General features: G+C 28.5%; 99 protein-coding genes (2 of these 99 cut by a window edge). 43 read left to right on the top strand and 56 right to left on the bottom strand.

Annotated features, from left to right (window positions below; translation table 11 throughout):
• The 11 genes from PHEL85_RS04375 to PHEL85_RS04325 form a co-directional block, all read left to right on the top strand.
• Positions 1 to 48, top strand: partial view of a sugar kinase gene (locus tag PHEL85_RS04375; protein WP_036821546.1) — the final stretch only. Its footprint begins 999 nt before the window's first position; 48 of the gene's 1,047 nt are visible here — the last part of the coding sequence; the start codon falls outside the window, past its left edge; the stop codon is at positions 46 to 48.
• Positions 49 to 175: 127 nt separating this feature from the next.
• Positions 176 to 1,393: a 6-phosphofructokinase gene (locus tag PHEL85_RS04370; protein ID WP_036821545.1), complete on the top strand. Its 1,218-nt coding sequence runs from the start codon at positions 176 to 178 to the stop codon at positions 1,391 to 1,393.
• A 20-nt stretch (positions 1,394 to 1,413) separates the two neighbouring features.
• Positions 1,414 to 2,082, top strand: a complete 669-nt coding sequence (locus PHEL85_RS04365; RefSeq protein WP_036821543.1) for a bifunctional 4-hydroxy-2-oxoglutarate aldolase/2-dehydro-3-deoxy-phosphogluconate aldolase — start codon at positions 1,414 to 1,416, stop codon at positions 2,080 to 2,082.
• Positions 2,083 to 2,275: 193 nt separating this feature from the next.
• Positions 2,276 to 2,689, top strand: a complete 414-nt coding sequence (locus PHEL85_RS04360; protein WP_036821537.1) for a response regulator — start codon at positions 2,276 to 2,278, stop codon at positions 2,687 to 2,689.
• On the top strand, positions 2,690 to 3,229 hold the full coding sequence (locus tag PHEL85_RS04355; protein WP_036821534.1) for a heme NO-binding domain-containing protein: 540 nt from the start codon (positions 2,690 to 2,692) through the stop codon (positions 3,227 to 3,229).
• Complete coding sequence (locus PHEL85_RS04350; protein WP_036821531.1) at positions 3,229 to 5,211, top strand: PAS domain S-box protein; 1,983 nt, start codon at positions 3,229 to 3,231, stop codon at positions 5,209 to 5,211. Before PHEL85_RS04355 ends, PHEL85_RS04350 begins: the two co-directional genes overlap by 1 nt.
• 4 nt (positions 5,212 to 5,215) lie before the next feature.
• Positions 5,216 to 6,361 carry an FIST signal transduction protein gene (locus PHEL85_RS04345; protein ID WP_036821527.1) on the top strand — a complete coding sequence of 382 codons (1,146 nt, stop codon included), beginning with the start codon at positions 5,216 to 5,218 and terminating at the stop codon, positions 6,359 to 6,361.
• Positions 6,361 to 7,404, top strand: a complete 1,044-nt coding sequence (locus tag PHEL85_RS04340) for a sensor histidine kinase (protein ID WP_036821524.1) — start codon at positions 6,361 to 6,363, stop codon at positions 7,402 to 7,404. The genes PHEL85_RS04345 and PHEL85_RS04340 overlap by 1 nt, the downstream gene beginning before the upstream one ends.
• Positions 7,404 to 7,721 (top strand): Hpt domain-containing protein, encoded by a 318-nt coding sequence (locus PHEL85_RS04335; protein ID WP_036821521.1) that lies wholly within the window; start codon positions 7,404 to 7,406, stop codon positions 7,719 to 7,721. Before PHEL85_RS04340 ends, PHEL85_RS04335 begins: the two co-directional genes overlap by 1 nt.
• Positions 7,722 to 7,726: 5 nt before the next feature.
• Positions 7,727 to 8,437 carry a LytR/AlgR family response regulator transcription factor gene (locus PHEL85_RS04330; RefSeq protein ID WP_036821518.1) on the top strand — a complete coding sequence of 237 codons (711 nt, stop codon included), beginning with the start codon at positions 7,727 to 7,729 and terminating at the stop codon, positions 8,435 to 8,437.
• Between the two features lie 114 nt (positions 8,438 to 8,551).
• Entirely contained in the window at positions 8,552 to 11,371 is a 2,820-nt protein-coding gene (locus tag PHEL85_RS04325; protein WP_081965072.1) for a DUF4114 domain-containing protein, read from the top strand.
• 49 nt (positions 11,372 to 11,420) lie between these two features.
• On the opposite strand, the gene PHEL85_RS04320 is transcribed toward PHEL85_RS04325, so the two are convergent.
• Entirely contained in the window at positions 11,421 to 13,496 is a 2,076-nt protein-coding gene (locus PHEL85_RS04320) for a tetratricopeptide repeat protein (protein ID WP_036821516.1), read from the bottom strand.
• A 196-nt stretch (positions 13,497 to 13,692) separates the two neighbouring features.
• Here PHEL85_RS04320 and PHEL85_RS04315 point away from each other — a divergent pair, with 196 nt between their 5' ends.
• The 3 genes from PHEL85_RS04315 (at position 13,693) to PHEL85_RS04305 (ending at position 16,544) form a co-directional block, all read left to right on the top strand.
• On the top strand, positions 13,693 to 13,965 hold the full coding sequence (locus PHEL85_RS04315) for an STAS domain-containing protein (protein ID WP_036821500.1): 273 nt from the start codon (positions 13,693 to 13,695) through the stop codon (positions 13,963 to 13,965).
• Between the two features lie 18 nt (positions 13,966 to 13,983).
• Complete coding sequence (locus PHEL85_RS04310; RefSeq protein WP_036821497.1) at positions 13,984 to 15,252, top strand: oligosaccharide flippase family protein; 1,269 nt, start codon at positions 13,984 to 13,986, stop codon at positions 15,250 to 15,252.
• A gap of 110 nt (positions 15,253 to 15,362) precedes the next feature.
• Complete coding sequence (locus PHEL85_RS04305) at positions 15,363 to 16,544, top strand: glycosyltransferase (RefSeq protein WP_036821495.1); 1,182 nt, start codon at positions 15,363 to 15,365, stop codon at positions 16,542 to 16,544.
• Here PHEL85_RS04305 and PHEL85_RS04300 read toward each other — a convergent pair whose 3' ends face one another.
• From PHEL85_RS04300 to PHEL85_RS04290, 3 genes are read right to left on the bottom strand one after another with little or no spacing between them, the layout of a single operon-like run.
• Positions 16,545 to 18,062: a glycoside hydrolase family 2 TIM barrel-domain containing protein gene (locus PHEL85_RS04300; protein ID WP_036821492.1), complete on the bottom strand. Its 1,518-nt coding sequence runs from the start codon at positions 18,060 to 18,062 to the stop codon at positions 16,545 to 16,547.
• A complete protein-coding gene (locus tag PHEL85_RS04295; RefSeq protein ID WP_036821489.1) occupies positions 18,056 to 19,270 on the bottom strand; it encodes a hypothetical protein in 1,215 nt (404 codons plus the stop codon). Before PHEL85_RS04295 ends, PHEL85_RS04300 begins: the two co-directional genes overlap by 7 nt.
• Complete coding sequence (locus tag PHEL85_RS04290) at positions 19,270 to 22,359, bottom strand: membrane protein (protein WP_036821485.1); 3,090 nt, start codon at positions 22,357 to 22,359, stop codon at positions 19,270 to 19,272. The genes PHEL85_RS04295 and PHEL85_RS04290 overlap by 1 nt, the downstream gene beginning before the upstream one ends.
• Before the next feature lie 176 nt (positions 22,360 to 22,535).
• Between PHEL85_RS04290 and PHEL85_RS04285 the strand changes: the two genes are divergently transcribed.
• From PHEL85_RS04285 to manA, 3 genes are all read left to right on the top strand, one after another.
• A complete protein-coding gene (locus PHEL85_RS04285) occupies positions 22,536 to 23,690 on the top strand; it encodes a response regulator (RefSeq protein ID WP_036821481.1) in 1,155 nt (384 codons plus the stop codon).
• 74 nt (positions 23,691 to 23,764) lie between these two features.
• Positions 23,765 to 24,175 carry a hypothetical protein gene (locus tag PHEL85_RS04280; protein ID WP_036821479.1) on the top strand — a complete coding sequence of 137 codons (411 nt, stop codon included), beginning with the start codon at positions 23,765 to 23,767 and terminating at the stop codon, positions 24,173 to 24,175.
• A 5-nt stretch (positions 24,176 to 24,180) separates the two neighbouring features.
• Entirely contained in the window at positions 24,181 to 25,392 is a 1,212-nt protein-coding gene (gene manA, locus PHEL85_RS04275; protein ID WP_036821477.1) for a mannose-6-phosphate isomerase, class I, read from the top strand.
• 1 nt (position 25,393) lies between these two features.
• Here manA and PHEL85_RS04270 read toward each other — a convergent pair whose 3' ends face one another.
• From PHEL85_RS04270 to PHEL85_RS04250, 5 genes are all read right to left on the bottom strand, one after another.
• On the bottom strand, positions 25,394 to 25,753 hold the full coding sequence (locus PHEL85_RS04270) for a hypothetical protein (protein ID WP_036821474.1): 360 nt from the start codon (positions 25,751 to 25,753) through the stop codon (positions 25,394 to 25,396).
• Positions 25,754 to 27,820 (bottom strand): lipocalin family protein, encoded by a 2,067-nt coding sequence (locus tag PHEL85_RS04265; RefSeq protein WP_036821471.1) that lies wholly within the window; start codon positions 27,818 to 27,820, stop codon positions 25,754 to 25,756.
• A gap of 20 nt (positions 27,821 to 27,840) precedes the next feature.
• Entirely contained in the window at positions 27,841 to 29,235 is a 1,395-nt protein-coding gene (gene mnmE / locus PHEL85_RS04260) for a tRNA uridine-5-carboxymethylaminomethyl(34) synthesis GTPase MnmE (protein ID WP_036821468.1), read from the bottom strand.
• Positions 29,236 to 29,323: 88 nt separating this feature from the next.
• Positions 29,324 to 29,866 carry a hypothetical protein gene (locus PHEL85_RS04255; RefSeq protein WP_036821466.1) on the bottom strand — a complete coding sequence of 181 codons (543 nt, stop codon included), beginning with the start codon at positions 29,864 to 29,866 and terminating at the stop codon, positions 29,324 to 29,326.
• A 56-nt stretch (positions 29,867 to 29,922) separates the two neighbouring features.
• Positions 29,923 to 30,795: a mechanosensitive ion channel family protein gene (locus PHEL85_RS04250; RefSeq protein WP_036821464.1), complete on the bottom strand. Its 873-nt coding sequence runs from the start codon at positions 30,793 to 30,795 to the stop codon at positions 29,923 to 29,925.
• Positions 30,796 to 31,254: 459 nt separating this feature from the next.
• Between PHEL85_RS04250 and PHEL85_RS04245 the strand changes: the two genes are divergently transcribed.
• Entirely contained in the window at positions 31,255 to 31,593 is a 339-nt protein-coding gene (locus tag PHEL85_RS04245; protein WP_036821462.1) for a DUF4870 domain-containing protein, read from the top strand.
• A 301-nt stretch (positions 31,594 to 31,894) separates the two neighbouring features.
• On the opposite strand, the gene PHEL85_RS04240 is transcribed toward PHEL85_RS04245, so the two are convergent.
• From PHEL85_RS04240 to PHEL85_RS04230, 3 genes are all read right to left on the bottom strand, one after another.
• Entirely contained in the window at positions 31,895 to 32,326 is a 432-nt protein-coding gene (locus PHEL85_RS04240; protein ID WP_036821461.1) for a DUF4268 domain-containing protein, read from the bottom strand.
• 66 nt (positions 32,327 to 32,392) lie between these two features.
• Positions 32,393 to 32,974, bottom strand: a complete 582-nt coding sequence (locus PHEL85_RS04235; protein ID WP_036821459.1) for a tRNA-(ms[2]io[6]A)-hydroxylase — start codon at positions 32,972 to 32,974, stop codon at positions 32,393 to 32,395.
• A gap of 69 nt (positions 32,975 to 33,043) precedes the next feature.
• Positions 33,044 to 34,384, bottom strand: a complete 1,341-nt coding sequence (locus PHEL85_RS04230) for an NAD(P)/FAD-dependent oxidoreductase (protein ID WP_036821457.1) — start codon at positions 34,382 to 34,384, stop codon at positions 33,044 to 33,046.
• Between the two features lie 161 nt (positions 34,385 to 34,545).
• On the opposite strand from PHEL85_RS04230, the gene PHEL85_RS04225 reads away from it, so the two are divergent.
• On the top strand, positions 34,546 to 36,195 hold the full coding sequence (locus PHEL85_RS04225; RefSeq protein ID WP_156109101.1) for a hypothetical protein: 1,650 nt from the start codon (positions 34,546 to 34,548) through the stop codon (positions 36,193 to 36,195).
• 29 nt (positions 36,196 to 36,224) lie between these two features.
• Complete coding sequence (locus PHEL85_RS17235) at positions 36,225 to 39,899, top strand: LodA/GoxA family CTQ-dependent oxidase (protein WP_052108445.1); 3,675 nt, start codon at positions 36,225 to 36,227, stop codon at positions 39,897 to 39,899.
• A gap of 160 nt (positions 39,900 to 40,059) precedes the next feature.
• On the opposite strand, the gene PHEL85_RS04215 is transcribed toward PHEL85_RS17235, so the two are convergent.
• On the bottom strand, positions 40,060 to 42,249 hold the full coding sequence (locus tag PHEL85_RS04215) for a SulP family inorganic anion transporter (RefSeq protein WP_036821452.1): 2,190 nt from the start codon (positions 42,247 to 42,249) through the stop codon (positions 40,060 to 40,062).
• Positions 42,250 to 43,083 carry a universal stress protein gene (locus tag PHEL85_RS04210; protein ID WP_036821451.1) on the bottom strand — a complete coding sequence of 278 codons (834 nt, stop codon included), beginning with the start codon at positions 43,081 to 43,083 and terminating at the stop codon, positions 42,250 to 42,252.
• 122 nt (positions 43,084 to 43,205) lie between these two features.
• Here PHEL85_RS04210 and PHEL85_RS04205 point away from each other — a divergent pair, with 122 nt between their 5' ends.
• The gene (locus PHEL85_RS04205; protein WP_036821450.1) at positions 43,206 to 45,026 is read left to right on the top strand and encodes a cation:proton antiporter; all 1,821 of its coding nucleotides are present in this window, start codon (positions 43,206 to 43,208) and stop codon (positions 45,024 to 45,026) included.
• A 92-nt stretch (positions 45,027 to 45,118) separates the two neighbouring features.
• On the opposite strand, the gene dnaX is transcribed toward PHEL85_RS04205, so the two are convergent.
• Positions 45,119 to 46,807: a DNA polymerase III subunit gamma/tau gene (gene dnaX / locus PHEL85_RS04200; protein ID WP_036821444.1), complete on the bottom strand. Its 1,689-nt coding sequence runs from the start codon at positions 46,805 to 46,807 to the stop codon at positions 45,119 to 45,121.
• A 351-nt stretch (positions 46,808 to 47,158) separates the two neighbouring features.
• On the opposite strand from dnaX, the gene msrA reads away from it, so the two are divergent.
• The gene (gene msrA / locus PHEL85_RS04195) at positions 47,159 to 47,812 is read left to right on the top strand and encodes a peptide-methionine (S)-S-oxide reductase MsrA (protein WP_036821439.1); all 654 of its coding nucleotides are present in this window, start codon (positions 47,159 to 47,161) and stop codon (positions 47,810 to 47,812) included.
• A 42-nt stretch (positions 47,813 to 47,854) separates the two neighbouring features.
• Here the strand turns inward: msrA and PHEL85_RS04190 are convergent, their stop codons facing one another.
• The 4 genes from PHEL85_RS04190 to PHEL85_RS04175 form a co-directional block, all read right to left on the bottom strand.
• Complete coding sequence (locus PHEL85_RS04190) at positions 47,855 to 48,112, bottom strand: catalase-related domain-containing protein (RefSeq protein ID WP_036821436.1); 258 nt, start codon at positions 48,110 to 48,112, stop codon at positions 47,855 to 47,857.
• Positions 48,113 to 48,725: 613 nt separating this feature from the next.
• Complete coding sequence (locus tag PHEL85_RS04185) at positions 48,726 to 49,037, bottom strand: hypothetical protein (RefSeq protein ID WP_036821433.1); 312 nt, start codon at positions 49,035 to 49,037, stop codon at positions 48,726 to 48,728.
• Positions 49,038 to 49,368: 331 nt separating this feature from the next.
• Positions 49,369 to 49,962: an alpha-ketoglutarate-dependent dioxygenase AlkB gene (locus PHEL85_RS04180; RefSeq protein WP_036821429.1), complete on the bottom strand. Its 594-nt coding sequence runs from the start codon at positions 49,960 to 49,962 to the stop codon at positions 49,369 to 49,371.
• Between the two features lie 115 nt (positions 49,963 to 50,077).
• The gene (locus PHEL85_RS04175; protein WP_262501554.1) at positions 50,078 to 50,359 is read right to left on the bottom strand and encodes a heme-binding beta-barrel domain-containing protein; all 282 of its coding nucleotides are present in this window, start codon (positions 50,357 to 50,359) and stop codon (positions 50,078 to 50,080) included.
• Between the two features lie 504 nt (positions 50,360 to 50,863).
• On the opposite strand from PHEL85_RS04175, the gene PHEL85_RS04165 reads away from it, so the two are divergent.
• Complete coding sequence (locus tag PHEL85_RS04165) at positions 50,864 to 51,559, top strand: Crp/Fnr family transcriptional regulator (protein ID WP_036821423.1); 696 nt, start codon at positions 50,864 to 50,866, stop codon at positions 51,557 to 51,559.
• 159 nt (positions 51,560 to 51,718) lie between these two features.
• Here the strand turns inward: PHEL85_RS04165 and PHEL85_RS04160 are convergent, their stop codons facing one another.
• From PHEL85_RS04160 to rlmH, 12 genes are all read right to left on the bottom strand, one after another.
• A complete protein-coding gene (locus PHEL85_RS04160) occupies positions 51,719 to 52,270 on the bottom strand; it encodes a heme-binding beta-barrel domain-containing protein (RefSeq protein WP_036821420.1) in 552 nt (183 codons plus the stop codon).
• Positions 52,271 to 52,550: 280 nt separating this feature from the next.
• Entirely contained in the window at positions 52,551 to 53,054 is a 504-nt protein-coding gene (locus tag PHEL85_RS04155) for a hypothetical protein (RefSeq protein WP_036821418.1), read from the bottom strand.
• Positions 53,055 to 53,292: 238 nt separating this feature from the next.
• Positions 53,293 to 54,030, bottom strand: coding sequence for a DUF4878 domain-containing protein (locus tag PHEL85_RS04150; protein ID WP_036821416.1), 738 nt, complete (start codon positions 54,028 to 54,030; stop codon positions 53,293 to 53,295).
• 350 nt (positions 54,031 to 54,380) lie between these two features.
• Positions 54,381 to 55,937, bottom strand: coding sequence for a hypothetical protein (locus tag PHEL85_RS04145; protein WP_036821414.1), 1,557 nt, complete (start codon positions 55,935 to 55,937; stop codon positions 54,381 to 54,383).
• A 291-nt stretch (positions 55,938 to 56,228) separates the two neighbouring features.
• Positions 56,229 to 57,383, bottom strand: a complete 1,155-nt coding sequence (locus PHEL85_RS04140; protein ID WP_036821410.1) for an iron-containing alcohol dehydrogenase — start codon at positions 57,381 to 57,383, stop codon at positions 56,229 to 56,231.
• A 294-nt stretch (positions 57,384 to 57,677) separates the two neighbouring features.
• Positions 57,678 to 58,718: a zinc-dependent alcohol dehydrogenase family protein gene (locus PHEL85_RS04135; RefSeq protein ID WP_036821407.1), complete on the bottom strand. Its 1,041-nt coding sequence runs from the start codon at positions 58,716 to 58,718 to the stop codon at positions 57,678 to 57,680.
• 416 nt (positions 58,719 to 59,134) lie between these two features.
• Positions 59,135 to 59,860: a DNA/RNA non-specific endonuclease gene (locus tag PHEL85_RS04130; protein ID WP_036821404.1), complete on the bottom strand. Its 726-nt coding sequence runs from the start codon at positions 59,858 to 59,860 to the stop codon at positions 59,135 to 59,137.
• Positions 59,861 to 60,365: 505 nt separating this feature from the next.
• Positions 60,366 to 61,403, bottom strand: a complete 1,038-nt coding sequence (locus tag PHEL85_RS04125; protein WP_036821400.1) for a M28 family metallopeptidase — start codon at positions 61,401 to 61,403, stop codon at positions 60,366 to 60,368.
• A gap of 44 nt (positions 61,404 to 61,447) precedes the next feature.
• Positions 61,448 to 62,245, bottom strand: a complete 798-nt coding sequence (locus PHEL85_RS04120; protein ID WP_036821398.1) for an ABC transporter ATP-binding protein — start codon at positions 62,243 to 62,245, stop codon at positions 61,448 to 61,450.
• Positions 62,246 to 62,347: 102 nt separating this feature from the next.
• A complete protein-coding gene (locus PHEL85_RS04115) occupies positions 62,348 to 63,376 on the bottom strand; it encodes a FecCD family ABC transporter permease (protein WP_036823098.1) in 1,029 nt (342 codons plus the stop codon).
• 111 nt (positions 63,377 to 63,487) lie between these two features.
• Entirely contained in the window at positions 63,488 to 64,069 is a 582-nt protein-coding gene (locus PHEL85_RS04110) for a non-canonical purine NTP diphosphatase (protein WP_036821396.1), read from the bottom strand.
• Positions 64,070 to 64,163: 94 nt separating this feature from the next.
• Positions 64,164 to 64,637, bottom strand: a complete 474-nt coding sequence (gene rlmH / locus PHEL85_RS04105) for a 23S rRNA (pseudouridine(1915)-N(3))-methyltransferase RlmH (protein WP_036821393.1) — start codon at positions 64,635 to 64,637, stop codon at positions 64,164 to 64,166.
• A gap of 232 nt (positions 64,638 to 64,869) precedes the next feature.
• Between rlmH and nadC the strand changes: the two genes are divergently transcribed.
• The 7 genes from nadC (at position 64,870) to PHEL85_RS04070 (ending at position 76,184) form a co-directional block, all read left to right on the top strand.
• Entirely contained in the window at positions 64,870 to 65,727 is an 858-nt protein-coding gene (gene nadC, locus PHEL85_RS04100; RefSeq protein WP_036821391.1) for a carboxylating nicotinate-nucleotide diphosphorylase, read from the top strand.
• Positions 65,728 to 65,814: 87 nt separating this feature from the next.
• Positions 65,815 to 67,914 (top strand): M3 family metallopeptidase, encoded by a 2,100-nt coding sequence (locus PHEL85_RS04095; RefSeq protein ID WP_052108444.1) that lies wholly within the window; start codon positions 65,815 to 65,817, stop codon positions 67,912 to 67,914.
• Positions 67,915 to 68,484 carry a pentapeptide repeat-containing protein gene (locus PHEL85_RS04090; protein WP_036821388.1) on the top strand — a complete coding sequence of 190 codons (570 nt, stop codon included), beginning with the start codon at positions 67,915 to 67,917 and terminating at the stop codon, positions 68,482 to 68,484.
• 42 nt (positions 68,485 to 68,526) lie between these two features.
• On the top strand, positions 68,527 to 69,465 hold the full coding sequence (locus tag PHEL85_RS04085; RefSeq protein WP_036821383.1) for a YihY/virulence factor BrkB family protein: 939 nt from the start codon (positions 68,527 to 68,529) through the stop codon (positions 69,463 to 69,465).
• Positions 69,466 to 69,631: 166 nt separating this feature from the next.
• A complete protein-coding gene (gene hisS / locus PHEL85_RS04080) occupies positions 69,632 to 70,999 on the top strand; it encodes a histidine--tRNA ligase (RefSeq protein WP_036821380.1) in 1,368 nt (455 codons plus the stop codon).
• A gap of 108 nt (positions 71,000 to 71,107) precedes the next feature.
• Complete coding sequence (folE, locus tag PHEL85_RS04075) at positions 71,108 to 71,776, top strand: GTP cyclohydrolase I FolE (protein ID WP_235318229.1); 669 nt, start codon at positions 71,108 to 71,110, stop codon at positions 71,774 to 71,776.
• Between the two features lie 274 nt (positions 71,777 to 72,050).
• Positions 72,051 to 76,184 carry a glycosyl hydrolase gene (locus PHEL85_RS04070; protein ID WP_235318228.1) on the top strand — a complete coding sequence of 1,378 codons (4,134 nt, stop codon included), beginning with the start codon at positions 72,051 to 72,053 and terminating at the stop codon, positions 76,182 to 76,184.
• A gap of 85 nt (positions 76,185 to 76,269) precedes the next feature.
• Here PHEL85_RS04070 and secA read toward each other — a convergent pair whose 3' ends face one another.
• The 4 genes from secA to PHEL85_RS04050 form a co-directional block, all read right to left on the bottom strand.
• Positions 76,270 to 79,611, bottom strand: coding sequence for a preprotein translocase subunit SecA (secA, locus tag PHEL85_RS04065; RefSeq protein WP_036821374.1), 3,342 nt, complete (start codon positions 79,609 to 79,611; stop codon positions 76,270 to 76,272).
• A gap of 146 nt (positions 79,612 to 79,757) precedes the next feature.
• Positions 79,758 to 79,979: a DUF2795 domain-containing protein gene (locus PHEL85_RS04060; protein ID WP_004571063.1), complete on the bottom strand. Its 222-nt coding sequence runs from the start codon at positions 79,977 to 79,979 to the stop codon at positions 79,758 to 79,760.
• A gap of 169 nt (positions 79,980 to 80,148) precedes the next feature.
• Positions 80,149 to 80,721 carry a cob(I)yrinic acid a,c-diamide adenosyltransferase gene (locus PHEL85_RS04055; RefSeq protein ID WP_036821370.1) on the bottom strand — a complete coding sequence of 191 codons (573 nt, stop codon included), beginning with the start codon at positions 80,719 to 80,721 and terminating at the stop codon, positions 80,149 to 80,151.
• Positions 80,722 to 80,821: 100 nt separating this feature from the next.
• Complete coding sequence (locus PHEL85_RS04050) at positions 80,822 to 81,598, bottom strand: O-methyltransferase (RefSeq protein WP_036821367.1); 777 nt, start codon at positions 81,596 to 81,598, stop codon at positions 80,822 to 80,824.
• An 87-nt stretch (positions 81,599 to 81,685) separates the two neighbouring features.
• Between PHEL85_RS04050 and PHEL85_RS04045 the strand changes: the two genes are divergently transcribed.
• Both PHEL85_RS04045 and PHEL85_RS17915 read left to right on the top strand, forming a co-directional pair.
• Positions 81,686 to 82,519 carry a polysaccharide biosynthesis/export family protein gene (locus PHEL85_RS04045; protein WP_036821364.1) on the top strand — a complete coding sequence of 278 codons (834 nt, stop codon included), beginning with the start codon at positions 81,686 to 81,688 and terminating at the stop codon, positions 82,517 to 82,519.
• A 5-nt stretch (positions 82,520 to 82,524) separates the two neighbouring features.
• Entirely contained in the window at positions 82,525 to 84,999 is a 2,475-nt protein-coding gene (locus PHEL85_RS17915; RefSeq protein ID WP_036821361.1) for an exopolysaccharide transport family protein, read from the top strand.
• Positions 85,000 to 85,016: 17 nt separating this feature from the next.
• On the opposite strand, the gene hutI is transcribed toward PHEL85_RS17915, so the two are convergent.
• On the bottom strand, positions 85,017 to 86,258 hold the full coding sequence (gene hutI, locus PHEL85_RS04035) for an imidazolonepropionase (protein ID WP_036821359.1): 1,242 nt from the start codon (positions 86,256 to 86,258) through the stop codon (positions 85,017 to 85,019).
• A gap of 5 nt (positions 86,259 to 86,263) precedes the next feature.
• On the opposite strand from hutI, the gene PHEL85_RS04030 reads away from it, so the two are divergent.
• Positions 86,264 to 86,815 (top strand): DinB family protein, encoded by a 552-nt coding sequence (locus PHEL85_RS04030; RefSeq protein WP_235318227.1) that lies wholly within the window; start codon positions 86,264 to 86,266, stop codon positions 86,813 to 86,815.
• Positions 86,816 to 86,854: 39 nt separating this feature from the next.
• Here PHEL85_RS04030 and PHEL85_RS04025 read toward each other — a convergent pair whose 3' ends face one another.
• Positions 86,855 to 87,328: a nucleoside deaminase gene (locus tag PHEL85_RS04025; protein ID WP_036821353.1), complete on the bottom strand. Its 474-nt coding sequence runs from the start codon at positions 87,326 to 87,328 to the stop codon at positions 86,855 to 86,857.
• Between the two features lie 88 nt (positions 87,329 to 87,416).
• Positions 87,417 to 88,814: a class II fumarate hydratase gene (gene fumC / locus PHEL85_RS04020; protein ID WP_036821350.1), complete on the bottom strand. Its 1,398-nt coding sequence runs from the start codon at positions 88,812 to 88,814 to the stop codon at positions 87,417 to 87,419.
• Positions 88,815 to 88,976: 162 nt separating this feature from the next.
• On the opposite strand from fumC, the gene PHEL85_RS17910 reads away from it, so the two are divergent.
• Complete coding sequence (locus PHEL85_RS17910; RefSeq protein WP_036821348.1) at positions 88,977 to 89,150, top strand: hypothetical protein; 174 nt, start codon at positions 88,977 to 88,979, stop codon at positions 89,148 to 89,150.
• Between the two features lie 129 nt (positions 89,151 to 89,279).
• On the opposite strand, the gene PHEL85_RS04010 is transcribed toward PHEL85_RS17910, so the two are convergent.
• From PHEL85_RS04010 to prfB, 3 genes are all read right to left on the bottom strand, one after another.
• A complete protein-coding gene (locus PHEL85_RS04010) occupies positions 89,280 to 91,733 on the bottom strand; it encodes a TonB-dependent receptor domain-containing protein (RefSeq protein WP_036821337.1) in 2,454 nt (817 codons plus the stop codon).
• A gap of 101 nt (positions 91,734 to 91,834) precedes the next feature.
• A complete protein-coding gene (arsC, locus tag PHEL85_RS04005) occupies positions 91,835 to 92,176 on the bottom strand; it encodes an arsenate reductase (glutaredoxin) (RefSeq protein WP_036821335.1) in 342 nt (113 codons plus the stop codon).
• Between the two features lie 117 nt (positions 92,177 to 92,293).
• Positions 92,294 to 93,385, bottom strand: coding sequence for a peptide chain release factor 2 (gene prfB, locus PHEL85_RS04000; RefSeq protein WP_036821333.1), 1,092 nt, complete (start codon positions 93,383 to 93,385; stop codon positions 92,294 to 92,296).
• 88 nt (positions 93,386 to 93,473) lie between these two features.
• On the opposite strand from prfB, the gene PHEL85_RS03995 reads away from it, so the two are divergent.
• The gene (locus PHEL85_RS03995) at positions 93,474 to 94,493 is read left to right on the top strand and encodes a threonine aldolase family protein (protein WP_036821330.1); all 1,020 of its coding nucleotides are present in this window, start codon (positions 93,474 to 93,476) and stop codon (positions 94,491 to 94,493) included.
• On the opposite strand, the gene PHEL85_RS03990 is transcribed toward PHEL85_RS03995, so the two are convergent.
• Genes PHEL85_RS03990 through PHEL85_RS03980 form a run of 3 tightly spaced genes read right to left on the bottom strand, consistent with a single transcriptional unit; the run spans position 94,490 to position 96,096 of the window.
• Complete coding sequence (locus PHEL85_RS03990) at positions 94,490 to 94,975, bottom strand: hypothetical protein (RefSeq protein ID WP_036821328.1); 486 nt, start codon at positions 94,973 to 94,975, stop codon at positions 94,490 to 94,492. The two genes, PHEL85_RS03995 and PHEL85_RS03990, sit on opposite strands and share 4 nt — an antisense overlap.
• Before the next feature lie 8 nt (positions 94,976 to 94,983).
• Positions 94,984 to 95,598 carry a hypothetical protein gene (locus PHEL85_RS03985; protein WP_036821327.1) on the bottom strand — a complete coding sequence of 205 codons (615 nt, stop codon included), beginning with the start codon at positions 95,596 to 95,598 and terminating at the stop codon, positions 94,984 to 94,986.
• Between the two features lie 3 nt (positions 95,599 to 95,601).
• The gene (locus PHEL85_RS03980) at positions 95,602 to 96,096 is read right to left on the bottom strand and encodes an RNA polymerase sigma factor (RefSeq protein WP_036821323.1); all 495 of its coding nucleotides are present in this window, start codon (positions 96,094 to 96,096) and stop codon (positions 95,602 to 95,604) included.
• Between the two features lie 119 nt (positions 96,097 to 96,215).
• Between PHEL85_RS03980 and PHEL85_RS03975 the strand changes: the two genes are divergently transcribed.
• From PHEL85_RS03975 to PHEL85_RS03950, 6 genes are all read left to right on the top strand, one after another.
• Positions 96,216 to 97,109: a MerR family transcriptional regulator gene (locus PHEL85_RS03975; protein WP_036821321.1), complete on the top strand. Its 894-nt coding sequence runs from the start codon at positions 96,216 to 96,218 to the stop codon at positions 97,107 to 97,109.
• 61 nt (positions 97,110 to 97,170) lie between these two features.
• Positions 97,171 to 98,637 (top strand): phytoene desaturase family protein, encoded by a 1,467-nt coding sequence (locus PHEL85_RS03970; RefSeq protein WP_036821317.1) that lies wholly within the window; start codon positions 97,171 to 97,173, stop codon positions 98,635 to 98,637.
• Position 98,638: 1 nt separating this feature from the next.
• Positions 98,639 to 99,481 carry a phytoene/squalene synthase family protein gene (locus PHEL85_RS03965; protein WP_036821314.1) on the top strand — a complete coding sequence of 281 codons (843 nt, stop codon included), beginning with the start codon at positions 98,639 to 98,641 and terminating at the stop codon, positions 99,479 to 99,481.
• A 110-nt stretch (positions 99,482 to 99,591) separates the two neighbouring features.
• Positions 99,592 to 100,041, top strand: a complete 450-nt coding sequence (locus tag PHEL85_RS03960) for a sterol desaturase family protein (RefSeq protein WP_036821312.1) — start codon at positions 99,592 to 99,594, stop codon at positions 100,039 to 100,041.
• Positions 100,041 to 100,721, top strand: coding sequence for a lycopene cyclase domain-containing protein (locus PHEL85_RS03955; RefSeq protein ID WP_052108443.1), 681 nt, complete (start codon positions 100,041 to 100,043; stop codon positions 100,719 to 100,721). The genes PHEL85_RS03960 and PHEL85_RS03955 overlap by 1 nt, the downstream gene beginning before the upstream one ends.
• Before the next feature lie 108 nt (positions 100,722 to 100,829).
• A complete protein-coding gene (locus PHEL85_RS03950; protein ID WP_036821299.1) occupies positions 100,830 to 101,600 on the top strand; it encodes an SDR family NAD(P)-dependent oxidoreductase in 771 nt (256 codons plus the stop codon).
• A 72-nt stretch (positions 101,601 to 101,672) separates the two neighbouring features.
• Here PHEL85_RS03950 and PHEL85_RS03945 read toward each other — a convergent pair whose 3' ends face one another.
• On the bottom strand, positions 101,673 to 102,095 hold the full coding sequence (locus PHEL85_RS03945) for a VOC family protein (protein WP_200882311.1): 423 nt from the start codon (positions 102,093 to 102,095) through the stop codon (positions 101,673 to 101,675).
• 479 nt (positions 102,096 to 102,574) lie between these two features.
• On the opposite strand from PHEL85_RS03945, the gene PHEL85_RS03940 reads away from it, so the two are divergent.
• Complete coding sequence (locus tag PHEL85_RS03940; protein WP_036821296.1) at positions 102,575 to 103,360, top strand: metallophosphoesterase family protein; 786 nt, start codon at positions 102,575 to 102,577, stop codon at positions 103,358 to 103,360.
• 6 nt (positions 103,361 to 103,366) lie between these two features.
• Positions 103,367 to 103,963 carry a hypothetical protein gene (locus PHEL85_RS03935; protein WP_036821295.1) on the top strand — a complete coding sequence of 199 codons (597 nt, stop codon included), beginning with the start codon at positions 103,367 to 103,369 and terminating at the stop codon, positions 103,961 to 103,963.
• A gap of 79 nt (positions 103,964 to 104,042) precedes the next feature.
• Here the strand turns inward: PHEL85_RS03935 and argH are convergent, their stop codons facing one another.
• From argH to PHEL85_RS03880, 11 genes are all read right to left on the bottom strand, one after another.
• Positions 104,043 to 105,320: an argininosuccinate lyase gene (argH, locus tag PHEL85_RS03930; protein WP_036821293.1), complete on the bottom strand. Its 1,278-nt coding sequence runs from the start codon at positions 105,318 to 105,320 to the stop codon at positions 104,043 to 104,045.
• Between the two features lie 116 nt (positions 105,321 to 105,436).
• Entirely contained in the window at positions 105,437 to 106,504 is a 1,068-nt protein-coding gene (locus PHEL85_RS03925) for a M20 family metallo-hydrolase (protein WP_036821292.1), read from the bottom strand.
• A gap of 1 nt (position 106,505) precedes the next feature.
• Positions 106,506 to 107,282, bottom strand: a complete 777-nt coding sequence (argB, locus tag PHEL85_RS03920) for an acetylglutamate kinase (RefSeq protein ID WP_036821291.1) — start codon at positions 107,280 to 107,282, stop codon at positions 106,506 to 106,508.
• 105 nt (positions 107,283 to 107,387) lie between these two features.
• A complete protein-coding gene (locus tag PHEL85_RS03915) occupies positions 107,388 to 108,326 on the bottom strand; it encodes an acetylornithine carbamoyltransferase (RefSeq protein WP_036821289.1) in 939 nt (312 codons plus the stop codon).
• Positions 108,327 to 108,413: 87 nt separating this feature from the next.
• Positions 108,414 to 109,178 (bottom strand): glutamate 5-kinase, encoded by a 765-nt coding sequence (gene proB, locus PHEL85_RS03910; protein ID WP_036821280.1) that lies wholly within the window; start codon positions 109,176 to 109,178, stop codon positions 108,414 to 108,416.
• Positions 109,179 to 109,320: 142 nt separating this feature from the next.
• Complete coding sequence (locus tag PHEL85_RS03905) at positions 109,321 to 110,514, bottom strand: glutamate-5-semialdehyde dehydrogenase (protein ID WP_036821274.1); 1,194 nt, start codon at positions 110,512 to 110,514, stop codon at positions 109,321 to 109,323.
• Between the two features lie 53 nt (positions 110,515 to 110,567).
• Positions 110,568 to 111,695 carry an aspartate aminotransferase family protein gene (locus tag PHEL85_RS03900; protein ID WP_036821273.1) on the bottom strand — a complete coding sequence of 376 codons (1,128 nt, stop codon included), beginning with the start codon at positions 111,693 to 111,695 and terminating at the stop codon, positions 110,568 to 110,570.
• 4 nt (positions 111,696 to 111,699) lie between these two features.
• Positions 111,700 to 112,491: a pyrroline-5-carboxylate reductase gene (gene proC / locus PHEL85_RS03895; protein ID WP_036823087.1), complete on the bottom strand. Its 792-nt coding sequence runs from the start codon at positions 112,489 to 112,491 to the stop codon at positions 111,700 to 111,702.
• A gap of 241 nt (positions 112,492 to 112,732) precedes the next feature.
• Positions 112,733 to 113,710, bottom strand: coding sequence for an N-acetyl-gamma-glutamyl-phosphate reductase (gene argC / locus PHEL85_RS03890; protein WP_036821270.1), 978 nt, complete (start codon positions 113,708 to 113,710; stop codon positions 112,733 to 112,735).
• A gap of 2 nt (positions 113,711 to 113,712) precedes the next feature.
• The gene (locus PHEL85_RS03885) at positions 113,713 to 114,888 is read right to left on the bottom strand and encodes an argininosuccinate synthase (RefSeq protein ID WP_036821267.1); all 1,176 of its coding nucleotides are present in this window, start codon (positions 114,886 to 114,888) and stop codon (positions 113,713 to 113,715) included.
• A protein-coding gene (locus PHEL85_RS03880; RefSeq protein WP_036823085.1) for a GNAT family N-acetyltransferase crosses the window boundary here: on the bottom strand, positions 114,885 to 115,343 show its 3' portion. The gene runs 159 nt beyond the window's last position; 459 of the gene's 618 nt are visible here — the last part of the coding sequence; its start codon lies beyond the right edge, outside the window; the stop codon is at positions 114,885 to 114,887. The genes PHEL85_RS03885 and PHEL85_RS03880 overlap by 4 nt, the downstream gene beginning before the upstream one ends.

Raw genomic sequence — 115,343 nt, 5'->3', positions numbered from 1 at the left:
GTAGAAAAACTTATGGGTGGTGATGCATCTGGTAGAGTTGCAAGATAATTTTTCAAACATATAGTTTGTAAAGTAACCTACAAGATATATTCTTAATCTTATTATAAGATAGATCTTGTAGGTTTTAATCAATTTAGTAACCCTAGTAAAAATCTTTAAAAATCATTAAAAGTATATGAAAAAGTCTATTGCAATTATGTGTGGAGGTGGACCAGCTCCAGGTATAAACACTGTAATAAGTACATTAGCAAAAACTTTCTTAAAAGATGGTTATGAGGTTATAGGAGTTCATCATGGATACAAAGGATTATTATCCGATAAACCATCATTAGTTTTTTTTGATTTTCATCGTGCTGATCGTATTTTTAGTTTAGGAGGCTCTACTTTAATAATGAGTAGATTTAAACCAAAAGACACTGATTTTAAAGCAGATTTCTTTAAAAAACATAATGTAAAGCTATTAGTTACTATTGGAGGTGATGATACAGCTTCAACTGCAAATAGATTAACTAAATATGTGAATAGTCAGGATTTGGATGTTAAACATGTTCATGTCCCAAAAACGATTGATAACGATTTACCTTTACCAGATAGAAATCCAACATTTGGTTTTCATACAGCCAAAGATGAAGGGGTTCGTATTGGTAATACAATTTATGAAGATGCTAGAACTAGCGAAAACTGGTTTGTAGTTGCTGCAATGGGGCGTTCTGCTGGACATTTAGCATTTGGTATTGCTTCAGCTTGTCATTATCAAATGATGATTATTCCAGAAATGTTTAACAAAACCAACATCACATTCGAAAAAATAATCAACATGATTATTTCTTCGATTGTAAAGTGTAAAATTCAAGGTATTGAATATGGTGTCGCTTTAGTTAGTGAAGGTGTTTTTCATTTTATGGAAGAAGAAGAAATTATAAATTCAGGAATTAATTTTACGTATGATGATCATGGTCATCCTGAATTAGGAAATGTAAGCAAGTCTCATATATTTAATTATTTATTGCAGACTAAATTAAAAGAACTTGGTTTAGAAATTAAATCGAGACCAGTTGAACTAGGTTATGAGTTAAGGTGTTGTAAACCAATTGCATTCGATTTAACATTATGTACTTTATTAGGTATTGGTGTTAAAAAATTATATGATCAAGGGATTTCTGGTTGTATTGTGAGTGCAAACTCAAATGGAGATATTATGCCTTTATATTTAAAAGATTTTGAAGACAATGAAGGTAAAATACCTCCTAGGCTAGTAGATATTGATTCTGATATGGCACAACTCTTTATAAAAAATCTTTTTTACATTAAAGAAAAGGATTACGACGAAGCAAAACAATATTTACCAAACCCAGAAGCGTACGATTTCAAAAAAATATTAAATTGGAATTAACTAAAAAAAAATAAAATAAAATGGCACAATTTTCAAGATTAGAAGTAGCACAGGTAATGAAAGAAACAGGAATGATTCCTTTATTTTTTCATAACGATATAGAATTAAGTAAAAAAGTATTAAAAGCATGTTATGATGGTGGAGCTCGATTAATGGAGTTTACAGCACGTGGAGATTTTGCTCACGAAGTTTTTGGTGAGTTAACAAAATATGCTATTGCTGAATTACCAGGTATGATAATGGGTGTAGGTTCTGTAACAGATGCAGGTGCAGCTTCATTATATATGGCTTTAGGAGCAAACTTTATTGTAACTCCAGTTTTAAGAGAAGACATTGCAATTGCTTGTAACCGTAAAAAAGTATTATGGTCTCCTGGTTGCGGTACGTTAACAGAAATAACTAGAGCAGAGGAATTAGGATGTGAAATCGTTAAATTATTCCCTGGTGATATTTATGGACCTCAATTTGTAAAAGGTGTTAAAGGTCCTCAGCCTTGGACAAGTGTTATGCCAACAGGTGGAGTTGCTCCAACTGAAGAAAATTTAAAAGGCTGGTTTGATGCAGGTGTAACTTGTGTTGGTATGGGATCTAAATTAATTTCTAAAGATATTATTGCAAATAAAGATTACGCAAAATTAGAAAAAGATGTGAGAGCAGCTTTAGCTATTGTAAAAGCTGTTAGAAAGTAATAATAGTTGATTAATTGAATATTGAAATTATAAAACTCCAGCCTAAAAACTGGAGTTTTTTTATTTATATAAAAATGTTTCATCTATACTTTATTGCATTTGGTCTACACTTTATCTTAGATGAACAACATTTTACCGAGGTTTTTATTTAATTAAACTAATATTGTGCATACTAAAACTAAAATGTTATAAAATGGCTAAAAATTTAAAAGTATTGTTAATAGAGGACAATCTAATAGAAATAATGAAAATGAAAAGAACAATTTCATTATTAAAATTAGAGCATACAATGCAAGAAGCGAAGAATGGAGAAGAGGCATTAAAAATTTTAGAAGATAAATCTAATTTTCCTGATATAATTTTACTAGATTTAAACATGCCAAAAATGAGTGGTATAGAATTTTTAACAATTATAAAAAATAGCGACGAATTTAAACACATTCCAATTATTATTTTAACAACATCAGACAACCAAAAGGACTTATTTGAATGCTATAGAATAGGTATTTCTGGTTATGTTTTAAAACCTTTAAAATATGACGATTATGTTAAGAAAATTGAATCTGTTTTAAATTACTGGAGCACAAATGAATTAAAAAGAATATAAATGAAAGGAATTGTTTTTACAGAGTTTTTAGATTTAGTAGAAGATAAGTTCGGTTTAGAAATGGTTGATAAAATTATTTCACAATCGAAATTAGAATCGGAAGGTATTTATACAGCCATTGGTACCTATAGTTTTTCTGAAATGTTACAGTTAGTTACCAATTTAAGTGGTAATACTGGTATTTCCACAGATGATTTACTTTTAGTTTATGCTGAACATTTTTTTTCTGTAATAGAAACAAGTTATCCAGGTTTATTAGCAACTTATAAAGACCCAATAGAAATGTTAGGCTCTATTGAAAATCATATACACGTAGAAGTTCAAAAAATATATCCAGATGCAGAATTACCTACTTTTGTGGTAGAAGAGAAAACAGAAAACTCTATAACAATGGTATATAAGTCTAGTAGAGCAATGCATCATTTTGGGCTAGGTTTAATGAATAAAACTTTTGAGCATTTTGATACAAAAGCCTCGATAGTTTTAGAGAAAATTAAAGAAGACGGTACAGAAGTTCGATTTATTGTTAATAAGAGTTAATGAGCCAAGACCAAATAGCATTATTACAACGTGCCCTAAAACGTGAAAAAGCTGCGAGGAAATCTGCTGAGAAAATTCTTGAAGATAAGTCAAGAGAATTATATACAATATCTCAAGAATTAAAAACTTCCAATCTAAAGCTAAACGACCTACTAGATGAAAAATCATCAACATTAAAAGGAATTTTTGAAAACATTAATGATGCATATCTAGTAATGGATTTGTGGGGGAATGTTTTAAAAATGAATGATGTTGCTATAGATCTTTTTGGCTATGATATAGAGAAAGAAAGTTTTAATGTTTCTGAGATAGTTTATAAAGAAGATATTGAATACACTGCAAATGCATTTAAAAAGCTTTATGAAGAAGGTGCTTTTAACGATTATACTGCAAGGATATATACTAAAAGTGGAGATGTAAAATGGTTGCAAATAAACGCAACATTAATATATAGTAAAGAAAATAAACCTATTGCAGCTCAAGGTATAATTAGAGATGTTACTAAGGATAAAGAAGCAGGAGACTTAATAATGGAAGCTAAGAACAGGCTTTCTGCACTTGTTTTAAATCTTAATAGTGGTATTATTTTAGAAGATGTAAATAGAAAAATATCTTTATCTAATACTAAATTTTGCGAATTACTAAATATTGATATTCAACCTAACGACTTAATCGGTATGGATTGTGGTATAGCATCAGAGCAAAATAAAATACAATTTAAAGATCCATTATCTTTTGTAAAAAGAATGGATGAAATTGTAGAAAATAAAATAGCTGTTTTTGGTGATCAATTAGAAATGGTAGATGGTAAAATTCTTGAAAGAAATTATACACCAATAATTGTTGGAGGGAAAATTAACGGATATTTATGGACATTTAGAGATGTAACTTTAGAAAAAAATTACCGAGCAAGTATTGAGGCAGAAAAAGAAAAATATAGTAGCATTATTGCTAATATGCATTTAGGATTGGTAGAACTAAATACCGATAATGAAATTTTGATGGTAAATCAAAGTTTTACAGAAATGTCTGGTTATTCTGAAGAAGAATTATTAGGTAAGACTGAAAGTGATATTTTCCCTGTAGAAAATGATTTAGATACTTTAAAAAGTGAAAACATAAAGCATTTTGAAGGAGGAGAATCCAGTTCTTATGAAATAAAAACAAAATGTAGTAAAGGTCATACTAGACATTGGTTAGTAAGTAGTGCACCAAATTATAATATTAATGGAGAAATTATAGGTTCAATTGGTATACATTTAGATATTACAGAACTTAAAAAACTTCAAATACAAAAAGAAAAAATATTAAAAGAATTAGAGGATAGAAATCAAGAATTATATGAATATGCTCATATAGTTTCTCATGATTTAAAATCTCCTTTAAGAAGTATTGACGCTTTAGTTTCGTGGATAAAATCAGACAATGAAGATAAATTCGATGAAATGACTATCGAAAATTTTAATTTAATTGAAACTACTGTTGAAACCATGGAAACTCTTATCTCTAATGTATTAGAGTATTCTAGTGCAGGGGCAAATATAGCAGAAGAAATAGAAGTAGATTTAAATGAAACTGTTAATAATTTAAAAAACTTCTTATTTGTACCAGAAAATATCTCTATTAATGTTCTTAATAAATTACCAACTATAAAAGGAGATAATACTAAATTCCAACAAGTATTTCAAAACTTTATCAGTAATGCAATTAAGTTTATTGATAAAGAAGTTGGAATTATTGAAGTAAACTATTTAGACGATGGTGATTATCATCAATTTTCTATAAAAGATAATGGAATTGGAATAGAAAAGAAATATCATGATAAAATATTTAAGGTTTTCCATTCTTTAAATAAAAGAGATGACTCAACAGGAATAGGATTATCAATAATTAAAAAAATAATTGATTTATATGGGGGAAGTATTTGGTTAGAAAGTGAACCAAATATAGGTACTACTTTTTATTTTACATTAAAAAAATAATACTATGAAAACAGTTCAGCTAAGAAAAAACAATACATCAGATTGGGAATATTTATCAGAAAAGATTGAATTAAAAGAGCCTTTAGTTTTGGTTTTTGGAAATAGATTTATGCTAGAAAGTGATACTATTTACAATGAAATAAAAGAAATATTTAATGATGGACATATTGTTTTTGGTTCTGCTTCTGGAGATATTTCTACACAGTCTGTAAATGATGATAGTTTAACAATTACAGCCATAGAATTTGAAAAGAGTAGTTTTATTATTAAAACAACAAATGTTTTAGAAAATAATTCTAGCGAAGATATAGATAGTTTTAAAGTAGGTAAAAATTTAATAAGTCAATTACCAAAAGAAGGACTAAAACACGTTTTTGTGCTTTCTGAAGGAAGTTTTATCAACGGAAGTCAGTTTACAAGAGGAATGAATGCTGCAACCCAAGACAACCTATTAATTACTGGAGCTTTATGTGGAGATGCTGCAAGGTTTGAAAAAACAATTTGTTCTTACAATGAAAACCCAAAAGCAGGAGAAATTGTTGCTATTGGTTTGTATGGAGAATCTTTAGAAGTATCATTTTCTATTAATGGAGGTTGGACTCCTTTTGGACCAGAAAGAGTAGTAACAAAATCTAAAGGAAATGTTTTATATGAGTTAGATAATTTACCAGCATTAGATTTATATAAAAAGTATTTGGGAGAAAAAGCAAAAGAATTACCTGGAGCAGCTCTTTTATACCCTTTAAACGTAAAATCTAAAGAAGACAATAATTCTATTGTTAGAACTATTTTAAATATTGATGAAGAAGAAAATTCAATGATTTTAGCAGGTGATGTTTTTGAAAATTCAAAAGTTCAATTAATGATGACTAATGTAGATAACATTGTTAATGCTGCAGAAAAAGCTGCTATAAGTGCTTCTGAAGCAAGAAAAAATAAACCAGAGTTGGCAATTTTAGTAAGTTGTATTGGTAGAAAGTTAGTTTTAGATCAAAGAGTAGAAGAGGAAGTAGAAGAAGTTATGGAGGTAGTAGGAAAATCTACAGCAATAACTGGTTTATATTCTTATGGAGAAATAGCTCCTTTTATTGGAGAAAATAACTGTCAGTTACACAACCAAACAATGACAATTACATTAATTAGCGAATAATGAATTCATTATTAAAAAGACAAATAAGAAAATTCCTTCCTAAAGAATTACAATCTGATAATAAATTAGATCGGTTTTTTGATGCAGTAGATAAATCATATACTACTTCAGAAGAACAATTTGGCATGCTTCAAAGAGCAACTGCTATTAGCTCTGAAGAACTTTTTAGTGCGAATACACAATTACAAGAAGAAACAAAATCTCAGAAGAAAATTATTACAAAACTGCAAAATGTAATAGATAATTTACAGTTTTATGATTTAAATAATGACCGTCCATTAGAGAGTTCTGATTCTTTAAAGTTGGTTGATTTTATTGATAATCAAACCAAAGAAATTATAAAAGTAAATAAACAAAAAGATAAACTGGTACAAAGTTTAGAGCGTCAAAATCAAGAGTTAAATGATTATGCGCATATGATATCACATGATTTAAAATCGCCTTTGCAAAGTATAGAAGCTTTAACAACTTGGGTTTTAGAGGATTATTCTAGTATTTTAGATGCTTCAGGAAAAGAAACTTTACAATTAATAAGAGAAAATGTAGAAAAAATGGATACTCTTGTAAAAGGGATTTTACAGTATTCTACAATAGGAAAAATTGAAAAAGAATTATATGACGTAAACTTAAACTTATTAGTTGATCAGATTATAAGTGATATTGATAATAAAGATCATATTAAATTTGTAATTCCAGATAAATTACCAGAAATAAAGGGTGATAGTTATAGATTAGAACAATTATTTTATCATTTAATAGATAATGCAATTAAATTTAATGATAAAAAAGAAATTATTATTGAAATAGGCTATACTCAAGATGATGATTATTGGAAGTTCTATATAAAAGATAATGGAAAAGGAATTGAGAAGAAATATTTTGATAAAATATTTGTGGCATTTCAAAAGTTAGAGGATGATTATCAATCATCAGGAATTGGTTTATCTATTGTTAAAAAAATAATTGAAGTATATAAAGGTGAAATTTATCTAGAATCTGAGCCAAATGTCGGTTCTACTTTTTATTTTAGCATAAAAAAATAATGGAACAACCAAACTTAGAATATATAAATCAGTTAGCAAGAGGAGATGAATCTATTAAAAATGAGCTAATAGAGGTTATAAAAACTGAGTTTCCAGAAGAAAAAAAAGACTACTACAATAGCTTAGAAAGCAAAGAGTTTAAAAAAATTGAAGAAAATGTTCATAAACTTAAACATAAAATTAGTATTTTAGGACTTGAAAAGAGTTACCAAAGAGCTAATGAGTTTGAACATAATCTTCGTGAACTTAGTTTAGAAGGACAACAAGATTTTGAGAAAATTTTAATAGCAATTTCAAATTATATAGAAACTATATAGGTTATATGAATTGTATTATTATTGATGATGAAAAAATGGCAAGAGTTATTCTAAAAACTCTATGCAATGAAATAGAATCTTTAAATATTTTAGAAGAATTTTCTAATGCTATTGAAGCAATGAAATATTTAATAGAAAATAAGGTAGATTTAATCTTTTTAGATATTCATATGCCAGGTTTTAGTGGTTTAGACTTTATAAAAACTTTAAAAAATCCACCAAAAATAATATTCACAACTTCAGATCCAAAATTTGCAATAGAAGCATTTGAGTACGATTTTATTGTAGATTATTTATTAAAACCAATAGAATTACCAAGATTTAAAAAAGCTATTGAAAGAGCACAGAAAAAAGAACTTTCATCAGTAACAGAACCAAAACAACCTTCAAAATCTGTTGATATTGATAACGATTTTTATGTAAATATAGATCGTAGATTAATAAAAATAGATTTACCAAGTATTTATTTGATAGAAGCTAAAGGAGATTATATCAAAATAAAAACAGAAAATAAAGATTATACTGTGCATTCTACTTTAAAAAAAATAGAAGAAAAGCTGCCAGAATCTTTATTCTTAAAAATTCATCGTTCTTATATTATCAATATTAAAAAGATTATTGATATTGAAGATAATAGTGTTTTAATTAAAAAAGATGTTATTCCCGTTAGTCGTTCTAAACGTCCAGAGTTAATGAAACGCTTGGATTTACTTTAATTTTAGCTTTATCGATACTACTACAACATTTCGTCTATAGTTAAGGTGTTAAAGACGAAAATCAACAATTTAAGCTTTATTTAGTTATTATTTTTGTGGTATAAAAATTATATCATGAAAAAAATAGTACTAAACTTAATTATTATTCTGAATTTGTTTCACTTAACAGCTTCAGCGCAATCAGGATCAATTTCAAACTTTTCTTTTTTATCCAATCCTATAGAAATAGGAAAAAAATTAAACTTTTCTTTAGATTACACAAGTGATGTAGATGCTTATTTAAATATTGCCTTATTAAAATCTACAAATGGCGGTTCTCAAATAGATTGGAGTACAGGAATGCATTGGCAAAATGTTAATGTACCAGCTGTTTCAGCACCTTCTAATTTTATAGGAGAAATTCACTTATCGGGTTTTTATGAAACAAGCGAAGATTTAGGTTCTGAAGTTTATTTAGTAATGGTTCAGTTAATAGATAGAAGTAATGATAGTTCTATGGCAGCTGTTAGTAACTGGGGAATTAGTCAACAAAATACAATTACTATTACATCATCTTCAGATACTTTTAATTATAATTTTTTAGGAGATTTTGATGCAAATGGTAAACCTTTATATTTAGAACCAGTAAGAGATGAAATTTCATCATCAGATTTAGAAACAATAAAACATTCTCTTCCAGAGTATTACTCTGTTCCAGAATATAACCCTCATTATATAACTGCTGGATATGATACAGATTTATCTATAGAACAAGATACAGATGTTTGGGTTACGTTTATAAGTGAAGGAGCAGGTTATACAAATGTATTAGGGTATTATACTTATGATTTAAACAACCCTCCAACAACAAAACCAAATCAAGAAGATATTACAATTATTTTTCCAAATGCGTCAGAAGAAGGAGCAGGAGGTTCTTTAGTTGCAGGAGATAAAGTTAATATTGGTTCTTTTTCTGCAGGTACAGGTATTGGTTGGGTTTTATTAGCTAATGCTTGGAATGGACAAACAGTTGCTCATGATATTTGGAATGTATATTCAAATCCTGATTTTAATCCAGAAAGTGATGAAGAATTAAGAAATCACAGCGTATTGTTAACAGACAATAATAACCAGAGATTAATTTTAGGTTTTGAAGATGTAAGAAGAGATTTAGATTGGTGTGATAATGATTTTAATGATGCTGTTTTCTATATTACAGTAAATCCTTATGAGTCTTTAAAAACAACAAATTTTGCAGAGGTTAGTATTCCAGAAAATGTAACTTCTGCTTACGATGGTGGTTTAGAAAGTAATGGTTCATTAGCAGATTTAATAGCAAAAAGAAACTTACAAAGAGAGAAAGAAGGTAATAATAATTATAAGAAAAAATACCAGAAAAGATTTAACAAAACAGAATTAAAAAGTAAATCTAACACTGTTTCATTAATAGATTTTTTACCAGAAACAGGAATGTATAAAACAGAAGTAGCAAATGTTTCTAGTCCAGAAGATTTATTAGGGATTACAAATGCAAAAGAAATATTTTCGGTAGATTATTATCAAGGTACAGATAGAGTTTCTGCAGTATTAGCAACAAAAACAGAAGGTTCTATTTACGATCATTCTAAAGTAATATGTGATAGATTAAACAATTCTAGTTTAGAAGATGTAAGAACTGTAAATACTAGAGGTCATCAAATTATTAGTTCTAAAATTAAAAGAGCAACAGGAGAAATAGAATATACTTTAAGTTTTTCTGTTAAAATGGAAGGAAAAGAAAATGAGTTATTTAGTTTTTGGAATATAGATCAATATCCTGCAGGGAATTATCAAATTTGGGGAAGCTCTTTTTCGCAAGTATTTTCAATTGCTAATTATATTATAGATCAGCATACCTCTATAAATGGATTAAATAGTACTGTTGTAGAAAAAGTATTGCCAAATGTTTTTGTAAAGTCTGGTAGTTATTCTAATGGAGTTATTAATTTAAATTTGGTAAACAAAACTCAAGAAAAATCAGTAGATTTTGTGGGTAATATTGCAGAAACCGAAGTTTCAGAACATATACAAGTATCAAATACTTTTACATTATCGGGTGCTTATAATGAAGTTTTATCAATAGAAACAGGGGTTTTATTTGATATAGGTTTTTCTTTAGAAACGGCTTCTTCAACTCAAAAAGATGCATTATACTTAGCAGATGGACCTTGGGGATTAGATTATTTAAATGATTATGCAACTGTTTCTAGTTTTGATGTTACTACTTCTGATAGAGAATATAATGATGATAATTATGAGGTTGATAGAAATGCAAAAGCTTCTGGAGAAGTAAAAGGAAATATCAATTTATTTAGACATATTTTACCTGGAGATCAAACTTTAAATGTTGAAGATTTTGAATATTTAAACTTTAATGTTACAAATAATGAGCCAGTAGAAATAGTAATTATGCCTGAAGAAGATAGAGCTTGGGAAAATAGATTGAGATATATTATTCCTGCTAATTCTGAAGAAAGATTATTTAATATTTTATTTTCTGATTTTGTTGATGCAGAAGGTAATTCAGTAGAAATTAGCAATATTAAAACAATAGTTTTTTCTATAATTGGTGATTACACTAACTATAAACCTTTTAATATTGATATTAATAATCTATCATTTAGTGCAAATAATGTTTTAGCTGTAGATAACTATAATTTAGAAGAAACAACGAAGATGTTTAACTATCCAAATCCGTTTACAGGTGCTACAACAATTCAATTAGCATCAAAATCTGAAGACATTAAAATTGAGGTTTATGATGTAATAGGTAGGGGAGTAGATATTCAAAAAATAAATACAAACTCTTCTATGAAAGTGCAATATAATGCACCACAATTAAAGACAGGTATTTATAAATATAGAATAACTGATGATAATAATAAGCAATATTCTGGAACTTTTATTATTAAATAGTCCCCTAAATTTTACAGAATGTTATAAGGCAAAAGATGTATCTTTTGTCTTATTTTTTATAAAAAGGTTTTTTTAAGATTACCCATTTAAACCGGATTCCAAATTCTGTATAAGTAAAACCAGCAGAACCTGCAGTAGCAACAGCAGAAGCTATATTACTTTGTAATCCGTAAATGTTTATGAGTGCACGTTCAGAAAATTTATATCCAAGTTTTGCTTGAACTCTATAAGTACTTTGACCATCGTCATTTTCTATATATTGCAAACCTGTAGCAGCGGTTAAACCGTAAAACCATTCTTTGTTTTTAGCTGCAGCTTCATCTTTTATGAGGTTAATAAAGACTTCTACTGCATTAAATTTACTTGGACTAAAATAAACAGTTGGTACTTGGTTTTTAAAAGATAAATTTTGATAATTAATACCTGCTTTCATAGAAGGTTTAGCTAAAATGTTATAATATAAAGAGGTAAATAATAAATTTCTAGCATTTTCATCACTTTGCCAAGTATAATAATATTGTGTAAACCAACCCAAATTAAAATTAGTATTTAAACTATAATTTAGAATAAGGTTATTTTGTACAATTTGTTCATTTAACAAGGCTGCATTAAAATTCTGAATATCTCGTTTGTAACCCACTTCTAAATTCTGGAGTTTAAAAGGTTTTATATTTAGTGATATATCTGTTAATAATTGATTGTATTTACTAGTTTCAGAATCTGAAGAAGTAACTCCAAAACTTCCTTTTAATGTTAAATTATTTAAAAGTTGATAAGATACACCTAATAATAAATTATTGGTGGTTGCTTTTAAATCAGTAACTGGGTTAGAAGTTGTTCTGTAGTTATAATTTGCTAAAATTTTAAACTTCGTAGAAAAAGGAATTTCAGTTTTAAAATCATAAGCATTTGCTTCGTTTTCTCCATTATCAAAAGAATAAGAAAATTTGGTTTCCACATATGGCGTAAAACTTAAGTCTAACTGTTTTATAAAGTTGGTTGCATCCTTCTGTTTTTCGTAAAAAGTTAACGTATTTTCTGCACTTTTATAAGCATTATCATAATAACCAGAAGCTTTTAGCGCATTTGCTTTTCCTAAATTACCATCAAAAGAAGCACTGTCTTTTTTTAAGATTAAATTATAATCTTCTAAACTTTTTTTGAAATCACTTTTATAAATATTAAGCGTTGCTCTTAGAGATAACATCCAATTTTCTGGATTTTCATTATCGTTTAAAAGCTGATTAATTTGTGTTTCTGCTGCTGAATATCTTTTATTCCAAATTAATGCCTGAATATTTCTTTCTATAGTTTGGTTTTTTAAAACTGTAGAAGTATTTGCATCTATACTTTTTAAAGCTTTATCGCTAATGTTTAAAGCGGTTTTGTCATCACTATCTAAATGATATGATAAAGAAATACCGTTTAAAGAGGTTAATTCATTACCAGGAATTTCTCCAATAATTTTATAAGTACTTTTTGCTTTTTCTACTTGATTAGAAATTAGATACAAGTTGGCAAGATTTAATAAGGTTTCTTTATCGTTTTTAAAAGAGGTAAAATTTTCCTTTAAAATGGTTTCAGCTTCATCATATTTTTGATCAGTTACTTTCTTATTAGCTAACCCTAATCTCATATATTTTTTTGAAACTAACGCATTAGGATTGCTAGGTAATACAGCCAAGGCTTTATCTACAGTTATTAAAGCTTTTTCAAATTCTTTTAAGTTAGATAATGTATTTGCATACCCTAATAATGCAGCAAAACTTTTATCATCTTCCTTTAAAAGTGTTTGGTAATATACTTTTGCATCAGGATAATTTTTACTCCACAATAAAGATTCTGCATAATTTAATTTTACTTCAAAATCTGTAGGATAATCTTTTAAAAGGTCTGTAAAAAGAGTTACAGCTTTTGTTGCTTTTCCATTTAAACCAATGGCTCTACCATAACAAAGTCTGGCTGTTTTGTTTGTAGGATACTCTTTTAATACATTTTCAAAAAAAGTTTCAGCCTCTTTGTACTTACCCGTTTCTAAATAAGTAAAACCTTCTTTCATATCTTGAGAATATCCCAAAAAATTGATAAATAGAAATATTATAACTGTAAAATATTTTAACTTCATTATGCATTTTTTTAATGAATGCAATTTATGCATTCACTTTTAATAATTAGAATAAATAGATTGTTTTTCTTTAAAAATAGCTTAGTCAAAGGCTTTTATTCATTCAACTTTATGAATTGGTTTTTCATCGAAAGTTTATGTTTTCTTATAAGCTTGAATATGATATTTGTAGAGTATTAATTTAAAATAAATAATTATGAGCCTACAAATTTCAGAAAAAAAGGAAGTTTTTTATTTAAATGGTAAAATTAATTTTGAAACAATTCCTTTTTTTAAGTCTTATTTTAATTCAATAATAAGAGATAGAATTGTTGTTAATATTGATAATGTTAAGCATATAGATAAGGAAGGTTTAGATGCTTTATTTGTTTTAATAAAAAATGCTAATAAAAACAATAAACTATTTTCTATTGTTGGTTATGGTTGTAAAGAAATTTATGATTATTTTCATCAACTTCAAGTAGCTTAATTAGAAAAAGAAAAAAAGATGCAAGCAATTATAAGATTTGTAAAAAAAGGAATTAAACCAGAACAGTTATTTATGTTAAGTGTTCTGTTGGTTAATGGAGGTAATTACTTGTATAATTTAGTTTTAGGTAGAGTTCTAGGACCAGAGAAATTTGCTGATGCAGCAATATTAATTACTTTTTTATTAGTACTTTCTTTTGTAGCCATGACTTTTCAGCTGGTAACAGCTAAATTTTCTGTTCTTTTTGAAGACTCTATTTTTAGTGGTTTTATTTCTAAGATTTATAAAAACGCTTTATTTACAGGAATTTTTTTAGGAATTTTAATTGTAGTTTTCTCAACTCAATTACAGCATTTTTTTAAAACAACTTCTTCTACAATGTTTGTTATTTTCGGATTAGGAGTTCCGTTTTATTTTTTAATGAGTGTAAATAGAGGTGTTTTTCAAGGAAAACAAGAATTAAAATCATTGTCAGTAACCTATCAATCTGAAATGATTAGTCGTTTATTACTGACTTTTGCTTTATTATATTTATTAGATATAGATTCTTCATTAATAATTGCAATAGGTATTTTTTGTTCTTTTGTTTTTGGATTAATACCTTTTAGAAGTAGCAATTTTTCTTTATTTAAACCTTTTAAATTAGATGATGCAAATAAAAAGTTAGTAAAGAATTTCTTTATAATTACTGCTTTTTACGAGCTAACACAAATCATAATAAACAATAGTGATATTTTATTAGTAAAGCATTATTTTGAGTCTTATGAAGCTGGTTTGTACGCTTCTTTAGCTTTAATAGGTAGAGTTGTATATTTTATTGCGTGGATGTTTGTAATGTTACTTTTACCAAAAGTTGTTCAACTAAAAAAAGAAGGTAAAGACACTTTACCAATCTTGTTAAAATATGTTGTATATATTGGTTTTATTGCTGCTGTAATAGTTGTTAGTTGCTTTTTATTTCCAGATGAAATAATTAAAATTTTATTTGGGAGTGAATATTTATCAGTAGCATCATTATTATGGAAATATGCTTCAGCAACAGGTATTTTTGCAATCTCAAATATCTTTGCTTACTATTATTTATCTCTAGATAAATACATTCCAGTTGTGCTTTCTGGTATTTTCGGAATGTTACAAATAGTTCTAGTGGTTTTATATCATGAAACATTAGAGCAAGTGGTTCATGTACAAATTATAGCAATGGTTTTATTGTTGTTTGTGCAACTTAGTTTTTTCTTTTTTAAAGATTCTAAAACTACAAAAGTGATAAAAGAAACAAATGAGTAATAATATCTTATCCTATTTTCCAATCGTCTACATATAATTGCATTTGAACAAACTTTTGTAAATAATAAAAGTAAATAACTGAAATTTGTATCATAATTAAAAAAAATAAAATGAAACTAGCCATCGTAACAGCATATCCACCAAGTAAAGTAACTCTTAATGAATACGCATATCATTTAGTAAAAAGTTTTAGACTTAAAGAAAAAGTTACAGAATTAATTCTTTTAACTGATGAAACTCCAGGAGAAAAAGATATTCAGTTTGAACAAGATGGTTGTAAAATTACAATTAAAGAATGTTGGAAATTTAATAGCTATTCTAATACAACAAGAGTAATAAAAGCAATTAATCAAACAAAACCAGATGCTATTCTTTTTAACTTACAGTTTATGAAGTTTGGAGATAAAAAAGTGGTTGCAGCATTAGGGTTAACGTTACCTTTAATTTGTAAAATGAAAAAGATTCCTACAATTGTTTTATTGCATAATATTTTAGAACAAGTAGATTTAGGAAGTGCTGGTTTTACAACAAATAAATTAGCTCAAAAAGTATATAATTTTATAGGAACTTCATTAACAAAATTAATTTTAAAAGCAGATTTAGTAGCTGTAACTATGGATAAATACGTAACTACTTTAGTTGATAAATATAAAGTAGATAACGTAAAAATGATTCCTCATGGAACCTTTGAAATTCCTGACAATCCTTCACAAGAATTACCAGAAGGACCTTTAAAAATAATGACTTTTGGTAAATTTGGAACTTACAAGAAAGTAGAATCTATGATTGAAGCTGTAGAAGTTGTAAGAAAAGAAACTGGTTTAGATTTAGAAATTGTTATTGCAGGTACAGATAATCCAAATGTGCCAGGTTATTTAGCAAATGCAAAAGAAACTTATAAACATGTACCACAATTAACTTTTACGGGTTATGTAGAAGAAGTAGAAGTAGAACCTTTATTTACAGAAAGTGCTGTAGTTGTTTTTCCTTATACATCTACAACAGGAAGTTCTGGAGTTTTACACCAAGCAGGAAGTTATGGTAGAGCAGTAGTTATGCCTAATTTAGGTGATTTAGCAACTTTAATTGAAGATGAAGGTTATAGAGGAGAATTTTTTGAATCAGAAAATGTAACAAGTTTAGCAAATGCAATTAAAGCTATTGTAACTAATGACGCTTACAGAATAGAATTAGGAGAGACAAATTATAAAGCAGCAACAGCTTTCCCAATGGAAAGAATTACAGAAATATATTTAGAAGAATTTGATAAAATTATAGCTAAAAAGAAATAATTATTCTTTAGAAATATATTTATAAGATAATTTTTTAGCACCTGAACTTGTAATAAATCCGAATTTTTTCTGAGGATTTGTTCTCCAAGGAAGTCTACCTAAAACTTCTTTAGGTACATTATCAAAATCATATAAAGTCCATGACATAAAAGGAATTTCATTTTTTGTCAGGACTTTTTGTATTTCTTTATAATACTCAGCTTGTTTTTCATCAGAACCTACAAAAGGTCTCCATAAACCTCCATAAGAAGAAAGTCCGAATTCTTGTAAAATGATAGGTTTATCATTTATATTTTCTTTTAGAGCTAGATAATCACTTTCAAATTTACTTAAATCTTCATAATAATGAAAAGAAACAACATCTACTTTATCTTTAAGAATTGTGGCACTTTCTACATTAGACCAACCAATAGTAACAGGGTGTTTTTTATCAATAGATTTAATTAAAATAATCATAAAATCTAACCAAGCAGTTACATTTTCTTTTCCTCTAGAATCAAAATCTAAGTTCGGTTCATTTTTAACATCCCAAGCTAAAATGGCTTCGTGATCTTTAAATGTTTCTACTACTTTTTCTGCATGTCTTTGGTTTAGTGTCCAATCTAAAACATCATAATTCCCATAAAAATCAAACAAAGTAACTACTACTTTTATATCTATTTCTAAGGCTGTATCAAGTACAAGTTTTAATTTTTCTAATTTTTTATAATTAACATTTGCCTTTCCAAAATCTTCATAAGGCACAAATATTCTAATAGAATTTAACCCCGATTTTTTAATAATTCTAAAATCGTTTTTAATAATATTAATATCAAACTCATCTCCATACATATTCCATGGAGTTGCTTGTGGGTAATAATTAATTCCTTTTATATTAGTATTACTAATTGATGTTCTTTTAAGAGAACTTTCAAATTTTTCTGAAGTTTCTTTAACCATATGTCTTATACGCCAAAAACCATCTTCTAGTAATAAAATATATCTGTAAGTAGATATTTCTGTAGTTTCTAAAACCAATTTATCGTCTTTAAATACCTTTTTGTATTCTAAAGTATTTGTGTCAGTTAAAACAATTAATTGTCCATCTTCACTAAAGAACTCAATATCTAAATTGTGTTCTAGAGTAGTAGATTCTATTGAAGTTTTGTTAAGTTTATTGTAATCTAAAATATTGTAAATATTTTCTCTAGCACTTTCTGTAAAATAATCTTCTATTCCAACTCGTGTATTAGTTTTGTAGGCTATATGTTTTACATACCAAGCATCTAAATAATCGTTTTCTACCGATTTTATTTTTTGTTCACTTATTTTTCTACCTTCATTACCATCTAAAACCCAAGTTACTTTAGGTAAGTATTGTTCTACCTTTTTAACTTCTGTGTGTAACATTTTACTTCTATCTGCACCTGTATTTAAAAAACTAAAAACAGAACTTACTAAAAACAAAAGAATACCAATTATTACTAAATAAGTTAGCATTAAAACACCTCTAAGAATTCGTTTGTTAGTTTTTACCATAATTTAAAACTTTTAAATTCTTTTTTTATTCCTGCAGTTTCTAATATTATTTTATAGGTATCATTTTCATAAATATTAGCATCTAAATAAAAACTTGCAAACCCATTGTTAGATTCTTTAAATAGGTCTTTTAATAAGATTCCATTTTTATAAATAGATAGTTTTACAGACAATCCATCTGGTATAATTTGTCCCATAAAACTTTCTAAAGGCCCTACAGTTATAACTCTATTATTTTCTTTGAAAGCTATATTATAATCTTCAATTACTTTTTTATATTTAATAGTTATGGTGTTACTTTCTGAAATTCCAATAAAATAAGCTTTAATTCTCCAAGTATCTTCAAAATCTGGATGTACAATTTTTGCATGTGCAACTCCATTTATGGTAGTACCTGCCGTTTTTAAAATACCACCTTTTTTATCTGTAATGTAAAACTCAATATAACTTCCATCACTTATAATATTTTGGTTTTTGTCTTTTACAATGGATGTAAAAAGCGTTGTAATTTGGTTTCCATCTGCATATTCATGATTTCTATGCATAAAAATTTCAAAATCAGTAGCAATTGCAGGCATAATATTAACATCAAACTCTTTAGAGTTTAAGCCAAAAGAGGTAGACGAAATTATCATTCTTCCACTTTTTTTAGGAGCATAAATATTTTTATAACCAATTAATTTATCAGTGTAAATTGGGTTTATATTTTCAGATTTTAAAAATTGATATTTTACATCGACTTTACTATTATCTAGAATAGGATTGTCTAAACTATCTGTAGGTATTACAACTAACATCGTGTAATCTAATTCACCGGCATCAATACTAGGTGGTCCTAAATAGGTTTCTATAGTTGTAGGTTGTTGTTGAGAATGAATAGAAATGTTTCCAGAAATTAATTCATCAGTATTTATGGTTTTCCATGTTAATATTCCTCTTTTTTTAGATAAAAAACGTGGAACTTTAAAAGATGCTTTTTGATCTAAAACTTTAGATTTTAATACAGTAGAACCATAACTGTTAGAACAATATAATTGAAGAATAGTGTCTTTCTTTACTTTAAAATCAAGTATAACATCATCATTAACATTAAATGAAATTTGTGTTGATAATAAAGAAACAGAAGATTTAGTATTTGTTTCTTGTGCTAAAAAAGAAACAAATACAAATTGAAAAAATAGTAGGAAAAAAGTTAGTTTTAATTTCATTATTTTGGGTTTCCTATATACATACTCAGTTCAATTCTAACATAACTAAAAAGTGGGTGATCTACTTTTTGTAATTTACCTATGTTATGATTTTTTATTCTATTTGGTAATATTTTAAAAGCAATATCTTCATTTGGTAAACCATTTACAAAACAGTAACTCATATCATCACTTACAATTTTTATTGTTGGTTTTAAAGGTATTGGGTAATTAAAACGTAATTTTCTTTCTTGTCTTATTCCTTCTTTTAAAAACAAATTATCTACCCAAATCATTTCTTTATCTTCATTATAAAAAGTGATAATCATTTGTGGAACAGTAATTTCTTGAATTCCGCTATTAAATAAAGTACCACTAATTACATTAGGAGAAATATTAACTTCACTTAAAACAATGTCTTTAAATAAATCTGAATTAGATGTATTTCCTGCAGCTTGTAAATTAAACTTTGTAGGTTGCTCACTTAATTCTACAGGTGTAAATTCGTCTGGATTAAATGTTTTAGGAATAGAGTCTTTGGTTCTAGACCAAGCAATTCCTTCAAAATTAATTCTAAAAGCACTTATTTCTTTTGGCATTAATTTGTGCTTTAAAATATGTTTAGCATTATAAGTGGCTAACTCTTTATTATCATCGTTATAAAGTGTTCCTTTTAAGACTACGTCTGATGGAACATTATCTATATTTTGAACTTCACCAATAATAGAGTAGCGCTTATTAAATTTTATCAATTTAGCAGAAACAATTTCTAAAACAGGTTGTTTTAAAACATCTTCATGATGTGTTTGTTCTGTTGTAATTCTTCTTCTTCCTTGATTAAAATAACCAGTAGTATTTTTAGAATATAATTGGTCTGGAGGTAAATCTATTGATTTTCTGGTAGGTTTTAAATACCACTTTCTACCTCTTTTAACAGTTGTTCTATATTCTACTTTAGATAGTTTTTCTAAAGGAGTAATCCATTTTGTTTCTACTTTTAAAGTTGTTAAACTATCTGTTTGTTTTAAAACTTCTGCAGTTATTGCATCTAATTTTGCATACGAACTTAATAAGCCATCTGTAACCGAAATTTCTAATAAATATTGAGCACGAGTTAACTCGTCTTTAGGATCTATATAACTAAAACTTTTATTTAATTCTTTAAAATCAATAGTATCATAATATGCTTTTACAACATTTTCTGGAGACCTCTGTGTGTCATTTTTAATGTAAAACATATAACAAGCATAACCTATAGTTATAATTAAAATAACTGCCCAAATATGAAAAGCTCTTAAAACATTTCGCGAAAATTTAGAATAATCATTCTGAAAGTTAAAGTAAACAGGTTTAGGTCTTATTTTGGTTTTTAATCCATTTACAATTAAAGATTGTACGTTAAGTGAAAACGCAACAAGTACTGTTAAAAAAGGAATAATTCCCCAAATTATTTTTACCCAAGCAGGTACATCTTCTTTGGGTAAAATAGAAGAAACAGGAGGCACATTTAATTTTTCCCAAACCATAATACCATTTTCTAATTGAGATAAACGTTGCCATCCACAGAAAAATAATACAGGATCATAAAATTTATCATTAGAAAAAATATATTTTAAATTATACTTTTCTGGAGTTGTTAAAAATTGCTGTAATGAACCAATACCTGCAACTCCTTTAAATTTAGAGTTTTCTAAACGCTCAATTGGTCTTGTTGTTAATTCGGGTAAACGTCTTGCAGAATGGTAGTTTCCATCTACACTCATTGCATTAGATTGTGCAGCTAACCAAGCCATTTGATCTCCAAAACCTAAAGTTAAATACCTCCAATGATCATGAGAATCTTGACTTAAAAAATTAACTATGGGCAACATTTTAATTTTCTGAGGTTGAGAAGGTCTAAAATACCCTAAACTCATGGTAAAAATTACCATAGCAACATAGAAAAATGCTAAAAGCCCACCTAATAGTCTATGATAAACTGCACCAAATTTTTCTTGTATTAAAACTTTTAAATCACCTTCTACAAACCGATAAATAAATTCTCCAAATATTGGAATAGACATTATAGATCCCCAAAGCGTAAATCTATCTAAAGTTAAAATATTAAAAGCAGTTTCACCTAAAATCATTTTAGGTATTGGTGTTGTACCACCAGTTCCTAAAATTACTAACATGGTAAATGATAAACCAAAAAATAAATATCTTTTACTGTAATATCTATAAAAAATATAGGGTAGTATAAATAACAATAATCCCCAAGGAATTGTAAAAAACACTAATCCAGAGGAAGTTACCTCTATGAAACTATCTCTAGAGCCATGTGGAATAGGAACTTGAGTTATTGGGTTTTTTTTGGAGTTTAACCAATAAGGAAAAATACAAAATATAATAAGGAATAAAGCAGAAAAGCCAAAGGCAGCATTTTTCTTTAATTGTTTAAAAAAGGTTTTTAGAAATAATGGGAATGTAACTTCTTTATATGATTCAACTTCTTCACGTGCAACGTCCATTATTACTGTACCTATTAATGGGAAAATAAAAAATAACATACCAAAAATTGGGGTAACATGATGAGAAGTTACAGTTACAGAAATTAATGAAAGTGATGTAAAAAAGAATTTATACTTACCTGTTTTAAGCCATAAATATATTTCGGGTAAAGCGTGCATTAAAATAGAAACTCCAATTATACTGGGTAATTGACCAAAAATGTGCAAAGTTTCAACAAAAGAAGAAGAGAAAACAGCTAAAATAGCTGCATAACCAGCAACAGTTCTATTTGATGTTATTAATAAAGAATATCTATAAGAACCTGTTACAAATAACACAATTGCTATTAAGGCAACTGTAAACATTCCAAATTTTAAACCTCCAATTAAAGATAAAGCTCCAATAGTTTGATGAACTAAAGGAGGATAACTTTGTACCGTAAAACCTGTGTACCACTTGTAATTCCATGGTTCAAACCAACTATTGGCATAATGATCTGCAAAAAACAAATGAATTAAAGCGTCATAAGTAGTTTCTAAAGTGAAGAAAATAGTTGAACCATGAAAAATAACGGCAAGAATTATTGCAGCTATTAAATATTTATTAGATTTTTCTTTCATTAACAGAGTACTCGCTTATAATAATGTAAATATAAAATATTTTTAAGGATAGATTTTTTTTATTTGTCTAAAGTAAACTACCTTTCATCTAACTTAATCAACATTTAGTACAAAAATTACAAAAACAAAAAGAAAACCGAAGTATTTTTGCTTCACAGTTTAACCAAAACTTTATTATGAAAATATTAGCTATTGATGATCAAAAACTAGTGTTAATTCCACTAGAAAGTAGATTAAAAGAAATGGGGTATGATGTGATTACAGAAACAGATGCCAATAAAGGAATTGAATTATATAATTCTTTGCAACCAGATTTAGTAATTGTTGATATTAATATGCCAACTATTTCTGGTTTAGAAGTAGTAAAACATATTAGAGAAATAAAAAAATCTGATACGCCAATTATGATATTATCTGGTAATACAGATGATGATATGATTACACAAGGTTTTGAACTCGGTGTAAATGATTATATGAAAAAACCTTTGAGTCTTACAGAAGTAGGTTTAAGAACAAAAAGGTTGATTGGTGCTCCAGAAAATTTGGATGCTAACAAAATATACTCAAATACTATTATTCAAGAAAGGTGTGTAGGAGTGGTTATACCTTGTTATAATGAAGAAGAAAGGTTATTAAGTAAAGAATTTACAGATTATATAGCTACAAATTCTGGTTATCATTTATGTTTTGTAAATGATGGGAGTAAGGATAAAACATTAGAAGTATTAAATAACCTAAGAAAGGGAAGAGAAGATTTTATTACTGTCTATGACTGTGAAAAAAACGGAGGAAAAGCAGAAGCTGTAAGACAAGGGATGTTATATATGGCTAAACAAGAAGATTTAGATTATATAGGATTTTTGGATGCTGATTTATCTACTGATTTAGCAGATTTTAATGATTTAGTTACCACTATTGAAGAAAATGATAAATATAAAATAGTAAGTGGTTCTAGAATTAGTAGAATGGGTGCCAATATTACCAAAGAATCTGCTAGAAAAATTATTAGTATGACTATTAATTTTATCATTAGAAAAATACTTTCTATGGATTTTAAAGACACACAATGTGGTGCTAAAATTTTTCATAAAGATGTGATTGATATCTCATTTAAAGATAAATTTGTAACACAATGGATTTTTGATGTAGAAATTTTTAGAAGAATAACACTTCATTATGGTTTAGATAAAGCTAAAGAAATGTTGTGCGAACAACCTTTAAAAAGATGGATTCATGCAGATGGTTCTAAACTATCGATGAAAGATTCAGTAAAAATTGTTGGCCAACTTGCACAAATAGCCTGGTTCTATAGAAAAGGAAAAAAGAAATAGTCAATTAGAAAATTTGACTATTAATTAAAAATAATGCTGTATTAACCCCTAAATAAACATTAAAACAGAACATTATGAAAAAAGGTATGGTTATAATTTTCGATAAGAATGATATTCATGTTTCAGAAAATCGACCCTTTAAATCATTTTTTAACAAGAGTTTTAAAATATGTCTTGTAAATAATGGAAATCATGTTAAATTGCTGAAATTTTTATATAAGTTAAAAGAGACTTCAAAATGCGAAGTGTCTATTTTAAACCTTAGAAAAGAAAAAGCATCAGATTTAGCTTTAAAAGCAGGAGTACGATTTTTATTTAATAATGATAATATTAATTTAATTGTGCATGCAAAGCCAAAAAATATTTTCGATAAAAAACTCATGAAGAAAATAGTGAACATTTCTGATGAAGATTTGCGTAATAAAATTGATGAAAGAGTATTGTTAAGAAAAGTGTATGCTCTTAATGAAATAGTTAATTGTTGATAAAAATGAAAAATAATAAAATACTTAGAGTAGAGGGTAAGGTTCAAAATTATGATTGGGGAGGAAAAACTTATATCCCAAATTTAGTTTCTCAAAGTATTGATGAAAATGAAACGTATGCAGAATATTGGTTGGGCGCTCATTTAAAAGCACCATCAATTGTTAAAATAGAAAATGATAGTATTTCTTTAGATCATTTTTTAAGTGAAAATAAAATTGAAAATCTAGGAAAAAAAGTTACAAATGAATTTGGGAAACTTCCCTATTTATTTAAAGTTTTAGATGTAAATAAAATGCTTTCTATACAAGTACATCCTTCTATAGAAGCTGCAATTAAAGGATATCAAACAGAAAATGAAAAAGGGATTGCCTTAACTGCAAAAAACAGAAATTATAAAGACCAAAACCATAAACCAGAAATTATGGTTGCTTTAAGTGATTTTTGGTTACTGCATGGTTTTTTAGAAAGAGATAAATTAATTAAAAATTTAAAAGAAACTAAAGAGTTGAGTTTCTTAATGGATACCTTTTTAGAAGAAGGATATTTAGGTCTTTATAAAAAAGTAATGGAATATTCTCAAGAAGAGGTAAATGAAGTTTTAAAACCTTTGGTTGATAGAATTTATCCAAAGTATTTAAATAACGAATTAGAAAAATCTTCACCAGCATATTGGTCTGCCAAATCATTAGATAATAAAAACTCACAAAATATTGATAGAGGAATATTTTCAATTTACTTTTTTAATATTTTAAATGTTTCAAAAGGAGAAGCAGTTTTTCAAGATGCAGGAGTGCCACATGCTTACTTAGAAGGTAAGAATATGGAGCTAATGGCAAACTCAGATAATGTTTTAAGAGGCGGATTAACCAGTAAACATATCGATGTTGAAGAATTGATTAAAAACACAAAATTCGAAGAAACGATTCCTGAAGTTTTAAGCGGTTTTGAAAATAAATCTAACGGAGAAATTGTTTTTAAAACGAAAGCTAAAGATTTTGAATTGAGTAAAATTGAATTAAAAGCTACCGATATTCATAATTCTATTTCTAATTCTGTAGAAATACTAATTGCTTTAAATGGTGCAGCAACTGTTACTCAGAATAATGAGTCTTTGTCTTTAAATAAAGGGGAATCAGTTTTAATTAAAGCAAATACTGCCTATAAAATTAATACAACTTCTGAAGTAGAAATTTACAAAGCAGGCGTACCTAAATAAATTAATTTAAAATTGTTTTAGAGTTTTTAACTCTAAAACAATTTTCCATTCCCAAGAATTTGGGGTTCCCAAATTCTTCAGACCAAAAACCTTCTAAAATATCTTTGGTTAAACATTTATAAACAACGGTTCCTTTATAAATTGTGTTTTCATCACCTTGGTAATGAAAGTTGATAACCAAAATATTGTTTTTAAAAAAACCTGTACCAAACTGTTGTTGACTTTTATTAATTAGCCATTTAGCAATTATTCGATTGTTATCATCTAAAGATAAAGTGAGTTCTCCTTTATAAGAATTTTCAGTTTCATCTTGATTGCTTCCTATTATAGAATATTTACCAACTAAATCTTCATTTTTCATTTATTCGATTACTTCTATAAACAAATCTTCTTTGTTGTTAATTTTACGAAACAAACCTTCTTTTTTCATTCCGCTTGAAATAGAAATTATTTTGCCTTGAAAGTCTTCAAAAATTACGTGAGAGTATCCTTTTGTAATGTAATAGTCAAACAATTGTGTTTCTCTGTTATAAACTACTGCTTTTTTTTCGTGTTTACTATCATCTGTAATATTCCAATTTTCATCGTTATTAGAGCCATAAATTTCTTTTCCGTTCTTACTTATTCCAGAAGAAAAATTTGGATATGGGAATGTTGATGTGACAGAAAAATTATCAGAAGAATATACTTTGTTTTTTTTATAATTGATGATAAAATTCTCAGCTATATTAAATTGCATATTTCTCTTTCTATCTTGATCTATTATAATATCAATAGTTTTAGTTTGAGTTAAAAAACCATCAGTATTTATAGCATATAGAATGCTATAAGCTTCGTTTTTATGTCCTAATAAAAGTTGATTATTTTTAATTTCTACAACACTATAATTATAACCAGACTGATGTGCTGAGAAGTGTAGCTTTTTATCGATTAAAATTAGTTTGTCATTATCTCTAGAGAATGAAAAGATATAGTCACCATCAGTAAAAAACCAAAATCCTGATGAAGTATAAAGAAAATCATCAATACTATAAATTTGAGAAAACTTTAATTCATACTTAAATTCTAAAGTATTCGCATCGTAAACTTCTAAAACACTTCCTTGAGCTAAAAAAACTTCTTCTCCATAAGTAGTATTAAAAAATTCAATAGGAAGCTCTGTTGATATATTTACTGGCTTATCTGAAATTACTTCTGTAGTATTTGTTTCATAATTATATTTATGAATATAAGAATATGAAGAACCACTTTCTGCACCTAAAAAATAGACAATTGGTTTATTTTGGTGATTTGCATATGATTGAATATTATTTAAATTGATAATTTCATCTCTTCTAAAATCTACTTCTAAATATGTTTTATAACCTTCTGTATAGTCGTAAGTTTTATTTCCAAAAATGTCATAAACATTAATTTTATAAAAAGGATTTTCTAAATATGGTGGATTTTCATCTATAAAACTGGTAGAATTAATATTGGTTATTTTAACTACACTTACAATTTGTTGTCCATAACCAGTTATGTTAGGAGGGAAGTTCGAATAAGAAATTTCATAATGAGAAAAATAAGGCATGTCACTTTTTTCCCAATTTAAATGAATGGTATTATTAATTACTTTTGGATCTTCTAAATTTACATAAGAAGCTTCTAATGTATAGGTATCTATAGATTGTATGTCACTTTCACCCAAAGTTTTAGATTTAATATTTACTTTCAGAAAATAACACAATCGTTCTTCTGCAGGTGGAGTTAAATCTGTAAATATTGTAATATTTGAATCGGTAATTGTTTCTATTAAAACAGCATTATTTTTAGAGCAATTGGCTCCTGAGCTCCTATATATATCATAGGAAACAAACTCTTCATTTCCTTGATAAGGTTGCCAAATATAACTAATTAGATTTCTATATTCTGGCGATAAATTTCTGTTAAAAGTTTCTGAAACAACATCAATTTCTATTGGGGTATAAGGTTTAAGATATGCTTTAAATATTTCTAAATTACCATCATCATCAATATCAAATTTAGATTTAAAAATGAGCTCATTAGAATTTAACTTAGTAATTACTGCTTCATCAGATTCATTCTGTTGATTAGATAAAGTGATTATACCTTGATTAAGCTCCCAACTCAAAGTGTTTAATGTAAAATCGCAATTATTACTTTGATATAAATATTCTTTATAAACTCCATTTTCTTCAAAAACTAGATAATCTCTACCACATTCTTGGTAATTAATTGGTACTTGAGATTTATTCTCATCAAATTCTATATTAAATATTGCCCATGTTCCTATTAAATCATTTGTAGTTGCAGATGTATTTGCATTTGAATAAAAATCTGCATAAAAATCATATTCTGGTTCTTTTGAACAAGAAGTAAATAAAAATATGGATGTAAATATTAAATAGTGAATTTTGATTTTCATTCGTTTTTTTTTAAATTAACTTATTTCCCGATACAGAAATTTCCAAAAATATGGCCTAAAATATCTTTATCAACATCATAATCTCCAGTAATTGCACCTAAATGACGTAAACATTCTCTAATATCAATCGAAAATAAATCGGTAGAAATTTCTAAATCAATTCCTTGCTGAACAGAAGTAATTGCTGTTAAAGCATTATTTAAAGCCTCAAAATGACGAGAATTAGTAACAATCGTTTCATTATTACTCAAAGCACCAATATTAACCAAAGAAGTTAATTCTGTTTTTAAAGCATCAATACCTGTTTTGTTTTTAGCAGAAAGTAAAATTAAATTATCAATTTCAGATTCTAAAATAGAAATATCATGGCAAGATAATGTATCAATTTTATTTGCAATTACTAACAAACGTTTATTAGGGAAACGCTCTTTAATAACTTCTATTTCCTGTAAAAACTCTTCACTAGAATGAATAAATTTATTAGCATCAATTAAGAAAATAATTAACTGTGCATTATCTGCTTTTTCGTATGCTTTTTTAATTCCAATACTTTCTATAACGTCTTCAGTTTTTCTAATTCCTGCAGTATCTATAAAACGAAATGCGACTCCATCAATAATAATTTCATCTTCAATGGCATCTCTAGTTGTACCTGCAATATCAGACACAATTGCTTTTTCTTCGTTTAAAAGTGTATTTAATAAAGTAGATTTTCCAACATTAGGTTCTCCAATAATAGCAACCGGAATTCCATATTTCATTGCATTTCCAAAGGAAAAACTATCAATTAAACGTTTTAAAACAAAAGTAATTTTAGATACTAATTCTTTAAATTTTGTTCTGTCTGCAAATTCAACATCTTCACCAGAAAAATCTAATTCCAATTCAATTAATGCTGCAAAATCTAATAATTGTGCACGTAATTCTTTCAGTTCATTTGTAATTCCACCACGCATTTGCTGAATTGCCATTTGATGACTAGCAGCAGAATTCGATGCAATAACATCAGCAACAGCTTCTGCCTGAGATAAATCCATTTTTCCGTTTAAAAAAGCACGCATTGTAAACTCACCATTATCAGCCATTCTACAACCATTTTGTAAGAATAATTGAATAATTTCTTGCTGAATAAAACTAGATCCGTGGCAAGAAATTTCTATGACATTTTCTCCAGTATAAGAATTTGGGTTTTTAAAAACAGATACCAATACTTCATCTAAAACAACATCATTCTGTACAATATGTCCCAAATGAATTGTATGAGATTTCTGATTTTTTAGCGACTTTCCTTTTCTAACAGATTTAAAAAAAGCATCAACAATGTCAATAGCCTTTTCACCAGAAAGTCTAATCACAGAAATAGCTCCAACACCAGCAGGAGTTGCCAAAGCAATAATTGTATCGTTTTTAATCATACTACAAAAATACGTAAAGATTTTATCAGAAAACAAAAAGCTCAACATAATGTGTTGAGCTTTTTACTTTATTTTTAAAGATATGTATTTAGAAGATTTCGTAATTAGTAATAGTAATATCTACTTTTTCATTATTAGTAAACTCTATGATATAGTTACCTTCTTGTTTAATTCTGTTATTTCTCTTATTAGAAAACATTAATTTTGTACTTTTATTCCAAATTTTAGAAACATTTACATCCTTTTTATCAGTTTTAATAATAACCCCACTTTTAGTTAATGTAAAGTCTAGATTAAAATTATCTGGTTTTTTGTAGAAAAATTCAGCTTCTTTTTCATATTGTTTATCTTTATCATAATCAAGTTTTAAACTTTTAGTTACTTGGGTGGGTAAGTAAATAATATCCTGATTTAGTTTGTATTTATCTTTTGGGTCCAATATTACAGGTGTGTATTCTTTTGTGATTTCTAGTTCTTTTACTAAGAAAGTTTCATTATTGTTGTTTTCTACTAATGTTTCTGTGAATTCACTAAGAGTCCAATTGTCTGATATATTAGGGTTTCCAATTTGTGTAAATGCTGTTGTTGCAGTTAATATTAAAGTGAATACTGTTAATTTAAAAATTTTCATAATTTGTGTGTTTTAATTGTTAATAATAATTGTAACTATTTGTTTTCTCCCAGTTTTTAGGATATTTTCTCAATTGATTTATCTTTATTTACGTTTAAATTATTTGTAAATTCTAAAGTTCTTATTGGAAAAGGAATATTAATGTTTTCTTTATCAAAAGCTTTTTTTATTTCTATGATTGCGTTACTTTTAGCGCTTAATTTTTGCAAGGCATTTTTAGAATCTACCCAAAATCTGCATAAAAAATTTATAGAACTATCTGCAAATTCTGTATAATAAAATTCTACGTTTTTGCCTAGTGCTTTTTGATTAAAATTTTCTTCAATAGTTTTTTTTGTTAGCTTTTCTACTTTTTTTAAATCTGCTCCATATTCTACGCCACATTCTATAGAGACTCTCATTTTTGTAGTTAAAGAATAGTTTTTAAAAGGGTTTTCTAAGATGGTTTTATTAGGTATAACAACCATATTGTTATCAGCTTCTCTAATTACAAAATAGTTTAGGTTAATGTCTATAACTTCGCCAGAAAAACCATTAGATTCTACCCAGTTTCCAATATTTAAATTTTGTCTAAAAGATAATACAACACCAGATATTGTGTTAGATAAAGTTCCTTGCAAAGCTAAACCTATAACAATACCAGAAACCCCAGCTGCAGAAATAATAGCCTTTAAAGTATCGTCAAATTTTAGAACTGTCATGGCAATGTAAAGACCTGTTAAAAAAATAAAAGCAGATGCAACTCTAGAAACTAAATTTCTTACGGATTCTTGTTTTATTTTTTTTCCTAATGTTTTAGAAATAAAAGTATTTATAGCTCTAGAAGCAAAATATGCAATAAATATTACAATAAGGGCTATAGCAATATTTGGTATGTTTTTAATAAATAGTTCTTTCCAGGCTTCAAATTTGTTTAATATTTTGTTCATGAATAATATAGTTTAATGTTATAGTTCTATTTTTTTTGTAAAAAAAAGCAGAAAACTAATTAACAACACTATTATTCATTATTTTTTTATTGTTTTTTAACCATGAGATAAGAATCCAAAATTTGGTAAATGTTATGTGTTTAATTATATTAATTTCTAAATATTCCATTTAGTTTAGTGAAATTTTAAAGTTCAAAAAATGTGATAGTATAAATAACTAATTTAGGTGGAAAAGGACTTCCGGATTCCTAATAGAAGTGTTTGTTACTTTCTATCAATTACACTATCAATATAAAGGATATATAAAAATTGTCAAGTGTTTTAACAGACTTTAACATAATTAACATAATATTATAGGTATATTTAGTTAAAAAAATATATAATCTATAATGCTTTTTTTGTAACAAAAGAACAAATTGAGCGTCAAATAAGTACACAATTAAAATTTATAAGATAATCATGAAAGAAGACAAACAGTTATTAGTATTAACACATTTAAGCCAATTATTAGATTTTGTAACTGGTATAGGAGGTTTTATTGTTCCTTTAGTTTTGTGGCTTACTAAAAAAGAAGAAGTCTATGGTATGGATCAACATGGTAAAGCAATTCTAAACTTTAGAATATCAATGTTTGTATACATTTTAATCTGTATTCCGTTAATTTTATTATTAGGATTAGGAATTTTAGGTTTAATTGCAATCGGGTTTTTCTACTTAATATTTCCGATTATAAATGCAATAAAAGCAAGTAATAATGAGCCACCAAGCTATCCTTTTAGTATCACTTTTATAAAATAGTTGAAAAAATAAGTTTCAATTGATATTGTCATTCCCTTGAAAACGGGAAACTAGAAGATTGTTAGTATTAAAATCGTTCATATTTTGGACGATTTTTTTGCTTCTAGTGATTATTGTAAAAAAAATATATCGAGAAGTTGGGCGTTACCTTTCAGGTCAGGCTTTACGTTACAATCTTTTAATTTGTTCTCGATACAAATTTATTCATACTTCATAAATTTACTCGAACTAACATTAAAAGGATTTTCACTTCAATCCTTAACGCAGGCGTATCAACAAACAAATAGGTGTAAAAAAAGGTTTATATATTTTTAATAACTTCTTCATATTCATAAAAGAAAAGTTCGAATTTTTCCATTGTTTCAACATAGAATTCATAACAATCTCTCCAAGAATTTTTATTGTAAACACTAAATTTCTTCTCAAAAGGAACATAAATTCTATGAATCGTTTTTCCACTTTCTAATAAATAATCATCATCAAAAATTACTTCAGGAATTTCAGTTTCTAACAACGTTTTTAAAGAAAGCATTTGATCATAGTAGAGTAGATTTACCAATTCATCAGGGTTTTCTATATCCAAACAAACCATTGCATGTTTTCTTTCTCCCACAAATTTAAAAGAGAATCCTTTAATTTTTGTGTTGTACAACAGCCATTTTCTAGGAAAAGACTTTCCAAAACTAGTCCAAAATTCCTTACGTATCAGTGCAGCTTCTGCTTTAGAGAACATATATTCAGTTATCAGTTATCAGTTATCAGTTATCAGATTGGGTTTATTGATAATTGTTCACTTTTTTTACCCGTGAATTTTAGCTAAATTTCCACGCTCTCTCATCATTTCTGCTTCAAAAGCTAACAAAGCATTCCATTTTTTATCAACTATTTCTCTGTCTTGGTATTCACGAGCAAATTGTAAAAAAGTAGTATAATGGCTAGCTTCAGAAATCATTAAATTATTGTAGAATTTAGACAATTCTTCATCTTCCATATTTTCAGAAAATACTTTAAAACGCTCACAACTTCTCGCTTCAATTAAAGCAGCAACTAACAAACGCTGTATTAAAGCATCTGTTCTATCTTTAGTTTTATTAAAGAATTTTTGCAAACGAATAGCGTAATCATTCTTTTGTTCACGTCCTAAAACCATTCCGCGTTTTACCATTAATAAATGCACCATTTTAAAGTGTTGCATTTCTTCAATAGCTATGTTACTCATTTCTTTAACCAGTTCTGTTTCTTCAGAATAATTGATGATAATTGAAACAGCGTTAGAAGCCGCTTTTTGCTCTAAAAACGCATGATCTGTTAATATTTGTTGTAAATTGTCTTTGGCAATTTCTGCCCAAGAAGTTTCGGTTTCAAACTGTAATCCTAACATATTCTAATTTCAATTTTAGACTGTAAAATTAAGAATATTTTAATAGATGAAACTTATATTAATCTGTTTTTATTTTAAGATTCCTATTAATTTTAAGCTTTCCAAAGCATGAAAAAGCCATGGATTTATTTTAGTTTGTTTTTGTTCCTTTAAGTAGTATGCTACAGCATCTTTTACAAAAGAATATTGTTTGATATTTTTAATAAGTATTTCAAAATCAATTTCAGGTAGTTGTTCATTTAGAAAAGATATTTTTTCTTGTAAATTTCCTTCAATCACAGAGAATTCATTTTGAGGAATAATTGTAAAATGTTTAATGTTTTTAATAATTAGGTTTTTTTGATACCAAAAAGGTTTGTCCATCCACCTGAGCTCATTTCCATAATATTCTGCTTTTTTTTCTTGGTAACTTTTATATTGGTTTTTTATTTCGTTTTCATAAGTTTTTAAAGCATTTTTATTTCCATTAAAATAGTTGTAAATACTTTCTGCTGCTAATTGTCCTGTTTTTAAACCTTTAATTATACCTGCGGATGATAAAGGGTCAAAACTTTGTGCTGCGTCTCCAACTTTTAACCAATTTTCTCCAATTATATTTTTTGCTAATTGAGAGTGAGCAGATTGTATCGAAAAAGTATCTTCAGTTTTAAAGTTAGAAAGTCTTTCTTTTGTATGAATACTATTATTTAATTGCTGTTCCCAGAAAGTTTTATGAGCACCTTTATTTTTCTGCCATATTTTAATATCCGTCATAAAAGTACAGACTAAATTTTTTGAACTGTTTTGTACTGTATACCACCAACCATCTGAAGTTGATTCAATTAGTAAATGACTTTTAAGAATAGGTGATTTATCAATGGGTTGTAAATTTTTTGTAATGCCTATAAGTCCATCATCTTTCTGTTTTCTTGTTTTCCTATTACTGAAAAACTTACTGTTTCTTCCACTTGCATCAATAATAAAATTGACATGAATACTACTTGATTTATAAAAGAGTTTCCATCTAGAATTTGTTTTTTCTATTTTAGAAATACGAGTTCCTTTTTTAGTATCAATACCTACGTTTGTGCAATAGTTAAAAAGGTCAGCATCAAAATCAGGGCGAGATAAAATATAGCCATTTCCAAAAGGATTAAATATAGATTCGTTGTAGTGAATTTCAGAGTTTCCCCAAGCACTTTGTACCTCTGTACATGGAATTCTATTTTCTATTAATAGACTGTCAGGTATTTTTAGTTTTCTAAATTCATGAATAGCTTCTGATGCTAAATGTTCTCCGACAGTAATTTTATCATAAGTACTTGCTTCAAAAAGAACAACTTCAAAATTATGTTGCTTCAGTTTTATGGCAGTTGTAATTCCTGCCGGTCCACCACCAATAATAGCAACTTTTATATTAGGTATAATCATTCTTTTATTTAAGATGTAATTCAATGAATCAAAAATATTAAAAAGTTTCACTATATGTTTAAGTAGAAATATATGTATTGACAATCAGGTGTTTATACTCTTTTTATGGTTGGGGTTAATTTTTACTTTTGATGGATAACCAAAATCTAAATAACCTTAGTATGAAAAAATCACCTTTTATCCAAAAATTTATTCGTAGAAAAACACTGTTCTATTATGCAGCAGCGAGTTTAATCTTATTAACAATTTATAGTTGTCTTAAGGCTAAGGCAGAAACAAAAACAATATCTTCTACATCACAATTAACACTTGATGTTACTTATTCATCAGTTAATTTTTTTCCAGAAAATGCGTATAAAGTACCTCATGATGTTCCTAACCCAAAAGATAGCGGGCAAGTAGCATTGTCTCAGTTTGCATGGAAAGAATTTATTGCATTAAATTGGCCATCTAGTTATAATACTACAACTTTTGAAAGAGGAAAACCAGATAAATCTAAAAGTGTTTCAGATTTTTTAAATGCCTCTAATACTGGGCAACTTGTATGGCAAACATACAAGCATAGAGTAGAATTGTATCCAAAAAATACTAGTAATTATAACAAAAATTTTGATACTGCTCCACAATATTTTTATGATTTAGAGAATCAAGAATCAATTACAGGATTAAATTCATCAACTCCTTTAGATCAAATTACCACAATTTTTAACAATCTAGATGAAACTTCTGAGATTAATTTATGTACGTTGTTTGTAGATGGAGATCCTGATGCACCTGGAGCTACAGATGTTAATAAATCAAAAACTTCTAGTGGATTACCTGGAGCTCCACGTAGAATGATTTATGAAGCTAAAGCTAATAGAGATATGTTTGATTATGTCTCGGATAATTATTTATATGATGCTTCCATAAGAGCTCAAAAAATAAAGTATACAGATAATGCAATCAAAAATGAAAATAAAGGGGCTATTTATCAAGCAAACCCAGACTCAAATATGATTGTATTTCCTTTTGGAGATAATAATGGAGTAGAAGGTTCTATAGAAGTAAAAGCTACTTGGAGACAGTTAACTTTAAAAGAATATAATAGTGGAAGGTATTTAACGGCACCAATTATATATTATAGAGGAGGAACTTTAGCAAAACCAAATCCAGATGGTACTGCTTATTATGATATTGTACCAGCAATCCCAACATATAAAACAGAAGGATCTAGTTCTACTTTATTGTCGTTGCCTTATGGTTTGGTTGGTTTACATATTATTCATAAAACAAAAACTTTTCCAAGTTATGTATTTGCAACCTTTGAACAAGTAGATAATTTAAATACTACCATAGAACCAAATAATACCTTGTTTTACTATAATAGAAATAGCAATCCAAGTGTAAACCCTGACAAGCAATATGCTTATAGAGCAAATCCAATTTTAGAAGGAACTGAAAAGGTAAATGCAAATGTTTATAAACAAATTAAAGCATTAGACTCAAATTCAGTTTGGCAATATTATAAATTGATTGGTGTGCAAGGTCATCCACAAAATAATGCAAATACAACAGATTATTTTCTATCAAATATTGTTACAGAAACAAATCAAACATTGCGTGATTTTTCTGGAACCTTAGATAATTTAAGAGGAACTTTTAATCCACAAGCTATTAATTTGTACCAAGGAAAAAAGAAAATTGTTCAAGGTGGTTGTAAAGGATGTCATGGAAATGCACAAGATGCAGACTTTAGTTTCATTACAAAGAATGCACCTATAGTTGATGTAGATTTTATAAATCAACCTTTATTAAAAGAAGGCCAATAAAAATTATTTTAAATTTTAAAACATAGATTATGTCATTAGAAAATATATCATATATAAAAGTATTTCCAGGAATTGGTACAGCAAGAGTTGGAAATAGTCCAGAATATTTTATTGGACCAGAGTCACCAGGAAGTGTACCTAACTTAGGAAAGAATTATAAAGATACTAACGGTCTTTTAAAGCCTCAAGCATCTCGTTTTAGAGTGTATGGTTATGATGTTAACCATAAAATTGTAACAGAAATAACTCACGATCCTGCAAATGGAGTATCTTTAGAATGGGATGTGCACATGAGAAATTTAAAAGCAGCTAATTATGCTTTTCAAGGAAAATTTGGTTTTAATCCAGATCAGTATAGAAATCCTGGAGTTTCTCCTAATATTCCTGATACTGATCCAAATTCTAGAACAAGTTTAATTATTGATCCAGGAATGAAATCCATTTCAGGAATTAATCAAAATGGATTAAATGCAATGCAGTTAGATGGGGGCAAGATTTTTTCAGGGATAGGAAAAGCACAAATCCCTACAAGTTTGTATAAGAAAGGTGAATCTGGAATGACAGATGTTACTTATAGTGAAAAAGAAGTTTCTCTAGGAAGACTTGAAACTGATAAAGATGGTAGATTAATTGTAGTTGGAGGAAAAGGTGATGCTGGATGTTTGATTGAACCACCAATTATTGTACAAAAAGGAGCTGGTTTTTTATATGCTCTTTTAGGTGAAGCTCAAAAAGCGAAACCAACAAAGGGAACTCCAAATACTTTTTATACAAATACAATTACGTTAGATTTACCAAAAGACGCTTCTGGAAACTTAAAAGTCTTATTAGCAGGAAAAAATGATGGAACAGGAGATGTTTTTGTTGATGATGAATGTATTGTTAAAGTAAATGGTTCTCAAGTTTATTCACATGATTTTAGCAATGGAAATAGTGGAAAGATTACACCTTTAGCACCTATTGATATTACAGATAACCTAAAACCATATTTAGGGCAAAATGTAACCATTTCTATTGAATATGTAGATTTATACCCTGGTTCAAATAGCGGATCTAGTTTTTGGTTGTATTATACGAATGAAGATCCAACTTCTAATGGAAATTCGTATTTCAATAACCCAGGATGGTATGATGATACTTCAGGAGGAAGTATTAATGCAAATGTTACTATTAATGGAAAATCATTTGCAACAGATAATGATCCAAAGAAAAGAGGCTGGGTTGCAGTATCTCCTCCAAAGTATGTACCAACAATGAATAATGTGGTTTCATTGTTAGATTTACAATTAGCTATGTTTCCTGAACAAGATCCGGTTTCTGGAACAGTAAATTTTGCCATTTTAGACTCTAATGGATTGCCAAATATAGCGACAGGAAATTCTACATTATCTTTTGCGCCACTTTCAGGAGTTGCTGCTACAGGAAAAGGTAGACCTACTATTGTAAGGTATAATGGAGATGATTATGCAGCATATACAGGAAGTTCAGGAGAGAATTTAATAGCTGTATCTACTGATAATGGAGTTACATGGACAGAGAGTCAAATAGGAACAAATTCTACTCAATACGCACCTTCACTCTGTGTTTATAATGGTCAATTAGCTTATGTTGTTGTTGTAAAAGGAGGTTATATATTAGTAGGAACATCATCAGACGGTAAGACTTTCGATTTTCAAGGATTAAATTCTGGCTCTGTAGGCCCAACATTAGCAAGTTCTAGTCCAAGTGCTGTCACTTATAATGGCGGATTGTATATTGCATTTGCTACTGCAGATGATAGTATTGCTATTGCTCATAGGTATTTAGTGCCAAATACAAATACATATGTATATGCTTTTAATACTCTTAGTGATAAAGTTTTATCAAGTTCTTATCCAGTGTTAGGTGTATTCTTTGGAGAGTTGTATTGTGCTTATACTGACTCTAGTAATAATTCTTATATAGGTTCGTATAATAATTATGCACCAGCACCAACTGAACCAGTAAAAGTAACTTTTAAATTTAAAGAAGTGACTGGGGCACCTCAGACAAAATTGTCACCTAGTATTGCAGGTTCACATGGTAAATTATATTATGCGATTGTTGATGAAAACTCTGATTTCTATGTTGGAACAGGAAAACCTGGTTTTTATGAAAAAACAACAAAACCTGGTTTTATAACAGAGGTTAACTTTGTCAAAGCATCAACTGTATCAACAAATTATGCGCCTATTGTAGCTAATTTTAGTAATATTTCTTTTTATAGAGATATTTATCCAATCCTTAAAACGGTAACAGATTATGCTTGGGTAAATGAGCCAGCATTTCAAGGGCATGCCCCAGGAAGTATGGGAGATTTCTTACGAGATGGTTCTATTGCAGGATATTCAAGTTCAAGTGAAGCAAATAACCCATATAGAACATTTGTTTTTAACGCGATTCGTCCAGCGGAGCAGTTAACACCTAATGTTCCACCACCACCAGCAGCGATTCCAAATCCAACAAATAAAATTGTGAATGGAGTAAAACCTAGCATTCCAAATGGAGGAGTACAATCTGGTAGATTAATGCCACATTTATTTGGTGAAGGAGGATCGAATCTGGAGAACACATTTAATAATACAAACTTTCCAAACCAATGGCTGAGTTTAACTCCACATCAATTGTGGAAAATTCAAGAGTGGGTGAATGGTAATTTTCAACTAGGAACAAAACCTACAGAGAATTTCCCTTCAACACCTTTAGATAAAATTCCTTTAGCTGAACAACCTGCAGCATTAAATTTTAGTGCGTTAGAGCCAACGGTTGGAGGAGGTTTTCATCCAGGAATTGAATTGACTTATTATATGAAGGAACCAGGTTTTTTTGCAGAAGCATTTCGTTTTGCAGATACTATTATGCATAATGGAAAACTAATACAACCAATTACACCAGGTTCTGTAGCTGGGTATATGTCTATTCCTTGGCAAGGAGATTTCTGGTCTTGTAATGTTTCATGGTGGGCAGCAATGCGTCCTGATATTGTAGTAACGATGGATACAAGCTTACATCCACCAAAATTAGATAAGAAGCTTTGGTTTAGAGGTGAAGCAGTTGGAATACCACCTAATGCTGATAACATTCCAACTTATGAAGGAGGTTATGAGCATATGGTTAAATATTGGTCTGATTTTGGTTTTGTTGTACCTTCAGGAACCACAGATGAAGGAATGTTTGTAATGGATGAAACAGAGAGAGCTCCCTGTTTAGATGATGTTAATGCTCCTTGTACGCCTGTTAATTCTGCAGAATCATCTAGTCTGCCGTTTTATAGATTATACAATGGTCAAATTCACGATCATTTCTATACAACTTCAGTTTCTGAACGAGATAATGCAGTAAAAAACTTAGGGTATACTTTTGAAGAAATAGCTTGTATTGTTTATGTGCCTCAAATTGATGGAGCTATGCCTTTATATAGGTTGTACAATGGTCAAATTCACGATCATTTCTATACAACTTCAGTTTCTGAACGAGATAATGCAATAAAAAAGTTAGGGTATACTTCTGAAGGAATAGCTTGTTATGTCTACCTATCTCAAATAGAAGGCACTATACCGTTATATAGGTTATATAATGGTCAAATTCACGATCATTTTTATACAACTTCAGTTTCTGAACGAGATAATGCAACAAAAAACTTAGGCTACACTTCTGAAGGAATAGCTTGTTATGTTTTTAATTAGATATTAATATGATAATTAAATATTATTGATAGAAATTATGTCATTCTTGGTCTTGAAATTAAGTCTAAAGACTGTAGGTTAACATTTTCTATATAAAAGTAAATCAAATCTTTTAAAGAATATAAAACCTAAGAACTAATATTGTTCTTAGGTTTTTTTATTATATCGTTTTCTGTAATCCCATACCAAAATAGGCGAGTGCTTTAATTTCTTTAACACTAGCTAAACGTTCATTACCAATAATAAGTAATCCGTTTACTGAAGCTTCAATATGGAATTGTTTGTTGCTTTCAAAGAACAAAATTAAATCATCTGTGAAAAATGCTCTAATTTTTTCTTCATTTTCTCCAGCTAAATAAAAACGTTTGCTAAAATCAGGATGATTATTTATATCAATGTCTTTATAACCTGCAAACTCTAAAATATATTCAAAAATACCTTCTCTGTCTAATGTAAAATTAGGGACTGGTTTTAAAGTATGAATATGCAACATAGTAGCTTTAATTACTTGCTTAGCAATCATTTCTCCTTCAGAAAATTGTACATCAAAAATGGTACAATCTTCATTTGAAAGTACGTTAGAAACTTTGTCTATTTTCCGTGTTTTAAAATACCCGAAAGTTGGTAATTCTTCCATTTCTTGAGCAGAAAAAGCATTGTATTTCCAATGCATATTTTCACTAATACTTTGTATTGATTTTTGTCTTTTCGTTAAAACACCTTCTTTTGGTATTATTTGTTTAGGTAATATTTTACGCAACGCAAAAGGATGTTCACTTCCAGATTTAGAATCATCTAAACCAATCACTTCAAAATCACCACCTTTCCTAGCAAATGATTCTACATAATTACTCATGTTTTCCATTACAGAATGATCTACAAAATCACATAGAGAAAAATCGATGATTGCCTCTTCTGTTTCTGGTATTTGATCTAATTTAGATTTTAGTTTTGTGTAGTTTAAGAAACTCGAAAAGTTTTTTACACTCACATAGTATTTGTCATCTTCTTTAAACATTAAAACATTTGGTTTTAAAACGTTTTTAATAAATAAAAGGATGTCTTTATTAATGATTACATGTATTACAAAAGTGATTAAAATACCTACAATAATTCCGGTTATTAAACTTGTAGCTATTGTTGTAAGTAATGTTACTAAGAAAATAATTAATTGCTCAGAACCAATACTAAATACTTTTTTAATATTGTCTGGAGAAGCTAGTTTGTAACCTGTAAATACTAAAATAGCAGCTAATGCTGGCAAAGGAATTTTACGTAATTCAGAAGCAAATAATAAGATAAAAGCAACTAAAAAAGCAGCATGAAAAAAGTTTGCAGATCTATTAGTTCCTTTATTATTAACATTTACAGAACTTCTTGCAATTACAGTAACTACATTTAATCCGCCTAAAAAACCACTAATAACAGTGGCTAAACCTAAAGCACGTATGTCTTTATTTACGTTAGATCTTCTTTTTAAAGGATCTAATTTATCAACGGCTTTAATACTTAATAAACTTTCTATACTCGCAATTAAAGTAATGGCAATTACTGCATTTATAAAGTTACCTTGATAAGCGATAGAAAAATCTGGAAAAGCAAAATTGGATAAAATATCATCTGGTAAAGCAATTAATAAACTTTTATCAATAGGATAAGCAGTATCTGAAACCAAATCAAAATAATAATACATACCAACACTTAATACCACAATCCACATAGGAGCAGGGATTAACTGAAAATATCGATTTCTAATTTTTCCATAAAAAATCATGATTAACAAACTTCCAATACCAACCAAACCTGCATAAAACATGCTAGAATTATCGGTTTTAATCAAGTTTATAATTCCTTCAGGAATTTGAATTAGAAGCTCTATAATGCTTCCTTTGGCGTTTAAATTACCAAACATTACATGTATTTGTTTTGCAAAAATTCCTATTCCAATAGCTGCTAACATTCCTTGTATGGCAGATGCAGGAAAGAAATCGCCCAAAGAGCCCATTCTTAAAAATCCAAGAATAATCATTACAATACCAGATATTACAATGGCTGCAAGTGTGTATAAAAATCCTTGATGCATATCTCCTGCGCCTAAAGTTGTAATGGCTGCTAAAATAACAACCACCAAACCATTTCCAGGACCAGTAATGGTAACATTAGAGCCTCCAATAATAGCAACTACAGTACCACCAATAATGGCAGCAATAATACCAGAAATAGGAGGTGCTCCAGAAGCTAACGCTAAACCTAAACCTAAAGGAAGGGCAATTAATGAAACTACAAAGCCAGAAAATAAGTTCTGTGGAATATCGCTAATAAACGTTTTAAATGTATTCTTTTTCGGCATCTATTTTACAATTAAAACGTCAGTAGGCAATTCAGATAAAATATACTCAATATCATGAGGGAAAATTCTATCGAAAAAACCAAGTTTATTTGGTGCGTTCATTATTAATAAATCAGCTCTTTTTACCTTTGCATAATGGCCAATAGAGTATCCTCTTTTACCAAAAATAGGTTGTGTTTTTACAGTGATATCTTTATTACTAATATCTCCTAAAATATTTTTTACACGCTGATTTTCTCTTGTTCTCAATCTTTCTTTAGCAATGGTTGCTTTTCGCAAAGTTTTATCATCACTTACTTTTACTTGTAATTCTCCCTGACTAACTTCTTCTACAATAGTAATTTTATTGCATTTTAGATGTTCAGATAAAACAAAAGCAGTTTTTATGGTTTCTTCTGTTCTTTCATCTTTTAAACCATTTACAACAATATGCTTACAAGCAACTCTTATAACAGATGGTTTAATCAATAATAATACAGAACAAGGAGCTTTTCTTGTAATTTTTCTGGCAATAGAACCTACGTAGTATTTTAATAGGTTTTCTTTCTGTAAAGCTCCTAAAATAAGTAAGTCTATGCTTTCTTGTGTGCAAGTTTCTAGAATTACCTCTACAGGATTTCCTTCTTTCCAGATAATTTTGAAAGGTTTATGTAAAGCATCAGCATCAGATAAAAGTGCTTTTAAATCTGATTCTTTTTGATTAGATTTTGTTCCAACATGTACGCCAACTAATTCAGCATCAAACATATTAGCGAGTCTAGCTGCTTCAAATATATTAGCCCTTAAGTTTGGAGAAAATGCAACACCAATTAAAATTTTATTAATTTTTTGCAAAAATGTAGTTTAAAGATTAACTAAAGGCAATATAGAAACTTTAAAAGAAACAAAAAAACAATAAAATTATTTTTAGGATACCTAAACATTCTTAAATTTACAATTAAACGAATAATAAAAATATGTTAGAATTAGCAGGAATCATTATTTTAGGAATATTAGCACAGTGGTTTGCATGGAAATTTAAAATCCCTGCAATTTTACCTTTAATTTTAATTGGTTTATTAGTAGGCCCAATTGCAGCTGAATTTTTAAGTGAAGATGGAGCAAAATGGATAGAGCCAATTTGGAATGGTAAAAAAGGACTTTTCCCAGGAGATGGTTTATACTACTTTGTTTCTTTAGCAATTAGTATTGTACTTTTTGAAGGTGGTTTGACCTTAAAAAGAAGCGAAATTAAAAATGTGGGGCCTGTTATTACAAAGTTAATCACCTTAGGTTCTGCCATTACTTTCTTTGGAGCAGGTATTGTTGCGCATTATATTTTTAATTTAAGTTGGGATCTTTCTTTTCTTTTTTCTGGATTAATCATTGTTACTGGACCAACAGTAATTACACCAATTTTAAGAAACATTCCTTTAAAAAAGGATATTTCTACAGTTTTAAAATGGGAAGGAATTTTAATAGATCCAATTGGTGCTTTGGTTGCAGTATTGGTTTTTGAGTTTATTAGTGTTGGAGGAGGAAGTGGTTTTACAAAAACGGCTTTAATGGAATTTGGTAAAATTTTACTTTTCGGAACTTCTTTCGGATTTACATTTGCACACGCATTGGCTTTTGCAACAAATAAAAAGTTAATTCCTCATTATTTACTAAACGTAGTTTCTTTATCTGCTGTTTTATTGGTTTTTGTTTTGTCAGAGATTTTTGCACATGAATCTGGTTTATTGGCAGTAGTTGTTATGGGAATGGTTTTAGGAAACGGTAAATTAGCCAACATAAAAGAGCTGCTTTATTTTAAAGAATCTTTAAGTGTATTATTAATTTCTATTCTCTTTATTTTATTATCTGCCAATATAAATATTGAAGATTTAATGTTGTTGTATACATGGAAAACAGCAGCACTTTTTGCAATTGTAGTTTTTGTAATTAGACCTTTAGCCGTTTTTGCAAGTACCAAAAATTCTAAATTAAAACTAAACGAAAAACTATTTATAAGTTGGGTTGGACCTCGAGGAATTGTAGCTGCAGGTATTGCTTCTTTATTTGGAAGTAAATTATTAAAACAAGGAATTGAAGGTGCAGAATATATTACTCCTTTGGTTTTTATGATTGTTTTAGGAACCGTTTTATTCAATGCAACAACTGCTAGATTATTTGCAAAAATGGTAGGTGTTTTTCTAAAAACTTCTGATGCAATTTTGTTTATAGGAGCTTCAAACCCTGTAAGATTAATTGCAAAGTACTTAAAAGATAACGGAAAAAGAGTAATCTTAATAGATTCAAGTAAAACTTCTATTGAAGAGTGTTTAAATACTGGTTTAGAAGCTTTTAATTTAGATGTATATAGTCAAGAATTGTCTGATAATATCGAGCTAAATGACGTTGGTTATCTAATTGCAATGACAGCTAGCGAAGCTGTAAATAAATTTGCTGTTAGTAGTTATTCTAAAGAATTTGGAGAACAAGGTTCTTATAGATTGGCAACTTCAGAAGAGATTTTGGCCCCTAATTTAAGTGATGAAATTAAAAATAATTTCTTTACTCCTAAAGATGATTTTTTAAATTTAAGTGAAGCTTTTAGAGAAAATCCTGAAATTTATGAGGTAGAAATTACATCAGAAGAAGAGTACAAAACGATGGTTTCTAAATTATTTAACGAACTTAAATCTGTATTATTATTTGTGAAGAAAGGAGAAAAGTTATACTTAATTCCTGAGTTTGAAAAGCTAGAAGGAAATAAGGATAATTGCACTTTAATTTACTTGGGGAAAAATCTATAAAGTTGAATTATTACAAATACAATAAGTAACTAAAATGTCCATCTGAATTCGTTGAAATAAAAATATTGTATCGAGAACATTTTATTAAAACGTTACATATCCAACTCAAAAGTTTGACGTAATTTATCAATCAGAGGATTCATTTCTTTCATCTTATTAAATTTTTCTTGTGGCGTGTATGCAAACTTTTTTTCTACCTTTTCATTCAGAACAACAAGAATATCAATTCCATAATTATTTAATTTCTCTCTTAAGAAGTTTAATAATCTAGGTCTTCCTTTTCTAAACTGATCTTCCATTAACTTATTAGGTACCGTAAAAGAAATTTTAAAGTTTTGTCCTAATTTTGGTAAGTCTGTACCTACAATAGAAGCCATACTTCGTTCTCCTTTTTTGTTTAAAAAAGCAACATATTCTTTCCAAAGTGTTTGCAACTTTTCTTCTGTAAAAATATCTTTAGGATGATTGTCGAAATTCTCTTCTTCAGCGGTTTTTTTAATTACTTTTTTCTCATGAATACTCTTAAGAGACAAAGAAGAAGTACGTTTTTGTGCAGATTTTAAAATAGGTTTTGCTAGTTTTGGCTTTGGTACTTCAACTTTTTGAGGTTGAGGTGTTTGTGCCTTTTTCTGAATCGGTTTTGCAATCTCTTTTACAGCAGGAGAAAGTGCTTGAAAAAATGTTGCAGGAATTATGTAGTTAGCTGACTTTTTTTTTTCTCCATCAAAAGTGATAGAGGCAATCTGCATAATGGTTAATTCTACCAGCAATCGCTGATTTTTACTCGCTCTAAAGTTTAAATCGCAATCATTTGCTTTGTGAATGGCTTGCATTAAAAAAGGAATACTTGCTTTGGTAGCTTGTGCTAAATATTTCTTTTTAGCAGCATCACCAACTTCTAGTAATTCTAAAGTGGCTTTGTCTTTAGCAACTAATAAATCTCTAAAGTGACTTGCCAAACCGTTTATAAAATGGTGTCCTTCAAAACCTTTTGCTAAAACGGTGTTAAACGCATTTAAAACTTGTGGTATTTTGTTAGATAACATTAAATCTGTCATATTAAAATACGTTTCGTAGTCTAATACATTTAAGTTTTCGGTAACAGCTTCACGCGTTAAATTGCTTCCAGAAAAACTAACAACTCTATCAAAAATAGACAAAGCATCACGCATTGCACCATCTGCTTTTTGAGCAATAATATGCAAAGCATCATCTTCTGCAGTAATGTTTTCTTTTTCACAAATTACTTTTAGGTAATTTTTAGCATCTAAAACACCAATTCTTTTAAAATCGAAAATTTGACAACGAGATAAAATAGTCGGAATAATTTTATGCTTTTCTGTAGTTGCTAAAATAAAAATAGCATGCGCAGGTGGTTCTTCTAAGGTCTTTAAAAACGCATTAAAAGCTGCTTGAGATAACATATGTACCTCATCTATAATATATACTTTGTACTTACCAGTTTGAGGCGGAATACGAACTTGGTCTGTTAAACTTCTAATATCATCTACAGAATTGTTAGAAGCTGCATCTAATTCAAAAATATTAAAAGCAAAATCTTCATCGTCTGCAATATCTGCATCTTGTTGATTAATGGTTTTTGCCAAAATTCTTGCACAAGACGTTTTACCAACTCCTCTAGGACCTGTAAATAACAAAGCTTGTGCTAAATGGTTATTTTCTATAGCTTTTTCTAACGTGTTTGTAATGGCTTGTTGCCCAATAACATCCGCAAAATTTTGTGGACGGTATTTACGCGCAGAAACTATAAAATGCTCCATGTATTAGATTCTATTTGATAATTAAATTATTCTGTATTGTACTGACATTCTAGAAATAAAATGCACAATAGATGAACAAAAGTAAGTAGTAACTTCTTTTTTTACAAGTAGGTTTCTTAATAAAATGCTAAAGTTGTAAACAACTTGTAAATAGTTTAGTTTTGATACGACCAAATAGATAATTGGAAGTTAATTTTGATTCCCTTTTTCACAGGAATAACATTTTTAACGGAAACCAAGAAGTAAAAGCCTCTTGGAATCTTTTTTTCAATTAAAAGTTCGGAAAATTGTGCTGGGAAATGGAACTGTATTCTTGGTGCAATTTTCTATATAATTGATAATAATTTATAAATGAAAAATTTAAAATTTGTAGCTGTTTTTAGCTTTACACTTTTAATAATTGTTTTTTTTAGTTTTACTGAGAAAAAACAAAACCAAATACAAACTGCTTTTAAAGCCAACCAAAATACCAAAGTAGCTTATTTTGCAAGCGGCTGTTTTTGGTGTGTAGAAGCTATTTTTGAAAGCGTTAGTGGTGTAGAAGAAGCCATTTCTGGTTATGCTGGTGGGCACACGTTAAACCCAACTTATAATACTATTGGTACTGGTAAAACTGGTCATGCAGAAACGGTTGCAGTATATTACAACCCTAAAAAAGTTTCTTTTAAAACCTTGGTAACTGTTTTTTTTGGTTCTCACGACCCCACAACTGTAAATGGGCAACACCCAGATTATGGTACACAATATAGATCTGTTGCATTTTATACTTCTAATGAAGAAAAAACAATTATAGAAAACACCATTAAACACTTAAATGAAACGGTTTATAATTATAAAGTGGTAACAGAAGTAACTAAACTAAAAAAGTTTTACAAAGCAGAAGCCTACCACCAAGATTTTGAACGTAGAAACCCAAACCAAGGCTATGTAAAAGCAGTTTCTATACCAAGACTAAACCGTTTTAAAGAGAAGTTTCCACACTTATTGAAAAAAGGGAAGCATTAAAAAATAACAACCGCGATTACTAAATGTACTATTTCTTGCTATTTAAAATAAATTTTTTAAATCAATTCCCAATGCTTTTGCAACACCTGTACCATATTCAGAATCTACAATATAGCAATTAGCAATATGTCTTTGTTGTACAAATTCTTCTACACCACTCAATTGACGTGCTGTATTTTTAAATAAAACTTGTTGCTGTTCTGTAGACATCATTCTAAATATATTTCCAGGTTGTGTATACAATTCATTTTCTTCTAAAAGGTCTAATTCTGAAGTTGGTTTTTTCTTTTCGTCGATCATGATTTATAATTTTATGTTATTTAACGTCCTTTAATTTTTAAAATAGTACAACTTTAGTGGATGTATACATCGTTTTACTGCTGAACAAAGTTCAGTGTCAGATACTTATAAATATTGCTTAACAAAACAATATTAGAATTGGTGGTGAGGTTGGTTTTTGGTGGGTTTAAAACAAACAGTAAAATATACTTTTGTAAATACGTACTAAAAATAATTTTTTAAGGCTGTGAATTTGATGACTTTTATCATGTTTATTTGATATTTGTTTGTTTTAATCAATAAAAGGCATGATATAACTCATAATTCTTAAATCTGTGGTTGTTTTATTAAGAAATTAGGAAGCAAAAATGTTTTGACTTTTTTCACATAAAATAAGAAGCCCAAAGTATTAGAAGAATAGTTTCTATACCAAGACAAATCGTTTTAAGGAGAAGTTAACTTGGTTGTTAAAAAAGTGAAGCATTAGGAATTTGTTAAGGTGATTCTAACTTAAAATAGTGTTGGCAACTTTTTTACTTTCAATTATCAATTAAATTATAATTACTTTCCATCCATTTTTGTAAAAGTTTTATTTAAAAGCTTAATGATTTTAAATATTTAAATTCTGCAGTAACTAATGAAAGTTTATTACTGCTATCTGAGTTCCACACTTAACATAAATACCGATAGTGCTTGCATCATTTTGTGGTATTATAAAAGTTGAATTTTGAGTTTTTGGAACTTCAGCATTACTATCTGGTACTACTGTTAATTCTATTCCTTGATATTTTTGACCCTTATAAGTAACAGTTCCTAAGGATTTATAGCCACCATAATCTGTATCAAGTTGGTATCCAATATTTGTATAGGTTGAAATGGTGATTTCATAAACACGTGCTGTTTCCTGTTGAATACCTACTATTTCTATGTTGTAATTGTCCGTCATGATATTTTTCCTATTTGTATTTTAATAAATATTGCTAATTTAAGACGATTATGACGTCGTTTTAATACTGAATCAATCTGCAATAGTGACAAATAATCGAATTTAGCTAAATTCGTTTTATATTCTGTATAAATCAATAAGTAAAAATACCTGTTTTTTAAACTTAAATTTCCAATAAAGGGTTTTCTATACTTTTATTCATGTTTTTATTGCTTTCTTTTTTCTGGATAATATTTGGTTTTACAACTGAAAAAGGTGTTTTTTCTACTATTTATTCTTTCGTTTTTCTCTGGCTTTTTATCCACTTTTCAGTTTAAGATATAGAAGTTTATTATAGATTATTAAATCCATATTTTCTGAAAGTTAAATTTATTCTTGGTTTTTTACAATTAGAATCTAATGGCAGTGCGTGTTCATATTTATCCTGACAACCTTCTCCCATAATTAATAAACTTCCATTTTTCAATAGAATTTCATCTACTTTTTGAGTCTTTTTTTCTCTTAAAAGAAATATTCTTTCTTCACCAATACTAATTGATGCAATATGTGTAGTGTCTCCAAACGCAGGGTAATCAGAATGATAATCAACTCCAGTACTTCCATCAGGATAATAAATGCAAACACAGGTTTCAAAACTGAATCCAGTAAAACTTTCTATACGATCTTTTACCAATTTCATTTTAGGAGACCAAACTTGATTTTCTCCCCAAATTGATTTAGGAAATCTATTTTCTCCAAATAAATTTTGATCAATAAACATCATTTTTTTATAATCTTCTTCAAATCGTTCTCCATTTTCTATAAGCAACGAAAACTTGGTTGTCAATTTTGAGTTGGTCAATAATTCGTTGTAGAGTTCAATGGCTTCAGCATTTTTTAAAAACGAATTAAAAAGTGCAACATTACAATTTAAGTCTAATTTCATTTCTTTAGCTTCTTTTTGTGTTTTTTAAACTACAATATAGCCATTTAAATGCATTTTTGAAGTTCTTTTAAATAAGTGGTTTCGTTTTTATAGTAATTAGCTAGGTTTTAAAAACCTACTCTTTAGTAAATGTGTTTTTATCTGTATGTGCAAAAGTTTTACTATAAATAACTAACACCATTTCTTGAGTATAACTTAATTTGTTGTTAGCCAATTTAAACGCTCTTTTAAAGGATACCGTTTTTACTTTTTGAAGCACAAAAGGCGATTGTACAATACCCTGTTTTGGATCGTTTTCTGATACAGCAACAGTTAGTTTTAACTCGTTGTTTGTTAAAGAAACTTCTCCACCCGCTAAAATATTGACACCTCTAAGAATCGAAAAAGAATTCATAATTGTGTTTTCATCTCTTCTGGTTTAAGCACAATATCTACACCCATTTTACCCTACCAAGCACTAGCATTACGCTTTCGCTTCTATAAACTTTAAGTATAAAGTGGTTTCGTTATTTTTTTTTAATAACTAATGATTTAATTTCTAGGATTAAAGCTGTTATAAAAAGTATAATTGAAGCCGCTATTAATATTTTTCCAATAGTACAATATGTGAAATCATAAAAATCAGAAGAACATCCTAAATAATAGCTAACGAGACCTATTACCATCATAATACCATAGTCAATAAAGAAAATTGTCGAAACTAAAAACAGTGATTTAAAAGCTATATTTTTCATGTCTATTTATTGTATATTTACATTATAAAAATAAGAAGTAAATCCTTTCATAGGAAAGAAGTAATATCACTAGATGTTTTTGTTTTAAGTGATATTTATTAGGTTTAACGATGTAATATTACATGGATTGAAATGAAAAATTTAATTCCTATAATAATTGACTAAATATGCCAGATTTTTTAACTCAAAAAAGCACTAATAATTACGAGTTTTTAAATGCTAAAGAGTGTTTAAACATCTTATCAGATCAAGAAAAACAAGAGTTAGTTGATAATAAAACTGATATTGTGTTTGAAGCAGGTGAGATTATTATTAAAAGAGGTGCATTGGCAAATAATGTTTTATACATAACCGAAGGTTTGGTTAAATTAGAAATTATTAATGACAAGAAACCTTATACTATTGGTTTAACGCAACCTCATTCTTTTATTGGTATTGTTTGTTGTTTTGCTTTTAAAAAATTTGATTTTAAAGCAACTGCTTTAGAGAAAACCAAGGTGAGTTTTATAAGTATGGATATTATTGAAAAATTTATAAAAACAAATGGCGATTTTGCATTAAATTTAATAAAACACATGTCTGGTGTATCCAATGGTGTTTTTCATAGAATAACTTCTTTATCACAAAAAAACATTGATGGGGCTTTATCTTTAGTATTATTAGAATTCGAAAAGATATACAACTCTTCCTCATTTATCATTCCCACTAATAGAACTGAACTTGCAAAAATGTTAGGTTATTCTAAGGAGAGTGTTATTAATACCTTATCAAAATTCAATAAAGAAAAAATTATTAAAGTTTCTGATAGAAAAATAGAAATACTTAGCTTAAAAAAATTGAAACAAATTAGTAAATTAGGATAATTAAATCTTAAAAACGAATAGTAGTAGCGCTAACAAAAGTTAACATTCTTATTTCTATGCAGACTATGAAATTAGAAACCGGTTCTGTTTATTTCATGGGTTATGAAATACCTAAGTTTTATAAAAACAAATTTAAAATGGAATACATTTCTTTAAAACCTACTCTTTAGTAAGTGTGTTTTTATCTGTATGTGTAAAAGTTTTACCATAAATAGCTAATACCATTTCTTGGGTATAACTTAATTTGTTGTTAGCAAACTTAAACTCTCTTTTAAAGGATAACGTTTTTGCTTTTTGAAGCATAAAAGGCGATTGTACAATACCCCATTTTGTATCGTTTTCTGCTACAGCAACAGTTAATTTTAACTCATTGTTTGTTAAAGAAACTTCTCCACCCGCTAAAATATTTACACCTCTAGGAATCGAAAAAGAATTCATAATTGTGTTTTCATTTTTATCCCACAACCAATAACCAGTTTCACTATGAGAAACTTTATCGTTTGCCTTTTCTCTAACTACTTGATGATATCTAACAGCATCTAACTCTTGTTCTTCTGCATTCTCAACTTCTAATTCTATAGGTTCTATGGTTAAAACTTCATAATAAGGGTTGTTTTCATCTTCATCTGGTTTAGGCGCAATATCTACACCCATTTCACCTTTCCAAACACCAATTAGTTGTACTAAAGGATTCTCTATATTTTTACTCATGTTTTATTGTTTACTTTTTGATAATAGTTTTACTTTATTAACTTGTAAATGTATTTTATTTAGGAAAGGAATTTGGTGACTATTATCATGGTTTTTTTAGAAACTAACAAACCTCACAATTTTTGTGTGAGGTTTGTTAAAATATTTTTTTTGAAAAAATTCGCTAACGTTGTTGTGTTAAGGAAAGTTACGTTTAAAGTGAACGGCTATTTTCCGCAGGAAAATAGGAGTTTACAAAAATGCAACTAACTTTGATTAAGCTAAAAATAAGTAATTTTTTTTACACGGTGTTGGCAACTGTTTTTTTTGTTTTCTTTCCACCTTTATTCAGCCATTTTATGCTTAATTTAATTCCTAATAATATACTAATTCCGTAAACAAATAATATCACGCCTTCTGAATCAAGTTTTTGATAAAAAATTCCAAAAAATACAGCTTTTAAAATTCCAGAAGTAGTAAACCAATAACCGCAAAATTGAAAGAAATTCAAACCTTTTGAAAAATTAAAAGAAATAGGGTTTTCGTTCCAATTCGGCTTTTTTATTTCAATTCCTACTAAACTCCAAAATTTTGTAATTAATGGTAAAAATAAAGTAGCGAAAATAAAAATTAAAACACTTATGATTAAATATGAGTCGTTCAATAATTCCGTATTTTTATTATAACCAGAAAAAAATATAGGAAATATACTAATTACAAAAATTGCAATACTTTTCATTTTTCCTATTTTATTCCAACTTTTCATTCTTTCTTTATAAAATGATTTTGTGAAATATTTTTTCATTCCGATTTTCAATTTTCAGATTTTGAGTGAGTAATAGTTGCCAACTTAAGACGATTATGATGTCGTTTTAATGACTTATAATCGGCGTTAGCGAAGTTCGTTTTTTTTAATTTAAAAGTCAAGAGTAAAAACACTTGTTTTTAAAACTTTAAATTTCCTATAAGGGTTTTAGTTTTTAGTACGGATTTCCGTAATTGATGCAATCTTTTTGTTAAAAAATAATTTTAAAATACTGAGATTAAAACTCAGATAAATACCATAAGTTATTTCTCTTTACCATTCCCATTTTTTCAAGTTTGTTTGAACTCAATCCAAAAGCAAATTCAATTTCTGCTCTGTCCTCTTTTATAATAGTTTCTCCAATTATTCTACCATTTTTGAACATATTTTCTAATTCTTCCTTATGTTTTTTTGATAACATTTCAGCATAACAAATTTGATTTACATCTCTATCGTTTTCACCATAAGGGTCGCATAAGTTTCTGAAATTTGAAAAATCTCCTTTTTTAGACGACTCAAAAATATATTTCATTACACTTTCTGGGTTTTTTTGAAATTCAAAAGTTTTTAAATATTCAGATTGTGCAATTTCATTTTTTATTTTTCTTTCGTAATCAAAAATTTCAGATAGTTTGTTACGTGCTTCTCTTAATTGTTTATCCTTTGTTGATTGAGCACGACCAATTTGAAATTTTTTTATATTTTCAATATTCTGTTGTATTTTATTTTTTGATGTAGTTAAATTTTGTAGTTGAAGCGTCAATTCAGTTAATTTTTTTCTTTTTCCAACATTAGATTTTTGTTCGTGAATTTTAAGTGTTTTTAGATTTTCTTCTCCTTTAATTTTTTCAGCTAATTCAAGTTTTGTCTTTTCTAATTCTATTTTTGCTTTTTCTAGTTCTAATTCTTCTTTACTTTTTCCACAAGAGGTTAAAATCAGTATTGTTAATAAAATTAAAATGTAATTTTTAATCATAATTTTTATTTAGGGTTAATTATTTTTTATTACTTAATATGAATAACAAGTTTAAAAAGACTGTTATATATTTTAACTGAAAACGATAATTGAAAGAAACTATTCTACCATTTTAGGTGTAAGAAAGAATAGGAATTGCAATTTTTTTTGTTAAAAGTAAAGGTATCCTATTAAGATAAAGATGATGTTTGTCATAAAATGTTGTTTTTTAACATTTCGCATTGTTTTGGTTGCTTGCTAACAATTAGCCTTATTTATAAAAAAAGTCCCGTTTTAAAACTTTAAAACGAGACTTAGTAGGTATGCTAGTTCTAAAAAATTGCTACTAGCATCAATTTTTTTTTAGTATGTTATTTTTTAGCAGTAGTTTCTTTATTTATTAAATTACCTTGTATGCTCCATGCAAAATCTAACACTACCGTATTTTTAAAATAGGGTGCATTCATATCATAATATTGGTCTGCAGCATAATATTGAAAAGCATCTTTTTTTACAGCAACATCATACATTCTTGCTTGTCCATGACAACTCATACAATTGGTTTCTATACCGGCTTGATTTAATTTACCACCAACATAAGTTTTTTCACTCGCTCTAAAAGCACCTACTTTTTGGTATCCTTCAGAATAATATTTTCGAATGGTATCATTGGCGCCAGAGTAATTTCTAGTTGTAGGACTTTTAGTAGAAGGAGAAAGATTAAAAGTATCTACACTAAAACCTGCTTCTAAATAGGGGTTAAAAGCATAAATAGATTCTTTAATAAATTCTTTTTTGGTAACTGCATTAGAACCACCAGAATAAGGTTGTGCAGGACTAATCATGTTATAAGCAAGTCCCATTGCATAATGTTTTGCAGCTTTTTCTAAGCTTGCAGGTTGTTGGCTAGCAATTAAACTAGAACTTGGGCTTTGTGGCGCTGTAGGATTCTCTGACCACCAGAAAGTTTGCCAGGTCCATCTTTTATTTTCTCTAGTATTTAGATGCATACCTATTAACACTGCATATTGACCTGCTTTTGGTGTTCCACCAGTAATAAAGTTCGTTCCTTTTAAAGCTTCTGCTTGTGCTTTATTTATTTTAAAATGAATGAAATCCTTAACAGAGAACACTTTATTTGCAGCATCTGTAGTGCCTGTAGTTGTAATTGTAATATCATTATTCCATTCATCTGGTCCAAATCCTTTGGCTATAACTTTCGACATTGGTATTTGATTGTGGTAACCAGGCCATACAGGTAGCTTGTATTTTCCTTCAGAAATTTTAACTGTTGATGAATCTGTTAATACCTGAAAAACAGGTTTTATCAATACACTTGAAGCTGGAAAAGCAGGAATATTTGCAATTTTACCAGGCTGAATCATACTTTTTAGCACTTCAAAATAATACAATTCCTTATTAAAAATATGGTTTGCAGCAGTTGGGTCGCATTTTACAAAACCAAGAACATCAGCAGTTTTTACTGAAAGACCATGTGAGTTTTGATGCGGTATTTTTAAATGACCAGTATGAGATCTATTTAAATCTTCTAATTTATAAGACTTGTTTGCAGTTTTAGATCGTAACGCAGTTATAATATCTGCTGGTGTATACCAAGTTTCGAATCTTCTTAATTTTTGACCATTATTTTCTTGATCTGTAAATGTAGTTAGTGCATCCCAAAGATCCCAACCATGAGTAATGATGTCTGTATTAGTTTCTAAGTTATTTACAACAATACTATTTTTCACCCAATTATTAATGGTTGTAGAGTCTGTTGGAAATTTTTGACCAGAAGCTAAGGTTGTTGGCATTTGTTCAGCTGTAATTGCATCAAAAACAACTACTTTTTCTTCTTTTTTACTTTTTTTAGGATTGCAAGAAAAAAGCAATAATACTAAGCTTGCGTAGATAAAATGGTTTTTCATAATACTAAGTTTTTAGGGAATCAAGTAAATAAATTACTTGTTCTAGTTTGGTTATTTGGTTTTTACAGATTTTATATGTACCTGTATTTAGCAAACTTAGTTTTTAAATGTATTTAAATCAATAGGTATAAACACCTGTTTTGTAGTTGTTTAATGTGTGTTTTTTCTGAGAGGGATTCAATGTTTATTGTCTAAATTTTCAGTAAGAGAATTAAGAGTTGGTTTTCTTGAATATAAAAACAAAAAAACCTCACAAAAATGTGAGGTTTTAAGTTTTATAAGAAAGCGTGTTTACATTGCTGCTTTATAAATTGCAATCGTGTCTTCTAAAGTTACTTCTCTTGGGTTTCCACCTGTACAAACATCTGCCATGGCATTTTTAGCCATTTCTGCAAAATCTTCTTCTTTAACACCTAATTCTTTTAATCCAGTAGGAATTCCTACAGATTTAGATAAGGCTTTAATAGCAGAAATTGCTGCATTTGCTCCTTGAGTATCGCTCATTTCTAATACACCAACTCCCATTGCTCTCGCAACTTTTTTGAGTTTATGTGCACAAGCTGGTATGTTAAATTCTTCTACATAAGGTAATAAAATTGCGTTAGCAACTCCATGAGGCATATCATACATACCACCTAATTGGTGTGCCATAGAATGTACATAGCCTAAACCTGCGTTAGAAAAAGCTTGTCCTGCAATAAATTGTCCCCAAGCCATTTTACTTCTTGCTTCTAAATTTTGTCCATCTACAACAGCAATTTCTAAACTTTGTGAAATTAATTTAATTGCTTCTAAAGCCAAAGCATCAGACCAACCAAAAGCGCCTTTTGTAACATATGTTTCTATAGCATGCGTTAAAGCATCCATACCTGTTGCAGCTGTTAATGCAGCTGGTTTACCTAACATTAAAGTAGGGTCGTTTACAGCAATAGAAACCAAACAGTTTTTATCTACCATTACCATTTTTATATGGCGTTTTACATCTGTTATAACGTAGTTAATAGTTACCTCACTTGCTGTACCTGCTGTAGTGTTTATAGCAATAATTGGCAAAGAAACATGTTTAGACATATTAATTCCTTCATAATCTGCAATATCGCCTCCATTGGTAGCTAAAATACCAATTGCTTTTCCACAATCTTGTGGAGATCCTCCACCTAATGTTAAAATAAAATCACAATCATTTTCTTTCAATAGTTTTAAGCCATTGTTTACGTTTTGTGCGGTTGGATTTGGTTGTACATTATCAAACAAAACAAGTTCTATATTAGATGCTTCCATAACATCCATCACTTGTTTTGCAACACCAATTTGCACTAAAATTTTATCGGTAACAAAAAGCGCTTTTTTATAAGGCAAACTTTTTAATTCTTCTCCTAAATCTTGTAAGGCTCCTGGTCCAATTAAACTTAATGGAGGTAAGTAAATTCTTCTGTTTTGTAACATTTTAATAATTTTTTATGTTTTTTTAACAGGTTAAAATTATTATTATTATTATCTGAAGTAGATGATTTATGTCATCTTTTCTTTTTTCTAATTTAAGTTAGAGTTTTTTTTATCAATATAAAAGTGTGTGTTTTTGCTGTAACTGATTAATTATTAGTCTCTTTTGTTGTTAAGTATAGTTGTGTAAGAATATTATGGTGAAAACAAAATGATTGTTTAGAGCAACAAAAAAACCTCACAATTTCGAAGTTTCGAAATGTGAGGTTTTTGCAATCAAGCAATTTTTAAAACATGCTACTCATTATTTATAATAATTTTTAAAGCTTTTTCTTTACTAGCATTTATAAACACTTTATAAGCATGTTCGAGTTCAGATAGTGGATATCTGTGTGTAATCATTTTCTTTAAATCTAAACGATTTGTAGAAACTGCCTTTATTAACATTGGCGTTGTATTTGTATTTACAAGTCCGGTTGTTATGGTTAAATTTTTAATCCATAGTTTTTGAATTTCGAAATCTACTTTTACACCATGCACACCAACATTGGCAATATGAGCTCCTGGTTTTACTATTTTTTGACAAATATCCCAAGTAGAAGGAAGCCCAACTGCTTCTATAGCTACATCTACACCATCATTACCCACTATTTTTTTAACTGCATCTTCAACATTTGTTGTTCCAGAATTTATAGTATGTGTTGCGCCTAATTCTTTGGCTAGTTCAAGTCTATTGTCATCCAAATCAATCATAATTATTTTAGAAGGCGAGTAAAATTGTGCCGTTAAAAGTGCAGACATTCCTACAGGGCCAGCACCCACAATTGCAATTTCATCTCCAGGTTTAACTTGTCCATATTGCACACCAATTTCATGACCAGTTGGTAAAATATCACTTAATAAAACCGCTATTTCATCATCAATACTTTCTGGAATTTTATGTAAACTATTATCTGCATGAGGAATTCTAACATATTCTGCTTGTACACCATCAATCATATAACCTAAAATCCAACCTCCATCTTTACAATGTGCATACATTTGTTTTTTACAATACTCACAAGAACCGCAAGAAGTAATACAAGAAATTAAAACTTTTTCGCCTTTTTTAAATTGCGATACACTTTCACCAACTTCTACTATAATACCTACACCTTCGTGACCCAAAATACGTCCACTTTCAATTTCTGGATTTTTACCTTTGTAAATACCTAAGTCTGTACCACAAATAGTTGTTTTTGTTACTTTTACAATTACATCTGTTGGTTTAATAATAGTTGGCTTTGGTCTTTCTTCTAAAGCGATGTTATGATCGCCATAATAAACTAATGCTTTCATATTTAGTACTTGTTTTATAATTTGATGAATTTTAACAACGGTTATGATGTTTTACGATTCATAATTATCGTTTTTTATATAAAAACTCTTTAGAACTATAATATCTTAATTTAATTTTAAAAATTTAGTATAGATATAATGTTCGTTTCAATACTGAATGAGGTTCAGCATAAACACCAACAATAAGAAGTTGGTAGGGCGCTATTTTTATAAAAAGTTTAAAAAGGAAATTTTCTTTTAACAGGTTAAAAATAAGTTTTTTAAGCGTTAAATTAGATGACTATTGTCATGCTTTATTAGTTATTAAAGTTGTAATTTATGAAATGCCTTAAAGTTGGAGGTAGGTGTTAAAAAAACCTCAATGCTAAAGTGTAAGGAATTGAGGTTTTTAATCTGTGATACTATTAAAGTTTTAATTATTCATATTTCCATATTTTACGTACTTTATTTTTGTCTCTAGTTACTTTTGTACCCACTAAACTTTCCCAAAGAAACAAACCAGAAATTTTTTCAATTTTACTGGTAGCTACTTGAAATGTTTCTAATTTTTCATCAGTTTCTTCATTTGGTATTATAAAAGACCAAAGGTGTAAAGCGCCTCTGTGGTTTTCTGTAAGTATCGATTTAAAATAGGAGTGAGGTATTGGTAATGTTACACCTGTTTCTTTTTTAGAAGCGACTACTTTTACTTCGGTATCAAACATAAATAAGGGACCAGATATTACATAGGTTTCTAAAATATTTTTTTTAGAATTTAAAGTTCTAATTGCAGCTTCTAGTTTTTTCCAAATACCTCTGTTAAATTTGGGGTTCTGTGGCGACATGTTAGAGAGTAAAAAGGTTTCGCTATTTTGTATTTGTGTTTCTATTTGGTTTGCACTAGAAACTAAATGTCCTCTATCGAAACCAGAGTTTGTATAATCTGCTAAATCTGCTCTAAACCTTTCTGGTATTCTGTAATCGGGTCTAAAATTGTCTAAACGTTCTACATCGGTTCTGTCTTTATCTACAATTTCTAAAGCCCATTTTGCTTGTCTAAAATAATAAGAGTAGCCTAAAACATAATGTCTGTTAAAAAGTATTTGATCTGCAGCTGGAATCCCATATCTGGTTTCTCGCTTTAAATTAGATTGATTAATCATAGCTTTTCTTTTTGTTTTAAAGTTACCAAATTAAAACTATAAAATGAGTTTTTATAGAGGTAAAACACCTGTTTTTTAGTGTTTTATCAGTTTTTGATTTAATTGTAAAAAAAAACCTCACAAAAAGTGAGGTTTTTTAAAAGTGTTTGCAATAAAAGAAAGGTCTTATTTTAACTTTGTCTTTTATAAAAACCTTCTTTACACTGCCAAATTTTCAATTCTTGTTCAATACAATTAGCAATTAAACCACTAGTAAATGGGTACTTAACTTATATAATTCGTAAGGGGATTTTATATAAGCAAATGCTTAATTTATCTTATGAAAAAACTTAGGGGGAATTTAAATAAGTAAATGCATTTTTGATGGTGTAAATATAATAGGATGGTTATTTTTTTTTAATGACTTTTATCATTTTATATGAATTATTATTGACTTATATATCTTAAATTAAAATAAAAAAACCTCACTATTTTGTGAGGTTTTGTACTTTTCTAGTTGAAAAAATTATTTTTTCACTGCTGTATCAACGGTCAACCTTTCTTCTCTATTTGCAATATCCCAAGCTGTATAAAAAATTAAACGTGTTCTTTTTTCTAATAAGTTGTATTCAATTTTATCTGGTGTGTCTGTTGGTTTGTGATAATCTTCATGCGTACCATTAAAATAAAAAATTACAGGAATATTGTGTTTAGCAAAATTATAATGATCAGATCTATAGTAAAAACGATTAGGATCGTTTTCATCATTGTATTTATAATCTAAATTGATGTTGGTATAATTTGTGTTTGCATCTTCACTTATTTGATGCAATTGTGTACTTAATTTATCTGCACCAATTAAATACACATAATTAGAATCTATTTTATGTGCTTTATCAACTCTACCAATCATATCTATATTTAAATTACAAACGGTGTTTGCTAACGGAAAAATTGGATTTTCTGTATAATATTTAGAACCTAATAAGCCTTTTTCTTCTCCTGTGACATGTAAAAATAAGATTGATCTTTTAGGTCCTTTTCCGTCTTTTACCGCTTTTTTAAAAGCTTCTGCAATTTCTAAAATAGCCATAGAACCAGAACCATCATCATCTGCACCATTGTATACTTTGCCATCTTTTACCCCTTCGTGATCTAAATGTGCAGAAATAACTATAATTTCATCTGGTTTTTCTGTTCCTTTTATAAAAGCCAACACATTTTCTGAATCTTTTAATTCGGCTCCTCTTGCATTTTTATTTAAAAATTCTGCAGGTACTTCTTGGTAGTAATCATCACCACCTAAAGGTGATTTAATTTCTTGACTTACATAAAAGTCTTTTAAGTATTTGACAGCTTTTTTTTGTCCAGGTTTTCCAGTTTCTCTTCCTTCAAATTCATCTGAAGCAAAAATATATAAATGTGTTTTTAAATTTTCTGCAGTAATTGTAGCTGCATATTTTGTTGTATTATCTTTATTTTCTGTTTCTTTAGAAGCTGTATTTTGACTTGAACTACAGGCTGCAAAAATTATTAAACTAAAAGTAAAAAGTGTGTTTTTCATTGATTTAGAAATTTGAATATTTAAAAGTAGTCATAAATAACAGATTAATTTTTACTAATAACAAATTGTTGTAATTCCTTATTAAAAATCACCAATTCTTTGGGGAATAAAGTATCAAACGCATTTTCTTCAATTAACTTTTTAGGAGTTCCTGAATGCAAGGTGTTTTCTGTTATTAAGATAATTTCATCTGCCAATTGAATGGATAAATTAACTTCATGAGAAGAAATTACCACTGTTTTTTGAGTTTCTGCAACTAATTTTTTTAACAAAGAAAATATTTTAATGGTATGATGCATGTCTAAATGTGCAGTGGGCTCATCTAAAATAATAATTTCTGTGTCTTGCGCCAATGCTCTTGCAATAAGTACTCTTTGTAATTGACCATCACTCAACTCATAAAAACGTCTATTTTTAAGATGTGCTATTTCTGTTTGATGAATGGCAGTTTCTACTTTTTCTATATCTTTTTCAGAAAGCTTGTCAATCCAATTGGTGTAAGGTTGTCTTCCTAATGCAATGAGTTCGTAAACAGTTAATTGACTTTCAGGTAAACGTTCTGTTAATACTAAACTTAACTGTGTAGAGAGTTCTTTTTCAGTAAGTTCTTGTAGTTTTTTCTGGTGGATAAATACATCACCCAAAATAGGTTTTTGTACTTTAGAAAGTGTCCTTAATAAGGTAGATTTCCCAATTCCGTTTTTACCCAAAACAGTTACTAACTTTCCTTTTTCAATTTCTAAATTGATCTTAGAAGCTACAATTTTAGCATCTTTTTTTTGCTGATAACCTATAGATAGATTTTCGGTTTTTAAGATGATATGTTTTTTATGTTGTTTAATTGTGTAAATGTTTAATTGTTTATTGTATAGTTTAATTTTAGTTTCAAAGTTTCAAAGTTTGACTTGTTTGCTTTGTCGCAATTTTTCACTTAGCCACTCATTTTAAACAAATATTCGTTTTTTTCTAATTAACAGCCAAATTACAACTGGTGCTCCAAATAGTGAGGTTATCGCATTAATTGGCAGTGTAAATTCGCTTGTTGGTAATTGTGCAATCATATCGCAAACTAATAAAGCAATGGCGCCAATTATTGCAACAGCTGGTAATAATATTTTATGATTAGAACTAGAAAATAACATTCTTGCAATGTGAGGAACTGCCAAACCTACAAATGCAATTGGCCCCGAAAAAGCGGTAATAACTCCTGTTAAAATACTTGTAATTAATAAAATGATGTTCCTACTTCTCTTTACATTGATTCCTAAGCTTTTTGCATAGTTTTCACCTAATAAAAAACTGTTTAGTGGTTTTATTACAGAAATAGTTCCTAAAATTCCTATTGTATAAATCATAACAAAAACAGTAATCTCATTCCAAGATAAATTTCCTAAGCTACCAAAAGACCAAAATAAATATTGTTGAATTTGAGCTGCTTCAGAGAAATAAGATAAAACGCTGATTACTGCAGATGTTAATGAGCCAAACATTAATCCAATAATTAAAATAGACATGGTGTTTCTAACTTTATTTGCTGCAATAATTACTGCAGATAAAACTAAAAATGCACCTAAACTTGCTGCAATTGGTAAAGACCAATTAGAAACAGAACTCGTTAATAAAAAGCCACCAAAAACAGACGAACCTAAAATTAAAATAGCAACTCCTAAACTTGCACCAGAAGAAATACCCAATACAAAAGGTCCTGCTAAAGGATTTCTAAATAAAGTTTGCATTAATAAACCACAAATTGACAAACCAGAACCCACTAAAACTGCTGTTATTGCTTTTGGTAATCTAAAATTAATGATAATGGTTCCCCAACTTTCTTTGGTAACATTTCCACCAAAAATGCTGTTAAAAATATCTTTAAACGGAATAGAAACAGATCCAAAACTGATGTTTAAAAAAAACAAGATTATCAGTAAAACTGATAAAAAGAGAAAGTGTTTTGTATATGATTTGTTTTCCATTCTGTCATTCTTGCGGTGGTAGGAGTCTATTTTTTTTACTTTTGTCATTCTCACGAAAGCGGGAATCTATTTTAACTTTTAAGGATTCCTGCTTTCGCAGTAATTACAAGTTTATGAATAATTTTTTTCTAAAAAAGCAACTAATTTCTGTATGGCAATTCCTCTATGAGAAATGGTGTTTTTTTCTTCGGTTGACATTTCTGCAAAAGACTGATTAAAACCTTCTGGTTTAAAGATAGGATCGTAGCCAAAACCTTTTTCTCCATGTTTTTTGGTCAAAACTTCACCTTTACAAATTCCTTCAAAAAGAAATTTATCTTCATTTATATTTAAAGCAACAGCTGTTCTAAATTGTGCTTTTCTATTTGTTTTATGTTGTAAGTCTACTAATAATTTTTGCATATTATTCTCAGAATTTGCAGGTTCACCCGCAAAACGAGCAGAATATACTCCAGGTTTCCCATTTAAACTTTCTACTTCTAGGCCAGTATCATCAGCAAAACAATTAAAACCAAACTTCTTAGTAATATAATCTGCTTTTAACTGTGCATTTCCTTCTAAGGTAGTTTTAGTTTCCTCAATTTCATCAAAACAAAGAATGTCTTTTAGACTCAATAATTGTATTGAATTTGGTAACATTTCTTGTACTTCTTTAAGTTTGTTTAAATTGTTGGTTGCAAAGACGAGTTTCATTTTGTTTGGTTGCAAAGTTAGAAAGTAACAAAGTTACAAAGTTTAATTCCGTTATTTATAAAATCAAAAAAGTAAAATATTAAAAATAGCTGTCTTACTCATGATGATAAGGTTCATTCTTCAAAATTGTAAAACCTCTGTATAATTGTTCAACAATAAATAAACGAATCATTTGATGAGAAAATGTCATTTTAGATAAAGATATTTTTCCAACAGATTTTTTATAAACTGCTTCAGAAAAACCATAAGGTCCACCAATTACCAAAACTAATTGTTTAATTCCAGAGTTCATTTTCTTTTGTAAATATTTAGAAAACTCAATAGAAGTATATTGTTTTCCTTTGTCATCTAACAAAACTAACTGATCTGTATTTTGCAATTTTGATAAAATTAAATTTCCTTCTTTTTCTTTTTGTTGAACTTCACTTAGATTTTTCACATTTTTTATATCCGGAATTATCTCTAACTCAAACTTTATATAATGTTTTAATCTATTTTGATATTCATCAATTAACTGAATCAATTGTTTATTGTCAGTTTTACCAATGGCTAGTAATTTAATCTTCATGCTTCAAAATTATGAAATATATATAGATATTCAACTAAAAACATCTCGATACAAAATTCTTGAAAAAAGAATTTCACTCGATGTGACAGTTCTTTAGCAATTAAACGCAACAGTAAGAACTAGCTGTCACTTCGGGTGATTCCGCTTTTTGCGGAATTGTATCGAGAAGTCTTTAAATTTCATTAAATACTTGTAATAAATTGTTATTTTTACATCAGAATAAAAAAGAATTATGATATCACAAAAACAATTTGAAAAAGAGTTAGAACTTATAATTACAAATGCAATTAGAGAAGATATTGGAGATGGAGATCATACGTCACTTTCTTGTATACCTTCAGATGCAATTGGTAAGGCAAAGTTGTTGGTAAAAGATGATGGAATTATTGCAGGAGTGGAGTTTGCAAAACAAGTTTTTTCTTATGTTGATAAAGATTTACAAGTAGAAACATTTATAAATGATGGAGATAAAGTAAAGTATGGAGACATCGTTTTTCATGTTTCTGGAAAATCTCAATCTATTTTAATGGCAGAACGTTTGGTGTTGAATGCAATGCAAAGAATGAGTGCAATAGCAACTAAAACCGCTTTTTTTGCTGATTTATTAAAAGGAACAAAAACCAAAGTTTTAGATACAAGAAAAACAACTCCAGGAATTAGAGCTTTAGAAAAATGGGCTGTAAAAATTGGAGGTGGAGAAAATCACCGTTTTGCTTTGTATGATATGGTAATGATTAAAGACAATCATATCGATTTTGCTGGCGGAATTACTGCAGCAATTACAAAAACTAAGAAGTATTTAGCAGAGAAAAATCTTGATATTAAAATAATTGTTGAAGCGAGAAGTTTAGAAGAAATTAAAGAAATTCTTTCAAATGAAGGCGTTTACAGAATTTTAATAGACAACTTTAATTACGAAGATACTAGAAAAGCAGTTGCTTTAATAGGTGATACTTGTTTAACAGAATCTTCTGGTGGAATTAATGAAGATACAATAAGAAAGTACGCAGAATGTGGTGTAGATTTTATTTCTTCTGGTGCATTAACACATTCTGTTTATAACTTAGATTTGAGTTTAAAAGCTTTTTAGAGTTTGAAAAAAGTTACAGAGTAAGACTTTGCAGCTTTACAACTAAATTTAACTTTGTTACTTTAAAATAAATAAAATACCTTAAAAATGAAAAAATACATTTTAATAGCAACTTTAGCTTTTGTAGCAAGTTGTAACACTAAAGAAGCAAAAAAAGAAAGTACAATGGATATTTCTAAAAATCCTTTATTAGTAAAAAGTACTTTAGAATATGGTACGCCAGATTTCACAAAAATTAAAACAGCACATTATTTGCCTGCCATTTTAGAGGGAATGAAATTGCAAAACGAAGCAATTGCAAAAATTACAGAGAATAAAGAAACTCCAACTTTTGAAAATACCATTATAGCTTTAGAAGAAAGTAGTAAAAAGTTAGATGATGTAACTGCTGTATTTTATGGACTTGCAGGTGCACATACAAATGACACAATTAAAGCAAATCAAAAAGAACTGGCGCCTAAGTTTTCTAAACACAGAGATGAGATTCTATTAAATACCCAATTATTTGAGAAGATAAAAACGGTTTATAACAATTTGTCAGAAGCTAATTTAGATGCAGAATCGAAACATTTAGTAAAAGAATATTTTAAGGATTTTTCTAAAGCTGGTGCAAATTTATCCGAAGATAAAAAAGTGAGATTAAAAGAAATAAATTCTGAAATAGCGAGTTTATCAAACGATTTTGGAAAGAAATTGTTAGACGCAAGTAAAAAAGGTGGAATTGTAGTTGCTGATAAAGCTCAGTTAAAAGGCTTTTCTGAAGAAAAAATTAAATCTTTAGAAAAAGATGGAAAGTATGAAATTCAGTTAATAAATACGACACAACAACCTTCTTTACAGGCTTTAGAAAATAGAGAAATTAGAAAACAGTTATTCGAAAAATCGATTCATAGAGCAGATAAGGGAGAATATAATACAAGTGATTTGGTATTAAAAATGGCTTTGTTAAGAGCAGAAAAAGCAAAAATTTTAGGTTTTGATAATTTTGCAAGCTGGAGTTTACAAGGAACAATGGCTTCTAAACCAGAAAAAGTTTTTGATATGTTTACAAACTTAATTCCTGGTTCTTTAGAAAAAGCAGCTTCCGAAGTAAAAGAGATTCAGGCAGAAATTAATAAAGAAGGAAAAGACTTTAAATTAACGCCTTACGATTGGAATCATTATGCAGAGAAAGTACGTAAATCTAAATATAATTTAGATGAAGAAGAGGTAAAGCAGTATTTTGAAATTACCAATGTTTTAGAAAAAGGTGTTTTTTATGCAGCAACAAAATTATACGGAATTACATTTAAAAAACGTACAGATATTCCAACATATCATCCAGATGTTGTGGTTTATGAGTTATTTGAAGAAGATGGAAGTAAGTTAGGTTTATTTTTTGGAGATTATTTTGCAAGAGATAGTAAACGTGGTGGTGCGTGGATGAGTAGTTTTGTAAAACAATCTAAATTACGTAATCAAAAACCTGTAGTTTACAATGTTTGTAATTCACCAAAACCAGCAGCAGGAGAACCTGCGTTAATCAGTTTTGATGGCGTAGAAACAATGTTTCACGAATTTGGTCATGCTTTACATGGTTTATTTGGAAATCAAAAATATGCTTCCATTTCAGGAACAAGTACTGCAAGAGATTTTGTGGAATTTCCATCTCAGTTTAACGAAAACTGGTCTACACATCCAGAAATATTAAAAAATTACGCTTTACATTATAAAACAGGAAAAGTGATTCCTGCAGAATTATTGAAAAAAATTAAAGATGCAGGTACTTTTAATCAAGGTTATTCTATGATTGAAAACTTATGTTCTTCTAGTTTAGATATGAAATGGCATACAATTTCTGCAGATCAAAATATTAAGGATGTTGCTAAGTTTGAGGCAGAAGCTTTAAAAATAATGAAATTAAATGTTGATGAAATTCCTCCTAGATATCGTTCAACTTATTTTGCACATATTTTTAGTGGAGGATATGCAGCTGGATATTATTCGTATTTATGGACAGAAATGTTGAGTCATGATGCCTATGATTGGTTTAAAGATAATGGATTGTTAACTCGTGAAAACGGACAAAAATTTCGTGAGCAAGTTTTATCTAAAGGAAACACAATGGATTATGCAGAGATGTATAAAACATTTGCAGGAAGAGATCCTAAAGCTGCACCAATGTTAAAAGCAAGAGGCTTAAAATAAATGGATAACTATTTTGATAGTGAAGAATATTCAAAAATTGATTTCAGTAAAACGAAAATCAAAAAAGGAGAATATGATAATTGTACATTTATCAATTGTAATTTCGAAAGTATTCATGCATCAAATATTCAGTTTGTAGAATGTGAGTTTATAGATTGTAATTTTAGCAATACAATTATTAAAGAAACCGCTTTTAAAGATGTAAACTTTATCAATTGTAAAATGATAGGAGTAAAGTTTAATGAATGCGATCCTTTTTTATTGCAATTAAGTTTTAAAGATTGTCAATTAAACTTTTCATCTTTTTATCAATTAAAAATATTGAATACCGATTTTGTAAATTGTAATTTACAAGAAGTAGATTTTACAGAAACAGTTTTAGCAAATTCAATTTTTGATAATTGCGATTTTAAATTGGCTATTTTTGATAGAACAAATCTTGAAAAATCAGATTTTAGAACTGCGTTTAATTTTGAAATTAATCCTGAAGAAAATAGTTTAAAAGGAGCTAAATTTAGTAAAGAAAATGTTGTTGGGCTTTTATCTAAATATAAAATCATCATCGAGTAAGTTTTTCTCCTTCGGGGAAATGTCTAAAAGACAAAGGGACTAATGAGTAAAGAAATAGAAGATAAACTAGAAAAAATACCAATTGTAAATATTTTGGTGAAATTTGGGAAGAAAATAAAAGTCCCAGGTTTAGAAGGTATGTCTTTATATGATGTGCTAGAAATGTACATTATTGGTATTGTAGAAGGAGCTTTAACAACTAGAGCAGGAGGAATTGCATTTAGTTTTTTTATGGCAGTTTTTCCTTTTATGCTGTTTATTTTAACGTTGATTCCTTATATTCCTATTGATGGTTTCCAAGAGGGATTATTCTCTTTTATTAAAGAAATTTTACCACCTCAAACCTTTGAAGCTGTAAATGTTGTTTTAGGCGATATTATTAATAATCAATATGGAGGATTACTTTCTTTTGGATTTTTATTGTCAATTTTTTTAATGACAAACGGTGTAAATGCCATTTTTGGAGGTTTTGAGTATTCGTATCATATTACTGATGTTAGAAATGTTTTTAAATCTTATTTTGTGTCTTTAGGAGTTTCTTTATTAATGTCATTTTTCTTAATAGTAACCATCACAACTCTTATTTTATATCAAGTTGCGTTGTCTAAAATTGATGAACAAGGTTGGTTGAATACTAGTGATTTAAATCTCTTTTATATTGGAAAAAATGCCGTTTTTTTAATAATGATTTTTACGATTGTTTCGCTACTTTTTAGATATGGAACCAAGCAAGGAAAAGAAACAAAATTCTTTTCTGCAGGAGCACTTTTAACAACTGTAGTTTCATTATGTACTTTTTATTTATTCGGAATTTACGTTGTTAAATTCGCGCAATACAATCAATTATATGGTTCTATTGGTACACTTTTAATACTAATGTTATTTGTGTGGTTAAATGCAATTATTCTGCTCTTGGGGTTTGAATTAAACGCTTCTTTACACGCATTAAGACAAAGAAATAAAATCGATTCAACCTTATAACCTTTATAAGTTTTTCACGATATTTGCCAACGAAGTTGGATTAGGTATTTCACTCTTGTGAAAAATAAAATTCGAACTATAAAAAACGAATGTATAAAAGATTAAGAGTTTTTGATTTTGAGTGAGATAACTCATAATTTAAAATTCATAATTCATAATTAAATATATGAAACCAAGCATCCCAAAAGGAACAAGAGATTTTTCGCCAACAGAAGTTGCAAATCGTACGTATATAATGAATACGATTAAAACTAGTTTTGAAACTTTCGGTTTTCAACCAATTGAAACACCAAGTTTTGAAAACTCATCAACTTTAATGGGTAAATATGGTGAAGAAGGAGATCGTTTGATTTTTAAAATTTTGAATTCTGGTGATTTTTTAAAGAAAGCAGATGAAAAATTATTATTAGAAAAAGAAAGTACAAAAGTAACTTCACAAATTTCTGAAAAGGCATTACGTTACGATTTAACAGTACCTTTTGCAAGATATGTTGTTCAACATCAAAACGATATTACATTTCCTTTTAAACGTTATCAAGTGCAACCCGTTTGGAGAGCAGACAGACCACAAAAAGGACGTTTTAGAGAGTTTTTTCAGTGTGATGCAGATGTTGTTGGTAGTAAATCTTTATGGCAAGAAGTAGATTTTGTTCAGTTATATGATACCGTTTTCACAAAATTAGGTTTAGCAGGAACAACTATCAAAATAAATAACAGAAAAATACTTTCTGGTATTGCAGAAGTTATTGGAGCACAAGATAAATTAATTGATTTTACCATAGCTTTAGATAAGTTAGATAAAATTGGTAAAGAAGGTGTTGTAAAAGAAATGTTAACTAAAGGAATTACAGAAGATGCTATTAAAAAAGTAGATCCTTTATTTAGTTTTAATGGTTCTAATTTAGAAAAATTAGCTTCTTTAGAAAGTATGTTATCGTCTTCTGAAGAAGGAACTAGTGGAGTAGAGGAGTTACGTTTTGTAATTAATTCTATTGATGAATTAGGTTTAGAAACTGCAGCTTTAGATGTTGATGTTACTTTAGCAAGAGGATTAAATTATTACACAGGAGCAATTTTTGAAGTTGCTGCGCCAGAAGGTGTAAAAATGGGTTCTATTGGTGGTGGTGGAAGATATGATGATTTAACAGGAATCTTTGGATTAAAAGATGTTTCTGGAGTTGGTATTTCTTTTGGATTAGACAGAATCTATTTAGTTCTTGAAGAATTAGGTTTATTTAAAACTGTTGATTTACCAAAACCAAAAGTTATTTTCTTAAATTTTGATGCAACTACAGATGTTGCTAAAATGAAAGCAATTAAGAGTTTAAGAGAAAATAATGTGAAAAGTGAATTTTATCCAGATTTAGGTGCAAGTAATAAAGCCCAAAAACGACAATGGAAATACGTTACCAATAGAGCAATAGAATTTGTAGTTTCTAAAGTAGAAAACAATGTTTTTACTTTGAAAAATATGACTTCTGGAGAGCAGTTAGACTGTTCGTTAATAGAGTTGGTAAATAAGTTAAAAGCATAAAATATTATAGTTTTATAATTTTTATCGATTATTAAACTTAGATAATACGTTGCAAACACGTAAATTTGCACTTTAATATAGATTGAAATGTTTGAATTGAGCAGCAAAATGAATGACGAAAGAATAGAAGAATTAGGAGAAGATCACATTGGTACTTCAGCCACAACTCCATTAAGAGCAGACGCTTTTGATATTTCTGATGAAGAAAAAATTGAAAGAATCCAAGAAAGTGTAAAAGATATTTTAAACACTTTAGGAATGGATTTAACAGACGATAGTTTACAAGGTACTCCAAAAAGAGTTGCAAAAGCATTTGTAAATGAGTTATTTATGGGGTTAAACCCTAAGAATATGCCAAAAGCATCTACGTTTGATAATAATTACAATTATGGTGAAATGTTGGTAGAAAAGAATATCGTAGTATATTCTACTTGTGAGCATCATTTATTGCCAATTATTGGTAGAGCACATGTTGCTTATATTTCTGATGGAAAAGTAATTGGTCTGTCAAAAATGAATAGAATTGTTGAGTATTTTTCTAAAAGACCTCAAGTTCAAGAGCGTTTAACAATGCAAGTTGTACAAGCAATGCAAGAAGCTTTAGGAACACAAGATGTTGCATGTGTAATTGATGCAAAACATTTATGTGTGAACTCTAGAGGAATTAAAGATATAGAAAGTTCTACTGTAACTGCAGAATTTGGAGGGAAGTTTAAAGAAAGAGATAGAAAACGTGAGTTTTTAGATTACCTAAAAATGGATACAGATTTCGATTAATAGAAAAAAAATTAACTATTTAATAAAATTATAAAAACGCTTAGAAATCTCTAAGCGTTTTTTTTATGAATTGAAAATAAATCAATCTGTTATGCTTTTGTATATGTTCTATTTTCAATTTAAATATGGTTTTTATCTCTTGTAACCCGGTACTGTATTATAAATTAACTAATATTTAAATTAAAAATTTTTTCTGTAGATGTTGTGTTTTTGTATTGGTAGTATTTTGTTTTTATTGAAATAACAATTCTAACTTTACAATAAAACCAAAATTATGTATAAAATTTTAAGAACCCTATTATTAAAATTATTGTTTTTTGTATTTACTATAACTTTATTTTCTCAAACTACTCAAGTTGGAAATGGAAGTTATACCAATAGTCACCCTGGAACAGATGCAGCTGGTAGAAATGGATTTCCTTCTGGTTCTCCTCAGTTAAGTGGCAATGCATTAGGCAAGCCAGTTCCAACAAATGATTGGTGGTCTAAATTAGTAAAAGAGGATCATGCAGATAATTTATTTAATTATCCAATGACCTTAAAAACGACTAATAATGGTTTAATTGTAACTTATATTCCCTCTGGTGTTATTGGAGATTCTGCTCCAATTGAAGTGCAATTGTCTGGTTTATCAACAACAAAAACAACCGTTGCTGATTATTCTGATTGGATTGTAACTATGAATTGGAAAGACGGTAATCACGAATTAAAAACAACAGCAGGAATTGGAATGCCTTTTTTATACTTTGAAAAAGATGCTGATGATATTGTAGAAATTAAAGTAAACTCTGGTACATCGACTATTTTAAACGAACTATTAATAGTAGAAAATGCTACAAGTGGAGCAGATTTTGTTTTTTATGCACCTGTAGGAAGTACTTGGGTTGAATCTGGAAATGTGTTTACATCAACCTTAAATGGAAAAGACTTTTGGTCTATGGTAATGCTACCTCAAAACACATCAAATGTAAATACTGCCGCTCAAGAATTTAAAAAATATGCGTATGTTTTTCCAACAAATACAGAAACTTCTTGGGCTTATAATGAAGCGTCATCTAAAGTAACAACAACATTTACAGTTAACTCTGTTGTAAAAGAAGGTTCAGAAACAGACATGTTATTGGGTTTATTGCCTCATCAATGGAATAATTTATCATCAACTTCTGCAACTCCAAGTGAAGCTACTTACAGCTCAATTAGAGGAGCTTTAAAAATGTTAAAAGGAAATACTTTTTCTGTAGAAAACACTTTTAAAGGTATTTTACCAACGTTACCTTATTTAGCAAATTATAGTGAAGGTTTTAGTCCTGCTGACTTAGATAGTAAAATTGCTCAAATTGAAAATGATGGTTTAGCAACTTGGACAGATTCTTACAATGAAGGGCAAGTTATGAATCGTTTAATTCAAACCGCAAGAATTGCAGATCAAACAGGAAATATTGCAGCAAGGGATAAAATGATTGCAACAATAAAAGAACGATTAGAAGACTGGTTGTCTTTTGAATCTGGGGAAAAAGCGTTTCTTTTTTATTACAATGCTGCGTATTCTACTTTAATTGGTTATCCTGCAGGTCATGGACAAGATTCTAATATAAATGATCATCATTTTCATTGGGGATATTTTATTCATGCTGCAGCTTTTATGGAGCAATTTCAACCAGGTTGGATGAATCAATGGGGAGAAATGATAAATCTTTTAGTTAGAGATGCAGCTTCATCAGACAGAAATGATGATACGTTTCCTTTTTTAAGAAATTTTAGTCCTTATGCAGGTCATAGTTGGGCAAATGGATTTGCTACTTTTCCACAAGGAAATGACCAAGAATCAACATCAGAAAGTATGCAGTTTGCATCTTCTTTAATTCATTGGGGAACAATATCAAACAACAAAGAAATTAGAGATTTAGGAATTTATATTTACACTACAGAGCAAACTGCAATTGAAGAATATTGGTTTGATGTTTATGAACGTAATTTTTCTAGTTCACAACAATATAGTTTAGTGTCTAGAATTTGGGGAAACTCTTATGATAATGGTACTTTTTGGACTGCAGATATTGCTGCTTCTTATGGTATAGAAATGTATCCAATTCATGCAGGATCTTTTTATTTAGGACATAATCAACAATACGCACAGAAATTATGGGATGAAATTTCTCAAAATACAGGAGTTTTAAATCAAGAAAATAATGACAATTTATGGCATGATACCTATTGGAAATATTTATCAATGATCAATCCACAAGAAGCTGTAAATCTTTATAACGCATATCCTGATAGAAATTTAAAGTTTGGTATTTCTGATGCACAAACATATCATTGGTTACATAGCGCAAATGCTTTGGGGATTGTAGATGCAACTATTACTGCAGATTACCCAATTGCAATGGTTTTTAAACAAAATGGAGAAACTACGTATGTTGCTCATAATTATACGAATTCAGAAATTGTTGTTTCTTTTTCTGATGGATTTAAATTAACAGTTCCTGCGCATCAAATGATTACGAGTAAAGATGTTTCAATATCTGGAGTTATTAGTTCAGATTTTAATCAAGCGTATGCAAACGGAAGTGTAAATTTATCAGTAACAACAACAGAAAGTGGCGTTACAAAAGTTGAGTTTTATGACGGAACAACTTTAATTGGTACAAAAACGGATGCTCCATATAATTTTAAAGCAGAAAATTTATTACTTGGGGTACATGGTATGTATGCAAAAGTCTATGTAAACACTAATTTTAATGTAACCAATATTGTACAAATTCAAGTTGGTGAGCAAGTACCTTTTTTAGACACAGCTTTTACAATTCCTGGAATTATTGAAGCAGGAAATTATGATAAATTTGAAGGTGGAGTTGGGCAAAATATTTCTTATGTTGATGTTTCTCAAAACAACGAAGGTGATTTTAGAACTGATGAATATGTAGATGCTGCAATAGATAATACAGAAGGAAATACAGTTGGTTGGATTTCTGCTGGTGAATGGTTAGAATATTCAATTGATGTACAAACTTCTGGTAAATTTAATTTAGATGTACGTTTTGCATCTGGTAATTCAAATGGAGGAGGTCCTTTTTATTTTGAAATTGATGGTAAAAAAATTAGTTCAGATATTAATTTGACGTATACAAATGATTGGTCTAGTTGGCAAACTAAAACCGTAAATGATATTGAGTTTACAAAAGGAAAACACATTTTAAAGGTTGTTTTTCTAAATGGAGAATTTAATTTAGGAAAAATGGATTTTACATACGCAGCTCCTTTAGATTATATGCCTCCAGTTGCAAATGCAGGAAATAATGTTGTCGTTATTTCACCAGAAACGACTGCAACTTTAGATGGTTCTTTAAGTAATGATCCAGAAGATGAAACAATTACGTATATATGGGAACAAATTTATGGACCATCAATAATTAATTTTAATGATCACACTTTAGAATCTCCATCAATATCAAACTTAGAAAAAGGTATTTATAAATGTAAGTTAACAGTTAGTGATGGAACTTATTCAGCTAATAGTTCTGTGCTTGTTGTTGTACAAGATAATGCGAATGCAAGTCCTACAATTTCAATTACTTCGCCATCAAATAATAGTTCTTTTTCTGAAGGAACAGCTATCAATATAACAACTTCTGCTTCAGATTTAGATGGAACAATTACAAAAGTTGAGTTTTACGAGGGTAATATAAAAATTGGTGAAGATACAACTGCACCTTTTTCTTTTAACTGGATAAATGCAGCAGTTGGTTCTCATGAAATAAAAGCAATTGCTATAGATAATGAAGCTGCACAAACTACTTCTCAAAGTATAAATATTACTGTTAATGAAGTAAAAGAATGTACAGAAACATCTAATGTTGCCCAACAAGGTTCATTTTCTACAGGTTATATTGCTACTTTTGAAACTATAGGAACAAGCGTAAAAATAACTTTTGAGTTGTTAGATACAGATAGAGTAGGAGTTGTAGCTTATTTGTGGAAACAAACTCCTTTTGGTGAAACTCAAATGGAAAATGTTTCTGGTTTAAAATATACAAAAACGATAGGAGGTTTTAATGCCGGAGAAACTATCTCTTATGGATGTAAATTTGCTTTTTCTGGAGGGTTGGCTGTTACAAAATATATCAATTACAAAGTTGGTGATAGTTGTGCTTCTTTGGGTATTGTTGATAAAACTTTAGAAGCTAAAATAGTTATGTTTCCAAATCCTGTGAATAATAAATTATTTATAAAATTACAAACTGAAGATATTAATAAAATAGAAATTTATTCTGTTCTTGGAAACTTAGTGAAAATTGAAAAAAGTAACCTAAATGAAATTCATGTTGATGATTTATCTAGTGGTTTATATTTAGTAAAAATATATACTTCAAAAGGAAGTGTTTCTAAAAGACTGATGAAAAACTAATATTTTAAAATTCATTTTCACATATATAATAAAAAAAACCGTTTAGAATTTCTAAACGGTTTTTTATGGGATATAAATTGATGGATTAACTATTAATTAAAACCCATTCTCCTTTTTCAATTAAAGGAATAGCTTGTTTGTATTTAACAACTTTTTCTTCACCACTCATTACATTTTTAATAGTAACTCGCTCGTTTCTACCAATTTTAGGTTGCTCTCTTACAATAGTTTCTATTGGTTCTGAAGATTGTTGACGAGAATTTTGAATAGCTTGTTCTGTTGTATTTTGAACATCTGCTTTACTTGTATTTAAACGTTCTCTTTTTTGCTGACGAGCTTCAGAGATTTGATTAGTATCTTGATTCGGTAATTCTCCTTTAAATAAGAAAGATAAAACCTCTTTGTTTATTTCATCAACTGTGGTTTTAAATAATTCAAAAGCTTCAAACTTATAGATTAATAAAGGATCTTTTTGCTCATATGATGCATTCTGAACAGATTGTTTTAAATCATCCATTTTACGTAAATGATCTTTCCAGTTTTCATCAATAATTGCTAAAGTGATATTTTTTTCGAAATCTGTAATTAGACTTTTTCCTTCGCTTTCATAAGCTTCTTTTAAGTTGGTAACAACTTGTAAAGATTTAATTCCGTCTGTAAAAGGAACAACTATACGCTCATATCTATCACCTTCATTTTCAAAAACATCTTTAATTACTGGAAATGCTAAAACGGCATTTCTTTCAATTTTGTTTTTGTAATGTTCAGTAACTATGTCATATAATTTATCTGTAATTTCTTTTTCTGATAATTTCTCAAATTCTTCTTCAGAAAAAGGAGAAGTCATAGAAGAAAAACGAATTAATTCGAATTCAAAATTTTGAAAATCTTTTGCGGCTTTGTTAACATTTATGATAGATTCACAAGTATCATAAATCATATTTGCAATATCTACTTGCAAACGTTTACCATCTAATGCATGACGTCTTCTTTTATAAACAAACTCACGTTGAGAGTTCATTATATCATCATATTCTAACAAACGTTTTCTGATACCAAAGTTATTTTCTTCAACTTTTTTCTGTGCTCTTTCAATAGATTTGGTAATCATAGAATGCTGAATTACTTCACCTTCTTTTAATCCCATTCTATCCATCATTTTAGCAATTCTATCAGAACCAAAAAGACGCATTAAATTATCATCTAAAGCTACATAAAATTGAGAAGAACCAACATCACCTTGTCTTCCTGCACGCCCTCTTAACTGTCTATCTACACGTCTAGAATCGTGTCTTTCTGTACCAATAATTGCTAAACCACCAGCGTCTTTTACTTCGTCAGAAAGTTTAATATCTGTTCCACGACCAGCCATATTTGTTGCAATGGTTACAACTCCAGGTTTACCAGCTTCTGCAACTACATCTGCTTCACGTTTGTGTAATTTTGCATTTAAAATATTATGAGGAATTTTACGCATTTGTAACATTCTACCTAATAATTCTGATATTTCTACAGAAGTTGTACCAACTAAAACAGGTCTTTTTTGTTCAACTAATTTTACGATATCTTCAATAACTGCATTGTATTTTTCACGAGCAGTTTTGTAAATTAAATCTTCTTTATCATCTCTTTGAATTGGTTTGTTGGTAGGAATTTCTACAACATCTAATTTGTAAATTTCCCATAACTCACCTGCTTCTGTTATCGCAGTTCCTGTCATTCCAGAAAGTTTGCGATACATTCTAAAGTAATTCTGTAAAGTTACTGTTGCAAAAGTCTGAGTAGCATCTTCAATTTTTACATTTTCTTTTGCTTCAATGGCTTGATGTAATCCGTCTGAATAACGACGACCGTCCATAATACGACCTGTTTGTTCATCAACAATCATTACTTTATTATCCATTACAACATACTCAACATCTTTTTCAAAAACAGTATATGCTTTTAAAAGTTGATTCATTGTATGAATACGCTCACTTTTAATACTAAAATCTTTGTATAATTCTTCTTTTTGAGAAGCTTTTTCTTCTTTACTACTTTCTGATGCATCAATTTCACCAATTTTTATACCAATATCTGGTAAAACAAAGAAATTATCATTGTCTGTTTTTTGTGATAAATCTGCAATTCCTTTATCAGTTAAATCAATTTGATTATTTTTTTCTTCAACAACAAACCATAAGTCTTCATCTACTTCTGGCATTAATTTGTTGTTATCTTGCATGTAATAGTTTTCTGTTTTTTGCAAGATTTGTTTAACACCTTCTTGTGATAAAAATTTAATTAAGGCTTTGTTTTTTGGTAAACCTCTGTAAACTCTTAATAACAAGAACCCACCATCTTTATCATTTCCTTCTGCAATTAATTTTTTAGCTTCTGCCAAAACACTAACTAAATGATGTTTTTGTAAGGTAACTAAATCAGAAACTAAAGGTTTTAATTCATTAAATTCGTGTCTGTCTCCTTGAGGTACGGCACCTGAAATGATTAATGGAGTTCTAGCATCATCAATTAAAACAGAATCTACTTCATCAATAATAGCGTAATTTGGAGCTCTTTGTACTAAATCGTCTTTAGAACTTGCCATATTATCACGCAAATAATCGAACCCGAATTCGTTATTTGTTCCATAAGTAATGTCTGCATTATATGCTTTTCTACGCGCATCAGAATTTGGTTGATGATAATCTATACAATCTGTAGTAAAACCGTGAAACTCAAAAATTGGTCCCATCCACGCCTTATCACGTTTTGCTAAATAATCATTTACAGTTACTAAATGAACTCCATTTCCTGTTAAGGCATTTAAATAAACAGGTAGGGTAGAAACCAATGTTTTCCCTTCACCAGTCATCATTTCTGCAACTTTACCTTGATGTAAAACAGAGCCACCAATTAATTGAACATCATAATGAACCATGTCCCAAGTAACTGGTTTACCTGATGCATCCCAAGAATTGGCCCAAAAAGCTTTATCACCTTCTAAAGTAACATTTTCTCTTTCTGCAGATAATTCTCTATCATAAGGAGATGCTGTAACTTCAATTTCTGTATTTTCTACAAAACGTTTTGCAGTTTCTTTTACCACAGCAAAAGCTTCCGGCATAATTTGAAGTAATGTTGCTTCAGAAATTGTATATGCTTCATCTTTTAAGGAATCTATTTCTGTATAAATGTCTTCTTGACGATCTATTTCTGCAGTTTTAGCTTCTTCTTCTAAAGCAATAATTTTATCATTAAACTCTTTAGTTGCATCTTTAATTCTCTCTTTGAATTCTATTGTTTTAGCACGTAATTCGTCGTGTGAAAGTTTAGAAAAAGCAAGTTCGAATTTTTTTACATCTTCTACTACTGGTTGTAATCCTTTTAAATCTTTCTGTTGTTTATCTCCTACAAAAAGTTTAATTACTGAGTTTAAAATATTCATTATATATCTATATGTTTTTCAGTTACTTATGCAACTGTGTTGTTTCAATTGGGAATCAAGTTTTATAACCTGAAAAAAAAACATTTTATCGATTAAAAAAAAACAAAAAAAAAGCCTCCTTAGAGACTTTATATTTTTTTTCTGATTTAGTATTCATCCTCATTCCAAAGATAATCATCTTCAGTTGGATAATCAGGCCAAATCTCAACAATTGAGTCATACGAGTCACCTTCATCTTCAATATCTTGTAGGTTTTCTACTACTTCTAAAGGAGATCCAGTTCTAATTGCGTAATCTATTAACTCATCTTTGGTTGCTGGCCAAGGCGCATCTGCTAAATAAGATGCTAATTCTAATGTCCAATACATTTCTTATTGTTTAATTTTGTGCAAAAATAATTTTTTTGCTGAATTATGCAAGTCTTTTTTAAGAAATTTATTGTGAAGTAAATTTAAAATTTCATGATTCGTTTAAAATCAGTGTTTTATGTGTAAAATAAAATTTAAAATTTATTCTTATCGATAAAAAAAGAACTTATTATTTTTTTTCAGGAATCCACTTGATTTCCTCTACTGATAAGTCTTTCGACAACTTTCGTGCCAACGTAAAAAGGTAGTCAGAAAGTCGGTTTAAGTATTTTATGATGTCATTGTTTATCGTTTCTTGATCGTTTAATTCTACAGATAAACGTTCTGCTCGTCTACAAACACATCTTGCTATGTGACAGAATGACACAGCTTGATGACCTCCTGGAAGAATAAAATGAGTCATTTGAGGTAACTCTTCATCCATTTTATCAATTTCATTTTCTAAAAATAAAATAGAACTGTCATCAACTTTAGGAATATTGAGTCTTTCTTTTCCACTTTTTAAAGTTTCTTTTTCTGGTGGAGTTGCTAACATTGCACCTAAAGTGAACAATTCATTTTGTATTTTAAGTAAAGAACTTTTAATATTATCACTAATATTTTGGTCTTTTATTAAACCTATATATGAATTTAGTTCATCTACATTTCCGTAACTTTCTATGCGTAAATTGTATTTTTTAACTCTTGTACCTCCAAAAAGAGCAGTTGTACCAGTATCACCAGTTTTTGTATATATTTTCATTTAAATGAATTTCAAATTTTAAAAGTATCAAAGTTACAAAGTTTAAAAGTTGTGACGTTTAATCTTTACACCATTTAAAAGTTAAACAATTACACCTTTTTTAAACTCTTATCTTAAAATGTTCTTTTTCTTGTTCTTTTCTGAAGAAAACAATTCCCCAATGAAAAACATCTACTGTAACCGTTACTTTTGGATGATTTTTAATTTCAGACCAAGCTTCTTTCATTTCATTACTCCAATAGATGTCATCAAAAACCCAAACAGAACTATTATTAATTGTTGGCAAACAAGTTTTAAAATAATCTAAAGTTGCTTTTTTATTATGATTTCCATCAAAATAAATTAAATCATATTCTTGATTTTTTATAGATTTTGGAAGTGTTTCTATGAAATCACCAGTGATAATATTAATTTTATTGAAATTATTTTTTTTGAATAACTCTTGAGCTATTTTACTTGTTTCTGGGCAACCTTCTAATGTTGTAATTTGAGACTCAATATTACCAATTTTAATTGCTGATGTAGCTAAACCAAGAGATGTACCTATTTCTAAAATATTTGTAGGTTTAAAATAATTTACTAAACGAATTAATAATTTTGCTTTTTTACTTGAAACTCCAGCAACTTTAGCAACTTTAGAAACTTCTCGGTTGTCGGTTTTAAACACTTTAGAGCCAGACCCAAAATCTGTGACTTTTATAATTGTTTTGTTGTCTAATAATTGTTGCTTAATTTTTGTAAATAATTTCCATAAAGCAGCATCTGTTTTTAGATAAAAACATTTTGTTACTAAATTATACACAAAAGGAGAGTGAACTCCATGTTGATTGGATGCTTTTGTGAGGAATTTTAAATATTCTATTATTAAATGAGTCATTTTTTATAAAAAAAACGAAAATAAAATAAAATTATAGCAAATCACTTTTAAAAAGTATATTTGTGCTTATTGAAGATTAAAATTAAAATGAAAAAATACTTTTTATTACTCTTATCTATATCTTTCCTTTTCTCTTGTGTTCCTAGTAAAGATCTAATTTATTTACAAGGAAAGCCAATTCAAAAAAAGGAAATAAAAAGAATAAATGATATTCCTTATAAATTGCAGGTAGATGATATGTTGAATATTGATATCAAGTCAAGTGATGAAGAAATGGTGTCAATTTTTAAAAAACAGACAATGGGAAATTATTCAGGAAGAAGTTCAGGAAGTAATTCAGGAGGTAATTCAGGAGGTAATTCAGGTCAAAATTTTGGTTCTGGATCTGGATATTTTTCAGATTACAGTATAGATAGTTATGGTAATATAAGAATGCCAACTTTAGGAGAGATAAATGTTTTAGGTTATACTACAGTTGAAGTTAGGAAAAAAATTGAAAACGAACTTAATAGGTATTTAAAAAATAAAGAAGATATTTTTGTTTCTGTAAAGTTATCTGGAATAAAATACACTATTATTGGAGAAATTGCTGATCCTGGGCCTAAGGTTATTTTTCAAAACAAAGTCTCTGTTATAGATGCAATTGCAAACTCGGGTGATATTACAATAGTGGGTAATAGAAAAAAGGTAGAAATAATTAGAAACTCGATTTCTGGAACTGAAAAATTCACCATTGATTTAACCAATATAAATGCTTTTAATTCTGATGTTTTTTATATAAAACCAAATGATATTATTAATATAGTTCCTTTAAAACAAAAGTCTTGGGGTACAGGCACAACTGGTCTTCAGACTTTCACAACCATAATATCAGTATTTACATTATTAACCTCTACTTTTGTTTTAGCTAGAAATTTATAGTATTTATGGATAATAAAATAAATTTTAATACACCTACAATTCAAAATAATATAGATATTAAAACCTATATATTTAAAATTATTTCTTACTGGAAACTATTTTTAGCAACTATTATTATCGCTTTGATTGTGGCTAAATTTATGACAGGTTATAAGGAAAAGAGATATAGTTTAAGTACAGTGATTTCTGTAAAAGAAGAAAATAACCCTTTATTTTCAACAGGTACTAATATTGCATTTAATTGGGGAGGAGCAAGTGATGAAATAGAAACAATAAAAGTTATTATAGGCTCTAGATCACACAATGAAAAAGTAGTAAAAAAATTAAACTTCTTTATAGATTATCTAAGTGAAGGTAGATATAGAATGGAAGATGTTTATGGATATGCCCCTTTTTCAGTAAATCTTAAAACAAATAAGCCTCAATTATATAATAAGCTGTTAAAAATTGAAATAACTGGGGAAAATAAGTTTCGATTATCTTTTGATTTTAATGAATTAGGTTCTGACCAATTAATTACATATGATGTTAATACTATTGATGAATTTATATCAGATAAATCTAACTTCTCAAAAGAGTTTAAGGTTGATGAAGTTATAAATACTTCTTATTTAAATTTTTCATTAGAAAAAAATAAAAAGTTTAATATTGGAGATGTATTTTATATAAAATTTGCAAGTTTTGATGGAACCGTAGGTAATTATAGAGGAGTTACCATAAGTACAATTACAGATGCAGCATCTTTGTTAGGTTTATCGATGAGTGGGCCAAACAAAAAAAGAATTGTAAATTATTTAAATGCTACAGTTCAGGTTTTAGAAGAAGATAAACAAGAACAGAAAATTTTATATGCAAGAAAAACTAAAAAGTACATTGATGAACTTTTTATAAAAGAAAAAGATAGTCTTAATAAAATAGAAAGAGAACTAGGAGTTTATAAAGAGGTTAATAATATTTATGATTTATCAACAGAAGGTACACAAATTTTTGAAGAATTAATAGACCTTGAAAAAGAGAAAAAAGAACTATTAGAATATAACGATTATTTAAAGAACCTAAGAAGTTATATTTTAACTCACAATCAATATTCAGAAGGAATACCTGTACCAGCTTTAATTAAAATACAAGATGCTAAAATTGCAGAAGAAATTAGTATACTTATTCAAAAATCTTCGTTAAGAGAAAGTTTAAAAAGAACCGTAACTGAAGATTATCCACATTTAAAGAAATTGAATAGTGAAATCACTATTGCTAAAAACAATTTACTTGAGAATATTGCAAACTTAAAGAATATAAATAATGCTAAAATTAGCAAGCTTAAAAAAAGGTTGTCAATTTCAAATTCTAAATTAAAAAAAATACCATCTAGAGAACAAGGTTTATTAAAGTACCAAAGAAATTTCGAAATATCAGAGGCAAATTATAATTATCTAAAGCAAAAAAGTTATGAGGCTGGTACAGCGATTGCTGCAAATGTTTCTGATGTAAAGATAATTGATGAAGCTAAAGATTTAGGTGAGGGTCCTAACTATCCAAAACCTCAATTTAATTATTTAATAGGATTAATGTTGGGAATTGTTTTTCCGTTATTTTACATAATTATTAGGGAAATTTTAGACAATAAAATTCATACAGCTGAAGAAATACAAAATAACTATGCGATACCTGTTTTAGGTGTTGTAGGTAGAAATCAAGGTAAAAATAATTTAGCGGTATTTGAAAGGCCAAAATCTTCTGTATCCGAGTCATTTAGAGCATTAAGGTCTAATATTCAGTTCTTGTTTAAAAATGCTCAAACAGATGAATCTAAAACATTAATTTTAACTTCTTCTGTTAGTGGAGAAGGAAAAACTATGGTTTCTATTAATATGGCAACTGTTTTTGCTTTGAGTGGAAAGAAAACAGTTTTAATGGGGTTAGATTTAAGAAAACCAAAAATTTATGATGATTTTAATTTAACAAATGATATAGGTGTTGTAAATCATTTAATCAACCAAAAAACTTTGGATGAAATCATAATTCCTACTAAAATTCCAAATTTAGATTTAATTTTATCAGGACCAATTCCTCCTAACCCTTCTGAGCTTCTTTTAAATGAAACTGCAGATAAAATGATTAAAAGTCTTAAAGAAAGATACGATTATGTTATTATAGATACACCTCCTGTTGGTTTAGTTTCTGATGCATTAGAATTATTTAAGTATGCAGATGCTGTTATTTATGTAATTCGTCAAAATTACTCTGAGAGAGGAATGATGAAAATGATTGATGATAAGTATAAAAATAAAGAAGTAACAAATATTAGTTATGTATTAAATGACTTTTCTATTACAAACAAATACGGTTATGGATATGGTTATGGCTACGGATATGGTTACGGCTATGGATATGGTTATGGTAAATATGGTTATGGATATCATGAGAATGAAGAACCTAAAAGTATCCTCTCAAAAATATCAAGTTTTTTTAAGAAAAAATAACAACACTAAAAGCATCGTTAATTCGATGCTTTTTTTCCTTTAATATAAATAGTTTGTATTTGATTGTGACCAAAACTATAAGGAATAAAATTATAACTTGGTATTTCTTTAGAAATAAAGAAATTTGCCAATTTTCCTTTTGTTATACTACCAACTTTATCAGATAAATTCATGGCAAATGCTCCATTTATTGTAGCAGCATTTATTGCTTCTTCTGGTGTCATTTTCATTTTTATACAAGCAGTAGAAATTACAAAATTCATATTTCCAGATGGAGTAGAACCTGGGTTGTAATCTGTTGCTAATGCTAAGGCTAAATTATTCTCAATAATTTTTCTAGCAGGTGTATATGGAATACCTAAAAAGAATGAACAGGTGGGAAGTGCAACAGGCATTGTTTCAGAAGTTTTTAAATGCTCAATATCTTCATCATTTAAAACTTCTAAATGATCTACTGATAAAGCATTTTGTTTTGTAGAAGCTTCAATACCCCCAATAGTATTAAATTGATTAACATGTACTTTAGGAATTAAATTATATTGTTTTGCAGAAGATAAAATTCTATTAGTATCATCAACAGAAAAATAACCTACTTCACAAAAAACATCAATAAAATCTGCTAAATTTTCTTTTTTGATTTTAGGTAGCATTTCATCAATAATTAGATTTATATAACCTTCTTTATCATTTTTAAATTCTTTTGGAATTGCATGTGCACCTAAAAAGCTAGCTTTGATAGGAATGTCATAGTTTTCTTTTAATTTTTTAATAACTCGTAACATTTTTAACTCTGCTTCAACTGTGAGGCCGTAACCAGATTTTATCTCTATTGCACCAGTTCCTAAAAGAATTACTTCTTCTAATCTTTTTGCAGATTGATTGTATAAATCTTCTTCTGAAGTTACTTGAAGTTTTTTAGCAGAATTTAAAATTCCTCCACCATTATTGGCAATTTCTTCATAAGATAAACCATTTATTCTGTCCACAAATTCTTGTTCTCTATTGCCAGCAAAAACAATATGAGTATGAGAATCGCACCAAGTAGGAAAAATCATTTTACCAGAACAATCTATGGTTTTATCTACAGTAAATTCAGGTATTTTATCCATCAAACCAAAATCAGCAATGGACTCGTTTTTTATCAATAAAAATGCATTTTTAATAGTTGGTAAAATATTCATTTCTTTTCCAGAAACTTTTTTTACAGAGGTATCTCTAACTTGAACTAATTCTTTAATATTGATGAATAATTGAGTCATGAAAAATGATTAAATTCGCTTTCACAAAAATACATAAATCTATTGTAATGGTTCCTAAAAATGAATATGCTCCTTATTTTGAACAATATCTTCAACTTGTTTCTAAAGAAGGAAAATCAATTGTTGAAAACTTAGAAGATTCTCAAAAAGAATTTGAACGTATAATAAGAAATTTACCAGAGGAGAAGCAGAGTTTTGCCTATGCCAAAGGGAAATGGACTCTAAAAGAATTGATTCAACATATTATTGATACAGAACGTGTATTTTGTTATAGAGCTTTGTGTTTTGCTAGAAATGATAAAACTTCTTTACCAGGTTTTGATCAAGATGTTTTTGTAGATAATGTTGATGCTAATTCTAGAGATTTTTACGATTTATTAGATGAAATGAAGATTTTAAGAAAAGGAACAATTATTCTTTTTAAGAGTTTTTCTGATGAAGCTTTATTAAGAATAGGAGTTGCCTCAGGAAATAAAATGTCTGTTAGAGCTTTAGGATATTTGTTTTCTGGACATCAAATTCATCATTTAAATGTGGTGAAAGAAAAATATTTATAATTATGAAGCCGAAGTTTTAACTTCGGCTTTTTTATGCATCTAATATTCAGTTTTATCTTCTTTTTCGGCCCATTTATTAAATGGTTCTAATGCAATTTCTCTACCTATTTGCTCAAAAGGGATACTTCTTTTTTCATAAGGCAAAGGAATTTCTTTGTAAATAAATTCATCATCAAAACCAATATTTGCTGCATCTTCTTGATTACTTCCATAAAAAACTTTATCTGGTCTAGCCCAATAAATTGCGCCTAAACACATAGGGCAAGGTTCGCAAGAAGTATATACAATACAACCAGCTAATTGAAAAGATTCAATATTTTTACAAGCATCTCTAATTGCAGTTACTTCTGCATGTGCTGTAGGATCGTTTGTTGAAGTAACTTTATTATTTCCTTGTCCAATAATTTTACCATCTTTAACAACAATACAACCAAAAGGTCCCCCTTCATTATTATTCATTCCATTTAAAGCTGCTTTTACAGCTTCACTCATAAATTCTTCGTGTTTACTCATCTTCATTTTCTTAAATTATGATTATTTCTTTTAGCCAAAAAAAGCTGCATAAAGTATGCAGCTTTTATAGATTGTAAAATTAATATTTTTATTTTAAAGCTCCAATCATTTCTTCTGGTTTTACCCATTCGTCATATTGTTCTGGAGTAACATACCCTAAACGTACAGCTTCTTCTTTTAAAGTTGTTCCGTTTTGGTGAGCAGTGTTTGCAATTTCTGCAGCTTTATAATAACCAATTTTAGTATTTAAAGCTGTGACTAACATTAAAGAATTATTAACTAATTCAGTAATTCTAGAATGATTTGGCTCAATACCAGCAGCACAATTTTCATCAAAAGATTTACAAGCGTCTCCAATTAATTGTGCAGATTGTAAAACATTTGTAGCCATAACAGGTTTAAATACATTTAACTCATAATGACCTTGTGCTCCACCAATTGTAACAGCAACATCATTACCCATAACTTGTGCGCAAACCATTGTCATAGCTTCACATTGAGTAGGATTTACTTTTCCTGGCATAATAGAAGAACCTGGTTCGTTTGCAGGAATAATAATTTCACCTATTCCAGATCTTGGTCCAGAAGCCATTAAACGGATATCGTTTGCTATTTTATTTAAAGAAACGGCAATTTGTTTTAAAGCTCCATGAGTTTCTACTAAAGCATCATGTGCAGCTAAAGCTTCAAACTTATTTTCTGCTGTTATAAAAGGCATTTCTGTAAAATCTGCAATATATTTTGCAACTAAAACATCATAACCAGCAGGCGTATTTAATCCTGTACCTACTGCTGTACCACCTAATGCTAATTGAGATAAATGTTCTAAAGTATTATTTAAAGCTTTTAAACCAAAGTTTAATTGCGCTACATAACCAGAAAATTCTTGACCTAATGTAAGTGGAGTAGCATCCATTAAATGCGTTCTACCAATTTTTACTACGTCTTTAAATGCTTCTGATTTTGCTTGTAATGTATCTCTTAACTGAGTGATTCCTGGAATCGTATTTTCTACAATTTTCTTATAAGCAGCAATGTGCATTCCTGTTGGAAATGTATCGTTAGATGATTGAGATTTGTTTACATCATCATTTGGTTGAATGGTTTTTTCTCCTTCACCAATAACTTTTCCAGCAATTTCATGAGCTCTGTTAGCAATTACTTCATTTACATTCATATTAGATTGTGTACCAGAACCTGTTTGCCAAATTACTAATGGAAATTGGTCATCTAATTTTCCTTCTAAAATTTCATCACAAACTTGTGCAATTAAATCTCTTTTTTCTGTTGTTAAAACACCTAATTCTGCATTTGTATAAGCAGCAGCTTTTTTAAGATATGCAAAACCATATACTATTTCTAATGGCATAGAACCAGAAGCACCTATTTTAAAATTGTTTCTAGAGCGTTCTGTTTGTGCCCCCCAATATTTATCAGCAGGAACATTTACTTGTCCCATAGTGTCTTTTTCAATTCTGTATTTCATGATATAATTGTGTAAATTTTTGATGAAACAAACTTACAAAAAACTATGTTTACTTAAAGTTGATAAATGTCATTTTTAGTTTCCTGAAAAAAATATTTTTTTGATAGGTTATTTTTGAAAATAAGTATTATTTTTGCATTAATAATTTTTCAAAAGATACAAATGTTAGATTTTTCAGAATTTTCAGGATTAGTTTTATTCATGTTTATTTTTACAGCTGGTTTTTGGTTGTTAATATTTTTATTAACATTTGTGGTTCCTTACTGGATTGGTGGAACTATTTGGGAAAACATGAAATTAAAAAAAGAAGCTAGAAAAGCTGCTGAAGGAAAGTAGTTTAAAAATATACTTATTAATTAAAAACTCGTTCAATTTCTTGAACGAGTTTTTTTATGGGTTTAGTAATTACGTTATAATTAAATAAGATATATTGAAAATCTTGTTTAAAATATTAATTATTGATTTTTAAAATTCTCCATCTTCACCAGAATCTTCTCTTGGACCAGAGTTTCTTTTTTTATCATTTTTCTTTTGATTAAATCTATAAGAAAAGTTTAAAGATATTTGACGCATTCTTCTTTGAAAAGTTTGATCTGAAATATTTGTTGGGTTTTCTCTACTAGGCGTATAACTTGTAACTTGGTATTTTCTAGAGTTAAAAACATCACTAACGTTTAAAACTAATGTTCCTTTGTCTTTTAAGATGTCTTTACTAAAAGCTAAATTAGTAGATAAAATACCTTTTGTGTCACTTTGTGCATCATTTTTTGGACCTCTATAAAATATTCTTGTTTGTGACTGAATATTCCATGGAAGTGTGATTTTTGCATCGAAACGAGTAAACCATGAATTGTTTTTAGTGTCAAAATTTCGAGTTATTTGTGTTACAACACTTGTTTTTGGATCTGTTTGATTATAACTATGCTCTCCTTGTGTTTCAAATTGATAAAAGTTAAAACTTCCAGAAAAACGTACTTTTCTACTTGCATTATAATTTGCTGTAAATTCAAAACCAGACCTATCTTCTGAAGATAAGTTAATAGGTTGTCTTATTAAAATAGGGGTCTCTTCTCCATCAATAACTCTAAAATCTTCAGTGTTTACACGTGTAATATTATTTGTTGAATGTTGGTAATAAATTGAAGAATTTAAAGTAAATTTTCCCCATTTATTTAAATATCCTAAATCAAAAGAATTTGTATAAGTTGGATCTAAGTCTACGTTACCTTTAGAAAAAATAACGTCACTTTCTCTACTTTCAAAAGGATTTAAGTATCTAGATCTTGGTCTTCTCAATCGTTTACTATATCCTAAGGTAAAACTTTGGTCATCGTTTAATTCATATCCAAAGTTTACTGTAGGGAAAAAGTTTGTGTAATTTTTATTATAGGTTTCATTTGTATTTAATAATTTAATATTGATACCTGTTATTTCTGCACGTAAACCAAATAAGTAAGAAAGCTTATTGATCTTGCTTCCAAATTGTGAATAAAATGCATTTACATTTTGATTAAATTCTAAGTTATTAGAAGGGTTATATTCATCATCTAAATTTGGAGCAATTACTACATAATCTGATGTTAACTCTTGAAAACTTCCACGGTAACCAGCTTCAAATTGAGAGTTTTCTCCAATAGGTAAAACATAATCTGCTTGTATTAAATTATCTATAGAAAGTTCATCTGTATTGTTTGTTTCTGGATAAGTATCTGTAATAATAGCAGATTCTATTTCGTTACTTGCACTGTGTTGTAAATCTACACTTAATTTATGTCCTTTATCGTTAAAATTGTTAACATAATTTAAAGAGAATTGTAATGTCTCATCTTTTTCTTTTTCATCTTGAATACGAGTATAGCTTTTATTACCAGAAGCGTCAAAAGTACTAATGTTGTTTGTAGATAGATTATCTCCATTAGAATCTCTAACAAAAATACTACCTGTAATAGAACTTTTATCATTTAAAAAATATTCTAAACCAAAATTAGCATTAAAGCTTTTACTATTTCTTTCATTATCTCTATTTTCTATTCTTGTACCACTAATTACACCATCTGTTAAATAGGTTATTTCAGAGTCATAAATACCAGGGCTACCATTATTACGATATCCGAAATTAGAAAAAATATTTATTTTTTCTGAACGTAAATTTAAGTTTACAGCAGTTTGATAATTTTTTGGGTCACCAACAGTAACATTTACAGAGCCATTAAAACCAGTAGCCTTTCCTTTTCTTAAAATGATATTTAAAATACCTGCCGTTCCTTCAGAGTCATATCTTGCAGAAGGAGAAGTAATAACTTCAACTCTTTCTATAGCATCAGAAGGTAGTTGCCTTAAAGCATCTGTACCAGATAATCCAACTAATGCAGATGGTTTTCCATCAATTAAGATACGTACATTTTCACTTCCACGTAAACTTACAGTTCCTTCTGCATCAACATCTACAGAAGGTACATTGTCTAAAACATCAGATGCAGTTCCTCCTTTAAGAGTCATGTCTTTTCCAACATTGTAGATTTTTTTATCTAAACGAATATCAACCGTAGATTTTTCTGCAATAACAACAACTTCATCTAAACTACTCGCATCCTCTTCAAGTTTAATAATGTCTAGATTTTTGTTTGATAAGATTTCTTGAGCTGGTAACTTCTGAGTTTTAAAAGAAATAAACTCAATACTAATTTCATAAGTTCCTTTAGCAGTTTGAATTCTAAAACTTCCTGTTTTATCTGTGATTCCACCAGAAATTTTTTGAGTTTTGATGTTTTTTAAAACGACAGTTGCATATTCTAAAGCTTGATTTGATTTAGCTTCTACAACTTTACCAGTAATAGAAATTCCTTCTTTAGAGGGCTTTTGAGCTAATAGAAATGTTGATGTTAATAAACAAAATAATGAGAGTGTAGTTTTTTTCATTTGTGCCTTTGAATAGTTATTCAATTAAGACAACAAAGTTGATGTTAAGTTTAGAAGGGTTTTGTTAAAAAAAAGTTAAAGAAAATGTGAAAAAGTTAAAGCTAAATTATTGTTAGAATATCTTCTGGAGGTCTACCAATAATAGCTTTGTTATTATTTATAACAATTGGGCGTTCTATTAATTTCGGATTTTGGATCATAGCCTTAATAATTTGAGAATCAGAAAGCTCTTTTCCTTTAAATTCTTCTTTCCATATTTTTTCTGTTTTTCTCACTAATTGAATAGGCGAGATGCCTAATAAATTAATAATTTCTGTCAATTCTTTTTCTGTTGGAATTGTATCTAAATATTTAACGATTTCAAATTCTTTTTTCGAATCTTCTAAAATTGTTAAACCTTGTCTAGATTTAGAACAACGTGGATTGTGGTATATTTTTATCATAATTTTAGTTTCAAAGTTTCAAAGTTTCAAAGTTTTAATTTTGATTACTGATTACTGATTACTGATTACTGATTACTGATTACTGATTACTGATTACTGATTACTGATTACTGATTACTATTTTTTCTGTCCATTTAACATTAAATATGCTTTTAAAAATGGATTGATATCTCCATTCATAACATTATCTACATTTCCGGTTTCGTGAGCTGTTCTAACATCTTTTACCAATTTATAAGGATGCATTACATAATTTCTTATTTGGCTTCCCCATTCGTTTTTTAACTTACCAGATTCAATTTCATCTCTTGCAGCTTGTTGTTTTTGTAACTCAATTTCATATAATTGAGATTTTAACATTTTCATTGCAGTTGCTCTGTTTTCATGTTGAGAACGAGAATTTGAACAAGAAATTTGAATTCCAGTAGGCTTATGTGTTAACTGAACTTTGGTTTCTACTTTATTTACATTTTGTCCTCCAGCTCCACTAGAACGAGCAGTTACAATTTCTACATCTGCAGGATTTACTTCTATTTCTATAGAATCATCTGCAACAGGAAAAACATATACTGAACCAAAAGTTGTATGACGTTTTGCATTCGAATCGAAAGGTGAAATACGTACCAATCTATGTACACCATTTTCTCCTTTTAACCAACCAAAAGCATAATCTCCATCAATTTCTATGGTAATTGTTTTAATACCAACAACATCACCTGCTTGATAGTTTAATGTTTTAAGTTTGAAACCTTGTTTTTCTGCCCACATTGTATACATTCTAGAAAGCATTTCTACCCAATCGCAACTTTCTGTACCTCCTGCACCAGCAGTAATTTGTATAGTTGCAGAAAGAGCATCTCCTTCTTCAGAAAGCATATTTCTAAATTCTAAATCTTCTAAAAATGTGCTTGTAGTTTCAAATTGTTCAATGACTTCTGCTTCATTAATTTCCCCTTCTTTATAAAACTCATACAAAACATTTAAATCTTCATTTAAAGTAATGGTTTTGTTATAGTCTTCAACCCATTTTTTCTTAAAACGCAATTCTTTTAAGATAACTTCTGCTTCTTTTGGATTGTTCCAAAAACCTGGATTTGCCGTTTTTTCTTCTTCATTGGCAATTTCAATTAATTTTTTATCTATTTCTAAATAAGATTTTAATTTTTCAATTCTTGAAGCAATATCTTTAAGTTGGTCTTGTGTAATCATAAGTCAAACAAAAATAACTGAATTTTTAGGAATTCTTGTTTTAAAATTGATCCTTATTTTATAGATTTATCAAAAATTAGAACAATAAATGATTATAGATTTAATTTCAGACACAGTTACAAAACCAACAAAAGGAATGTTGGAAGCAATGACGAATGCAAAAGTTGGTGATGATGTTTTTAAAATGGACCCAACAACAAATGAGTTACAAGAAAAAGCTGCAAAAATGTTTGGTATGGAAGATGCATTGTTTTTTCCTTCTGGAACAATGGCAAATCAAACTGCCATAAAGTTACATACACAACCTGGAGATAAATTAATTTGCGATAAATATGCACATGTTTATAATTACGAAGGTGGAGGAGCAGCTTTTAATTCTGGAGTAACTTGTAAATTAATTGACGGGAATAGAGGTATGTTTACAGCAGAACAATTGCAAGAAGCTGTTGCTGATAGAAATGATATTCATGTTCCGTTTACAAGTTTAGTTTGTATAGAAAACACAACCAATAAAGGAGGAGGAGCTTGTTGGAGTTTTTCTGAGTTAGAAAAACTTCAAAAAGTGTCTAAAAATAACAATTTAGCTTTTCATTTAGATGGAGCACGATTGTTTAATGCTTTAGTTGCAACTGATGAATCTCCTAAACAATATGGGCAATTATTTGATACTATTTCTATTTGTTTATCAAAAGGATTAGGAGCGCCAATTGGTTCTGTTTTATTGGGTTCTAAAGAACATATTGCAAAAGCTTTAAGAATAAGAAAACTGTTTGGTGGTGCTATGAGGCAAGTTGGGTTTTTAGCCGCTGCAGGAAATTATGCACTTGATAATCATATTGAAAGGTTGGCAGAAGATCATCAAAAAGCAAAAGAAATTGGTGCAGTTTTAGAGTCTACATCTTACGTTACAAAAGTAGAACCGATTGAAACTAATATTGTGATTTTTTATGTCGATGATAAAATTGGTGATGCTAATTTTATCCAAAAAATGGAAGCCAAAGATATTTTATTAACACCAATGGGAGAAGGAAAAATAAGAATTGTTACACATTTAGATTATACAAATGAAATGCATGAAATCTTATTAAAAGAGTTGAAAGATTTCTAAAAATAAAACCTTACAATTGGAGAAAATGGAGAAGCGTAGACACTTTTATTTTCATCATATAAAACATCATATCTAAAACCAACAGCAAATCTGCCTTTATTATAAGCAGCCCCAAAATATAAGGCAGGGAAACTAGTATTTACACTACCAAAACTGTCTGTTTGTTTTGCAAAAGATTGTTCAAATTCTCCAGAAAGTTGAATGCCAACTTTTGGAATTTGATACAAAGATATTAAACTTCCTCCATAAACATTGGTTGTAAAATCTCCTACTTCTCTATAAATATAAGTTAAGCCTGTACCTAAAGAAAAACCATTATCAAAATCATAAATAGCACTAGGAGAAATACCAATTGTGGTTTGATTACCAAAACTCATACTAAAACCACCACCATATCTTACGTTATCCCAAAAATCAGATTTTTGTTGTGAAACAATTGTAAAAGAGAAACTTAAAAGTAAAAGAAGTATAGACTTTTTCATGAAATAGCTTATTTTGCGTTGTCTAATTTAGCCAATTCTTTATAATTTCTATTTAATTTTCTTAATAAAATTCCATAAAGTAGTTGGTAGAATAACCAAACTACTCCTAAAAATAAAAGGGTTGCTATGATAGTTACAATAATTAATATGAGTAATTGTTTGTTATTAAAATCGTTTAAATTTGTATTTACTTTAGCAATTGTTATTACTATCATGAATAACGTGATATAACCAAGATTAAATATAACGTAATTTCTTACCGTTTTTCTGGTCTTTAAAATTTTAGTCATTAAAGTTTTAGTAGATTCTATTGTAGAAATTTTTTTATAATTCTGATAAAACATCCACAAAAAGTAAAACAAAATAATGTATGTTGCAATTTGAGAATAAAGAATAAAATTTTCTAATCCTAAGTTTTTATACTCAATCATAGCATCTTCCATATCTACAAAAAAGTAAATTGAATTTAAAAATATAAATTCTAGAATACCTATTATAAATATCCATTTTACAATAGATGAAGATTTTGATTGCGCTAATTTGTAAATTTCAATTGATGAAACCTTATCAGCATGTTCTGGTTGATTTTCCCAGGCTTTTTTATAATTGTCTAATAAATCCATAAGTTATGGGTTTAAAATGTTTTTTAATTTTTCTTTTGCTCTATTCATCTTAACTCTTGCATTTACAGAAGATATTCCTAGTGTTTCAGAAATTTCTTTGTAAGGTTTATCTTCTAAATACAAGAAAATAAGCGCTTTTTCAATGTCATTCAATTTATGTATTGCTTTATACAATGCTTTTAATTGAATTTCCTCTGTATCATCATAATCAGTAGCTTTTATCTTGTAGGCAAAATCACTAATATCTTGTGTTTTAACAGTTCTAGTAGATTTTCTATACAACGAAATTGCTGTATTTAAAGCTACTCTATACATCCATGTGCTAAATTTAGAATCTCCTCTAAACTTTGGATAGTTTTTCCAAAGCTGAATGGTTATTTCTTGAAATAAATCATTATGAGCACTTTGATTTGTAGTATAAAGCCTACAAATTTTATGAGCTATATTTTGATTTTGTTCAAAGTCCAATAAAAATTTTTCTTCTAAATCTTTCTGCACTTGTGTAAATTAGTTAGTTAACTATAAGTAGCGTAAAAGTATAAAATGTTACAATTTTGATGAAAAATATTTTAATCTATGATTTTTTTTTAAATTTGTTCAACTCTAAATAAAATAAATTGAACAATATTAAGCAAGATTTTACTATTAAAGACCTTGAAAATATATCAGGAATAAAAGCGCATACGATTCGTATTTGGGAAAAAAGATATAATTTGTTAGAACCAAAAAGAACAAATACGAATATTCGGTTTTATTCTAACAAAAACTTACAAAAATTATTAAATATTGTTTTACTGAATAATAATAATTTTAAAATTTCTAAGATTGCTAAAATGTCTGATGAAGAACTTATTATGCAATCTAAAGAAATGGCATTTAATAGTGCAACTAATGATGAAGCTATAAATTCTTTTAAATTAGCAATGTTTCAGTTTGATAAAATATTGTTTAATAATAGTTATCATAAATTATTACATAAAAAGACGTTTAGAGAAATTTTTAAAGATGTTTTCATTCCATTTTTAAATCATATTGGTTTGTTATGGCAAACAGATACGTTAATGCCTGCACATGAGCATTTTATTTCAAATTTAATTGCTCAAAAAATCCAGATTAATACAGAAAAACTTCAATACAGTATTACCAATTCTAATAAAACGTATGTATTATTTTTACCTGAAAATGAAATTCATGAACTTGGTTTATTATATTTAAATTATGAGTTAGTTTTAAGAGGGAATCATACCATTTATTTAGGACAAAGTCTTCCTTTAAACAACTTAGATTATTTCTTTAAAAATGAAAGAGAAATTTGTTTTGTAACTTCAATGACTGTGATGCCTTTTGATGACAAGATCGAAGATTATTTTAAACAAATAGATGTTATTTTAACTGGAACAAATCATAAATTAATAGCCATTGGAAGAAAGGTTAATAGTATTAAAAATAAAAAATTTAATTCAAATATAGAGCTTCATAACTCTGTAGAAGATTTGTTAAAAGAATTATAATATTTAATGAATTAGTTTATTTTGTTTATTAATTTTTTATATTTGTTAAACAAAATAAAAAATGACAAAAAATATACATATAATTGGTTCTGGTTTTTCTGCTCTTGCAGCTTCTTGTTATTTAGCAAAAGAAGGTTATAATGTTACTGTTTTAGAGAAAAACGATACTCTTGGAGGAAGAGCAAGACAGTATAAAAAAGAGGGTTTTACTTTTGATATTGGTCCTTCTTGGTATTGGATGCCAGATGTTTTTGAACGTTTTTTTGCAGATTTTGGTAAAAAGCCTTCAGATTATTATATTCTGGATAAACTTAATCCTGGTTATGAAGTATATTTTGGTAAAAATGATTCCGTTAAAATTTCAAGTGAATTAAAAGATATTTATACTCTTTTTGAAAATGAAGAAAAAGGAAGCGGTAAGCATTTAAAAACCTTTTTAGATTCTGCAAAATCTAATTACGATACAGCAATAACAGACTTGGTATATCAACCTGGAGTTTCTCCTTTAGAGCTGGTTAATACAACTACAATTGCCAGAGTTTCGCAGTTTTTTTCAACTATAAGAAAACAGGTAAGAAAAAAAATTAAAAGTCATAAATTAATTCAAATTTTAGAATTTCCTGTCTTGTTTTTAGGGGCTAAACCAAGCAATACACCTGCGTTTTATAATTTTATGAATTATGCAGATTTTGGTTTAGGAACTTGGCATCCAAGGGGAGGAATGTATACTGTTATTGAGGGAATAGTTTCTTTGGCAGAAAGTTTAGGAGTTCATTTTGTAACAAATGCAAATGTTGAAAAAATTATTACAGATACAGCTAATAATGTAACTGCTTTATTAGTAAATGGTGCAGAAATTAAAACAAATCTTGTTTTAAGTGGTGCAGATTATCATCATACAGAAACTTTGTTAGATAAAAATGTACGTCAGTATTCTGAAAGTTATTGGAACAAAAAGACATTTGCTCCATCCTCATTGTTGTTTTATGTTGGTTTTGATAAAAAAGTAAAAAATGTAAGTCATCACACCTTGTTTTTTGACACAGATTTTGATGCACATGCAAAAGAGATTTATGACAATCCACAATGGCCAACAGATCCTTTATTTTATGCAAATTTCACATCAATTACAGATAAAACATCTTCTCCCGAAGGAAAAGAAGCTGGTTTTTTTTTAATTCCTTTAGCTCCAGGAATAGAAGATACAAAAGAGTTAAGAGAAGAGTATTTTCATAAAATTATAAATAGATTTGAGAAATTAACAAATCAAGAAGTAAAAAGTCATGTTTTATTTAAGAAGTCTTTTTGTGTAAATGATTTTAAAAGTGAATATAATTCTTACAAAGGAAATGCTTATGGAATGGCAAATACATTGTTACAAACTGCATTTTTAAGACCAAAAATAAAAAGTAGTAAAGTAGATAATTTATATTTCACTGGACAATTAACGGTTCCAGGACCAGGAGTTCCACCAGCTTTAATTTCTGGAAAAATAGCATCAGAATTAATCATTAAAAATAAAAAGTAATATGAAAGAATTATTCGACAGTGTTTCTAATGATTGTAGTAAATTGGTTACTAAAAAATATAGTACTTCATTCTCTTTGGCTGTAAAAATGTTATCACCAAAAATTAGAACAGACATTTATAATATTTATGGTTTTGTTCGTTTTGCTGATGAAATTGTTGATACTTTTCATGGTTATGATAAAGAAGTCTTAATAAATAATTTCGAAAAAGATTATTATTTAGCAAAAGAACAAGGTATAAGTTTAAATCCTATTTTAAATTCTTTTCAGCAAACTGTAAATAAATATCAGATTCCAGATAAAATGGTCGCTGCTTTTCTAAAAAGTATGAAAGCAGATTTATATAAAACAGCATATCAAACAAAAGCAGAATATGATGCGTATATTTATGGTTCTGCAGATGTTGTGGGTTTAATGTGCTTAAAAGTTTTTGTAAATGGAGATGATAATAGGTTTGAAGAATTAAAAGATGCAGCAATGCGTTTAGGCTCTGCTTTTCAGAAAGTAAATTTTTTACGGGATTTAAAAGATGATTATGAAGTTTTAAATCGTTCTTATTTTCCAAATGTAGATTTAGGTAAATTAGATACAAATTCTAAACAAATCATTATTGATGAAATTGAAGAAGATTTTGATTTTGCTTGCCAAAAAGGAATTCTTAAATTGCCAGTAGAAGCAAAATTTGGTGTTTATATGGCATATAGATATTACAGAAGATTATTAAAAAAGTTAAAATCTGTTCCATCAGAAAAAATTATGGACACTAGAATTCGTATTTCAGATCCAATGAAAATTAATTTATTGGCAAGAAGTTATGTAAAATATAAACTAAATATTTTTTAGTAGAATGTCTCCTCGAGCGCAGTCTAGAGGTTATTATATAATAATGATATTCTTAAGGTCTCGACTGCGCTAGACTAGACATTAAATAGCAATTTTAGTATTATAAATAAATGATTTACATATTAATAACTATAGCCGTTTTTTTATTGATGGAATGTGTTACGTGGTGTACACACAAATTTGTAATGCATGGTTTTGGTTGGTATTTACACGAAGATCACCATCAGCCAAAATACCAAGGAATATTTGAAAAAAACGACGCTTTTTTTGTAGTTTTTGCAATACCTAGTATTTTGCTTTTTTACTTTGGGACCTATACAGAACATACTTACTTATTCTTTATTGGTTTAGGAATTCTCTTTTATGGAGTAGCTTATTTTATGGTGCATGATGTTTTAATTCACCAACGATTTAAATGGTTTAAACATACAAATAACCGTTATTTAAAAGGGTTAAGAAAAGCACACAAAATTCATCATAAACATTTGGGTAAAGAAGAAGGAGAATGTTTTGGAATGTTGTTTGTGCCTTTTAAATATTTTAAAAAACCTAAATTATAGTGTTTTTATACCTGCTGTTAAATATTGGCTCTGTTAGTATTCCGTTTTTATATTCTTTCGAGAAAAAAATGAGATTCATAAAACATTGGAAAGCAGTTTTTACATCTTTAACAATTGTTGCCACCGTTTTTTTAATTTGGGATGCCATTTTTACGGCAAATGGAGTTTGGGGTTTTAATCCAGATTATCATTTAAATATCTTATTTTTTGGAATGCCAATAGAGGAGTGGATGTTCTTTTTTTGCATTCCTTATGCAAGTATATTTATTCATTATTCTTTAGCTTATTTTAAACCTAAATTACTTTTATCAGATAAATCTACACGTTTTATAACCTTGCTTTTTATACTGATTTTATTACCAGTATTATTTTTAAATACTGATAAAGCATATACCTTTGTTAATTATAGTTTTCTTCTTTTTATTTTGTTGATAGGTTTCTTCTACGGAATAAAATATCTTCAAAGATTTTATATTTCTTTTCTAATAATTTTAGTGCCTTTTTTTATTGTAAATGGGGTTCTTACAGGAACAGGACTTGAAGAACCAGTTGTTTGGTACAACAACGCAGAAAACCTTGGAATTAGGTTGCTTACAATTCCTTTAGAAGATATTGGGTATGCTTTTACTATGATTTTTGGTAATGTATTTTTGATAGAGAAATTTAAGAATAAGAAATAACTTACTAACCGCTTTTAATTCTTTTCTAATTAAAAAGCCTTAAATTACAAGATATATAGATAATTATATTATTGATAATTAAATAAAAAAAATGATATAAAGGACATTATGAGTATTTTAGATGAGTTTCAGTTAAATGGGAAAATCGCTTTGGTTACAGGCTGTAAAAGAGGTATAGGTATGGCAATGGCAATTGGATTAGCAGAAGCAGGTGCAGATATTATAGGAGTAAGTGCAACTCTTAATAAAAAAGGTAGTGATATTGAGAAAGAAGTAACTAAACTTGGTAAAAAGTTTACTGCTTATACTTGCGATTTTAATAATCGTGAATCTTTGTATAATTTTATTAAAGAAGTAAAAAAAGATTTTCCAATAATAGATATTCTAGTAAATAATGCTGGTACAATTAAAAGAGCACCTGCTATAGAACATAATGATAATTTTTGGGATGAAGTAATTGAAATTAACCAAACAGCTCCTTTTATTTTAACTAGAGAAATAGGTAAAGAAATGGTTTCTAGAGGCAATGGTAAAATTGTGTTTACAGCTTCTTTGTTAACTTTTCAAGGGGGAATTACGGTGCCAAGTTATGCAGCAAGTAAAGGAGCAATTGGGCAAATGGCTAAGGCTTTTTCTAATGAATGGGCTTCTAAAGGAATAAATGTAAATGCAATAGCTCCAGGTTATATAAGTACAGATAATACAGAAGCTTTAAGAGAAGATCAAATTCGATCAGAATCAATTCTGTCTAGAATTCCTGCAGATCGATGGGGAAAACCAGAAGATTTTAAAGGACCTATAGTGTTTTTATGTTCTAATGCATCAAATTATATGAATGGAAGTGTTGTGTTAGTAGATGGTGGTTGGATGGGACGCTAACAATTTTACTTTTTAATAAAATTGTTAAATAATAATATAAAATTTGATGTAATTTTATAAGGAGTAAAACAATTACTCATACAAAAACCTATCTTCAGTATTTTTAGATAAATATTCTACCAATTCCCATTCAAAACCTGCGTTGTCGTAATAATAAATTCGTTTTCTAAAGGTTTCTTTTGGTGTGTCAATTCCTTTGTTATAACCAGCTTCAATCAATTTATTTTCAATGTCATCTATATTATTCACGACTAAACCAATATGGTTAATCCCGTAATTAACATAAGTCTGATGTTGCTTTTTTGGATGAGTACCTATATGTGATTCTTGCAAAGCAAAATAAAAATCATTATTACCAATATGCATCCATCTTTTATCATTTAAAGGTTTTGCATCTTTTTTAATTTTAAAATCTGGAGCAATAATTTTTAGAAAAGAGACAGCTGCATCAATATTAGGAACTGTAATGTTTACGTGTTCAATTTTTGTGATCATAATTAATATTTTAAGCAAGATAAAAAATATAAAAAATGAATTAGTTTGTATGCAATTGCAATTTTTGATATTTCTATTTGCGATTTCTATAAAGCTTATAATCAATATATTTGGTTAATACTGTTCTGTATAAAAAAATAAGTAAAAATTTCTGCCTCTTTAGGATTTATAGACAAAAAATAATTTGTACTAATTATTTTAAAATATTCTTTTTAAATTTAGATTAAATATCTACAAAGAGTCTACCTTTGTTGCGCCTATAATCTTTTAATAAAAAAACTTACAAATCAAACTTTATTTGTTGTTAAAAAAGGGATTATTATTTATTAATAATATTTAAAGATAGAACTATATTTTTTTCTCTAAAGTTGTAAGTTTTGTGATTATTGTCGTCTATTAGAGCAAATCTAAGCTTGTTGTAATATTATAATTGAACAAGATAAATAATGAGCTTTTTTTAATTTATAAAAAATAAACAAATGAAGTTTTTAAAAGTAGCGCTACTAAGTCTAGTGTTCGTTTTTTCGGCTTGTGATCATCCTTTTGAGTTTAGTGTTTATGAAGCCAACGTAAAAAGTAAACAACAAAATACTACAGATAAAAATTTAAAATTATTAGAGAGTATTCTAGTAGAATCTAAAGATTTTAAATTTGCTTTTATTTCTGATGTACATTTTTTTTACGATCAACTTAAAACTGTTATTAATGATATAAATAAAAGAGATGATATTTTATTTGTAATCTTTGGAGGTGATATTGCAGACCAAGCATTATTAAGAGAATATGAGATTTTTCATGATATAATGTCAAGTCTTAAGAAACCTTATCTTACAGTTATAGGAAATCATGATTATAATAATAATGGAGCAATCATTTATAAAAAAATGTTTGGGGATTATAATTATTCTTTTGAGTTTAATAACAACAAATTTATCCTTTTTGATGATGTGGTTTGGGAGAGTGATAAGGAATTAGATTTTGATTGGTTTACATCAGAATTAAAAAATAACACCAATTTTAATCAAGTATTTGTTATTACTCACATTCCTCCTAATGGAGATCAATTTGATGATGAATTAGAACAAAAGTATAGAGCTTTAATGTTAGAATATAATGTTCCTTTATCTATACATGGACATACACATACTTACAATTTTGAAGAAGGAGATGTAAGTTATTTAACTGCACCCGCAGTAAAACAGAAAGCGTATAATATAGTATCTGTAAAAGATAAAAGTTTTAGTGTTGAATTGATAGAATTATAAATAAAAATGAAAATTAAAAATATATTTATAGTATCAATACTAGTGTTGTTTTTTAGCAATTCTTATGCACAAGAAACGATTTCAGTGAAAGAAAAATCATGGTATGTACCAGATTATGTAAAAACACAATTTGCAGGAAATATTGGTTTAATTTCTGTAGGAGTAGGTTATCAATTGTTTAATGAAGTTTTATACTCAGAATTATTGTACGGATTTGTACCTGAATCTGCTTCTAAAGCAGATAATATACATTTAATTACTATTAAGAATACGTTTCCTATTTTTAGAAAAGAAATTGGTGAGAATTTAACAATATCTCCAATAGCAGGTTTTACTACAACCTTAGATATTGGTACAAATTCATTTACAACCTTACCAAGTAAATATCCTGATGGATATTATTTTCCTACTGCTGTTCATTTTACATTGTTTGGAGGAGCTTTAATTCACAAGGATTTTAAGAAACCAAAAATATTTAAAGGAGTAGATTTTTATTTAGAATTTGGAACTGTAGAAACGTATTTATGGTATGCAATTACTTTAAAAGAAGTCGATTTAATTGATGTTTTTAGTGCAGATATTGGAGTAAATTTTTATTTCTAATTCTCATAAAAAATACTCAATATAGTAAAAATCCTAAATTCATATTGAATTTAGGATTTTTACAATTTGTAATCTATCGTTATTGTTTAGGATATTTTTCTGCAATTTTATCCAAAGATAAATTGTGAATACTTCCAACATGAGAATGTTGTTTACCTAAATCTGGTTTGTAAGTTCCTGCTTGAACTTGACCACCAATCTTTTGATAAGCTTCTCTAAAAGACATACCATCTACTACTAAATTATTAATACTATCTACAGTAAATAAATATTGATATTTTTCATCATTCAAATCAATATCTTTTACAATTACTTGTTGAATAGAATACGTACAGATATCTAATATATCTTTTACATCTTCAAAAGCTGCAATAATATTTTCTTTTAATAATTGAAAATCTCTGTGATAACCAGTAGGTAAATTATTGGTAATCATCACCATTTCTGTATGTAAAGCTTGTATTTTATTACATTTTCCACGGATTAATTCAAAAACATCAGGGTTTTTCTTGTGTGGCATAATGCTACTTCCTGTTGTTAATTCATCTGGAAAAGAGATAAAATTAAAATTCTGACTCATATATAAACAAACATCCATTGCAAAACGAGAAATTGTATTACACAATCCTCCTAAAGCAGAAGCAATAGAACGCTCACTTTTTCCTCTACTTAATTGTGCTGCAACTACATTGTATTTCATAGTAGCAAATTCTAATTCTTTAGTTGTTAAATCTCTATCAATAGGGAAGGAGCTACCATAACCAGCGGCAGAACCTAAAGGATTTTGGTCTACAACTCTAGAAACAGCATTTAAAACATATACATCGTCAATTAACAATTCTGCATAAGCAGAAAACCATAAACCAAAAGAAGATGGCATTGCTACTTGTAGATGTGTATAACCAGGTAAAAGACTTTCTTTATGCGTTTCTGCAAGGTTTAATAAAGTATCAAATAAACCTTTTACTTTATCATTTACAATTGCTAAATTTTCTTTGTAATATAATTGTAAAGCAACTAAAACTTGGTCGTTTCTAGAACGTGCTGTATGAATTTTTTTACCAACTTCACCTAGTTTCTTCGTTAGTTCCCATTCAATTTTAGAATGTACATCTTCAAAAGATTCTTCTATAATAAATGTTCCATTTTCAAGATCTGAAGCTAATTCTGCTAAACCTTTTTTTAGATCTTTTAATTCATCAGCAGAAATAATACCAATAGATTCTAACATTATTGCGTGTGCTAATGATGCTTGAACATCATATTTTGCAATATGCATGTCAATTTCTCTATCATTACCAACTGTGAATTTTTCTATTTGTTGATCTATTGAAAATCCTTTATCCCAAAGTTTCATAATTTTTATTGTTTTTGTTTGTCATTTTGAGCGAAATGTAATGAAGTCGAAAAATCTTTCTAATATAGATTTCTCCACAAGGTCGAAATGACAACTTATATTATTTTTTTATCTATTTAAACAATTACCCGATTCAATAATTCAATGTATATTTTAATTCCTTCTTCAATTTCTGCAAGATAAATAAATTCATCGGCAGAATGAGAACGCGTGCTATCTCCTGGTCCTAATTTTAAAGATTGACAAGATAATACAGCTTGGTCAGAAAGTGTAGGAGAACCATACGTTTCTCTTCCCATTGCAATTCCTGCTTTTACCAAATCGTGATCAATAGAAATAGAAGAGGAGTTTAATTTTAAACCTCTTGGTGTTATTTTTGTACAAGGCGATTCTCTTTGTAAAGTATCTGCAATTTCTTGATTAGAATACGCATCATTTACACGAACATCAACGACTAAATCTACATGTCCAGGAACAACATTGTGCTGAGAACCTGCATTAATTTGAGTAACTGTCATTTTCACATCACCCAAAGCGTCAGAAGATTTTTCGAATTTATAATCTTTAAACCATTGTAAAACTTCAATAGTATTATAAATGGAATTATTATCATTTGGATGTGCTGCATGACTTGGCGTTCCATCAACCTCTGCATCAAAAACTACCAAACCTTTTTCTGCAACCGCTAAATTCATTAAGGTTGGCTCTCCAACAATTGCCACATCAATATGTGGAATAATAGAAAGCATGCTATTTAAACCATTTGGACCACTGTTTTCTTCTTCAGCAGAAGGAACAATAACTAAATTATATTTTAGATTTTCTTCAGCATAAAACTTTGTGAATGTAGCAATTAAAGAAACCAAACAACCTCCCGCATCATTACTTCCTAAACCATATAATTTTCCATCTTCTACAATAGCTTTAAATGGATCTTTTGTGTATTTAGAATTTGGTTTTACAGTATCGTGATGAGAGTTTAAAAGCAATGTTGGCTTACTGTCGTCAAAATGTTTATTAGTTGCCCAAATGTTGTTATTTGTTCTTTTAAACGGAATTTCGTATTGATTGAACCATCCTTCAATTAATAAAGCAGTTTTATCTTCTTCTTGAGAAAAAGACTGCGTTTCTATCAAATTTTTTAAAAGTGATATTGCGTCTTCTGTTAATTTTTCAATACTCATTTTATAAGGTAATTGTTGTGAAATTATCGTTTTCTTTAGTTAACATAGAAGTATTTCCAATATTTACTTTTGATACACCATTATTTAGAGCATCAAAACAATTGTCTATTTTAGGAATCATTCCATCAGTAATAATTTCATCCTCTAATAATTTTTTATAAGTCTTAGAGTTGATTTGTTTTACCACTGAATTTTTATCATTAAAATCTTTTAAAACTCCATTCAATTCAAAACAATAATAGATAGATGTTTCATAGATTTCACTCATTCCAACTGCAATTGTACTTGCAATAGTATCTGCATTTGTATTTAATAATTGACCATTTCCATCATGTGTAATGGCACAAAAAATAGGCGTAAAATCTGCTTTTATCAATTTATCAATAGACTTTGTAGCAACTTTTTTTACATCACCTACAAAACCAAAATCGACTTCTTTTACAGGTCTTTTATCAGATTTTATACTGTTAATATCTGCACCAGTTAAGCCAATTGCATCAATATGTAAAGCTTGTAATTTAGCCACTATATTTTTGTTGACTAAACCTCCATAAACCATAGTAATTACCTCTAAAGTTTCTGCATCAGTAATTCTTCTACCATTAACCATTTTAGATTCAATTCCTAATTTAGACGCAATGTGAGTAGCACGTCTACCACCTCCATGAACAAGGATTTTATTTCCTTCTAAATTTGCAAATAATTGTAGAAAAGCATTTAAAGAAGATTCATCTTCAATAATATTTCCTCCAATTTTTATGACTGATAGTTTTTCCATTTTTATTTATTCTGTCATTTCGACTTTATGGAGAAATCTTGTATATATAGATTTCTCAACTACATTTCATTCCGTTCGAAATGACATTTATTTCTTATTTACTTTTTATAAATCTTCCAATATTTTTTTCAAAACAATTTGCGCTGCAAATGTTCTGTTATTTGCTTGTTCAATTACTAAAGAAGAGTCAGAATCTAAAACAGCATCTTCTACAACTACATTTCTTCTAACAGGTAAACAATGCATAAATTTAGCATCACCAATTTTTTCTTTTGTGATGGTCCAATTTTCATCAACCTCTAAAATCTGACCATAAGATTCATAAGAACTCCAGTTTTTTGTATACACAAAATCGGCATCTTTAAAAGCTTCTTCTTGATTATGATAAATAGGAGTGTCTTTAGTAATATCTTTGCTTAAATTATATCCTTCTGGATTTGCAATTACAAACTCGACATCCATTTTTTGCATTGCTTGTGTAAAACTATTAGCAACTGCGTGTGGTAACGTTTTAACATGAGGAGCCCAACTTAAAACCACTTTTGGTTTCTTTTTTGTTGCATTTTCAGAAATTGTAATTGCATCTGTTAAACCTTGTAAAGGATGCCCGGTTGCACTTTCCATACTTACAATTGGTACTGAAGCAAATTCTACAAATGAATTTAAAACTTGTTCAGACTCGTCTTTTTCTTTGTCTGTTAAACTCGGAAAAGCTCTTACTGCAATTACATCACAATATTGAGAAACTACAGCTGCAGCTTCTTTAATATGTTCTGCAGTATTACCATTCATTACAGTTCCATCTCCAAATTCAATTCCCCAAGCATCACCAGAAACATTCATTACAATTGGATCCATTCCTAAATTTAAAGCTGCTTTTTGTGTACTTAAACGTGTACGTAAACTCGAATTAAAGAATAACAATCCTAATGTTTTGTTTTTTCCCAATTCGATATTTTTTAAAGGGTTTGCTTTAATTTCTTTGGCTTCTTCAATCCAAGAATTGATATCGTCAATGTCGTTTATGGATGTGTAATTCTTCATTTTTTTATTGTTTAATCGTTTAATCGTTTAATTGTTTAAAAGTACCAAGACGATTAAATAATTACACATTTAAACAGTTACACTTTTTTACTTAATTTTTGTAAACGGAACTTTATTTTCAAAAGCATCTGTGATAAAATTATCTTCTAAACCGTTTACAATCCACGTTTCTATGTTTGCGTTTTTACTTATTTCTGCTGCTTCAATTTTAGATCCCATTCCACCACTTCCATGAGAAGATTTAGAATTGACAACTTCATTCTTTAAGGCATCAAAATCAGTAACTTCTTTAATTGTTTCAGGAGTATTATTTTTCATAGACTCCTTTGTGTAAATTCCATTGGTATTTGTTGCAATAATCAACAAATCAACATCTAATAATGTAGCGGTTAAAGCTGCTAATTTATCATTATCACCAAACTGAATTTCATCTGTTGCAACAGTATCATTTTCATTGATAATAGGAATGTAATTATTGTTAACTAAAACATTTATAGTATTTACAATATTGGTTTTACTTTGCTGTTTTTCAAAATCTGAGTAGGAGAGTAGGCATTGTGAACTCAATAAACCATATTCTCTAAAAATTTCTTGATAAATTCTAATTAAATGAGGCTGACCAATAGAAGCCAAGGCTTGTTTTACAAAGACTTCTTCTTGTTTGCTATCTAATTTAACAAATTGTTTGGCAACAGCAATTGCACCAGAACTTACAATAATAAACTCACAAGTATCTTTCAATTTTGCAATCTGATTTGCAATATCTTCAATTTTTCCTCTAGAGATATTATTGGTTTCTTTGGTTAATGTATTAGAACCTATTTTTAGTAATATGCGTTTCTTTTTTTGCATTTAATTTAATTAAAAAATATTTGTGTCATTTTGAGCGAAATGTAATGAAGTCGAAAAATCTCTTGGATTTAGATTTCTCCACAAGGTCGAAATGACACGTTTATTCTATTTAAAAATTCCATTTTTTATTCTTTAATAATTACTATCTAGTTTGTCCATTTCCATGAATATACCATTTGTTGGTTACTAAATGTTGTAAACCAATTGGTCCACGTTGGTGTAATTTATCTGTACTGATTGCTAATTCACCACCTAAACCTAACTGACCTCCATCTGTAAAACGAGTAGAAGCATTATGATAAACAGCAGCTGTATCTACATTTTCCATAAATACTTTTGCTTCATCATTATTTTTAGTGATAATTGCTGATGAATGTCCGCCAGAATATTTATTAATCATAGCTATTACATCAGAAGTTGAAGCAATTTCTCCAATTACAATTTTATAATCTAAAAATTCTTCATACCAAACTTCGTTTGATGAAATTTGTTCTAAGTTATGATTTTTAGCGACAATTTCATCACCTAAAACCTGAATTTTAGCATCATTTAATTTTGATATTAATTGGTTGATAAATGTTTCCTTTTCTTCAAGATTTTCATCAATTAAAACTTTATCTACTGCATTACATGCAGAAATTTTAGATTTTCCATTTAAGATAACATCAATAGCAATATCTAAATCTGCTTCTTTAGAAACATACACAAAGTTGTTTCCACGTCCACTAATAATAACCGGACAAGTAGCATGTAATTTTACAAAAGCAATTAAACGTTCTCCACCTCTTGGTACAATTAAATCTACTTTTTGAGTTGGTTTTTCTAAAAATGCTTGTGTTTCTGTTCTATTAAATTGTAAATATTCTACCCAATCTGTAGATGCATTGTGTTGTGTTAAAGCTTTATGCCAAAGTTCTACAATCTTCAAATTAGAATTTAAAGACTCTTTACCACCTTTTAAAAGAATTTTATTACCCGATTTAAAAGCGATTCCTGCAGCTTCTACAGTTACATCTGGTCTAGATTCATAGATAATTAAAACAGTACCAAAAGAAGCAGTCTTATTATAAACTTGCATTCCATTATCATGCTTAAAACTAAAACGTTCTACACCAACAGGATCTGCTTGCGATGCTAAATGTTTAGCAGCTTTAATCATTTCATCTACTTTTGCATCATCTGCTTTTAAACGATCGAACATAGAAATATCATCACCTTTATAAGCTTCTAAATCTGTTTTATTGATACTTATAATTGCTTCTCTTTCTTTATCAAGAAGATCTGCCATTGTTAGTAAAACAGCATTTCTAGTTTCTATGGATAATAATCTATTCATTATTTTTGGTGTATGTTTTTAGTTGATGGTTTTAATGCTTAAAAAACTAATTATTAATCTAGTATATCAACTAATGCTTCAAAAAACTGATTAATATGATCTTTTCTTACCGTTAATGGAGGTAAAATTCTTAATAATTTTTTATTCATAGCTCCACCAGTAAAGATGTGATAATCATAAATTAATTTCTTGCGTAAATCTCCAACTTCAAAATCGAATTCTAAACCAAGCATTAATCCTCTTCCTTTAATCTTTTTTATTTGCGGAATTGTCTTTGCAATTTTCATGAAATAACAAGACATTTCATTTACATTTTCTATTAGTTTTTGTTCTTCAATTACATCTAAAACAGCTAAACCTGCAGCACAAGCTAAATGATTACCTCCAAAAGTTGTTCCTAACATTCCAAATTTAGCTTCAATACTTGGGTGAATTAAAATTCCTCCAATAGGAAAACCATTTCCCATACCTTTTGCTATAGAAACAATTTCTGGAGTAACATTGTAATATTGAAAAGCAAAGAACTTACCAGATCTTCCATAACCTGATTGAACTTCATCAGCAATTAAAAAAGTATTATTTGTTTTACAAAGTATATCTACTTGTTCAAAAAATTCAGCAGTTGCTTGGTCTAAACCACCAACTCCTTGAATAAATTCAAGAATAACAGCACAAACATCTCCTTTTTCAAGTTCTGTTTTTACAGCATCAATATCATTTAAATCTAAAATAGTAACTTTCTGTTGTGCGTTAATTGGTGCAATAATACTTTTATTATCAGTTGCAGCAACAGCGGCAGAAGTTCTACCATGAAAACCGTTTTTAAAAGCAACAACTCTAGATTTTCCTGTTTTAAAAGAAGCTAATTTTAATGCGTTTTCATTTGCTTCAGCACCAGAATTACATAAAAATAATTCGTAGTCTTTACAACCAGAAAGAGCTTCTAATTTATCTGCTAATTTAACTTGTAAAGGATTCTGAATCGCATTTGAATAAAACCCCAACTTAGCAACCTGATTGGTAATTGCTTCCACATATTTTGGATGTGCATGACCAATAGAAATTACAGCATGACCACCATATAAATCTAAATATTCGGTTTTGTTTTCATCATAAACATAAACTCCTTTAGCTTTGACAGGTGTAACATCGTACAATGGATAAACGTTAAATAATGGCATGTTGTTAATTTTTTATTTGGTTGATTTTATCAAATGATTTATTAATCCCTTTAATTAAAGAAGAGCTTAAACCTTGGTGTTCCATTTCGTTTAAACCTTCAATTGTACAACCTCCAGGAGTTGTAACTCTGTCTATTTCTGCTTCTGGATGTCTACCAGATTCTTTTAATAAAGTAGCAGCTCCAAAACAAGTTTGCATTGCTAATTCGTGTGCTTCATCTGCTTCAAAACCTAATTGAATTGCACCTTGAGTTGTTGCACGAATTAAACGCATCCAAAAAGCAATTCCACTTGCACAAATAACAGTTGCAGCTTGCAATTGTTCTTCAGGAATTACCATAGAATGACCTAAGCTATTAAAAATAGTTTTTGCCAATTCTATTTTTTCTTTTCCTTTTTCATTTGCAGAAATACAAGTCATAGATTGCCCAACTGAAGCAGCAGTATTTGGCATTGCTCTAATTGTAAAATGTTTTGAACCAATAATGTTTTCAATTTTTGCTAATGAAAAACCTGTAATTACAGAAATTATTATTTGTTCCTTTTTAAACTTATATTTTAACTTATCTAAAATAGCTTTTAAGTGTCTTGGTTGAACAGCAAAAATTAAAATATCAGAGTTTTTTATAGCTTTTTCATTGTCAGAAGTTATAATTACTTCGTTATAAACATTAAAATCAGTAAGTGAATTCGTGTTTCGTTTAGTTAAATATAATGAACTTACTACCTCATTTTTTAATAAACCTTTTGCTATAGATTGTCCTAAACTTCCTGCTCCAATAATTGCTACTTTCATAATTGCTAGTTGTTGTTTGTTAGTGGTTTCGTTGTTATTAGTTGTGTTGTTATTAGTTGTGTTGTTGTGTGTTTCTTTGGGCGTTACCACAAGGGTCGCGCTTTACATTATATCTTTTCATGCTGAATTTATTTCAGCATCTGCTTAATACTTTCAAAAGCAATTTAACATTCTATAGATACTGAAACGAGTTCAGCATAAAAAGGATGCCATTTCAATCGCTAACGCAACTGAGTGACTACTAAAAATAATTCGCTTTTAAATTTAAACCTAACGTTTCTTCAAAACCATACATTAAATTCAAATTCTGAATAGCTGCACCAGAAGCTCCTTTTAAAAGGTTATCAATAGTACTTGTTATTAATAATTTATTTCCATGTTTTTCTAATTGTACCAAACACTTATTCGTATTTACAACTTGCTTCATGAATATGCTTTCATCAGAAACAATTGTAAAAGCAGCATCTTTATAATACTCTTTATATATTTTTTTAGCTTCTTCAAGAGAACCTTCAAATTTTGTATATGTTGTTGCAAAAATTCCTCTAGAAAAATCACCTCTATTTGGCATAAAGTTAATTTCTGAATTAAAGTTTTCTTGTAACTGATTTACAGTCTGATTAATTTCTCCTAAATGCTGATGATTAAAAGCTTTGTAGTGAGAAAAGTTATTATCTCTCCACGTAAAATGCGTAGTTGCAGAAAGTGAAGTTCCTGCTCCAGTAGCACCTGTTACAGCGTTTATATGAATATCATCTTTTAACAAACCTTTTGCAGCTAAAGGTAAAATTGCCAATTGTAAAGCAGTTGCAAAACAACCAGGATTTGCAATATATTTAGCTGTTTTTATCGCTTCTTTATCTAATTCTGGTAAACCATAAACAAACTCTTTTCCTTCAAAATTCTTATCAGCAAGTAATCTAAAATCATTACTTAAATCAATAATTTTAGTATTGTCAGAAAAACTATTTTTTTGTAAAAAAGCAGTTGAGTTTCCATGTCCTAAACATAAAAATAAAACATCTACATCTGCATTAATTTCGCTTGAAAAAGAAATTTCTGTAGATCCAATTAAATCTTGATGTACTTTATATAATTTGTTGCCAGCATTAGAAGTACTGTACACAAAATCGATATTTGTTTCTGGGTGATTTAGTAACAATCTGATTAATTCACCAGCTGTATAACCTGCACCTCCAATTATTCCTACTTGTAACATAATTATGAGTTTACTTGTCTATAAATTTTATTCTGGTTTCCTAATATTTTAATAAAACCTTTAGCATCATCTGCTGACCAAGCTTTATTTTCTTCACCATAAGTACTAAAAGCACTAGACATTAAATCGTGATCAGAAATTATTCCGTCTAAAGAAAAGTGATAAGGTTTTAAAGAAACTATAACATTACCAGAAACCATTTTTTGAGAACTTTGTAAAAAAGCTTCAGTATCTCTCATTACAGGATCTAAATATTGACCTTCATGTAAATGCATTCCATAAAAACTAGACAAATATTCTTTGTGTTGTAATTGCCATTTTGTTAAGGTGTGTTTTTCTAATAAATGATGTGCTTTTACCGTAATTAAAGCACCAGCAGCTTCAAAACCAACTCTTCCTTTTGTACCAACAATGGTATCTCCAACATGAATATCTCTACCAATTGCATATTTTGATGCAATATCATTTAGGTTTTCAATATTTACTTCTGGTTTGTTTTTTTCGCCATTTAAACCAACAAATTCACCATTTTTAAAAGTCAATGTTACTTTTTCCTCACCTTCTTTTTCTAATTGAGAAGGATAAGCTTCACTAGGTAAAGGTTTTTCAGATTCTAAAGTTTCTACACCACCAACACTAGTTCCCCAAAGACCTTTGTTAACAGAGTATTTAGATTTTTCCCAAGGCATATCAATTCCTTCAGATTTTAAATAATCTATTTCTTCTTGCCTGGTTAATTTTTGATCTCTAATTGGCGTAATAATTTTTATACCAGGAGCCAATGTTTGAAAAATCATATCAAATCTTACTTGATCATTTCCTGCACCTGTACTACCATGAGCAATATATTCTGCGCCAATACTTTTTGCGTATTCTACAATTTCTATGGCTTGTATAATTCTTTCTGCACTTACAGATAATGGGTAAGTAGCATTTTTTAATACGTTACCAAAAATTAAATACTTTACTACTTTGTTGTAAAAAGTAGCAACAGCATCAATATTTTTATAAGTAGTAACTCCCATTTTATAGGCGTTACTTTCTATATGATTAATTTCTTCAGTTGTAAAACCTCCTGTATTTACACTAACTGCATGTACATCATATTCTTTTGATAAACTTACGGCACAATAAGAAGTGTCTAAACCACCACTATAAGCAATTACTAATTTTTTCATTTTTTCTCTTTTTTTAGAAACAAGTTCTGTTTAATGTTTTTTAATCTTTTAAAAACGCTTTCTTTAATTATTTCAGGTTTCTCTTTATTTTGATTTTTAGGATCAAACAACATACCTGTACACAAGCACATTTTTCTTTCTGTTCTTGTTAAAACATCAAAATTTTTGCAAGTTTTACAGCCATCCCAAAAACTTTGATCATCTGTTAATTCAGAAAAAGTAACTGGTTTGTAACCTAAATCGCTATTTAGTTTCATTACCGCTAAACCAGTAGTAATACTAAAGACTTTTGAGTCTGGAAACTTAGTTCTAGAGTGCTTAAAAATAACCTCTTTAATTTGTTTTGCTAATCCTAGATTTCTGTAATCTGGATGTACAATTAAACCTGAATTGGCCACAAATTTTCCATGTCCCCAAGCTTCAATATAACAGAAGCCTGCAAATTTACCATCATC

It is taken from the genome of Polaribacter sp. Hel1_85, assembly GCF_000766795.1.
In the GTDB taxonomy this organism is placed as follows: Bacteria; Bacteroidota; Bacteroidia; order Flavobacteriales; family Flavobacteriaceae; genus Polaribacter.
This window is presented reverse-complemented; position numbering and strand designations above follow the sequence as displayed.

What these genes read in the sequence shown, in the direction of transcription:
- PHEL85_RS04355 (WP_036821534.1), top strand. Translation starts at nt 2,690, where the DNA reads ATGAAAGGAATTGTTTTTACAGAGTTTTTAGATTTAGTAGAAGATAAG.
- PHEL85_RS04250 (WP_036821464.1), bottom strand. Translation starts at nt 30,795, where the DNA reads ATGAACAAAATATTAAACAAATTTGAAGCCTGGAAAGAACTATTTATT.
- hisS (WP_036821380.1), top strand. Translation starts at nt 69,632, where the DNA reads ATGAAACCAAGCATCCCAAAAGGAACAAGAGATTTTTCGCCAACAGAA.
- PHEL85_RS04030 (WP_235318227.1), top strand. Translation starts at nt 86,264, where the DNA reads ATGATTAAATTCGCTTTCACAAAAATACATAAATCTATTGTAATGGTT.
- PHEL85_RS03915 (WP_036821289.1), bottom strand. Translation starts at nt 108,326, where the DNA reads ATGAAGAATTACACATCCATAAACGACATTGACGATATCAATTCTTGG.
- argH (WP_036821293.1), bottom strand. Translation starts at nt 105,320, where the DNA reads ATGAAACTTTGGGATAAAGGATTTTCAATAGATCAACAAATAGAAAAA.
- PHEL85_RS04060 (WP_004571063.1), bottom strand. Translation starts at nt 79,979, where the DNA reads ATGTATTGGACATTAGAATTAGCATCTTATTTAGCAGATGCGCCTTGG.
- nadC (WP_036821391.1), top strand. Translation starts at nt 64,870, where the DNA reads ATGATATCACAAAAACAATTTGAAAAAGAGTTAGAACTTATAATTACA.
- PHEL85_RS04295 (WP_036821489.1), bottom strand. Translation starts at nt 19,270, where the DNA reads ATGAAATTAAAACTAACTTTTTTCCTACTATTTTTTCAATTTGTATTT.
- PHEL85_RS03990 (WP_036821328.1), bottom strand. Translation starts at nt 94,975, where the DNA reads ATGAAAAAGTCTATACTTCTTTTACTTTTAAGTTTCTCTTTTACAATT.
- PHEL85_RS04265 (WP_036821471.1), bottom strand. Translation starts at nt 27,820, where the DNA reads ATGAAAATCAAAATTCACTATTTAATATTTACATCCATATTTTTATTT.
- PHEL85_RS04160 (WP_036821420.1), bottom strand. Translation starts at nt 52,270, where the DNA reads ATGAGTAAAAATATAGAGAATCCTTTAGTACAACTAATTGGTGTTTGG.
- PHEL85_RS04070 (WP_235318228.1), top strand. Translation starts at nt 72,051, where the DNA reads ATGTATAAAATTTTAAGAACCCTATTATTAAAATTATTGTTTTTTGTA.
- PHEL85_RS04305 (WP_036821495.1), top strand. Translation starts at nt 15,363, where the DNA reads ATGAAACTAGCCATCGTAACAGCATATCCACCAAGTAAAGTAACTCTT.
- PHEL85_RS04270 (WP_036821474.1), bottom strand. Translation starts at nt 25,753, where the DNA reads ATGAAAAATGAAGATTTAGTTGGTAAATATTCTATAATAGGAAGCAAT.
- PHEL85_RS03995 (WP_036821330.1), top strand. Translation starts at nt 93,474, where the DNA reads ATGATTATAGATTTAATTTCAGACACAGTTACAAAACCAACAAAAGGA.
- PHEL85_RS04110 (WP_036821396.1), bottom strand. Translation starts at nt 64,069, where the DNA reads ATGAAACTCGTCTTTGCAACCAACAATTTAAACAAACTTAAAGAAGTA.
- PHEL85_RS03940 (WP_036821296.1), top strand. Translation starts at nt 102,575, where the DNA reads ATGAAGTTTTTAAAAGTAGCGCTACTAAGTCTAGTGTTCGTTTTTTCG.
- PHEL85_RS04340 (WP_036821524.1), top strand. Translation starts at nt 6,361, where the DNA reads ATGAATTCATTATTAAAAAGACAAATAAGAAAATTCCTTCCTAAAGAA.
- PHEL85_RS04045 (WP_036821364.1), top strand. Translation starts at nt 81,686, where the DNA reads ATGAAAAAATACTTTTTATTACTCTTATCTATATCTTTCCTTTTCTCT.
- PHEL85_RS04310 (WP_036821497.1), top strand. Translation starts at nt 13,984, where the DNA reads ATGCAAGCAATTATAAGATTTGTAAAAAAAGGAATTAAACCAGAACAG.
- arsC (WP_036821335.1), bottom strand. Translation starts at nt 92,176, where the DNA reads ATGATAAAAATATACCACAATCCACGTTGTTCTAAATCTAGACAAGGT.
- PHEL85_RS04335 (WP_036821521.1), top strand. Translation starts at nt 7,404, where the DNA reads ATGGAACAACCAAACTTAGAATATATAAATCAGTTAGCAAGAGGAGAT.
- folE (WP_235318229.1), top strand. Translation starts at nt 71,108, where the DNA reads ATGAATGACGAAAGAATAGAAGAATTAGGAGAAGATCACATTGGTACT.
- PHEL85_RS04050 (WP_036821367.1), bottom strand. Translation starts at nt 81,598, where the DNA reads ATGACTCATTTAATAATAGAATATTTAAAATTCCTCACAAAAGCATCC.
- PHEL85_RS04185 (WP_036821433.1), bottom strand. Translation starts at nt 49,037, where the DNA reads ATGACGGACAATTACAACATAGAAATAGTAGGTATTCAACAGGAAACA.
- PHEL85_RS03965 (WP_036821314.1), top strand. Translation starts at nt 98,639, where the DNA reads ATGAAAGAATTATTCGACAGTGTTTCTAATGATTGTAGTAAATTGGTT.
- PHEL85_RS04315 (WP_036821500.1), top strand. Translation starts at nt 13,693, where the DNA reads ATGAGCCTACAAATTTCAGAAAAAAAGGAAGTTTTTTATTTAAATGGT.
- PHEL85_RS04280 (WP_036821479.1), top strand. Translation starts at nt 23,765, where the DNA reads ATGAAAAAAGGTATGGTTATAATTTTCGATAAGAATGATATTCATGTT.
- PHEL85_RS04350 (WP_036821531.1), top strand. Translation starts at nt 3,229, where the DNA reads ATGAGCCAAGACCAAATAGCATTATTACAACGTGCCCTAAAACGTGAA.
- proC (WP_036823087.1), bottom strand. Translation starts at nt 112,491, where the DNA reads ATGAAAGTAGCAATTATTGGAGCAGGAAGTTTAGGACAATCTATAGCA.
- PHEL85_RS04360 (WP_036821537.1), top strand. Translation starts at nt 2,276, where the DNA reads ATGGCTAAAAATTTAAAAGTATTGTTAATAGAGGACAATCTAATAGAA.
- secA (WP_036821374.1), bottom strand. Translation starts at nt 79,611, where the DNA reads ATGAATATTTTAAACTCAGTAATTAAACTTTTTGTAGGAGATAAACAA.
- PHEL85_RS04240 (WP_036821461.1), bottom strand. Translation starts at nt 32,326, where the DNA reads ATGTTCTCTAAAGCAGAAGCTGCACTGATACGTAAGGAATTTTGGACT.
- PHEL85_RS03985 (WP_036821327.1), bottom strand. Translation starts at nt 95,598, where the DNA reads ATGGATTTATTAGACAATTATAAAAAAGCCTGGGAAAATCAACCAGAA.
- PHEL85_RS03950 (WP_036821299.1), top strand. Translation starts at nt 100,830, where the DNA reads ATGAGTATTTTAGATGAGTTTCAGTTAAATGGGAAAATCGCTTTGGTT.
- PHEL85_RS04130 (WP_036821404.1), bottom strand. Translation starts at nt 59,860, where the DNA reads ATGATTAATCAATCTAATTTAAAGCGAGAAACCAGATATGGGATTCCA.
- PHEL85_RS17910 (WP_036821348.1), top strand. Translation starts at nt 88,977, where the DNA reads ATGTTAGATTTTTCAGAATTTTCAGGATTAGTTTTATTCATGTTTATT.
- PHEL85_RS04140 (WP_036821410.1), bottom strand. Translation starts at nt 57,383, where the DNA reads ATGTTACAAAACAGAAGAATTTACTTACCTCCATTAAGTTTAATTGGA.
- manA (WP_036821477.1), top strand. Translation starts at nt 24,181, where the DNA reads ATGAAAAATAATAAAATACTTAGAGTAGAGGGTAAGGTTCAAAATTAT.
- PHEL85_RS04085 (WP_036821383.1), top strand. Translation starts at nt 68,527, where the DNA reads ATGAGTAAAGAAATAGAAGATAAACTAGAAAAAATACCAATTGTAAAT.
- argC (WP_036821270.1), bottom strand. Translation starts at nt 113,710, where the DNA reads ATGTTACAAGTAGGAATAATTGGAGGTGCAGGTTATACAGCTGGTGAA.
- PHEL85_RS04150 (WP_036821416.1), bottom strand. Translation starts at nt 54,030, where the DNA reads ATGATTAAAAATTACATTTTAATTTTATTAACAATACTGATTTTAACC.
- PHEL85_RS04190 (WP_036821436.1), bottom strand. Translation starts at nt 48,112, where the DNA reads ATGATCGACGAAAAGAAAAAACCAACTTCAGAATTAGACCTTTTAGAA.
- PHEL85_RS04090 (WP_036821388.1), top strand. Translation starts at nt 67,915, where the DNA reads ATGGATAACTATTTTGATAGTGAAGAATATTCAAAAATTGATTTCAGT.
- PHEL85_RS04290 (WP_036821485.1), bottom strand. Translation starts at nt 22,359, where the DNA reads ATGAAAGAAAAATCTAATAAATATTTAATAGCTGCAATAATTCTTGCC.
- PHEL85_RS04095 (WP_052108444.1), top strand. Translation starts at nt 65,815, where the DNA reads ATGAAAAAATACATTTTAATAGCAACTTTAGCTTTTGTAGCAAGTTGT.
- PHEL85_RS04205 (WP_036821450.1), top strand. Translation starts at nt 43,206, where the DNA reads ATGTTAGAATTAGCAGGAATCATTATTTTAGGAATATTAGCACAGTGG.
- prfB (WP_036821333.1), bottom strand. Translation starts at nt 93,385, where the DNA reads ATGATTACACAAGACCAACTTAAAGATATTGCTTCAAGAATTGAAAAA.
- PHEL85_RS04245 (WP_036821462.1), top strand. Translation starts at nt 31,255, where the DNA reads ATGAAAGAAGACAAACAGTTATTAGTATTAACACATTTAAGCCAATTA.
- PHEL85_RS04330 (WP_036821518.1), top strand. Translation starts at nt 7,727, where the DNA reads ATGAATTGTATTATTATTGATGATGAAAAAATGGCAAGAGTTATTCTA.
- PHEL85_RS04300 (WP_036821492.1), bottom strand. Translation starts at nt 18,062, where the DNA reads ATGGTAAAAACTAACAAACGAATTCTTAGAGGTGTTTTAATGCTAACT.
- argB (WP_036821291.1), bottom strand. Translation starts at nt 107,282, where the DNA reads ATGGAAAAACTATCAGTCATAAAAATTGGAGGAAATATTATTGAAGAT.
- msrA (WP_036821439.1), top strand. Translation starts at nt 47,159, where the DNA reads ATGAAAAATTTAAAATTTGTAGCTGTTTTTAGCTTTACACTTTTAATA.
- PHEL85_RS03960 (WP_036821312.1), top strand. Translation starts at nt 99,592, where the DNA reads ATGATTTACATATTAATAACTATAGCCGTTTTTTTATTGATGGAATGT.
- PHEL85_RS04370 (WP_036821545.1), top strand. Translation starts at nt 176, where the DNA reads ATGAAAAAGTCTATTGCAATTATGTGTGGAGGTGGACCAGCTCCAGGT.
- PHEL85_RS04165 (WP_036821423.1), top strand. Translation starts at nt 50,864, where the DNA reads ATGCCAGATTTTTTAACTCAAAAAAGCACTAATAATTACGAGTTTTTA.
- mnmE (WP_036821468.1), bottom strand. Translation starts at nt 29,235, where the DNA reads ATGATTAAAAACGATACAATTATTGCTTTGGCAACTCCTGCTGGTGTT.
- PHEL85_RS03905 (WP_036821274.1), bottom strand. Translation starts at nt 110,514, where the DNA reads ATGAATAGATTATTATCCATAGAAACTAGAAATGCTGTTTTACTAACA.
- PHEL85_RS04155 (WP_036821418.1), bottom strand. Translation starts at nt 53,054, where the DNA reads ATGAAAAAATATTTCACAAAATCATTTTATAAAGAAAGAATGAAAAGT.
- PHEL85_RS04125 (WP_036821400.1), bottom strand. Translation starts at nt 61,403, where the DNA reads ATGAAAAACACACTTTTTACTTTTAGTTTAATAATTTTTGCAGCCTGT.
- dnaX (WP_036821444.1), bottom strand. Translation starts at nt 46,807, where the DNA reads ATGGAGCATTTTATAGTTTCTGCGCGTAAATACCGTCCACAAAATTTT.
- PHEL85_RS04255 (WP_036821466.1), bottom strand. Translation starts at nt 29,866, where the DNA reads ATGAAAATTTTTAAATTAACAGTATTCACTTTAATATTAACTGCAACA.
- rlmH (WP_036821393.1), bottom strand. Translation starts at nt 64,637, where the DNA reads ATGAAGATTAAATTACTAGCCATTGGTAAAACTGACAATAAACAATTG.
- PHEL85_RS04285 (WP_036821481.1), top strand. Translation starts at nt 22,536, where the DNA reads ATGAAAATATTAGCTATTGATGATCAAAAACTAGTGTTAATTCCACTA.
- PHEL85_RS04225 (WP_156109101.1), top strand. Translation starts at nt 34,546, where the DNA reads ATGAAAAAATCACCTTTTATCCAAAAATTTATTCGTAGAAAAACACTG.
- PHEL85_RS04235 (WP_036821459.1), bottom strand. Translation starts at nt 32,974, where the DNA reads ATGTTAGGATTACAGTTTGAAACCGAAACTTCTTGGGCAGAAATTGCC.
- PHEL85_RS04025 (WP_036821353.1), bottom strand. Translation starts at nt 87,328, where the DNA reads ATGAGTAAACACGAAGAATTTATGAGTGAAGCTGTAAAAGCAGCTTTA.
- PHEL85_RS04055 (WP_036821370.1), bottom strand. Translation starts at nt 80,721, where the DNA reads ATGAAAATATATACAAAAACTGGTGATACTGGTACAACTGCTCTTTTT.
- PHEL85_RS03945 (WP_200882311.1), bottom strand. Translation starts at nt 102,095, where the DNA reads ATGATCACAAAAATTGAACACGTAAACATTACAGTTCCTAATATTGAT.
- PHEL85_RS03935 (WP_036821295.1), top strand. Translation starts at nt 103,367, where the DNA reads ATGAAAATTAAAAATATATTTATAGTATCAATACTAGTGTTGTTTTTT.
- PHEL85_RS04230 (WP_036821457.1), bottom strand. Translation starts at nt 34,384, where the DNA reads ATGATTATACCTAATATAAAAGTTGCTATTATTGGTGGTGGACCGGCA.
- PHEL85_RS03925 (WP_036821292.1), bottom strand. Translation starts at nt 106,504, where the DNA reads ATGAGTATTGAAAAATTAACAGAAGACGCAATATCACTTTTAAAAAAT.
- PHEL85_RS17915 (WP_036821361.1), top strand. Translation starts at nt 82,525, where the DNA reads ATGGATAATAAAATAAATTTTAATACACCTACAATTCAAAATAATATA.
- PHEL85_RS17235 (WP_052108445.1), top strand. Translation starts at nt 36,225, where the DNA reads ATGTCATTAGAAAATATATCATATATAAAAGTATTTCCAGGAATTGGT.
- PHEL85_RS04135 (WP_036821407.1), bottom strand. Translation starts at nt 58,718, where the DNA reads ATGAAAGCATTAGTTTATTATGGCGATCATAACATCGCTTTAGAAGAA.
- PHEL85_RS04010 (WP_036821337.1), bottom strand. Translation starts at nt 91,733, where the DNA reads ATGAAAAAAACTACACTCTCATTATTTTGTTTATTAACATCAACATTT.
- fumC (WP_036821350.1), bottom strand. Translation starts at nt 88,814, where the DNA reads ATGAAATACAGAATTGAAAAAGACACTATGGGACAAGTAAATGTTCCT.
- PHEL85_RS04365 (WP_036821543.1), top strand. Translation starts at nt 1,414, where the DNA reads ATGGCACAATTTTCAAGATTAGAAGTAGCACAGGTAATGAAAGAAACA.
- PHEL85_RS04115 (WP_036823098.1), bottom strand. Translation starts at nt 63,376, where the DNA reads ATGGAAAACAAATCATATACAAAACACTTTCTCTTTTTATCAGTTTTA.
- proB (WP_036821280.1), bottom strand. Translation starts at nt 109,178, where the DNA reads ATGCAAAAAAAGAAACGCATATTACTAAAAATAGGTTCTAATACATTA.
- PHEL85_RS03885 (WP_036821267.1), bottom strand. Translation starts at nt 114,888, where the DNA reads ATGAAAAAATTAGTAATTGCTTATAGTGGTGGTTTAGACACTTCTTAT.
- PHEL85_RS04145 (WP_036821414.1), bottom strand. Translation starts at nt 55,937, where the DNA reads ATGAAAAACCATTTTATCTACGCAAGCTTAGTATTATTGCTTTTTTCT.
- PHEL85_RS04215 (WP_036821452.1), bottom strand. Translation starts at nt 42,249, where the DNA reads ATGCCGAAAAAGAATACATTTAAAACGTTTATTAGCGATATTCCACAG.
- PHEL85_RS03970 (WP_036821317.1), top strand. Translation starts at nt 97,171, where the DNA reads ATGACAAAAAATATACATATAATTGGTTCTGGTTTTTCTGCTCTTGCA.
- PHEL85_RS04320 (WP_036821516.1), bottom strand. Translation starts at nt 13,496, where the DNA reads ATGAAGTTAAAATATTTTACAGTTATAATATTTCTATTTATCAATTTT.
- PHEL85_RS04345 (WP_036821527.1), top strand. Translation starts at nt 5,216, where the DNA reads ATGAAAACAGTTCAGCTAAGAAAAAACAATACATCAGATTGGGAATAT.
- hutI (WP_036821359.1), bottom strand. Translation starts at nt 86,258, where the DNA reads ATGACTCAATTATTCATCAATATTAAAGAATTAGTTCAAGTTAGAGAT.
- PHEL85_RS04180 (WP_036821429.1), bottom strand. Translation starts at nt 49,962, where the DNA reads ATGAAATTAGACTTAAATTGTAATGTTGCACTTTTTAATTCGTTTTTA.
- PHEL85_RS04325 (WP_081965072.1), top strand. Translation starts at nt 8,552, where the DNA reads ATGAAAAAAATAGTACTAAACTTAATTATTATTCTGAATTTGTTTCAC.
- PHEL85_RS03900 (WP_036821273.1), bottom strand. Translation starts at nt 111,695, where the DNA reads ATGCCATTATTTAACGTTTATCCATTGTACGATGTTACACCTGTCAAA.